We start from the raw sequence: 113,951 nt of genomic DNA on the forward strand, positions 1-113,951 counted from the left end.
GGCCGATCACGTGCATCAGTCCAAAGTCGGGTACCTTGACCGCTTCTGCGTCGATAAAAACTCGGCTCTATCTCCCGGGCCCACCTTTGCTCCGTGATGCATGCTAGAGGAATGGCCGCAGAGGAGCGAGGATCGCTTCGCTGACGCGTGCCACGATATGGCGGCCTTCCCATTCCTCGAGTGAGAGTTCCCGGCAATTGCTGCTGTCAATCTCGAAGATTCGCTCCATGGTGGAGGCGAGCTTTTCATCGAACAGTTCGATATTGATTTCGTAATTACCGGTCAAGCTCAACCGGTCGATGTTGGCGGTTCCGACCGTGGACCATTCGCCGTCCACAGTTGCGGTCTTCGCGTGAATCATCGCGTTCTGGTACAGGAGGATCTTCACACCGTCGCGCAGCAGTGCCGAGTAGAACCCGCGGGACAGCCAGTCGGAGACCACATGGTTGGAGTCCTCCGGCAGAATGACCCGGACATCCACCCCGCGTTTACTGGCGCGCAGGAGCGCCTCAAGGATCTGCCGGTCAGGGATGAAGTAGGCCGTGGTCATGTAGATGTGGCTGTGGGCGCGATTGATGGCGTCCAGATAGACCCCGCGGATCGGGAAAACGAGGTTGGCCGGAATGTTGTTGACGGCGCGCAGCCGCGGTTCCCAGAACTCCGCACTGGTTTCCTCCAACGCGCGATGGCGCTGTGTCGGAGCGGAATTCCAGAAAGCGACAAACGCCTGGCGCAACTCCCAGACGGACCTTCCTTCGATCCTCAGGTGGGTATCACGCCACTTCGAGGCGTACAGCGACCCGATGTTGTAGCCTCCGACGTACCCGATGGAATCATCCACCACCATGATTTTGCGGTGATCGAAGCCTGTACCCCGGATATTCGTGAAGACGATCGACGGGCGCAGTACCGGGAACCGGAAGACCTGCACATTCGGGTGGAACCGGTAGAACGTGAACGGAACAACGAGGTTGGCGAACCCGTCATAGATTACGTACACCTTCACACCACGGGCCGCCGCCTCATTCAGCGCGTCCTTGAACTGGCGTCCAATGGCGTCGCCCTTCCAGATGTAGGTCTCCAGCATGATGGTGTGCCGGGCGTTCCGGATAGAGGCCAGCATGTCCTCGTACAGGTCATGCCCGTAGGTAATGACGGCGGTTTTCGATCCCGCCACTTCTGATTCAAATGTTCCGGGGTGCGGAAAGCCCGGACGCTTGCTGCGCAGCTTCTTTTCCACTGCATCAATAATCACGATGGCGGCGATGACCAGCGCCTGCACGGCGGCGAACGCCATGGCCGCCCGCGCAACCAGCGAACGGGTAAGGGCAAACAATTGAAGGCGGCGGAAGGTGCGCATGGGCTCAAGCCTAGTGGCCGCAGGAGCCTGCCGGGCGAAGCGGGGCGGGCTGCCGGTGGCTTGACGGACGCCCTCGCTGCTAGCGCTTGTTCAGCGCCGCCAGCAGCCGGTGCTCCGCGTCCTCACCCGGTTTGATGCCACGCGGGATACGAAGAAGGAAGAACAGGCCAAGCACCCACCACAGCCCGAACAGAATCCACGGTGGGGGAGTCAGAGCCGCAGGCATCCCCGGCAGGTACAGGCTGAGTAGGGCCAGGCACAGCACTACCGCTGCGATGCCAATCGCCTGGCCGCCGTTACCAACACCACCGACCCGAAGCGGCCGTTCCATTGCCGGCTCCTTCCGGCGAAGAATCAGGAAAACCACGGCGACCAGGGTGTAGGCGATCACGATGCTGGGTGCACCCGAGTCGACCAGCCAGACCAGCATCGCCTCTCCGAAGAAGGGCGCGAGGAAGGACAGGGCACCGATGAACAGCAGTGCGTTCGCCGGTGTCCGGTAGGTCGGGTGCAGCTTCCCGAACCAGCCCGGCAGCATTCCCGAGCGTGCCATGGAATACATCAACCGGGATGCCCCCAACAGCAGCGAGTTCCAGGAGGTCAGAATTCCGGCGATTCCACCGGCGATCAGCACCTTGGCCATCAAATCGCTCCCGAAGAGGGCGCCCATCGCATCCGCAGTGGCGATGTCCGCCTGCGCGATTTCTCCAGCAGGCATGGCTGACGACGTCGTCAGGATAGTCATGACATACCAGATGGTTGCGAGTATCACGGCGATGACAACCAGCCGGCCGATCTGGCGGGCGGGGATCTTCACTTCCTCTGCGGATTGCGGAATCACGTCGAACCCGACGAACAGGAACGGCACCACCACCAGGACAGCGAAGAACCCCGCCGATCCGCCGGTGAAGAGCGGCTGCATATTTTCTGTGGATCCGCCGGTGAAGGACCCGAGCACAAGGACCGCACCGATGATCAGGAGAAAGAGCACCACAAAGGTTTGGGCTACACCGGCAAGTTTCACACCGCGGATGTTGATGAACGTGATGACGACGGCGGCAATCGCGCCCACAAGCGCCCAGGTCAGGTGCACCTGGCTTCCCGCGATCTCCCAGAGCGGCACCTGGTTCAGGCCGGGAAAAAGGTAGAGAGCGGTGCGGGGAAGCGCCACAGCCTCGAACGCCACAATGGTGACGTACCCGCCGGTGATTGCCCAGGATCCGATGAATGACCAGCGGGGACCCATGCCGCGGAGGAGGAAATTGTGTTCTCCGCCCGCTTTGGGCATGGCGGCAGTCAGTTCCGCGTAGGTGAGCCCCACGACGCCCATGATGACGCCGCCTGCCACCATGGCCAGGACCGCACCGAGGGTCCCCGCGGATCCGATCCAGCCGCCGGTGAGCACCACCCAACCGAATCCGATCATCGCTCCGAACCCCAGCGCGAGGGCATCCCAGTTACCCAGAACCTTCAGCAGTGAGGCGTCCTCTGAACGCTCGGACGTGCTTCGCTCTGCCATGGGTCCCGCCCTTCTCAGCTGACCGGTTACCGGCCCTGCAGTTCACTGAGATTTTTCAGTGTGAGATGAGCTTAGTCCTCGATGTACCGGACCGATACTGGCCTTCTGCCAACTAGGAAACGTTCACACGTGCCGGCGGGTTATGTCCGGGGCACACCCAGCTGACACCACCGGCATTGATTCTGCGCTGCAAGTCCGCGGTAGTGCGTGCAGCGAGCGGATTATCACTGTTCAGGGCGCTATAAAAGCGTTTGATGGTCCCGTTGCGCTCAACCCGGACTGCGTCACCCGTGAACAGTACGTCGTCGAGCTGAAAGGCCATCTGACCGGGAGTGTGACCGGGAATGGGGAAGGTGGTGAGGCCCTCGAAAAGTTCGCGGTCGCCGTCGAGCTCGGTCACCGTCGCAGGGAGTTCAACCCGAGCCAGGCGGAAAAGCGTCCGGCGCACGCGGGTGGGAGGCGCAATTTCCCGGCGCAGAATGGCGGCATCCGCTGCGCCGAGCCATACCGTTGCGTCCAGGTCATGCTGTAGGCGCCGGGCGGTCTGGGCGTGGTCGGCATCGTAATGGGTGAGCAGAATGTCGGTCACCTTCCCAACAATGGGAGCAGCATCGCGCAACTCGCCAAGCAGGGCGTCATACCCGCTGGCCATTCCGGGATCAACGAGGGCGGTGTGGCTTGGCGTGCGCACAAGGTAGCCGTTGGCTCCTTTCGAACGCTGCAGTTGGTAGCAGTTTCCTGAGATGGTGCGCATGCTAGTCTTCCCCGCTGTTCTCTTCTTCCTGCTTCTGTCTTTCCTTCTCCTGCTTCTCGGCTTGTTCCTGGAGTTCCTCGGCGACCTCCTCCGCCCGCTCCCTGTCGCGGTCCGTCTGGGTCTCTCCGGGATCCCTGCTGTCTTCCAACAGGCCCTTGGCCGGCGCTGTAAAAGTTGGGGGCGGGGGAACGGGGGCCGGTTCAGTGGAAGGTACGGCCGGTGCGGTTGGCGCAGGGACCTCGGCTGGTTGCACCGAGTTGATGAAGGCCTCGATGTTCTGTTGGATCCGCTCCGCCCGTCCCGGTGTCACGGCGCCGGAATCCTCTGCTTGCTGAACCGCGGCTTTGAGGGCCTCCGCACGGTCCACCGCAAGTTCAAGGTTGCCCTCCTGCGTAACAACGGCAATTTCCCTCACCTGCTGCTGAAGCGACTGCGCTGCACCCGGGTCAAGAGCTTCAGCGCCTCCGCATCCTCCAAGCACCGGCAAGGCCAACGCGAGGACAATCATGTATCGCTTCGACCTCATGGCTGCACACTTTCGTAGAGTTCAGACAGTCTCTCGCCGGGAACACCGGGAACTGACGGCAAAGGTTCCACGGCGGGCGCCTGATTGAACAGCCCCGCCAGCGCCGCTCCCAGCACCACCAGAACCAGAACGACGACGACGGCGCCGGCCACCCACCAGCGCCGGTTCCGTGGGGCGGGCCTCCGGTTACCCGAAGCGCGGGGTCTTTCGTTGGGTTCCGGGCGCTGAGTTGAGTGTTCGTTCAGTCCAAGGACAAAGGCCCTGCGCGTGGAGTGCGGATCCTGCACCGGAGGCGAACCGTGGGCTGCGCCGGGAAGGACTCTGGTTGCAGGCCCGCCATCTTCGACCGCGGTATCCGCAGCGGCGGCGCGCGCGTCAGCAAGTAAAGCGTTCCGCTGAGCGGCCAGGGCATTCGCGACCTCGGCCGCCGTTGGCCGCGCGCTTCCGGTTTCCGCCGTCATGCGTGAAATAAGCTCACGCCAGGCGGGGTTGATCGTTGCCGGGATTTCGGGGGCGCGGTGCAAGCGGGCAAGCGCCGTCTCCAGCCCTCGGCCTTCGAAGGCAGGTTCCCCGGTGAGGCATTCGAGCAGCACAAGGCCCAGCGCGTAGATGTCGGTCGAACTGTCAACCGCTTCACCGCGGGCCTGTTCGGGACTGAAATACGCTGCAGTGCCGATTGTCTCGCCGGTCGCGGTGAGCCGGTCGCTGTCCACCCTGCGGGCTATGCCGAAGTCCGTCAGAACATACCCGAAACGCCCGGATGACGGTTCGGCGTCGCGGGTCAGCACATTGGAAGGTTTGACGTCCCGGTGGGTAATTCCTTTCGCGTGCACATACGCGAGTGCCCGGGCAACGTCGTGGCCGATAGCCCACGTTTGTTCCGGTCCCAGCGGGCCGTCGCGCAGGAGCCGGTGCAGGTCCGGGCCATCGATCAGGTCCATGACGACCCAACCGGCTATAGGGGAGTTTCCGACATCATGCACCTTGACCAGGCCCGGGTGATCCAGCCCGGCCAGCAACTGCGCCTCTACACGCTCACGGTCGGAGAGCTGCGCGTCCGGCTGACCATGGAAGAGCTTGATAGCGACGTCCCGGTCCAGTACCCGATCGTGGCCTCTGTGGACCTCGGCCATCCCACCGCTGCCAAGCAGGGCACCGACGGTGTAGCGGCCATCCAGCACTTCGCCCGTCGGGTCACCGATGCGCCTCCGTGGCACCGGCCGTGCGGAAGGCGCGGCCGCGGGCGTTCTGCCGGGCGGAGGTGGGAGCTGCATGTCAGGCACCTCCTCATTGTCCGCCGTCGTCGTCCTTCCATGAAAGCGCAGAGTTGGGAGGAGCTCAAGGATCTTCTTCCGGTTCTCATGACACTCTCATGTGGTAGCCAGTACAAGAGGAGGGGAGGGTACGCACTGCGAACCCTCCCCCTCGTGGACTGCTTCCTTGCCAGGTGACTAGCCGAGCAGGCCGCCGATTCCACCGCCGCCGCCGAGCTTCCCGAGCAGGTCCTGTGGGTTGATGCCGAGCTTTTCCAGAAGGCCGGAATCACGCTCGGTGTCCACCTGATCGGGCAGTTCCTGGTCAGCCTGCTGCGCCTTGTCCTGGTTGCCCTGATTCTTCAGAAGGTCAATGATCTGCTGCTTGTCGATGTTCATGATTTTTCCTTATCTCTCTGGGTTTCTGGAACGGGAAGTGCTTCGGAGGAGCCGGAACCTAACGGAATCGAGGAGCGTTCGGGTCATCCGTCTGGTTCACCTGGTGGCTACCGGAGGTGTCCGCGGTCTGGCTTTGTGCCTTGGCTTTCTGTGCCTGGCCCTTGAGCTGCTGGGAGGCCGGCGGCGATGACTGGGCCTCAGCCTTCACCCGCGGTGCTTCCTCCTCAGCCCGGTTGAGGTAGTGCTCCCAGCGCTGCGACATGGGTTTGATGAGCCCGCCGCCGACGCCGACCACAATGACTCCGACAATTGCAGCCAGAACGGCAATCAGGATCGGTGTGGTCACCGTGGTGGCGATCTCAACCTGGTTGAGAGCCGCGATGATGCCGATGCCGAGAATGAAGACGCTTGCGATATTCGCCAGGACCTTCCCGTAGGAAAGCCCTCCCAGGGTGCCCTGGATGAGGTTCTTGACCGCCGCGGCAATGGCGGCTGCGACGATGACGATGATGATTGCGACGATGATCTTCGGCAGGAAGGCAATGATGCCTTCAAGCAGATCGCTGACCGGATTCGGCCCGAAGACTCCAAAAGCAAACTGAAGTACAAACAGCACCAGCGCGTAGTAGACAATCTTGGCGATGATGTCGCTGGCATCCAGTGATGACTTCGCGAGCGCCTTCTTGACGCCGCCGCGTTCCACGACGCGGTCAAATCCCACACGTTCGAGCAGTTTGTCCAGCGCCTTGGAAATCGCTTTGGCGATCAGCAGCCCGACGATCAGGATGACGAGGAACAGCAACAGCTTCGGCACGAACTCGACCACGGTCGCGAGACCGCTTCTCAATGTTTCTTCCATCGGGACCTTCTCTGTTTGGCTTCATGGAGCTTCCAGATCGGTGGAACGGCTGCCCCACCGGTGTGCACGTTTCCAAGAGTAGGCACACTCAGGCAAAATAGAAAGGGTACTTATTATTGTCTTTGGGGACCAGGCCACTCGCGTCAGGGGTGTCGAACGCCTACGCCCTGCAGAACTGCCCGGTACCCCTCCCGGTAGGTCGGATACGTAAAGGTGAAACCGGTTGACGTGAGCAGCACGTTGCTGCAGCGCTTGCCGGTGACCTCGCGCTCTTCAGTGGGGGCTTCAATAGGCGGCACGGGTAATCCCAGCTCCTCCGCGATGAACTGTCGGACCTCAGCCAGCAGCGCCGGTTCCTGGTCGGTGCCAAGATACGCCGTGGCCGGCGCCTCGAGTCCTGCGAGGTGTACGATGGCCGCCGCGGCGTCGTCGCGGTGGATCCTGTTGGTCCAGTGCGGAGCGCCGCCCGCGTGCGCCGTGCCGTTCCGCACCTGATCGATCAACCGGGTGCGTCCCGGTCCGTAGATACCCGAAAGCCGCAACAGTACCGATTGGGGCGCACGTTCGGTGAGCAGTTCCTCCGTTTCACGCAGGACCGTGCCAGTGGCGGTGGACGGCGCAGGCGGCGTGCTCTCCCCGATCCAGCCGCCGTCGTCATTGCCGTATACGGCGGTCGAGGAAACGAAAATGATCCGCCGCGGCTCAACCCCGTCGCGGGCGAGTGCCCCGAGCAGGTTTGCGGTGCCCTCATAGTAGGTAGCGCGGTAGGCAGCTTCGGTCCGCCCGTCCGCAGTCAGTGCGATGACCACGACGTCGGTGTCCGCCGGGATGGCCGGCAGCTTGCCTGTGAGGTCAACCGAGGAACCCTCAATCCGGGCCGGCAGCTTGTCTGCGGACCGCCGCCACCCGACAACCCGTTGCCCTGCTTCCGCAAAATAGAGTCCCGCCTGCGTACCCAGGTCGCCGCATCCGGCAATCAATACAGTCATCCCCTGAGCTTCCCACACGGGCTGGACCGTCGGACGCACGTGCCAGACTGGGCATATGGCTACCCGGTTGCTCATCATCGCCGATACCCATGTGCCCAAGCGCGCCCGCCGGCTCCCACCAGAGGTGTGGGAGGAGGCGGAGGCTGCCGACGTCGTCGTCCATGCCGGTGACTGGGTGAACGTGGAGCTACTCGACGAACTGGAGCACCGCACGCAGCGCCTCATCGGTGTTTACGGGAACAATGACGGTGCTGATCTTCGCGCGCGGCTACCCGAAATTGCCCGGGCGGACATCGAGGGCATCCGGTTCGCAGTGATCCACGAAACCGGAGCGGCAACTAACCGGGAGAAGCGCATGGATGCCATGTTCAGCGATGTTGACGTGCTGGTCTTCGGCCACAGTCATATCCCCTGGGACACCACCACACCGAACGGTATGCGGCTGCTCAATCCCGGCTCGCCGACGGACCGGCGCAGGCAACCCAACTGCACTTTCCTTACTGCACAAGCGCACGACGGCGTCCTCGGCGAGGTGCGCCTGCATTCCATTCCGGCGCGGTCATCCGGCCGCCGCTAGGGTTAGCGCCTTTTGGTCAGTTTCCATAGTTGGTAGGAATGAGGGTAGACAATCGCCAACTGCAAGGAGTCTGCCGTGAACGATCCACAGAATCAGCCGCCGGGAATGAAGCGCCTCGCCGCCGTCGCTATTGTTGCTTCCCTTGCCCTGGCGGGGTGCACGGCCGCGGATGAACCGGAGACGGAATCCGGGACGGGTGAAACGGCGGGTGCAACATCGGGTGAAACGGCGGGGGGAAGCGGCGACGCCGCTGACTCGCCGGCCGCCACGGTGGCGGACATTCCGGAAATCATCGATGACGTCCAGCCATCCGTGGTGACCATTTTCCTGGACAACGGAGGGCTGGGCAGTGGTGTGATCTACACCGAGGACGGGCTGATCCTCACCAACGAACACGTGGTGCGCGGTGCGGAGGAAGTGCAGGTTGCCTTTGCCGACGGACAGCGCGTCACCGGCACTGTGGTTGCCACCGATGCCGTCACCGACCTCGCACTTGTGCAGGCTGACCGCACTGGTCTTCCGCCCGCCGAGTTCCAGACGGAGCTGCCGGAGGTGGGAGAGCTGGCGGTTGTCATCGGCAGCCCGTTGGGCTTTGAGAACACGGCAACCGCAGGAATCATTTCCGGGTTGCATCGGGAAATTCCGGGTTCTGCGACTAACAGCGCGTCGCTCGTCGACCTGGTGCAGACAGACGCGGCCATCAGCCCGGGCAATTCCGGCGGAGCACTGGTCAACGGTCAGGGCCAGGTGGTGGGAATCAGCGAGGCCTATATTCCGCCGCAGGCGGGCGCGGTCTCGCTGGGGTTTGCGATCCCGGCCGGCACCGCCGTCGAAGTGGTGGAGGAACTCCTCGAGGACGGTTCGGCTGAACACGCGTTCCTCGGCCTGGCTCCTCGCACCATCACGCCGCAGATTGCCCAGCAGCTCGGCGTCAGCGTTGAGCAGGGCGTTGCGGTGCTCGCGGTGGAAGAAGGCGGACCGGCCGGCGAGGCCGGGATTCAAGCGGGAGACATTCTGGTGTCCCTCAACGGTGAGCCGCTCGCCAGCTCGGAACAGCTCCTGGCCGCACTGCGCTCTTTGAATCCGGGGGAGACGGTGACAGCGGAGCTGATGCGCGAAGGCGAAACCTCGGAGGTGGAGATCACCCTCGGCGAGCGGCCCGTCGAGAACGGCTGACCTAGCGGCGGGTTTGCCGCCGGCTGGTCGTCCGGTTCAGGGTGAAGGACAGGGCAAAGGCAAGGATGGCGGCGGCGAAGAGTATGAACTTCGCCGTCGTCAGGAAACTCGCGAAGGCCACTTCGGAGGATGTGATTTCTACGGAGGCGAGAGCAGCTTCGAGCACAAGGTTCTCGGCGATATGCACGGCGGCATAGAGCACGGCGACGGCGTAGAAGAGCCAGCGGAGCGGTGAGCGGCTGAACCGGCGGACCAGCAGGATGATCAGCGCGGCGAACGCCACGGGAAACAGCAGGAACCAGAGGTAATGCACGCTCTGGTAGCGCTCGATGACCGCAGCGTCCAGGAGGTCACGGACTGCCTCGACGTAGTCGGCGTCGTACCCACCGACCATCATTTCCGGAAGCGGGATACCGATGGCGCGCTGCACAGACTGCAACTGCAGCGCGCCCAGTGCGAGCGAGACCACCGAAATGACAGCCGCGGCGATGATCAGCCAGGCACTGCGCCGCCGGGATGGGGCGTCGTCGTGCTCGGTTGCTTTCAGATACCTGCGCTTGTCTGCTCTCATCTCTGCCATGTCTCCCATTCTTGACTTTTCAGTGTGCTGACTGACCTCACGATCCCGTTACGGTACTCCTGCCGAGCGTCAGCTATCCTCGACATCCACTTCGCTGGCCACGATGTAATTTTCCCCGTCGTAGTCGGCATAGGCGTCCTCTTCGAGGTCCAATCCGGTGTCATCCTCGACGGTGGGCAGGTCGAAGGATTCCATGACGGTTCCGGTCACCGACACTGCCGCGCCCGGCTCAACTTCGACCGTGCCTTCCTCCAGAACCACCAGCAGCGCCTCGACGGTGGTGTCATCCGTCCCTGCAATCGTGAAGGACGTGTCGGACACGATCTCGTTGACGTCGGCGGAGACAGTTACTTCCTCGCCGATGTAGCTCTGGTAGGCATCGTAGAATTCGGAATCGAGGGCGCCGTTGTAGGGAGCAGTTTCGTTGTCTTCCTCCACCACATCCTCGACGTCGGCACCTTCTTCCGAACCGGATGTGCCGTTGCAACCCGTCAGGCCGAGTGCGGCCAGCGGGAGGATTCCTGCAAGAGCCAGAGTTCGGGTCCATGACATGTGCTTGCGCGTGTTCATATCGTTCTCCTTTTTCTGGTGAGGGTGGCGGCGCCTGGCAGCCGTAGCTGCCAGCGCCATCTATGACACTAAGCACGCTTGCTAACGTATTCAACCGGTCTTGACCGGTTCGTGACCGTACGGTCTGAGGCGTGACCCGCTAGTGCTCAGACAGAACTTCTACCCGAACGGCGCGGGTTCGGGAAACGCGAGCGACGGCGGAGCCTACGAGGTGAAGAGCGTCACCTTGTGGGCGGCGGCGATCGTTATTCCGACGTTACCGGGTGAGCTTTTGCCGCATGAGCTTTTACCGGGTGAGCTTCTCGAGCGCTTTGCGGGCGCGCTCCACCTCGCGGGCTGACTCCTTTGCTGCACGATCAGCCTCCGTGCGCTCGCGGACCGCATCATCGGCAGCATCATCAATGACGTCGATGTCCTGTTCCAGGGCGCGAATCCGCTTTCTCAGGTCCCTTACCTGAGCCACTAGCGCGTCACGGTCGCGGTCGAGTTGATCGACTCGCTCGCGTGCACGCTTCAACGCAGACCCGGCTTCCTCAAAGTGATCTTCTGCGTCCTCAAGGTCAGCGCGTGCGTCGGAAGCGCGGTCGTCTTCCGCCTTCTTCGCCGCATCGGCCTTCGTCGCATCTGCGGAATCAGCGGAATCAGCTGCATCAGCTGCATCAGCGCTCGCGTCGCCGCTGTTCACCGCGCCGCCTGCGTCGAAGGGCCCGCCCACTGCTCCGGCGAGATCCACCGCTTCCCAGCCCGTCGCCTCCAGCGGCCGGATCAGGCGGCCGGTAGCAACGGCAGCGGCAGCACCGGCGTCGGCCATTGCTGCCCGCAGGGTCTGCTCCACTTCGAGGGCCGCAGCTGAACTTGCCGGGTGACCAAGTTCTTCAGACAGGGCGACGCCGTCCTTGACCAGCGCTGCAATAAGTTGCTGGCGTTGCGTTCCGAGTTTCTTCAACTCACTGCGGTCCAGCTGTTCCTGTGCCTCGCGCATCGCCGCACCCAGTGTCAGCGCCTGCCGCAACTGGTCGCCGCGGTGAATAGCCATCATGTTCAGCAGCCAGGCAGACGCCGACGGCTTGCGCAGCGCGCGGACTTCCTTGGCGAGCGACTTGTCATCGAGGGCCTTCGCGCGGGTATTGCGGGCCGCGGTGAACTCGTCCAGGGGTTGCGAGTAGAGCTCGGACGCGATGTCGGCGAGGTCAGTCACTGCGGAACGATCTCCGAACGGTTGGCTGTGTTTCTACCGTTGAGTGTGCAGGACACACCCCTTCAGGCTCACCATTTACGGCGTGTCCTGCCAGCTCAACGCGCCGGACCTTGTTTCCATCCGGTGCTGTGCGCGGATCAGACCGTCTCCAGCGAGGGGGATGCGGCAGCAAGGCGCTGCCTCAGCTCGTCGCACGCCGCTTCATAGTCGGCCAGCAGGCACTCGGGAGGGTTGAGCTGGTCAAGCAGGGCAAAGTACTCGTTGCATCTGAGTTTCAGCTCGCTGGTGCTGAGCAAGGATGCATCAAATCGAGCCGATGGGAGTTCCTCGGCCGGCAGGTCCAGGATGCGAAGCTTGTCTTCCACGGGATCTCCACAGGAGTTGTCACTGTGCCCATTGCTCAAGCTGATGGAATCGTAGCAACAATCAGGTAGCTGATCAATCGCGGGTCAAGGCAGCGGGGGTATTGACGGCCCCGGTTCCGGAATAGGCCTGTCCGGTGAGGGGCCGGGCCCGGGCTCCGGCGGCACGCCAGGGGTGTCGGGTGCCGGATCAGGAAAGGGGTACGGGGTAGGAGCGGGCTGCGGCTCCGGCGCCGGTTCCCCCGGCGGCCGTGGCTGGGACGGATCGGGATGCGGCTCATGAGGCGGTGGGATGGACATCAGAAGGACCTTCTCTCCGTCAGCGGTGCGCTCAGAAATAACAGTACGCCGGAGACGGTACTCGGGGAATAAGCTGCGGCCGGCCGTGCTTGTTACTTCTGGCTGCGCACACTCCTGCGCGCCGTTCAGTATCTTCAGGGGGACCCTTCCGTGTCGCAAACGACCAACAAACGCACTCAGGCCGACGGCGGCACGAACCAGATCGACGAGGTCAGCGAGGTCTCTCCTCGCGACCGGCTGGTCATCTCCCTGCTCCTCGTCTCGGCCTTCGTGGTCATCCTTAACGAGACCATCATGGGAGTGGCGCTGCCGCGCCTCATGGATGACCTGGGCATCACCGCCTCGGCCGGACAATGGCTGACGACGGCGTTCATGCTCACCATGGCGGTTGTCATCCCCATCACGGGCTTCCTCATCCAGCGTTTCAACACTCGGCCGGTCTTCCTCGCGGCCATGACCCTCTTCAGCCTGGGCACCCTGGTCTCTGCGATAGCGCCCGGTTTCGAGATGCTGCTCGTCGGCCGGGTGATCCAGGCCAGCGGAACCGCGATCATGATGCCGCTGCTGATGACCACCGTCATGACTCTCGTGCCGCCGTCGTCGCGCGGCAAGACGATGGGGAACATCTCGATCGTCATCTCAGTGGCGCCCGCCATCGGCCCCACCATTTCCGGGATCATTCTCAGTGTGCTGGACTGGCGCTGGATGTTCTGGCTGGTGCTTCCCATCGCCCTCGGTTCGCTGGTCCTTGGCGGCATCCGCATCCAGAACGTGACCACGCCGCGACGCACGCCGATCGACGTCCTCTCCGTCATCCTCTCCGCCTTCGCGTTCGGCGGGATCGTCTATGGACTGAACCAATTCGGCGAGGCTGCAGCCGGATCGGGTATTCCGGGTTGGGTGCCGCTCGCCGTCGGATTCGTCGGGCTGGCCTGCTTCATCGCACGCCAACTGGTGCTGCAGCGTCGCGACCGTGCGCTACTTGACCTGCGGACCTTCCAATCGCGTACCTTCACAGTGTCGATCCTCGTGCTGGCCATCAGCATGATGGCGCTGTTCGGAACAGTCATCCTGCTGCCCATCTACCTGCAGGATGTACTCGGTCTCGAACCAGCGGCTGCCGGCTTGATGCTGCTGCCGGGCGGGCTCGCCATGGGTCTTCTCGGACCGGTTGTCGGGCGTGTCTTCGACAAACACGGGCCTCGCGTTCTGGTGGTTCCGGGTGCGCTGCTTGTCGCATCGGCATTCTGGGCGCTGACCCTGATTGATGCTTCGACCCCGATCCCGTGGGTGCTGGCCTGCCACGTGACTTTGAGCATCGGGCTTGCCGGTATGTTCACTCCTCTGTTCACCTCGGCTCTGGGCTCAGTGCGGCCGCAGCTGTACTCCCACGCGAGTGCGGTTGTCGGCACCGTTCAGCAACTAGCAGGGGCTACGGGCATCGCGCTTTTCGTGTCCGTCATGACGCTGCAGACAGGCGCGCTCATGGCCGCCGGCACCGCGGAGGTGCCCGCTCTGGCAGGCGGCATCCGGATGGCCTTCCTGTGTGGAGCGGTCATCTTCCTGTTTGCCGTGGTCGCAGCGCTGTTCGTCCGTAAGCCGGCAGCGCCGGCCGGTCCGCCGCCGTCGTCGTCAATGCACGACGGCGAGGAGGCACCTGCCGCTCCGCTGGCACATTAGGCTCGGCCGCACATTAAACTCGACTGATGGTTCATTTCACCCCGCCGCCGGTCCTGACCACCGCAAGGTTGCGCCTTGAACCGCTGGGCCCGGAGCATGTGGAAGGAACCTGGATTGGGCTGCAGAACCCCGAGTCGATGCGTCTGACCGGAACCCACGGGCAGTTCAGGCGGCCGCAGATCGAGTCGTGGCTTGCGGGGCTTGCGGAGACTGACGGGCGGGCGGATTGGGCGATCATCCTTACGTCGGATGGGTCCCACATCGGTGAAGTGGTGCTGAATGATTACGACGCGGACAATTCATCGCTCGGGTTCCGGATTGCACTCAATGCTGATTCAAGATTCGGTCACGGTTATGGCACCGAGGCGACGCGAGCCGTCGTCGGGCATGCGTTCGATGTTATCGGGGTGCACCGCATCAGCCTGGAGGTGTACGCGTTCAATCCACGGGCACAACGGGCTTACGAGAAGTGTGGATTCCGGGTCGAGGGGCGGCTGCGGGATGCGCTGCGGTGGAACGGCGAGTGGATTGACGCCGTGGTGATGGGGATGTTGGCGACTGATCCGCGGCCCTGAGGTTACGCCTGCAGGACTGGGTGCGAATCACGAACACGACCTGCGTTCATCTGGGGTGTAACAGGTAACCGGCGGTGCTGCGGGTGCGCAGCGCCCGGTCAGTCGCGGATCCTGACAGCAGTTTCCCTGAGATAGAGATCCACCCGGGTATATGCGTCCCGGGTCAGGGCTTTCCACAGCTCAAGAGCGAGCCGCTCATCCTCCGACTCCAAGCGAGATATGGCGTCCGCCGTGAGGAGCTTGATGACAACGTTTCCGGACGCCTTGACCGTGGTTTCCTGCCGATCGTCACTGCCGAGCGCAAGTTCCCCAAAGGTCATCCCGGCACTAAGGGTGGTCAGTTTCACCCGATCGCCGGTGGGACCGACCACCGATGTCGTGACCGCTCCAGACAAAATGAAAAACACTCCACCGAACGACTGACCGATACGACGGATGACATCGCCGTCGTCGTAACTTCGATCTTCCATCCGGTCTGCGAGCTTCTGCACGTCTTCAGCGCTGAGCGGACCAAGAGCCGGACACTGGAAAATGTCAACCTTGCTCGGCAGATCGAGATCGCTCCCGTATGTTGCAATCAGCCGGTTCTCGCACCATTCAACCGCCGCCGTCCGCGTGTCAAAAGTCGGAACCTCACGGTCGACATCGCGGAAAGCATGGGCAAGCGTTCCCTCCGCATCTATCAACACGAGCTCCCGGCCCTCATCGACCAGGTTCTCCCGGACCTCAGCCAGGAGCCGGAGGGAAACATCTGCAACTTCATCGACGCGACGCAGGTCCAGAATGACGAGCTCCACCTCCTCCGGGAGGTTGCTCAGTTCGCGGACCATCGACTCGGTACCGGCAAACAGCAGGTCACCATTCAGCTCGACAAGGCGCGCACGATGCCCATGATCGCGAATGAGGTCCATTGCCTCATCGTCGCGTCGGATGCCCGATGGCGCGGCAGTGATGTCGTAGGTCGAGCGGATAGCAGACTTGCCCACACGCGCTGCCCGGACAAAGTGCAACTCCATGTCCTGCGAGAGCCGCTGGCTTGTCGCTATGCCGCGCACGCTGCTGCCGTGCTCATCGAGCGGCGGTGAATAGACCGCCAGCCCAACCTGCCCCGGCAGTACAGAGATCGTTCCACCGCCCACACCGCTCTTGGCCGGCATCCCGACGGTACTGATCCACGAACCGGCGTCGTCATACATTCCGCAGGTGGTCATGACGGACAGCACGCGCTCCACCGGCACAATGTCCATGACCTGATTCCCCGTCATGGGATTCCGCCCGCTGTTGGCCAGGGTCGCCGCCATGAGGGAAAGGTCCAGGCAGTTCACCAGCACCGAACACTGACGGAAGTAGTCCTCGATTACCGGCGTCGGATCGTCCTCGATGATGTTGAAGGACCTCAACAGGTACGCGAGGGCACGGTTCCGGTGACCATGTTCGAGCTCCGATGCGAAAATTTCCTCATCAATGGAAAGCTGCCGCCCCGCAAATGCCGAATACGTGTTGACGATCCGCTTGATCCGGGTATTGCCGCCAGCTCCCTTGACCAGCGAGGTGGCAGTCAGCGCGCCGGCATTGATCATGGCGTTTGCCGGGCGACCGGTACCTTCGGCAAGAGATATCTCGTTGAACGAATCACCGGAGGGCTCAACGTCAACCTTCTCGTCCACCGCGTCCAGCCCGAGATCCGCCAACGCCAAACCATAGGTGAAAGGCTTTGAGATCGACTGGATGCTGAACTCTTCGCGCGTATCGCCGACCTCGTAGATGTACCCGTCCACGGTGGTGAGGCAGATCCCAAAGTTGTCCGGATTGACGTTCGCCATCGCCGGAATGGTGCTGTACGGCTTGCCGTCCTTCAGATCCGCAATCTCCCGGTGAATCCGCGCAAGGTAGCTTTCAATTGGAGATTCCATAGCTGCAAGACTATGGCGATGCGTCAGCGGCGCCCAACGGCGGCGCCGGCACTAGCGTTTCCGCCCGCCGTCGATGATCAGGGAGAGCGCGATTCCGAACATCCACACGTCCTTCGCGACGGGCGTTCCCTCCTGGCTGGGACGAACGGCGTCGTCCTGGGTCATCCCGGGTGTGCGAAAGTACATCGCGAGCAGACCGCCGGAGAACGCGGCCAGGCCCAACCCCACCAAACGGCTGGGAACGAAGGGCACCAGGAGAGCGGCGCCAAGACCGATTTCGACGGCGGAAATCACCTTGCCGAACTTCTCCGGATCCAGCTGTTTGACCTGCGGAAAAGCGTTCGCTGCCATGCCCTGCAGATAGGCCGCAGTATCCCTGTCGAGTTCCCTCTTGGTGATGCCGGAATTAAGGATGAACGCGCCCGTGCTGAGACGCAGAGGGATGTGGCTGAGATTCATCGGAACTCCTTCGAAGAACTGTGTTGACTGCCTTCGAGCCTACGTCGGGGCAGCACCTGCCGCCAGTGCTTTCTGTCCCAATAGTGATGTCCCCGTAATACCAGCGTGACGTTATCTTGACCTTCACGTGCTTACGGTGGTCGACGGTTCCCTTGCGAACAGCGGACGAAAGCTACGTAACTACGGTGAAGAAGGTCTTGATGTGTTGGAATTTCTAGGAGACAGGTTCAACCAAATCCTGTTCTCGGGATGGCAACACATGAGTCTTGTGGTTCAGTGCCTCATCCTCGCAACCATACTGTCGGTGGTCATCGCGGCGCTGGTGTACCGCAGCGGTGCGCTCACATCGCTGGCCAACAGCGTTTCCGCCGTCGGGCTTACCATTCCGTCCTTCGCGCTGATCGGCCTGTTGATCGCGCCGTTCGGTTTCGGTGTCACGCCGGCCGTCATCGTGGTCACCTTCTTTGCCGCCCTGCCCATACTGCGCAACGCCGTCGTAGGACTGACGGGAATCGACAAGGCCGTCATCGAATCCGCCCGTGGGATTGGGATGAGCAGGTTCCGAACGCTGGTTCAGGTGGAGCTGCCTATGGCCTGGCCGGTGATCCTTGCCGGGATCCGCGTTTCCGCCCAAATGGTGATGGGCATCGCCGCCATCACCGCCTATGCCCTCGGGCCCGGTCTCGGCGGTTTCATTTTCTCCGGCCTGTCCCGTTTGGGCGGCGCAAATTCGCTCGAGTCGGTCATCACCGGCGTTGTAGCCGTCATCATTCTGGCCCTCATCCTTGACCTTCTACTCGTCGGCCTCGGCCGCATCACAACCCCGCGAGGTATCCGTGTCTGACACCATCGAAAAGCCCAAAAATACCGCCGCAAACGGAAATGCAGTTACCGGTGCAAGCATTCTGCTCGACAAGGTGACCAAGCGTTACCCCGGGCAGGCCAAGCCGGCCGTAGACGGACTCACCATGGAGATCCCGGCCGGCAAGATCGTCATGCTGGTGGGCCCATCCGGCTGCGGCAAGACCACCACCCTGAAGATGGTCAACCGGCTCATCGAACCTACCGAGGGCCGGATTGTCCTGGACGACGACGACGTCACGGACATCGACGGCGACGCACTTCGACGGCGGATCGGCTATGTCATCCAGGCTGGCGGGCTCTTCCCCCATATGACGGTCGCCACCAACATCGGGATTGTGCCGAAGATGCTTGGATGGAGCAAGGAGAAGATCGCTGCCCGCGTCGACGAACTCCTGGAGCTTGTATCCCTCGATCCGGCAACCTACCGCGACCGCTTCCCCAAAGAGCTTTCCGGTGGGCAGCAGCAACGCATTGGTGTGGCACGCGCGCTCGCCGCCGATCCGCCGGTCCTCCTCATGGACGAGCCGTTCGGGGCTGTGGACCCCATCACCCGTCAGCGTCTCCAGGATGAGCTCCTGAACATTCAGGAAGAACTGCAGAAGACCATTGTCTGCGTCACGCACGACTTCGATGAGGCAGTGAAGCTCGGCGACTGGATCGCCATTTTCACCGAGGGAGCGCAGCTCGTCCAGTACGACACCCCTGAGCGGATTCTCGCCGACCCGGCCAACGATTTCGTTGAAAACTTTATCGGTTCAGGAGCCGGTTTGAAGCAGCTCACGCTGACCCGTGTCAACGAAGTGGAACTGGCGGACGCCGTCGTCGCCACTATCGGTGATCTCGGCAGCGACGTCCTGTCCCGGCTGGATGAAGCCGGCCACAACCACGCCGTGGTTGTTGACGGACGACGCCGGCCCATCCAGTGGCTCACGCGCCGCCAGCTTTCGCGGCTGGAAACCGTGAGTGACGACGTCGACGCCAAGCTTCCCGTGGTCGGTGACCGTGCCACGCTCAATGACGCGCTGGACACCATGCTCGTGTCCAGCGCCGGAGCTGCACTGGTGACCGGGAGGCGGGATACGTTCCTTGGGGTCATCGATGTCGAAACGGTGATGGACGCGATCACCCGGGCGCATAAGCACGCCATGACGGCGCATTCAGACGGACGTCCGGTGGGGATCAACACGGGGACGCTGGACACGGTCCGTGTGTCGTCATCCCACACATCGACCTCCACTGCGTCGTCATCCAACGTCCCGTCATCCAACCCGGGGGAGCGTCCCGTTGAGTAGCTCAACAGTTCAGCCGGAAGCGCCGCAGGAGCCTCTGTCCGAGGACGCCGCCAACGTCCACTCCGAGGTGAAGCGCCCATCATGGCGGCCGTTGATCCTGCAGCTCGCAGGTATCGCCGCAGTGTTCGCGGCGGTGGTCATCTGGCTGCTGACCGCAAACCTCTCGGAAACCGAGTTGATTACGCTGGCGCCGGATGCACTCTTCGGATACGCGATCGACCACTTGGCGCTGACCGCCGTGTCTGCAGTCATCACACTGCTGATCGCCATCCCGCTCGGCATCCTGCTCACACGTGCGCCGCTGAAGAAATTCACGGGGCCGGTGCTCGCCGTCGCGAACATTGGCCAGGCAGCGCCGGCCATCGGCCTCGTTGTGCTCTTGGCAATCGCTGTCGGCTTCGGCTTTACTGCAGCCGTGATAGCGCTGGTGCTCTACGCGATCCTTCCCGTTCTGCGGAACACCATGGTGGGCATCACGCAGGTGGACGCCCGGCTGGTGGAAGCAGGCAAAGGGATGGGGATGAGCGCGGTAGCTGTGCTGTTCAAAGTGGAGCTCCCGTTGGCGGTGCCGGTGATGCTCGCAGGAATCCGAACGGCGCTTGTACTGCTGGTCGGTAGCGCAGCGTTGGCCGCCTTCATCAATGGAGGAGGCATGGGCATCCTCATCGTCACCGGCGTGAACCTGAGCCTTACCAATGTGCTGATCGCAGGATCGATCCTGGTGGCGCTGCTTGCACTTCTTGTCGACTGGATCGGGCGTGTTGTGGAACATGTCGCCCGTCCGAAGGGACTCTAGATGTTGAAATCATTCTCTCTCCCGGCCGCTGCACGCAAAAGTGCGGCGACCGCCGTCGTACTTTCTGCCGGGCTGCTGGCAACCGGGTGCGGCCTGCAACCGGCCACGTCCTATGTACCGGCGGCCGGACCGGGCAGCATTACCGAAGTGGTTGACGGGGCACCGCTCACCGTGACATCAAAAAACTTCACGGAGCAGCTTATTCTCGGCAAAATCGGCGTTCTCGCCGCGCAGGCCGCCGGCTTCGACGTGACGGATCTGACCAACGTGCCGGGCAGCCAGCCGGTCCGGGAACTGATGTTGTCAGGGCAGGCTGACGTCACGTGGGAGTACACCGGCACCGCCTGGCTGACCTACCTCGGCAAGGACCGGGGAATTCCTGACCAGCAGGAGCAGTGGCAGGCTGTGTACGAGGCGGATCTGGAGAACGGACTCACCTGGGGCGAGCCGGCGCCTCTGAACAACACCTACGCGATGGCTATCCGTTCCGAAGCAGTCGAGGAACTCGGCGGCATCAGCACGATCTCGGAGATCGCTGAACTCCCTCCTGAGGAGCGCACCTTCTGCGTTGAAGCTGAGTTCAACTCGCGTCCTGACGGGCTCACCCCGATGCTTGCGCACTACGGCATGGCCCGCGGCACTCCGACCGGCGTGCCGGAGGACAACATCGACATCTACGACACCGGAGCCATCTATGCCGCAACCGATAACGGGGCGTGCAATTTCGGTGAGGTGTTTTCCACGGACGGCCGGATCGATGCCCTCGACCTGACCATCCTCGAAGACGACCGCGGGTTCTTCCCGGCCTACAACGCCGCTCCTGTTTACTACACGGAAACGCTCGAGGAGCATCCGGAACTCGCCGAGGTGTTCGCGCAGGTTGCTCCCACGCTCACCGACGAAGCACTGCGGACAATGAATCTGCGCGTGGACGTTGAGGGTGAAGAACCCGCTGACGTTGCCTTTGATTTCATGGTGGAGCAGGGCTTCATCACCGAGCCGGAGGGGCCGCTCGGGGAGGGTTAGAGCGAAATCGCCAGGCGCCCGGTTGCGCTGACGACCAACCACGCCCAAGCGAATGATCCCGCGATGACTACGGCGAACAGCGCGAGCCACACAGCGCTGAGGATTCCGGTTGAGCGGTATAGAAGGTAGGCGTCGGACTGTCCGCGGTCCCGCCGTCGTCGTGCATGGACTGAGACCACTTTGCCGAGGTCACGGACCGAGCCGACCAGCAGCGCCACTCCGAGGGCAACGACCGCGTGGCCGCTGAATTCGGCGGGAACGGCCACCACCAGCACGGTGGACACCGCCACTGCTCCGAGCAGGATGAGTACGCCGCCGGCATTGCGGATGAACAGCAGTGACAGCAGCAGCACCAGGGCGCCTACCGAAAGCGCGGCCGGCGCCCAGCCGGCGCATCCAGCCCACACCAGAACTGCGCCGACGACGGCGGGAACCGGGTATCCCCAAAAAGTTGCCCACGCTGTGCGCCAGCCAGGACGGCCGAGCGACGTGGTCAGTCCGGAATGGTCGAAATTGAGCCGGATTCCGGTCACGCGGCTCCCGGTCATCAGGGCGGCGAACGCATGTCCCAGTTCATGCACCACGGTGCTGAACAGCCCGAAGTAGCGCCACGTTGCCTTGGGAATGGAGAGGGCTGCGGCGGCCAGCAGAATGATCAGCAGTTCGGTCAAGGTCAGTTCGGGTGGCTGGCTCCTGCTGAAGCCTGCAACGATCCGATCCCACCACTGCGCCAATAATTCCACCTGCGGAATGCTACGTGACGGCGCTGGGAAGGTAGTGCGAGGATCACGAGAGGAAGCAGCAATCCGTCGAGGCACCGGATCCGAATTCCTCTCACCACAGGACGGGAAAGTATTAACGGACTCGCCGTGTGACGTTCATCCCAAGGTAGGAATGCCTCTGCTTTGATGAAGGTTAAATGAAGTGAAAGCTAGTCGAGCTCTATCGAGAAGGCGATCATGAACTTCCGGACGGCCGAGCACCCACGGCCGCAACATTTCATCCTGCACATGAGCGACACCCATCTGGTGGGTGGTCCGGAACCCCTTTACGGGTCGGTGGACAGCGAAGCGCGGCTACGCCAGATCTTCGCCGATCTGGAGGCGTCCGGATCCCGGCCGGAGGCAATTGTCTTCACCGGAGACTTGGCGGACAAGGGCGAGGCCGAGGCCTATGTGAAGCTCCGCAACATCGTCGAACCGGCGGCCCACAAGCTTGGCGCCGAGGTCATCTGGGCGATGGGCAACCACGATGACCGCGCCACCCTCCGCAGCGAACTGCTCAACGAGCCCGCGGACATAACCCCGCTTGACCGCAGCTACCTGATCAACGGCTTGCGCATCATCACACTGGACTCCACCGTTCCGGGCCATCACTACGGCGAGATCAGCCACGAACAGCTCGTCTGGCTGGCCAATGAACTCCTCACGCCGGCTCCCTACGGCACCATCCTGGCCCTGCATCACCCACCGGTTCCGTGCATCCAGGACCTTTCGGTCCTCGTGGAACTCCGCGACCAAAACCGGCTTGCCGACGTCATTCGCGGTACGGATGTCCGCGCAATCCTGGCCGGGCACCTGCACTACTCAACCAACGCGCTGTTCGCGGGCATCCCGGTCTCGGTGGCGTCCGCCACCTGTTACACCCAGGACCTCACCTACGACGACGGCGGCACCCGCGGTCGCGACGGAGCCCAGGCTTACAATCTGGTTCACGTGTATGAGGACACGGTGGTGCACTCAGTGGTGCCTATCGGCACCCATACAGCGGTTGGCGAGACCGTTCCGCGCGAGGAGACCCGCAGGCGCCTGGAGGCAGCCGGAGTCCAGATTGCCGAGGCAGCACCTGCCAGGACGCTGACCGGCGTCTGAAGGCGCACAGGCCTACTTCCCCAGGCCTACTTCTCCCAGGGCGCCTTCACCGGGAAGTACTTCTCGAGGAAGTCGGTCACAGCGCGGGCGCGTTCTTCCGCCGGGATTTCCGGGAAGCTGCCGTCATTGAGGCAGAACAGGTCCATGTTGCGCTTGTCCAGCAGCTTGTGAAGCTTCCGCAACCCGGAACGCATGGTGGTGTCGATGTACTTCACCCTCGCGGATTCCTGCGTCACGGCCCGGCCGGTCAGCAATGCGTAGTAGTGGTACAGCGAATTGGTGACCGAGATGTTGTCTTTCGCGCGGAACTTCGACGCCGCCGTGGCAGCGAACTCCTCTGCAAACTCGTTCTCCATCTCCTCCATGACGCTCTTGCGCAGGGGCGCCGCGGTGTGCTCCAGGTGCCGGGTGGTGATGCGGCCGAAGCGCTCGTGAAGAAGCCGGCGGTTCACGCGTGCCGCGTTCTCGAACCCGCTGCGTTCAGCATCATTCTCACCCAGCCCGATGCGCGTGTCCGCCTGAATGAACTTCGTGACTCCGCCGGGGGAGAAGAACATGTCCGGCCCCACCGGGCGGCCAAAAAACATGTCGTCATTCGAGTAGAGAAAATGCTCGGACAGATCCGGAATATGGTGCAGCTGGCACTCGACGGCCTGCGAATTATAGGTCGGCAGCACGGACGGATCCTTGAAGTGCTCCACGGAGGGAACCAGCGTGACCGATGGGTGGTCAGCGAGCCACCCGGGACGCTCGGAATCCGTGGCAATGAAGATGCGGCGAATCCACGGAGCGAACATGTAGACGGAGCGCAGCGCGTACTTCAGCTCGTCGATCTGGCGGTAGCGGGCCTCATGATCATCACCCTCACCTACTACAACGTTCTGCATACGGGCAGCACGGGCCGCGAGGTACTCCGGCGAACTGCCGTCCACCCAGGTGAAGACGAGGTCGATTTCGAAGTCGATGTCCGTTGCGTGGTCTGCGAACATGTTGTCGATGGTCGGCCAGACCAGGCCGTGACGGGTGACCGAGCCGCGCACCACTTCATTCGACGGCAGGGTGCGCCGAGTCAGTGAGTTCTCCATGGGCAGCTCAATGCGGTCTCCGTCCAGGGACCACAGCTCTATCTGCACACCTGCCGAAGGGCCGAACGTGAGCCCGCCGATCGGTTCAATGCGGGGACGGAACAGCCGGAAGATCCGGGCTTTCTCACTCGGGGACAGGGCGCCGTCCGCCACCAGCAGGGTGGTGCGGCGCTTTGTGTCCACCGTGCGTGAGTAGAAGGGCTCGTTTCGGCAAGCCTCGACGAGCGCCGCCCTTAGGCGTTCGCGGTGCTTGAGGTCGACTGCAACGACGGGCCGCTCATCATTACCGCGCACCAGCAGATACTCAATGCCGGCGCGTTCCAGCGCCTCGCGGATGAACAGCAGGTCCTCCACCATTGCCTGGTGCGGTGTTGTTTCCGTATTGATGAGCGCAAACCGTCGCTTGACCGTGGTGATGTCATCGCGGTCATTCAGCCTGGCAACGGCGGCGCTGGAGGCAGACTCAAGCAGCTCGGTGTCATTCTCGACTTCGGGGGCGCCAAAGTACACATCATGCTGGGCGGCGGTATCTGTAATGGGATCCTCCAACGGTTTCAACAAAGTGCGGTGTTGCCGGTGCATACGCAGATTGGTTGCACGGCTGCTGCTCCAATGATAAGCCTGCCTACAAGCAGCCCGGCTTGCCCGTGGCAATCCCTGAAGGGATGCACTGCAGTGGAAGGACCCCATGCAAAGGAGCACTGTGACCCTGGAACCGTTCCCGACCGACTGGAAGCGCGCGCTGGTGCTGATGGCTCACCCGGATGACCCCGAGTACGGCACCTCCGCCGCAGTGGCCGAATGGATCACGCAGGGCAAAGAGGTCAGCTATGTGCTGGCAACGCGGGGCGAGGCCGGGATCGCCGGTCTCCCGCCGCAGGAAAGCGGCCCGCTGCGTGAGGGTGAACAGCGCACGGCATGCTGCCGGGTCGGCGTAGACGTGCTGGAATTTCTGGATTACCCGGACGGCCGCCTGACGGAATCCCTCGACCTCCGACGCGACCTGGCTGCAGCAATCCGCAGACACCGGCCGGACGGCATCGTCACCCTCAATCACGGGGACACCTGGGGACCGGGCAGCTGGAACTCCGAGGATCACCGGGCGCTCGGCCGGTCAGTGCTCAACGCGGTAGCCGACGCCGCCAACGAGTGGATCTTCCCCGACCTTGAAGGCCCCCGCCACGAGGTGAAATGGACCGCGATCCTGAGCATGAACCCCACGCACGCCATGCAGGTCAGCGAAGAGAGCATCGAGAAGGCCATTCTCTCCCTCGCCGCACACTCAAGGTATCTGCAGGCGCTGGACAGCAGGCCCGTTGAGGAGCAGGCAACCGAACAGGTTCGCTGGGCCACCAGCCGGAACTCCGGGGACAGCGGCACCCCTGCGGTGGGGTTCGAGTTGTACGGGCTGTAGGCAGATCGATTCACCATTGACCGGGCGGAAATAACAGCGCTCCCGAAGACGGCGTTATTCGGGACCGGCTGATGCGGCTGACGCTTCCACCGCATAGAACCGCCGCGGGTCCTGCAGCAGCGCCGGATACTCGAAGTCGCTGCGTCGAAGCCAGCCCGACAGGGAGATGGGGCGCCGCGCGGTGCCCGGCGCGCCGTCGTCGTTGTCTTTGCTGTCCTCCCGGTCAATGGACAACGGGCCCAGAGTGCCCCGCTGCAACCGGGCACCACCCTCCATTACGACGGCGGCAGCATCCCCCTCGCGCGCCAGCTCGGTAAACGCGGCGTACTGCCGGGACCATTTGGGTACCGCCCGCCCAGCTGGCGGGTGGCCGGGAAGCAGGAGCGCATCGCCGTCCTCTGTGTCGATCGGACCGTGCCAGATCCAGAGGCGCTCACCAAGCGGCTCGACCGGTATAAGTTCCAACTCCGGTTCCGGCCACGAGTACGGCAGTTCCTCCGGTGCGCCGGGAAAGCGCTCGCGGTAGAACTCGGGTGCCTTCTGGATCAGGTTGGACTGGTGGCTGACGTGGATATCCGGCCTGCCCAGCCACGGCGGCATGGCAGGTTCCGGGCCAGTGCCCGCTTCGAAGGCTGCGGCGGAATCAGGGGCGAACTCGCTGATCAGCGGCGCAGTGCTGTCCGCGTGGCCGCGCGAAACCCATTCGCCGACCATCGCCAGGCCATACACGGTGAGGGCGGGCACGTAGCCCATCCACATCCTCGTGACCGGGTGGCTGCGCCAACCGTAGTCGGGCAGAACCAGCGCGCGCAGGATCTGCAGTGTCTCAACCCGCTGCTTGCCGAGCCGAGCCTGGTCGAGCACGGCGGCGCTGGCTGCGAAGTCCGGGTAGGGCAGGAACGTCTGCATGCGGCCAGTGTGCCATATTTGCTCAGTGTGCTGACTATCAAGGAACCGGGTAGGCAGCGAGCGTGCAATCGCTGAACGCGGTCACCTGCTGCCTACCCGATGATTCCCTGCCTATGGAATATCTGCCTGCGCGGCTTGCTGGTGGAGGGACCGCGCATCGTCCTTGGTCAGGAATCCTTGTGATTCCAGCTCCCGCACATTCTCCTTCACCGCTTTCACATAAGATCCGTGAGTCGGGTAGAGGCTGTTGATCGTGTCCTCATCGAAGGGGCGCTCGTAGCCGGCTATGAAACAAAACGATGCACCGGTCGCTGTGCCAAACCACGTACTGGTTGGGACGTCCAGGAACGGGGATCGCAGGCCGCCCTGAACATTGCCGAACTGGTCCAGAACAGGAGATCCGTTCTCGACGAGAATGGGATCCGCGCTGGGAGGCGCGATATCTTCCCGTACCCACAGATCAAGGTTCTTCAACGCAGCGTTGAAGAAGATGGAGCTCGGGAAACGGCTGCGTGGACCTTCGTTGCAATTCATCGGCGGAACAGTGCGGCCGGCCGCGATGATGTCTTCGGGAGCCGCGGAGAAGTACAACTCGTCCGGGGTGGCATGGCCAGCGCCGGCCATCTCGTAGTGGCGGTATTTGTCGCCGGGAAGATCGCTGTCCGGCCTGCGTGAACCAATCCCGAACAGGTAATCCGACTGCGACATGATGCGCATAATCGGAACACCCACATCGGTAAATTGCCTGCGCTCATCAGTTGCCGGCGGCGCACTCTCACACTGGTTCATCGGGTAGGCGCCGGCAAAGGCACCGCCGGCCACGCCCACGATGTAGCCGTCGTAGATGGGTGCACCATCCTGCGCAACCACATGCGGCTGGACGCCGTTGATGTAATTGGCCAAATACCCGCCGGTTTGTGAATAGCCGAAACCGTACGCTTTCTCGACGAGCGTGGCCTCCCCGCCATAGGCGAGGGGATTGGTAGGGGCATCACTGCGCAACCATGCACCGACCTGGCTGTAGATGTCCCACACCAAACCGTTTTCGGTCGTTCTCGAGCTGTCGGCGGCTACCTGTTGACAGTTGCGGGGATCGCTCAGCGGAAGCGGATTGGCGAACGACAATGAACCGTACCGTTCAGCATCAAAATTCTTGAGGGCTTCAACGGAGATCGGTTTGGCTGTGATGCCAACCCAGGCATCCCCATTCTCGACAATCTGCCTGCTCGTCATCGCCCAGCCGATATTGAGATCGAAGAGATTGGAAGGATTGAGCATCTCCACAACGACGTTGCCGCTGAAGTGCGAATCGTCAGCCGGTTTCCTGACCAGGACACGCGTTGTATAGGGCGCATCGGTTGTTTGAACGACAGCCGGTCCCGGAGCCGGCCAGCTGTAAACGTTGGCTTTACCGCTGGCGAGGAATTCCTCTTCCACATAGCCCTGCTTCGACAGATCCTCGGGCACCAGCTGATGCTCCGCACCGCCGAAAGGATAGGACTCCTCGGATGTCGGCAAAAGCGCCACATCCGGGATTGGAGTTCGCCGCTCAAGTGCGTGACTTGCCACTCGATCCTCTCGGCCTTCGGCCGCGCCGGCAGGCATACTCACTGCCCCGAAAGTTGTTGCGGCCAGAGATAGCGAAAGCACGATGGACGCCCCAGTAGACCTTTGCACGATTACTCCCTTGTGATCGTTGAGCCGCTTGTCTGAATTAGCAGCAGTGTTCGTAACGTAATGAACCGGACGGGTTCCGAACAAGACAACTGAACATACGTGCGTTTCTAAGAAAGGGTATTGACCGGCGCCGACCGGTGTACCTCGATCGCCTCCATGTAGTAGAACGTGAGCTGCTCACACAACACGGGCCAGGTGCGGCCCTGCACCGCGGAATACGCTGCACGGCCGAAAGCCCGGCGCTTCGTGTCGTCTCCGAGCAGGTCCATCACACCCGCGTGGAGCTGGTCCAGCTCACCCGGCGGGTAGAGCCAGCCGGTCCGGGAGGAATCAACCAGGTCCAGCGGACCGCCGCGGCCTACTGCAATCACCGGAACTCCTGATGCCATAGCCTCCTGGATGGTCTGGCAGAACGTCTCCGATTCACCCGGATGCACAAAGAGGTCGAACGACGCCATCATCCTTGCCAGGTCCTCGCCGGATTGGAAACCCGCGAAATGTGCGCCGGGCAGCTTGTGTTGGAGGGATTCCTTCGCCGGTCCGGAGCCGACAATGACCAGTTTGGTCCCCGGGATAGCGTCAAGCCCCGCGAGGTCCTCAACCTGTTTCTCGGCGGCGAGGCGTCCAACGTAGCCAATGATCTTTGTGCCGGCCGGTGCCACGGAATGCCGCCAGCCGCCGTCGCGCTTCACGGGGTTGAAGCGGGCGGTATCGACTCCGCGGCGCCACAGCCGCAACCGGGGAATACCGCGAGAGTCGAGCTGCTTCAACGCGAACGACGACGGCGCGAGCGTAAGCGTCGACGCCTGATGAATGTTCTCGACCCGCTGCCACAACAGGTTCTCGGCCCAGGGAACGCCGTACCGGGCCGCATAGGCGGGGATCTCGGTCTGATAGACGGAGACGGTGGGAAGCCCGAGCTGCTCCGCGGCCTGAACCGCACGCCACCCCAGCACAAACGGCGAAGCCACATGGACCACGTCCGGCGCGAAGGCTGCGAGAATCCGCCGCACCCTGGAGACCGTACCGGCCGCCAGCCGCACGTTGGTGTACCCGGTCAGCGGCACCGACGGCAGTGTGATCACCGGATAGCCCTCCACTGAAGCCGGCGCCTCGGAAACGGCCCGGGAGTGCCTGTCCAACCATGACGACGACGGCGCGATCACCAGCACGTCATCACCCCGGCTACGAAGGTGGGCCAGCACCTTCAGCAGGGAGTGGGTCACCCCGTTCATGTGTGGAAGGAACGATTCGGCAACCACTGCGACTCTCACGCTCCCGATACTGGCAGCGGGTTCTGTGCACCCGGCGAGCGGGAGGTTGCGCGTGAATGAACTCTGCCTCAGGAGGCGGTGTACAACTGAGAGGCGGTGTACAACTCAATAGGCGGTGTACAGCTCGCCGACCGGCAATGCGACATCCAGCCGGTTGTCCGGGCCGGGGAGCGGACACGCCCACTCCTCGTCATAGGCGCAGGAGGGGTTGTAGGCGAAATTCAGGTCGACGATCAGCCGCCCGCCGCGCTCGCCGTGGTGTGCGCCCTTGATGGTGTCCAACACGTACCGTCCGCCGCCGTAACTCCCGCCATCCACACCGGACGAGCCGTCCCTCAGCGGGAGGAAGAGCCCGCCGCCGTAGGACTTCAGCCGCCACAGTGCGAGCCGGCCAACGCCGCCGGAGGCTCCGCCGTCAAGGGAAACCGTCCCCAGCCGTTCGAAAGGGACCACCCCGTCGGTACCGGTGGGAACCTCCATCAGCTGGCCGGCGCCGTCGTCGTCAATGTCAGCTTCGAAACGGAAGGCAGGGTCATATGGTGCGATGTTCAGGCCGGCGAAGGCCTGCCGGGCCGCATGCGAGAGCGGTGACGCAGGGTGCCCGGCAAACAGCCGGTCGCGTCCGGTGCGCCAGTGAGCGTGTGCCAGCGCGGGGGAGCCGGCGGCTGCCGCATCACGGACTTCGGCATACAGCGCGAAGACCTCCCGACGCCAGTCCGCTGTGTTCAGTGCCGTCGCTGCGAGAGTCATACTGCCAGCCTAACTCCAGCTTAACTGTTGCCTGCGCGTACTGTATTCAGCGTGACAATAGCGCTGTTCATCCTCGTCCTCGGACTCATCGTGCTAGGCGCAGTTGCCCAACGCATTGCCGGGCTGGGATTCGCGCTGCTCGTTTCACCGTTCCTCGTGCTGATCCTCGGCCCGCACGAGGGGGTGCTCCTGATCAATATCTGCGGCGTGGTGTCCTCAACGCTCATCGTGCCCCGGGTGTGGAAGGACATCGACTGGAGCATGTTCCGGTGGCTGACGTTCCCTGCCGTTTTCGGTTCGGTCGGCGGCTCCTTTGCTGCAGTGAACCTGCCCAGTGCGCCGCTGGCGGTGACCGTTGCCGCCGTCGTGCTGGCAGGGCTGACGGCGTCGCTGGTGCTGCAGCGTTCGTCGGTGATGGTCACGGGAAACCGGTCCAAGGCGGTCGCCGGGTTTTCGGCGGGACTGACTAATTCCATGGCAGGCGTCGGCGGGCCGGCGGTGAGCGCCTACGCGTTGCTCTCCCGGTGGCCGCAGCGACCGTTCGCCGCCACGCTGCAGCCGTTCTTCGCCGTTATCGGATCCGTCACCGTGATCGTCAAGCTCCTCATCGACCCAGGGCAGGTGCCGCCGCTGGACACCTGGATGTGGGCGCTGATCCCGGTCTCGATCATCCTCGGGATCTTCACGGGGGAGCGGCTCTCGCGATATATCCACGACCGCCAGGCGCGCTTCGCCGTCATCGTTATCGCCTTCCTCGGTGCTGCAACAGCGCTCATCAAGGGCCTTGCCGACCTGCTCGCCTGACGCTCCAGCAGAGCCAACGACCGGCGTCACCGTGACCTACACCGCCGAGTCGTTCAGGGGCTGATGCACGCGCCGGTGGCACCATGGAAGGGATGAAACTCCCCACCAAGCCCCGTGCGCTGCCGATGCCCCTCTGGCTGCAGGGCGCCTTTGAACTGGGACAGGCTGCGGTGATCTCCGCTTTGATCGTCCTGGTTCCCCTCGGCGCAGTGTGGTTGACGGGCGGTTTTGCCGGGCGCGATGCGCTCGGAACACTCCACCTCGGCGCGCAGGCCTGGCTGGTACTGCATGGTGCGCCCCTTGAACTTGCACGGCCCGACGGCGGCACCGGCCTGCTGTGGGCAGTTCCCCTTGCGCTGACGCTCGTCCCGTTCCTCCTCGCCTGGCGCGCAGGGCGGCGGTTGGCGCGCGCCTCCTACACCGACCAGCTGTGGCAGGCGCTGCTCGGTGCCCTCGCGGTGTATGCACTCTTCGGTCTCGGCGCCGCCTACCTGGCTGACGACGGCGTTACCTCGGCACCGCTTGCGGCCGGTGCGTGTGTGCCGCTCATCGCAGCCGGTGCGGGCCTGATCATCGGCGCGTACCGCGAGGCCGGCTCGTGGGGGCGCCTGATCGGTGTGGACCTCGCGGAGTGGATTGCCACCACCAGCCAACATTCCCGCTGGGCCGGGTCCTACGTGTGGTCCGCGGTGCGTGCTGCGTTCCTTGCGGTCCTTTCCGCGCTCGGACTGTCGGCGCTGCTGCTCGCCGTGACGCTAGCGATTCACTGGGCGGCCATCGCCACCATCTACGAGAGGCTCGACGCCGGCATACTGGGCGGCGCCGTCGTCACCATCGGCCAGCTCGGCTTCATTCCCAACCTCGCAGTCTGGACCCTTGCCTGGTCCTCGGGCGCCGGGTTCGCACTGGGCACCGGAAGCTCCATTAGTCCGCTGGCAACCACGGCTGGGCCGCTGCCGGCGCTGCCCGTCCTCGGCGCGGTACCTTCGGGACAGCTCGAGTACGGGATGGCTGCCCTCGCCCTGCCGGTTGTTGCGGGTATTCTGGCCGGCTGGTGGTTCTTTCGCGAGGGAGAAAACCACTTCGACGAGTGGCTGCAGCTGAAAGTGGAGGCCCGCTGGTTCACCGCCACGGCATCCACCGTCACGCTCGGGTTGTTCATCGGCGTGTTGGCCGGAGCCGGCACGGCGGTTGTCGCGTTTCTCTCCCGTGCATCGGTCGGAGTTGGCCGGTTCGTCGAGATCGGCCCCGATCCCTTATGGACGGCGCTCTTCGTCGCAGCGGAGGTGGGAGTCGGCGTCGTCATCGGCTACGCAGTCAGCCCGCTGCTGGAGCGGGACTCGCGGTAGCTTCAGCGGGATCCCAGCAGTCCGCCGAGGTTGCGTAGATCCTCGTCACACTCCCGTTGGGCCTTCGATGTGAGTGCGGTTGCCATACATTCCTCATACTGCGCGGTGACTGGCCACAGCAGAATGGCGGCGCCGGCACCGAGGGTGAGGAAGAGCGACGCGACCAGACCTATCGTCGTCGAAATCCGTAGCAGCGTCGGGGCTTTCTGGCGGACCAGGCCAACCAGCGCGAGGATGCCGACGGTCACCGCAGCCAGCCCGAAAACAAGGCCCAGCACCTTCCAAGGGAGTGGGAAGCTGGTGCCAAGGAGGGTCCCGAGCAGGAGCAGCATGAAGACGCGCAGGAGGCCGCGGGTTGATGCAATGTCCTTGTCCGGCGGCGGCGAAGGCTGGCCCGACGGCTTTGCGGGCCTGGCTGCCGGGTCGGAGGGCGCGGGTTTGTTCATGCTTCAACCCTAGGACACACCGCGGCACATCAGCGCGGGCCGCCACCTACTACGCTTGAACCCATGCGCATCGTTGTCCTCGTGTCCGGTACAGGCTCCAATCTGCAGGCGGTGATCGACGCGGTGGAGGCCGGTGAACTGCCGGTGGAAATTGCGGCCGTCGGCGCAGACCGGCCCGGCACATACGGGGTTGAGCGCGCCGCGGCTGCCGGCATCCCCACCTTTGTGGCGGACTTCAAGCAGTACGGCAACCGCTCGGACTGGAACGCGGAACTGACGGCCCAGGCTGCCTCCTACAAGCCGGACTATGTCATTTCATCCGGATTCATGCGTATTGTTGACCAGCGCTTCCTCGATACGTTCCCCAACCGGTACCTCAACACGCACCCTGCCCTGCTGCCCAGTTTCCCGGGTGCGCACGGGGTCCGCGATGCACTCGCGTACGGGGTCAAGGTCACCGGCTGCACGGTGATGATTGCCGACGCCGGGATTGACACCGGCCCCATCCTCGCCCAGGCCGCGGTGCCGGTTCTGGAGGGTGACACCGAGGAAACCCTCCACGAACGCATCAAGATCCAGGAGCGCGCACTCCTCATCGACACCCTCCGAGACCTCGCTTTAACGTCATCGAGTGGGCGCGAATAACGGCGTTTGCGGACAAAGGCCGTCATAGGCGCCCACTCGATGGCGTGGGGCGAGCCGCCCGGGGTTTACTCCGCGGTGATGATGTGTGTCCGGTGGTCGTACGTGAAGGTCACCGAACCGCCGTCGTGCGCCAGCGGAATATTGCCTCCGCCAAGCCCGCCGCCGGCACCATAGTTCTCATCCCAGCTCCTATTGATGGCGGCCTTGAACAGGTAGTCACCGGCAGGGAGGTCCACCGTAAGCCGCCAGAGGCCGTCGTCGTCAAGCGTCATTTGCGCCTGGTCACACGCCGGATCCCAGTCGCCCGGGCATCCCATCTCGGAGTTGAGGCTTCCCGGCACTGACACGTTCGCCGGCTGGACTACCACCGGGTCTCCGATGGTGACCGTCCGTACGTTGCTCACTGATTCTCCCAGCGCCGCCCGATACTGCAGCTGCGTGTCATCGGGCAGGTTGAGGGCCGAGACGTCGTCCGTGAGGGTGTACGCCGGTGAGGAGTTATCGGTGCCGATCTCCTCCCACTCGCCGCCGTTCACGCTGCGTTCGAAGGACACCACATGGGTTGCTTTCTCGGGATCCGCAACGGCGCTGAGCTCGACGGCGTCCCGTACCCAGGTGTTCTCCTCAGGAGCCTGAAGCGACACGATCGGCGCAGGCGCCTCGGCGCTCACCACACCGCTGCCGGCAGTGTGGCCCTTGTTGTCCAGGACCACCGCACGGTATTCGAGCGGCGTTCCGGGATCGAGCGCGGCAACATCGTGGAAGACGCGGTACGGCGCGTTGTCATCCGTTCCGATCGGAGTCCAGTCGCCGCCGGCCGTGCGTGCTTCAAAGGACACCTGATAGAAGGAGGAACCGTCGACGTCGGCCTCAACGAGCATGCGTCCGTTGTCAGCTTCCGCCGGTGCCGGCTGAGCGAGACTGACCGCGGGAGCTGACTTTGAGGCGGGGATGCGTCCGGCTGCTTCATAGACAACCGCGGAGAGCGGGGGAACCGTAACCGTGAGGCTTCCGTTGCGTGCAGACTTCACGCGGTCCTCGCCGTCACCGTACACAGATTTGAAGGTCCGAGACGGCATGTAGGTCGGGATCTCGGCGGTCTGGGCTTCTTCGCTGTTGTTCAGTGCCACGACGTACTCGCGCTGACGCTCCGTGTCGATTCGCGAGAAGGCGTAGATCCCGGCTCCCTCGGATGCGTAACGGTGCTGGTGGGCTCCGTTGCGCAGAGCCGGGTGTTCTTCGGTCACCTCTGCGAGCGAGCCGATGGTCTTGTACAGCGGGTGTTCCGGGTTGAAGTTGTCCTCGGCGTGGGTCGCATCGGTACCGAGGAGATCATCATCGAGGTAGTCGGCCACTTGGCTCGCGAAGAGGGTCTGGCGGGCATCCTGATCGCCGCCCGGGCCGGTGAAGCCCTGCTCGTCGCCGTAGTAGATGACAGGGTTACCGCGCGAGAAGTACATCAGTTCGTGTGCCAGTTCGTCGCGGGCAAGCAGCTCGCCCTCGCCGGCGTCAGGGTTGTCAGCGGCCACGAACCCACCGATGCGGCCCATGTCGTGATTGCCCAGGAAGGTGGGCAGGCTGTATGCGTTGGAATCGGCGTCGGTGTACCAGTCGTCGCCGATGAAGAACTGCTCAAGCTGCTGTGCGTCCGCACCCCGGGAAGCGAAGCTGCGGGCTGCCTCCTGGAACGGGAAGTCCAAAACGGCCTGCATGGAGTTGCGGGTGGTGTACTGCGAGGTGAAGTCCTTCGTGGTGTCGAAGACCTCGCCGAACATGAAGAACTCGTCCTTGCCCTGGTCATGGGCGAACTTCAGGACGTCCGGGCCGAATTCCTGCCAGAACCCGTCATCGACGTGCTTCATGGTGTCGATGCGGAATCCGTCCACACCGAAGTCGGCAATCCAGGTCTGGTAGATCTCCTTCATGCCGTCAACCACCCTGGGGTGCTCGGTGAAGAGGTCATCCAGGCCGAAGAAGTCGCCGTAGTAGGAGTCCTCCCCGGCGAAGGTCGTGTCGCCGCGGTTGTGGTAGAGCGTCGGATCGTTCAGCCAGGCCGGAACCTTGAGGTTTTCCTCGCCCTCCTCGAGCACCGGTGCGTATGGGAAGGAGGTCTCCGCATCGAGCTCGGGGAAGTCCTCGCTGCCCGCCACATCGCGGTCATCGAACGGCACGCCGTCAGCGGTCCGGTACGGCACCTCATCCTTGGAAACGTAAGGCATCCGGGTAGCGTCCTTGTACCCGATGACATCCGCGGTGTGGTTGGTGATGATGTCGAAGTAGACCTTCATGCCACGGGAATGCGCCTCGTCGATGAGCGCTTTCAGATCATCATTCGATCCGAGGTGCGGGTCGATCTGCGTGAAGTCGGTGATCCAATAGCCGTGGTAACCGGCCGAGTTATCTGCCGGCTGCACAGCCTTGTTCTTGAAGCTCGGGGTCAGCCAGATGGACGTGGTGCCCAGGCCCTCGATGTAGTCGAGCTTGTTTAGCAGTCCTTTGAGGTCGCCACCGTTATAGAAGCCTTTCCTGGTGGGATCGAAACCGGACACCATCGGATCAGAACCGAGGCCGCCGTCGTCGTTCGCTGTAGTTCCGTTCGCGAAGCGGTCAGCCATCACGAAGTAGAAGTTCTCATCCGTCACCGGCGCGCGCAGCGAGTGCTGCGCTTCGGCAGTGGTTGTGGGACTTGGGCTGTTGGGGCCGGCCGGTTTGGCCTGCGCAGGTAGGGCGGTGCCGGTCGCTGCGAGCAGGGATGCAAGCACGACAACAGTGGCGTTGCGGGCAATCATGAGACCTCCAGAGAGTGGAAAGAACCCTCATAGCGTGTCTCAGATCACATTTAGGTGTCAAATCAAATGCGGGTGCCTCTGGTTTCCGGAGCATTGAAGGCCATCCACAGCACAGCGAGCAGGACCAGCAGCCCCGTCACCGCAAAGGTCAGCGGCAGCCCCAGATACGGCCACAGCAGGGATCCGAAGATCAGCGGAACCAACCCTGCGCCGACCCGCGAGACCGTTGACGCCCAGCCGAACCCGGACCCCCGCAGCTCAGTTGGGTACAGCTCGGACACATAGGTGTAGAGGACGGGAATCGCCACCTGGATGGTGAAACCGAAGGCGAGGAGCCACGCGGTCGCCGCAGCCGGCAGCTCAAGGTTGAGCGCGAAAATCACCAGCACGACGGCGGATAGCGGGCCTGATACCGCGAGGATCCATTTCCTGCCCACCCGCTCAACCAGGAGTGCGGCCGCAACCACACCGAGGAACCCGATACCGGTCATGCCCGCCGTGGTCAGGAAGGCCACTGACTGGCGGTACCCGGAGGCGATGAGGATCTGCGGCATCCAGGTGAGGGCACCGTAGTAGACCAAAAGGATCGACAGGAAGAGACCCCAGGCGGCAAGGGTGATGCGCCAATTGAAGCGCCAGAGCGCAGTGAACTGGCCGGTCAGGCCGCCGAGCGTGAGGCGCGGATCGTCTCCAGCCGGTGGTAGGCGCCACTCGCGCACAGCCCCACCGGTGCTCTTGACCAGCTGGTCGATGACGGCTTTGGCCTCGCCGGTGCGCCCCCGCTGCACGAGGAAGAGCGGCGATTCCGGAACTGAGCGGCGCACCCAGAAGACCAGAAGCGCCGGCAGCACCATGACCAGCATCAGGTAGCGCCAATCTCCAAATGCGGCAATCAGGATCGCGGACACCACACCGCACAGCGCAGCGCCAATAGGCCACCACCCGTCCATGGCGGTGAGCACCCGGCCGCGGTGCTTCCGCGGAGTGAACTCGCCGACCAGCGCGTAATCCACGGGGATACAGCCGCCCAGGCCGAAACCGGCGAGGAACCGGAAGATGCAGAACCAGACCAGGTCACCGGACAACGCTCCGAAGACCGTGAAGAGCGAGAAGATCAGCAGGGTCGCGGTGAACGCCTTCTTCCGCCCGATGATGTCGGCGATCGACCCCCAGGCAAACGCCCCGACCGCCATTCCAATCAGGTTGGACGTGCCAACCCAGGCTGCCTGGCCGGGCGTCAGCCCCCATTCGTCGGACAACAGCGGGATGAGGTAGCCGTTGAGGGTGACGTCCCAGGCGTCGAACATGAACCCGAGACCGCCGATGAGGAAAATCTTGCCCTGTACGCGCCACCGCCATGGCAGGTCCTGAACCACCTGGTCGCCGGTGGGAAGCTCGGTTGAAGTGCTCACGGTTCCGTCCTGACGGCGCCGCCCGGCGCTCCTCGCTCACTGCGACTGTCTGGAACACCATACCGCTGCCGTCAGGGCTGGGCTCGATCCACCAGTTCACGCAGAGCCTCATTCACTTTCCCGGGATGGGTGAGGTTCACCATGTGGCCGGCTCCTTCCACCAGGACCAGCTCGGCAGAGTCGATCTGCTGTGCGAGGTTTTCGCTGCGTTCAGACGGAATGACGCGATCATTCGTTCCGGCCAGGACGAGAACCGGAATGTCATCCAGAACATCCAGTGCTGCGGGAACGTTGTAGCTGACAAAGGCGGGGTAGAACGCGGAAGCCATCGACATGGGAGTGCCGATCCACATGTCCTCCACCATGCCGGCCGCTTTCTCCGGCGGGCCCTGCTCGCCGAAAAGTTTGTGGAGCAGCCAGCGCTGCCCCCACTGTCTCCGGAACGGCGCGATCACGTCGATGAGTGGTGCGGTCAGCCAAAGCGCCCAGGCAGCGACGGTAGCCAGGTGTGTCCTGACCATCGCCTGCGCCGTCTGGCGGGGCATGTTGGTCGCCGGGAGGCGCCCTGCTGCAGTCGACAGAAGCGCTACGGCGGCGATTCTCTCGGTAAAGAGTTCCGGACGTTGTTTCGCCAGCGCAAGAGTGGCCATGCCGCCCATGGAGTGCGAAACGAGGACTATCGGGATGGTGGCCGGCTGCGCATCGATGACCTGCCCGAGGTCATGGCCGAGCTGATCGATGGTGGCCCTTCGGTAACGACCCCACCCACTGGAGCCGTGCCCGCGGTGATCAAAAAGCACCAGACGCCCTGCACCCCGGAGGGCAGCACGCTGCTCATGGAATTCCTGGGAACTGGCAGCGAAGCCATGCACGAAGACGACGGTAAGCCGGGCGTCGGCATAGTCTTCAACGTCGGTATGGAGTTGAATTCCGTCGTCGACCGTGATGGTACTGCCGGGCCCTGCAACGGTGCCCTGCCGGAGATGTCGCGCGTATGAACCGCGGGCGAGCACGGCTGCTCCGGTGGCAAGCACTGCGGTAGCCAGAAAACGGCGGGCATAACTGAGGAAAGTTGTGGGCATGGCGCTTTGTGGGTCACCTTTCATTTCTGGTTTTGGAGACTGGTTGGCTGTGAATGATTCCGCCGTGTGCCGGGTGCAGGTTGGGACTCTTCACGCGATGCACCGCGCGCCGGTTCGAAGCAGCGCCAGCAAGCCCAAACCCAGACGGTGGCGAAGAGCAGGCTAACGATCGTGTCGGAGGGGTAGTGCACGCCCCAGTACAGCCGCGACAGCAACACTCCGAGCACGATGAGCGGCGCGAGGATCAGCCCGAGGTCGCGCAGGCGGGACCGGGTCCAGGCCCGCAGCAACAGAGCCAATCCGCCGTAAAACACAACTGCCGCGGCAACGTGCCCGGACGGGAATGAGGAGGTGGGCGGAACTCCTTCGGAGAGGTGGTCAACGTCAGGTCTGGTTCGTCCCACGATCACCCCGGTGATCAGATACAGGGCGGTTTCTCCCACCACGGCAGTGATCAGGAAGATCGTTGGAGCGCCTCGCCGGGTGGCTGCGGAGAAAATTGCTCCGGTAACAATCAGCGCTCCAATGATTCCCCCGGTCGTTCCGAACGATCCGGCCATGGTGGCAAGAGCATTCCACGTGTCGGTGCGATTCTCGGCGAACCACTCCACCACCGCCTGGTCGAAGGAGCGGACAGGAGAAAGCACCCCTGTAATGAGCAGTCCCAACCCGATGACCGCGCACGCGAGCAGCAGCCATGTACCGCAAAGTATGAGGACGCTGCGACCCCCGCCAGGCAGGAGCGGTTCCCGAACTGGAACCGGCACTAACGCGCGCCGGTCCTCAACCGGCAAACCGGAATGAAGAACCGGCAAGGGCCCGTCCCGCCTGCGCCAGCGTCGGAAGGCCCATGCGCTCACGCACAGCCAGGTCAGGCCGATCAGCCAGCCACCGAGAACCGCCCACAGGGACACCGCGCCTGTGATGGCTCGGATAGCTTCCACGGCGGCCGCCGCCACCACGATTCCGATGATCGTCCAGGATCTGCCCCGGCCTGGGATTACCGGCAGGAACACCAGTAGCAGCGCCCCGCACGTTACAACCAGGTGAACGGAACCAACCGAGAACAAGGTACTTTCGCCCTTGGACACGGCGAGCGCGTTCGTCAGAAGAATTCCTGCGCCGACCAGAATCGCCGCACCTGCCGTCACAACGCCCAGATAAAACCCCAACTCGTAGAGACGGCGGATGAGCAAGCACACTACTACTGACGGCAGGATCAGCCATCCGGCCTGGGCTGCGATCTCGGCAACATAGCCGACGGCGCCGCCGAGCACGCTCAGGAAACCGTTGCTGGGCGGTTCGCTGAGCTGCGACTGAGGCACAAGCGCCTCGTAGGCCAAGCCGATGCCGACCAGCGCGAGCATCCCCACGGTGCTGTGCAGGAGGAACCGGCCCAGCCCATCACTCAACTCTGCTGCCATACGGAATCCCTTTCGGTGTTCCATGACTTGACGACGGTCCAGATGACGGCGGCAACGGGTACGGCGAGGATCGCTCCGATGACGCCGGCAAGGATCGCTCCCACCGCTAGCGCGAGCAGGACCACCAACGGATGAAGCTTGACGCTCTTGCCCATGATGATTGGCTGCAGAAGGTTACCCTCCAACTGCTGAACAAGGACGACGGCGACTGCGAGGGCGAGCGCGGTACCGGCACCGTTAGTGACGAAAGCCACAAGAACGGCGAGAAGTCCGGTCACGGTTGCGCCGATGACCGGGATGAATCCTCCTAGGAAGACGATGGCTGTCAGGGGCAGGGCAAGGGGAACTCCGAGCAGAACCATGGCCAGCCCAATTCCTGCTGCGTCGATGAGAGCGATGATGGAAATGCCTCGGACATAGGCTCCCATGGTTTCCACGGCGTTCTTTCCCGCGCGTCGCGTCCTTTCCAGGCGTACACCTTCGAGGGGGCGGATCAGGAAGGACCACATGGCCTGGCCATCCTTGAGGAAGAAGAACAGAACCACAATCATGAGAAGCAGCGCGGTCAGGAACGTTGCGACGGTGTTGAGTGCGGCGAATGCATCGCTCAGCGACATGCCCTCGGTGATGGATCGAACTGCATTTTCACGTGCTTGATGCAATTCCTGTTCCGAGAAGGGCAGCGGGCTTCGCGCGATATTCTCTGCAAGCCTGCTGAGCCCCGCTTCAGAATTGGCACGAAGTTCGTCCCACTGGGTGTAGATGGAATAGGCCACCGCCGCACCGGTACCGAGAAGGGCAGCCAGGCAGACAAAGAGGGATATGAAGGTGGCCGCGGATTTCGGAAGCCCGCGACGCTGGAGGAGATGGACCAGCGGGCTGATTGCGGCGGTCAGCAGGAGGGCAATCAGGACGGGTATGAGAACCAGCTTCACAGCGCTCAGCGCCATGACGGCTATGACGGCTGCAAAGACCCCGAAGATGAGCACATGCAGTTTCACCGCGGCGTGACCCAGACCGGTGCTCCAGACGCTCCTTCTCCCAGTGGGCTGGTGGGCACTCATTGTCGTGCCGAGCTCTGGATGGTTGAGGTTTGGTCCTTCCACATGGACAGGAATATCCCGGCGATGATCGCGCCGGCTCCGCCCACGGCTATATCGATCAGAGTGTCGATATAGCCGACGTGGATTCCCTTGGAGATGAAGGCGTTGCCTGCCCACTCCGCGAATTCCCAGAGCACTGCCACGGTGATGCCGAAAGCGAAGGTCAGGACCACAATCGAACGTGACGGAAGGGCTTTGCCGACGGGGCTACCGGGAGTGACTTCGGTGCTTGCCAGCAGGAGGTAGAGCACCGCTGCCGATGAGCCGGCCGTAATGAAGTGCACCAGGATGTCCCACCAGGTGATCGCCTCGTAGAGACCGGCTACGCCGCTCCACGTAGCCAGGAGAATGGTAGCGCCGAATGCCGCATCGAAAGGGCCGGCCAGGCGGGCGAGCCGCAGACCGATCAATCCGGCGCTGACTACCGCAAAAGCGAGGATCTCGGGAATCCCATACCAGAGCACGGCGAGCACAATGCTGATGATCGAAGCGATCCTGACGACGTCGCCGATTCGCCGCCAACGGTGGTGGGCGTCGTTGCTGTGCTTGTGGGTATGCACTGGATCAGCCTTTCTTGTGCGCTTACTGTAGGTTCGCCGTGAGCCGGCACGCGTTGTCGAAAAATCTCTGGTGCAAGGGTCTTTTGCTCCACGAGGATAGGTCCAGTCTGCTGCTTTCAGCGGCGTAGTGCGCGGCCAGTTCTTTCAGTTCGCCCACAATGCGCCGGTCCAGCACCAGAAGGCTGATTTCCTGATTGAGCTCGAAGGAACGTACGTCCATGTTCGAGGAGGCGATGACGGAGGTGTAACTGTCAATGATGACGAACTTGGAATGAAGCACAAACGGCTGTCGATAGAGGTGAATTTTGACCCCCGCCCGCAGGAGTTCTTCGTAGTAGGAACGCTGTGCGTGATGGGTCAGTACATGATCAGAGGTAGCACCCAGATGCACATCCACGTCAATTCCGCGCTGAGCAGCCGATGTCAACGCAATCAGCAGCGACTCGTCCGGAACCAGGTAAGGGCTGCAGATGACCACGCGCTGCTCTGCCCCGTAGATGAGGTGATTGAACAGACGTAGATTATTCGAGTTACCCAGTCCCGGACCGCTGGGAACCAGTTGGCAGTAACTGGGCAAGGGTTGGGAGCCCAGCGCGTTCCTGACGGGTCCTGTCGATGGGGCTGCCGCCTGAAGTTGGATATCTTCACGCGTTTCTATCTCATGCGTTTCCGCTGACCAGTCCGCGACGAAAACGGTATTCAACTGGGCAACCGCCGGGCCTTCGACCTCGACCATCAGGTCGATCCACTCGAAGTTCTTTCGCCGGTTTCGCTTCTTGTTGTAGCTCGCATCGATGATGTTCTGTGAACCGGTGAAACCCACCCGGTTGTCCACGACCACGATCTTCCGGTGATTCCTTAGGTCCGGGCGCTGGTATTGGAAGCGCGGCGGTGCAACGGGTAGCATTTTCTGCCAGCTGATGCCTGCAGCATCCAGTCTGGACACCGCAGCTCGGTAACCTGGGAAACCTTTGCTGCCCAGGTGGTCGAGCAGAACGCGCACCTGTACGCCTCGGGCATGTGCTTCTTCGAGGGCAACAAAGAAGCGGTCGGTCGTGGAATCGGCGGCGACGATGTAGAACTGCGCATGCACAAAGGACACCGCCTGCTTTACACACCGCGTCATTGCCTCAAGGTTTTCGTCGTAGTCGGTGTGCAGGGTCAGCTCGTTTCCTGCCGTCAGCGGGGTCGCTCCGTTATTCCGGTTGAGCGTGACCGCAGCAGAGACCGCCGGTGGGATCCGTGCGAGCCGCACATCGAGTTCCGCCTCCTTCCGGGCAGGATCATCGTTCCCCCGTAACTCATCGGCCAGGCGGTGCTCGAAGGCTGCACGGCTGCCACGCAGCCGGAGTCTGCCAAAAAGCAGGAAGATCAGCAGACCGGCGATTGGGAAAAAGAAGATCAGGGCGAGCCAGGCAAGGGCAGAGGAGGGGCGCCGATTGTGGGGGACAGTACCTAAGGCTGCGACGCGGATCAGAAAATCCACGACGACGAGCCACGTCACGGTCTGGCCGGCGGGGGAGCCCCACCACGAGAGTAAATCCATACTCAGGGCGCAGACGCGGCGTCGACCTTGACCGATGTGGCCAACAGGTAAGGGTCATCCTCCCACTGCTCGTAGACTGTGTCGTCCAGGTCGACGCCGAACTCCTCCTCGACCGCCTCAACGTCCAGATACTCGTGAACAGTACCGTTGATGATCAGCGATTGCCCGGGCTCCAACTGTGGAACCTCCCCGTCGTGAACAACCAGTAGCGGGTTCACCGTCGTGTCATCCATACCCGCGATGGTGAACGCCCGTGGGTCGAGTGGTTGCTTGACTTGTGCGGATAATGTCACTTCTTCGCCGAAGTAGATCGTCAGCTCGTCCCAGAAACTCTGGTCATACACTTCGTCGTAGGGTCCGGAATCGAGGGAGTTGTCGGACTCCTCGTCGCCGGCAATGAAACCAGCGTCCGGATCCTCAAGATCCACCCCGGCTTCATAGACGCTCTGCTCTCCACAGCCGGCCACTCCGAGCACTGCAGCCGGCAGTACGGCAATCGTCGCTGCTTTCTTTGCCCATGTCTTTCTTGTTATCGAGCCCATCATTTCCTCCATTGGTGGAACCTGTAGGTCGGGTCCGGCTCATCGACCGTTCGGATCGGTTGTTTTCCGGCCCTATTCGGCCGGTGCGTCGATGGCAGTGACTTCGAGATAGAAATCCCCTATCCAGTCCTCATACAGCGCATCATCGAGGTCAACACTGAGGTCTTTTTCGGCGGTGCTCGGGTCGAATGCTTCCTTGACCGCCCCGGTGACCTGGATGGGCATACCGGGTAGGACGTTTTCTTCGTCCTCCTCGTTCAGGACGAGCAGAGGATTTGCAGTGGGATCGTCCCCGCTGATGATGGTGAATGAGGTGGGAGAAAGCACATCGAGAACCTCCGCGGAGAGGCTCACTTCCTCACCCACATACGTGTTGATCGCATCGTAGAAGTTAGGGTCGTAGTCTCCGTCGTATGGCTCCGGCTCGAGCGCGCACCCGCAGAGACCTGTACCGGCAGCAGTCGCTATCGACAGCGCGATCACCTTCTTGAGGCAGGTCCGTTTCATCGGTTTTCTCATAACCTGTCTTCCTCCTTCCGAGAGTCGAGGTGGAGAAAAGTCAGGTGGCCCAACCCCGAGGCCGGACCACCTGACAATTCGTTCCCGGCCGGTCAGCAGAAGTGCGGCCGGCCGGGAGGTGTTGCTAGCTGTCTGCGTCCACTGAAGTGTCGACAGTTTCGGCGACGACGTAGTTCTCGCCGTCGAAGTCAACGAATGCTTCGTCGTCGAGGTCCAGCCCTGTCTCTTCCTCAACGGTCGGCAGGTCGAAGGACTCCATCACGGTGCCGGTGACTGAGACGGTCAGGCCGGGTGTGACTTCTTCCATCTCGCCTTCGGCAATCACCAGGAGTGCCTCCACCGTGGTGTCATCCGTGCCGGCGATGGTGAACGACTTCTCCGAGACAATCTCGTTGACGTCCGCCGAAAGGGTTACTTCCTCACCGACGTAGCTCTCATAGTCCTCATAGAACCCGGTGTCGTAGGCACCCTCGTAGGGTTCCACGGCTGCGCCGGCGTCAACGGCTTCCTCCTCCTCGGCGACAGCTTCCTCTTCAACCACATCTTCGACGTCAGCGCCCTCTTCTGTGCCTGAAGTGCTGTTACACCCTGCCAGGCTCAAGGCAGCGATTGGCAGGATGCCTGCCATGGCAAGCTTGCGGGTGCGGCTCATCTGCTTGTGCGTTGTCATTTGGGTTTCCTCCTTCGTTGATGGACGATGGCGCCTTGACTCTTGTGAAGTCTTGGTGCGCCCGTTCATCTACGACGTAAGCATGCTTAGTAGTTTGCCCTCAACGAGCGTGACCGTTCTGTTATCACGACTTCCGGGACTCTTCCGGCGGGAGCCACGGTGCCCGTTCCGCTTCATCGCAAGCGTCTGCGGAAGATTGCTGTCGGATGCCTGCGAAGAACATTAAGGAAGGGCAACAGGGATCGTTATTTCGGCGTTACGCTGGGGTCAACACCGGTTGCACGGATCAGTGCTGTTTCAGTCCTCGTATGACTCGGCGAGCTTTCTGCGTTCGTGCTGCCGCCGGCTGTACGTCGCTTCGCGGATTGCCTCGTCCTTATCGAAATTCGACCCCAATGCTCCGGCGATCGTGCCGAGTGATGCCGCCAACCAGGACAAGGTGGCGTAGTCGAGGAAGCTCACGGAGTGTCCTAATTGGGGCTGCAGGTAGCCCGCGGAGATGACTGCGATGGAACCGCCCAGGAGGATGGTGTACAGCACCAGGTACATCATCGTCACGCTCAGGAACACTGTGATGATGGTGGATGCGTTGTCACGTCTGGCCTCGTTGATGTCCCATTTGCTGTGCCGCCTCGTCTTGCTCCACAGTCCGTTGTGCATGATCAGCCAGGCACTCAGCGCGCCGATGCTCAAGACGCTGATCATGAACAACCGGAGCGGGGAAAGTGCGTCGGCCATGTTCCAGATGGATGCATAGAAGATGCCGAAGGCTCCCGAAGCTGCCGCCGCTGCGATGCAACTCGACAGGGCCGGCAGTAGCCGCCCTGGCCGATTGTTGCGGACCATCCCCACCAGTAATCGAAAGCGGCCGGACCTGCCCGACGTCGTGAGATAGCTCGGCTTGTCCCGCTCCTCTCCGGGGTGGTAGGAAATCCTGCCCAGGCCCACCCCATCGAGTTGGTGGAAAGCGGTCGCCAATGGCTCTGCTCTCAGGGCATGGACCAGCGCCAGGATGAGTCTGCGCGCTTTAGCTTGAACGCCAACGGCGCCCAGCACCGGAAGGGAGATCAGTGCGCCGCTCATCTCGTGGTCTATCTCCACAAGCATCGGTTCTCCGTCTGCGGCCCTGGGCAAGTCAGTCAGATAGAAGAGGTAGTCCCAGCCGTTCTCGTTCTTCAGCCTTTTCGTCAGGGAGAAGAATGGAATTTCTCCCTCGGAATTAAGCGGCAGCTTCTCGCGCTTCGTATGTACCTTCCAGACTTCTGAGTCATCCGTCCCCTGCCGCAGTTCGTTGGCGAGTTTGCTCTTGAGCTGGTGCATGATCTTTTCAGGCAGACCTGGATCTGCTATCAACCCAACCGTGAATTCACCCACGAATGTTTCCAATCGAAGCTCCGTACTGGATCCGGGTACAAAATGCGAAATCGGCTGGCGGGAGTACCTTCCCCGCCAGCCGCTTCCGCTTCATGATGTTCTTTCAGCGAGGATTCGCGTAAGAGGTTCTAATCGTCCTCTTCAACAACTTCCTCGTCGACTACCTCTTCCTCAACGGCCGGATCATCGCAGCCGACGACTCCCACCGCGGCAAGTGGCAACAGCGCCGCCACTGCAATCTTCCTCCACCAGGAATTCATCGGTGCGTTGTTCATGACTCCTCCTTCGCGTGCAAGAACCGACACTGGCAGGACGGCCCGATGCACGGGTTGTGGATTGATTTGCGTCAGTGTCACCGACCGCCGGTTAGCGGCGGTTACGGTCGACGTCGTCGGTGTCGATTTGTTCCTTGCGGACTTCCTCATTCACGGTCTGCTCTTCGGTGACCGTGTCCTTGTTCAGACGGACGCGCTCCACCGGCACAGCTTCCTTATCTACGACGGGTCGCTCCTCGTGGAGGACCACCTCATGCTCGTCCTCACTGACGCCCTGGCCGCTGAGGGCATCACCGCGGTTGGCTTCGGTGATCGGCTCTCGCTCGACGCGCACCTCTTCACGCTGAACCGGGACTGTTTTAGTGACATTCTCCGTAACGACAAACTTGCGTAGACGAGCCCGTTCGGTCTCCTGCCGCTCAGTGCCTACGTGGAGTTGCTCCTCAGAACGAGTCATTGAGTCATCCGTCACCGGCCCCGAGGTGTCGCGACCAACGGAGTTGGGCTCCGAAACGTAGTCCCCGTCCGTTATGCCGTAATAGCGGTATAGCTCGGCTTCCTCCAGCTCGCTCAAGTGCGCGTCGGGAGCTACCTGCGGGGCGTCCTTAATAGTGGCCTTCGTGTAGCCCACTCGTACGTCGTCGCCCTCGAGCGTTGCGCCGTCAAGCGGTGCAAAAGACTCCTTCGATCCGAAGAGCCCCGTGTTGACCGTGACCCAGCTCGGGTTGCCGGTACGGTCATCGACGTAAATTTCTCCGACAGAGCCGACCTTGTTGCCGTCGAAGTCGAGGACGTTGCCCTTGGAATCGAGGATGCGGGAAATATCGTTCTGGGTGATCATGGTGTTCTCCTTCACTCAGTACCCTGTACCGGGAAAGCATCGTGGTGCACGGAAGAAGCCGTGCCGGCATTATTGCTCTTCGAGGATTTCGGCGCTCGTGACGGCGAGGTAGGGATCGCCGACGTAGTCGGCGAACAGTTCATCCTCCAGATCAATTCCGAACTCCTCCTCGACGGCAGCGACGTCGAAGGCCTGCTCGACAGTTCCGGTGAGCTTGACGGCCTGACCCAGGTCGAGGGGAGGGATTTCCTGCTCCTCGATCACCAGCAGCGGATCGACGGTGGTGTCCGGACCGCCCGCAATCACGAAGGAATCATCCGTGAGGGTCGCCGTCACATCCGCTGAGACGGTCACTTCCTGACCTACGTAACTCTCAGCATCGTCATAGAAGTCCTGGTTGTAAGCGCCGTCGTAGGGTTCAAGGGCGGGATCCGCTTCCTCAGCGACGTCTTCCTCATCGATCAGTTCATCTTCTTCGACGATGTCCTCGACATCCGTGCCTGTCTCAGGCCCGGATGTGCTGTTGCAGCCTGCCACGCCAAGTGCGGTGATAGGAAGGATTGACAGTGTCGCTGCCTTCTTCATCCAATTCTGCTTACTCATCGTGCCCATGACTCCTCCTTTTATGGATCGGGATTCTTCTCTGTGGGGCCGGCCGGCCAACGCATGTGGTTGACCGGCCGGGAGGTGTGGTTAGCTGTCGGCGTCCACGGAGGTGTCGACGCTCTCCGCAACGACGTAGTTCTCGCCGTCGAAGTCAACGAACGCTTCGTCGTCGAGGTCCAGGCCTGTCTCTTCCTCAACGGTCGGCAGGTCGAAGGACTCCATCACTGTGCCGGTGACCGAGACGGTCAGGCCGGGCGTTACTTCCTCCATCTGGCCATCGGCAAGGACGAGGAGTGCCTCAACCGTCGTGTCATCGGTGCCGGCAATGGTGAAGGACTTCTCGGAGACAATCTCGTTGACGTCTGCCGAGAGCGTTACTTCCTCACCGACGTAGCTGTCGTAGGCTTCGTAGAAATCTGTGTCATAAACGCCGTCGTATGGTCCGGATTCCGCGTCTACCGCGTCGTCCTCCTCGACCACGTCTTCGACGTCAGCGCCCTCTTCGGTGCCCGAGGTGCTGTTGCAGCCTGCCAGGCTCAGTGCGGCGATCGGCAGGATGCCTGCCATGGCAAGCTTGCGGGTTCGGCTCATCTGCTTGTGCGTAGTCATTGGGTATTCCTCCTCTATCGGTGGATTGTGGCGCCGAAGCGCCGGTTCCCTATCTACGTAAGCGTGCTTAGTACTTCACTCCAACCGATGAGACCTGTCTGTTATCAGCCGTCCGCGGACCCTGTGCAACGGGGGAAGGTGGCCACACAGGCGTCATGGCAGGCCTGCGAGCAGGTCCGGTTGGGAAAGCACGGTTTCGAACATTAAGGTTTCACGCCGCTGATCGTTATTTGCGCGTTATTTCCTGCCCGGACTCCCGCCCTTTTAGACTGGAGATCATCCCACCGCACTCATTCCCCTTGGAGACCTGCGTGACCTTGACCAACCTTGATCGTGTTCCCATCCGCCGAGCGCTGATTTCCGTCTATGACAAGACCGGTCTGGAGGAACTTGCTCAGGGGCTGCACAACGCTGGCGTCCGCATTGTGTCCACCGGGTCTACTGCCAAGACCATCGCGGCGGCAGGCATCCCGGTGCAGCAGGTCGAGGAAGTCACAGGTTCACCGGAAATGCTCGACGGCCGGGTGAAGACGCTTCACCCGCGCGTGCATGGCGGGATTCTGGCTGACCGCCGTGTCCCGGCCCATATGGACACCCTCGCCGAGATGGAGATCGAAGCGTTCGATCTGGTGGTGGTCAACCTTTATCCGTTCGTTGAGACGGTGAAGTCCGGCGCCTCAGCGGACGACGTCGTCGAGCAGATCGATATCGGCGGCCCCGCTATGGTGCGCTCGGCAGCCAAGAATCATGCCGCCGTCAGCATCGTGGTGGATCCGACGTTCTACGGCAGTGTTGTCCGCGCCGCCGGCGAGGGCGGCTTTGACCTGAAGACCCGCCGTCGGCTGGCCGCACGCGCCTTCGCTCACACTGCCGCCTATGACAACGCGGTCGCCTCCTGGACGGCAACGCAGTTCCAGGACGAGGACGACGACGGCCTGATTGACTGGCCTGCCTACGCCGGCCTGGCGCTGGAGCGCTCGGAGGTACTGCGCTACGGCGAGAACCCGCATCAGCAGGCAGCGCTCTACGTGGACAAGGCCGCTCCTGTGGGAATTGCGCAGGCGGACCAGTTGCACGGCAAGGCAATGAGCTACAACAACTTCGTCGACGCCGATGCCGCGTTGCGTGCCGCCTACGACTTCCGTGAGCCGGCCGTGGCCATCATCAAACACGCCAACCCTTGTGGTGTTGCAGTTGGCTCATCAACGGCAGCGGATCCCATCGCGGATGCCCACGCCAAGGCGCACGCCTGCGATCCCGTATCCGCGTTCGGCGGCGTCATCGCAGCTAACCGTACTGTGACGGCCGGCATGGCAAGGATGGTGAAGGACATTTTCACCGAGGTTGTCATCGCCCCCGGTTTCGACGCCGAAGCGGTTGAGATACTTTCCCAGAAGAAGAACATCCGCCTGCTCGCCCTGCCCGAGGGCTACGATCGCTACCCGACCGAGATCCGTCAGGTTTCCGGCGGCGTCCTGATCCAGGTCACGGACACCGTGAACGCCGACGGAGATGACCCCGGGAACTGGACACTCGCGGCGGGCGAGGCAGCGGACACCGCAACGTTGGCGGACCTCGCTTTCGCCTGGACCGCCTGCCGTGCCGCGAAGTCCAACGCAATCCTGCTCGCCCGCGATGGTGCCGCCGTCGGCGTCGGAATGGGACAGGTAAACCGGCTGGATTCCTGCAAGCTCGCGGTGGAGCGAGCAAACTCGCTCGCAGGTGAGGGTAACGAACGCGCGCACGGTGCGGTGGCGGCGTCGGACGCGTTCTTCCCGTTTGCCGATGGTCTGCAGATCCTGATCGATGCCGGTATTCGCGCTGTCGTTCAGCCTGGCGGGTCGGTACGCGACCAGGAAGTCATCGATGCGGCGAATGCGGCGGGCATCACCATGTACTTCACCGGAGCACGCCACTTCTTCCACTGAACCGGTACGTTAGACACAGTTGAAGCACCAACAGACTCAGTACAAAAAGAGCCCTCAGGAGACGCCTCACCATGGCTAAAATTATCTATACCCACACCGACGAAGCGCCGATGCTGGCCACGTATTCGTTCCTCCCGATCATCGAGGCTTTCGCGTCGACCGCCGGGGTAGAGGTGGAGACCCGCGACATCTCGCTGGCCGGGCGCATCATTGCGACGTTCGGCGACTACCTGACCGAGGAACAGCGCATCGGTGACGCGCTCGCCGAGCTGGGAGAACTGGCCACCAAGCCCGAAGCAAACATCATCAAGCTGCCGAACATCAGCGCGTCGGTGCCGCAGCTGAAGGCAGCTATCGCGGAGCTTCAGGGCCAGGGTTACGCACTGCCGGACTACCCGGACAGCCCATCCAGTGATGAGGAATCCGACGTCCGCGCGAGGTATGACAAGATCAAGGGCTCGGCCGTCAACCCGGTGCTTCGCGAGGGCAACTCGGACCGCCGCGCGCCCCAGTCGGTGAAGAACTACGCCCGCAAGAACCCGCACACCATGGGCGCGTGGTCAGCCGATTCGAAGACCAACGTCGCGACCATGAGCGAGGGTGACTTCCGTTCGAATGAGAAGTCCGTTGTCATGTCCTCCGATGACTCGCTGACCATTCAGCACGTTACACAGGACGGCACGGTGAACGTTCTGAAGAAGGCGTTCCCGGTCCTCGCCGGCGAGGTTATCGACGGAACCGTCATGCGTGCGGCGGCCCTGGACGAGTTCCTTGCAGCCCAGGTTGAGCGCGCAAAGAATGACGGTGTGCTGTTCTCCGCACACCTCAAGGCCACCATGATGAAGGTGTCAGACCCGATCATCTTCGGCCACATTGTCCGCGCGTTCCTGCCTGAGGTCTTTGCCGCCTACGGCGACCAGCTCCAGGCAGCAGGGCTCAGCCCCAACAACGGGCTCGGCTCCATCCTGAGCGGCCTCGAGAAGCTGCCGTCCGGCACCCGCGAAGAGGTGGAAGCTGCCGTCCGCAAGGGCATCGAGAACGGACCGAAGCTGGCAATGGTGGATTCGGACAAGGGGATCACCAACCTGCACGTTCCGAGCGACGTCATCGTCGACGCTTCCATGCCCGCGATGATCCGAACCTCCGGTCACATGTGGGGCCCGGATGGAGAAGAAGCAGACACTCTCGCAGTGCTGCCGGACAGCTCGTACGCGGGCATCTATCAGGTAGTGCTTGACGACTGCCGCGCCAACGGTGCCTTCGATCCCACCACCATGGGCACCGTGCCGAACGTCGGCCTGATGGCCCAGGCCGCCGAGGAATACGGCAGCCACAACAAGACTTTCGAGATTGAAACGCCGGGCAAGGTCCAGATTGTGGATAATTCCGGTGACGTCCTGATCGAGCACGATGTCGAGCCGGGTGACATCTGGCGTGCGTGCCAGACCAAGGACGTCGCCATCCGCGACTGGGTCAAGCTCGCGGTCACGCGAGCCCGTGCATCAGCAACGCCGGCCGTGTTCTGGCTTGATGAGGAGCGCGCGCATGACGCCAACCTGATCGCCAAGGTGAACGAGTACCTCGAGGAGCACGACACCGACGGTCTCCATCTGGAGATCCTCTCTCCGGTGAAGGCAACCGCATTCACCCTCGAACGAATCCGCAAGGGCGAAGACACCATTTCCGTCACAGGAAACGTACTGCGGGACTACCTCACCGACCTGTTCCCCATTCTTGAACTGGGCACCAGCGCCAAGATGCTCTCCATCGTTCCCCTGATCAACGGCGGCGGCCTCTTCGAGACGGGTGCGGGTGGTTCTGCTCCCAAGCACGTCCAGCAACTCGTCCGCGAGAATCACCTGCGCTGGGACAGCCTCGGCGAGTTCCTTGCGCTTGCGGTCAGCTTCGAGCACCTTGCCACCACGGCAGGAAATGCGCGTGCCCAGATCCTAGCGGACACGCTCGACCGTGCAACGGCTACCTTCCTCCTGGAGAACAAATCACCGAGCCGCAAGGTCGGCGAACTCGACAACCGTGGAAGCCACTTCTACCTTGCCCAGTTCTGGGCCAAAGAGCTCGCAAGCCAGAGCGAGGACGCCGAGCTCGCAGCGGCATTCTCCGCAGTGGCGGAACAGCTGACGTCCAGCGAAGACACCATCCTGTCGGAACTGCTCGCAGTCCAGGGAACACCGGTGGATATCGGCGGCTACTACCACCCGGACATCACCAAGGTGGTGGCCGCGATGCGGCCGTCGCAGAAGTTTACTGAAGTCCTCTCGACCCTCGGCTAGGACCGCATGCAGAACGCCCCGCACCCGCGATTCGCTCGCAGGTGCGGGGCTTTTTGCTTGCAGAAGCTGAAGACGAATAGTCGATGAGCTGTTTACACCGGGTAAGAAGCATGTTTTCCTTGAGGCTCAGCATTGACCGTGGGGGTGATGGCATGAGCAGGCGAAACCGCCGTTCGCTCATCTCCTCTGTGCGCATTTCCCTCCTCAGTGTCGGAGGCGCTTTCGGTCTGCTGGCGTTGTCTGCGGGCGCAGCACAGGCGGTCGATGCCGGGGAGCGCAATCTGCTGGGGTCCGTCACTTCCGTGGTTGAGTCGGTAACGACTCCCGTGGAATCGGTGGTCCAGAATATTTCAGGACCCCTCGGCGGTGTAGTTGAGGCAGTTCCTGTTGAGGCAGTTGCGCCGATCCCGTCCAACGAGAATTCTGCACTGCCCGCGGTCTCGGACGTCATTCAAAATGTGCCACCCGCTATCGCGAACATCAGCGCGGTCGAGACGGTTGCTCCGGTCACCAGCCTGGTGGACGCTGCTGTTTCCGAACTGCCTGTGGTGAACGTGATCGTCCCGCCGGGAACAACCACAGCCGTTACCCAGCCTGTCCTGGAAGCCGTTGATGCAGCAGCCGCACCTGTGCTGCCGCCGGTCCAGGAAGTCGTGACGCCGGTCGTAGAGGTGCTTGTCCCTGTGGCAGAGACACTCGATCCCGTGGTCGAGGTTGTCCATCCTGTGGTCGATCCGGTGGTCGAGGTTCTTGAACCGGTTACCGATCCTGTGATCGAGGTTGTTCGTCCTACTGCGCCTGACGAGATTGTGGCACCCCTTCCTGAGCCTGTGAGCGTTGACCCACCTGTCTTGCCCGAAGCTCCCACTGAGCCGTCGGTTGCTGACCCCCAGGTCTCTGCGGAGGAGGAAGTAGCAACGCTTATGGCGCCCATCCGTTTGCCTGGCGAAGCGCTGCCGGCTGCTCAAGAAGCCCCAGAAACAACTGTTGTTTCGGGATCTGTGACAGTGGACGCACTGGCAACTGACTTCCACCCAGCGGACTCACCACACGGTGCGGTGTATGCACTGCAGGGGCTTCCAGATCTTGCGGTGGCTGATCTTCAGCAATCGGACGGTTCGGTTGGCATCGCGGCGGGTAATGCCGCTTCCGGCGCTGCTGCTGCAGGGTCAGCAGGCGCGAGCAGTCCATACGCCGCTGACAGCCATTTTTCTTTCGATTTCAGCATTTCTTCTCTTGGCGCTTCACAGTTCGGCTATCTTGCTGCGCTGTCTTCTGGGCCAACTTTCGACCCCGGTTCAACTCCTGATTGATGAGCCGTCGGTTGCCCTCATACGGGCGGCAGACGGTCACTGTGGCGCGCTCTTGCGTGCTATCCATACTCATCAATTCAGGAGAAACACATCATGCATACCTGCATACAACGAGGAATCAAAGTATTCCTCCTCGCCGGGGGCATCCTCGTCCTTGGCGCCGGGGCGGCATCAGCCGATGAGACCGGCATAGCGGTAGTTGGCGACGTCGTAGCGCCCGTAAATGTCAGCGGCAATTCCGTCTCGGTGATTGGGGACGCTTCCTCTGAGGGGTCGACGTCGTCATCGGATGGAGTGGCCGTCGATAGCAGTGATCCTGCTGGCACCACCGGATCGGAAGGCAACCTCCTCGGTGGCGTGACCGCAGCTATCGAGGCAGCCATACCAGTGAATTTGAGTGGTAACTCGATCTCACTGATAGGTGATTCCTCAACCGTTGGCTCTACTGCAGCGGCCGGCGGTACCATCGGCGGTGGCGAGGCCCAGGCTTCGGTGGGGGAAGGGCATATCGGTGATATCACTGCCGGCGTTGCCGCTGTAGCACCGGTGAATGTGAGCGGGAATCCTATCGCAGTAGTGGGGGATACGTCCTCGACCGGCTCGGACGCCGCAGCTATTGGCACATCCAGCGACGGAGAGGTGGCAACCTCGTCGGGTGAAGGCCTGGTCGGCGATATCGCTGCAGGCGTTGCCGCCGTCGCTCCGGTGAATGTTGGTGGTAACGCGGTGTCGGTGATTGGTGATTCTTCGACCAGTGGCTCCGATTCTGCTGCTGGTGGTGAATCCTCGGGGGATACCTCGACAGGTGCCGCTGAAGGCACTGACGATGGCGGGCTTCTTGGTGATGTTGTCGGTGATGTTGATGCGGTTGTGCCGGTGAATGTTGGTGGTAACGCGGTGTCGGTGATTGGTGATTCTTCGACGAGCGGTGCTGATTCTGGTGCTGAGGGTTCGACGTCCGGTGACACCAGCAGCGGTGGTTCCGAGGGCACTGATGATGGCGGGCTTCTTGGTGACATCGGAGTTGACCTCGGTGTGATCGTTCCTGTCAACGTTGGCTGCAATGCAGTCTCGGTGATTGGCGACAGCAACTCGTCCGGTTGTGGATCTGCCGCGGATGGTCCTTCTGTTCCCGTGAGCCCTGAGGATCCGACTGATCCTGAGACCCCGGTTAATCCCGAGGATCCGACTGATCCTGAGACCCCGGTCAACCCTGAGAATCCGGGCTCGCCCGCTGAACCTGGCTTCCCCACGACGCCCGGTGATGGAGTAACCCCCGGTGAAGGGGACTCTCCTGCTAACGGTGGCCCTGCTGTTCCAGGTGATCAGAGTGGTACTCCCGGCAACGGGGCTCAAGGTGGCAACACTGCTTCGGACAACGGTATGACCGCCGAGTCCACGGTGGTTTTGGCGAGCGCCGGCGTCATGGCCAGTGCCGGTACAAGCGCTGCCGCTGACACGAACGCCACCTCGGGCAATGCGACCCGTGGCAGCCTCGCGCAGACAGGAACCGATTCGTCGGTGCTGCTTCTGGTAGGAGGCCTGCTGCTGGGATGCGGTGTTGCCCTGGTGTCGCGTCGGCCCCGTACCGCACGCATCTAGGTTGAACCACGGCGATGGCCGGAGCCCACGTGGCTCCGGCCATTCGCCGCGCCTGCGTTAGGTGCTACTCGTAACAATTCCGGGCCGGATGCGACGGCGGTGAAACGCCCGTGTTACTTCTTGAAGCATGAAATCGCAACACTCAGCTGCGTCCGCTGAGGAACGCAACGCGCGCATTGCAGTTACCATTTTCCCGCTGCTTGTCCTGGGCGGCGGCGCCGTCGCGTTGATGATACCGACGGCGTTCACCGGCCTCGCACCGGCGATCAATCCTCTTCTCGGAGTCATCATGTTCGGGATGGGCCTGACCCTGACACCGCCGGATTTCGCAATGATTGCCAGGCGCCCGATTCCGGTGGTGATCGGCGTCGTTGCGCAATTCGTAGTGATGCCGCTGCTGGGGCTGCTGGTGGTTTCCGTGCTCGGACTGCCGGCCGCCCTTGCAGCCGGTGTGATCCTCGTTGGATGTTGCCCCGGCGGCACAGCATCCAACGTGGTGTCTTACCTGGCCAAGGGTGATGTAGCACTGTCAGTCGCCATGACCACTGTGTCGACACTGCTTGCTCCGCTCCTGACTCCTCTGCTCACCCTCTGGCTGGCAGGACAATACCTACCGGTAGACGCCGGCGCCATGGCATGGTCCATCGTCCAGATTGTGCTGATTCCCGTGGCACTTGGTCTGGCCGCACGCCTGCTCCTGCCTCGTCTTGTGGCAGCGGCGCTTCCCGTACTGCCCTGGATCTCGGTTGCCGCGATCACCCTGGTGGTCATGGCTGTAGTCGGGCTGAGCGCCGAAGCAATTTTCTCGGCGGGCTTGCTTGTGCTGCTGGCAGTAGTCCTGCACAACGGCCTCGGGTATGCGCTCGGCTATGGAGCTGCACGAGTTTTCAAGCTGCCGATTCCGTCCCGGCGCACCACGGCGATCGAGGTTGGAATGCAGAACTCGGGCCTCGCAGCAGGCCTCGCCCGGACACATATGACCCCGGAGTCAGCCCTCCCCGCAGCAATATTCTCGGTCTGGCACAACGTCTCCGGCGCACTTCTGGCAGCGTACTGGCGACGCCGCGGTGCAGCCGGAGAGACGCAGCGGCCAGCGCCGGAAACGAACCTCGCGAGCTAATTCAACTCACGGTGGTTTTTGGGCCCGCTACCGGTCGTCGTTGGCATATCTAAGGCGCAGCTGGGCCCGGACGCCATCGAACATCCGCATGGTGTCGAGCGTGTGCTGAAGCGGCATGGTGGGACTTTCGAGGAGACCCTCTTGAATGCACCGCGTGGTTTCGCGTAGCTCATAGGCGTACCCGTTCCCTGCCTGTTCGAACTTCTCCACCCGTGCTTCGCCTCCGTGCGGATGGACGTACAGTTCTCGCGGGTTGTGAAGCGGAGCGGACGTGCGTAGCCACCCTTTGCTACCGGCGACAGTGGCCTGGCTGGGCCCGGAGGCCAACAACGACGACGACAGCTGGGCCTGCGCGCCGCTTGCATAGGTGAGGGTCAGCGCGTTCTGCGCGTCCACGCCGTCGTCATTCAGTGTGCCTTCGGCCGCAACCGAAGTGGGGAAGCCCAGCGATCCCAGCGCCCACGTGGACGGGTAAACTGTGAGGTCCAGCAGTGCTCCGCCACCGGCGAGCGGGTCCCACAGGCGGGCTTCGGGGTTATAGGCAGCTGGGAAACCGAGGTCCGCCTGTACCCAGCGGATATCGCCGAGTTCGCCCGAGTGGATGATGTCCCACGCCCGGTTCACGCTGGGGAGGAAGCGCGTCCACACCGCCTCCATGAGGAACACCCGCTTCTCCCGGGCCAGATTGATGAGCTCCTCCGCCTCACGCGCGTTGACGGTGAAGGCTTTCTCGCACAGAACGTGTTTGCCGGCGGCAAGCAGTGCCTTGCATACTTCGTAGTGCTGGCCATGCGGAGTCGCTACATAGACGACGTCCACGTCCGGATCCTCAGCCAGCCGCTCGAAACCCCGGGAGCCGCCGTCGTCGTAATGCACGGTTGCGAAGCCGTGCGTATCGGCGAAGGTGCGCGCCCGATCTTCCCTACGCGAACTCACCGCCTGCAGCACCGCGTCCTCGAGGCGGGCGATATCCTCGGTCACTTTCCGTGCGATCCCGCCCGTGGCAACCACGCCCCAGCGCAGCGGCGCGCCGGTAGCGGCGAAAGGCGAGGGCGCGTCCGGCGCAACGCACGGGGGCACAGGGAGGCGGAGGTTCGTCGTCATTCCTTCATACTTCCGAATGCAGGAGGGCACGTCCACCCGTTACGGCAGGGGTACGTCCGCAACCCGCTTCAAGGACCAGCGCCACTCCGTTCACCCGGCATCGCATGGGCATTGCGAGCTCCGAAGCGCCGACCTGGGAGAGCCTCACTTTTAGCATGCGACGAAAAAAGATCCCCGGTCGCGAAATGCGGCCGGGGATCTTCCTGGAGTTGGCTACTTGACCAGCTCAGCGAGCGTGGGGTCATCGGCGTACGCTTCTGCCGCGTTTTCCTGGGTGACGATCTGCGGTTCCAGCAGGTAGGCCGGGACAACCTTCACGCCGTTGTCGTAGGACTCGGTGTCGTTGACCTCGACCTCTTCACAGGCGCCGATGGCTTCAACCATCGTGATGGTCTGCTCCACCAGATTGCTGGTGTCCTTGTTGATGGTGGAGTACTGCTCACCTGCCATGATCGACTTGACCGATTCCACCTCGGAGTCCTGGCCGGTGACAACCGGCGTATCCTTTCCTGCAGCCGCAACCGAGGTGAGGACGGCGCGTGCCAGCGTGTCATTCGGTGAGAGCACGCCATGCAATTCCTCGGAGGCGTAGTTACCGCTGAGGAGGGTATCCATGCGACGCTGCGCGTTCTCGGCCTTCCAGCCCTGGGTCACTGCCTGGTCAAAGGAGGTCTGGCCTGAGACGACATTGAGCGTGCCGTCGTCGATCTTCGGCTGAAGGACGCTCATGGCGCCGTCGAAGAAGACCTGGGCGTTCGCGTCATCGGGAGAGCCCGCGAACAGTTCGATGTTGTAAGGACCTTCACCCTTGCGCTCAGCCAACCCGTCCAGGAGGGCCTGGCCCTGCAGCTCACCGACCTTGAAGTTGTCATAGGCCACGTAGTAGTCCACGTTTTCGGTGTTGGTGAGCAGACGGTCATAGGCGAGGACCGTGATCCCGGCGTCCTTGGCTTGCTGCAGCTGGTTGCCCAGTTGTGCGCCGTCGATCGCACCGACCACGAGGACCTCCACGCCGTTGGTGATCATTGAGCTGATCTGGGCTTGCTGCTCCGCCACGCCGCCATTGGCAAACTGGACGGACGGCTCGTACCCGGCTTCGGTCAGGCCATCGTTGAACAGCTGCTCCGCCAGGACCCAGTTCTCCGAGGTCTTCTGGGGCAGCGCTACACCGATGGCGGCGCCTTCCTCGAACCCTTCGCAGGCGGTCTCGGTGCCGCCGGCGGTCCCGGTTGCCGTACCGGGATCCTCGCGGCCACAGGATGCCAGCGCCAATGCTGAAATTGCAGTGAGTGCTGCAAGTGATTTTGCGAAGTTACGCATTCGATTTCTCTTTCTTTAGCATCTTGCTTTGGTTGTCAGTGAAAGGTTTTGGCCAGAACCGGCGGATCGGTTCTAGAGGACCTGCTTTGTGCCCACTGCCTCCCGGGCTGCGGGGTTTTCCTCGGGCGCTGACGGCGCATCGGGCTTGTTTCGCCCGCCGCCGAAGTTTCGGGTGAGCAATCCGATGATGGAGGGCTTCCCCTGGCTCTTGTTGTACACATCAAACGCGACTGCGATCAGCAGCACGAGACCCTTGATGATCTGTGTCATGTCGGCGCCGATGCCCATCAGCTGCAGGCCGTTGTTCAGGACGGCCATGACGAGGCCGCCGATCACGGAGCCGATCACCGTTCCCACGCCACCGGTCACTGCTGCACCGCCAATGAACACTGCCGCGATCGCATCGAGTTCCCAGCCCACGCCGTCGAAGGGGCCCGATGCTGTGGACCGGCCCACGAAGATCATTCCGGCGAGTGCCGCAAGGATGGACATGTTCATCATCACCAGGAAGTTCACGCGCTTGCTCTGCACGCCGGAGAGCTCGGCCGCGTGGCGGTTGCCACCGACGGCATACACATGGCGACCGACCACGGTCTTGTTCGAGATGAACGCAAAGATGATGACCAGGACAGCGAGGATGAGCCCGGGAATAGGGAAGGACGTTCCCGGGCGGCCGGTGGCAAACAGGGACGTGACGTACAGGATGGCGGCGGCGAGGAGGACGAGTTTCGCCACGGAGATCCACAGCGGCTGCACCTCTGAGCCGATCTGCGCGGTGCGGCGGCGGTTGCTGAACTCCTGGTACACGAAGAAGCCCACAGCGAGCAGACCCAGGAGCACCGTGAGGTTGTTATATCCCGTGACGGGTCCCACCTCGGGGAGGTAGCCGGCCCCGATGAACTGGAACGCCTCAGGTACGGGAATGGTGTTTGATTCGCCCACGTACTGGTTCGCTCCACGGAACAGGAGCATGCCCGCCAGAGTCACGATGAACGCCGGTATGCCCACGTAGGCAACCCAGAATCCCTGCCACGCTCCGATCAGTGCACCGAGGACAAGCCCGAGCACGATCCCGAGGTACCAGGGAATGCCCCAGTCGCGGATGGAGATGGCGACGACGACGCCGGCGAAGGCTGCCACGGACCCGACCGAGAGGTCGATGTGGCCCGCGATGATGACCAGCACCATGCCGATTGCCAGGATCAGGATGTACGCGTTGCCGTTGAACAGGTTGATGACGTTGGTCGGTGTGAGTGTGTTGCCACCGGTCTGCCATTGGAAAAACAGAATCAGGGCGATCAGGGCGAAAATCATCCCGAACTGCCGGGTGTTGCCGCCGAACATTCGCTTGAGGGAATTCATGGTGCGTCCTAGGGATTCGGTCAGGCAGATTTTCTGCTGGCGGTCATGAGTTTCATCAGGGATTCCTGGCTGGCTTGCTCACGGGTCACCTCGCCGGTGATGGAGCCTTCGAAGATGGTGTAGATGCGGTCTGAGAGACCGAGGAGTTCCGGGAGCTCTGAGGAAATGACGATCACGCCCTTGCCCTGGTCTGCGAGCTTCTGGATGATGCCGTAGATCTCGTATTTGGCGCCTACGTCGATGCCGCGGGTCGGCTCGTCAAGAATGAGCAGATCGGGATCGGTGAACATCCATTTCGACAGCACCACCTTCTGCTGGTTGCCGCCGGATAATTTGGCCACGCCCTCGTTGACGCTCGGTGTCTTGGTCCGCAGCGACTTCCGGTATTCCTCCGCCACGCGGTATTCCTCGTCGTTGTCCACCACGAAGTTGTGGGTGATCTTTTTGAGGTTTGCGGAGACGGTGGTGGTCTTGATGTCATCCAGGAGGTTCAGCCCGAGCGATTTGCGGTCCTCGGTAACGTAGGCGAGGCCCGCGTCGATTGCCTGCGGCACGGACTTGAAGGTGACTTCCTTGCCGTCCTTGAAGATCCGGCCGGACTTGAAGTTGCCGTAGGAGCGGCCGAACACGGAACGGGCGAGTTCCGTGCGCCCGGCGCCCATCAGGCCGGCGAAGCCGACGATCTCCCCGCGCCGCACCTTGAAGCTTGAGTTCTTGCAGACCAGGCGGTCGGCAACGTTGGGGTGGCCGACCGTCCAGTTGCGCACCTCGAAGAACGTTTCGCCGATCTTCGGGGTGTGGTCAGGGAAACGGGACTCGAGAGAGCGTCCGACCATGCCGCGAATGATGCGGTCCTCGTCCACGCCGTCGTTCTTGATATGCAGGGTTTCGATTGCCTTGCCGTCACGGATGATCGTGATGGAGTCCGCAATCTGCTCGATCTCGTTGAGCTTGTGGGAGATCATGATGCAGGAGATGCCCTTGGAGCGCAGTCCGGACATCAGATCCAGCAGATGCTGGGAGTCAGCTTCGTTGAGTGCGGCTGTGGGCTCATCGAGGATGAGCAGCTTAACGGACTTGCTGAGGGCCTTGGCAATTTCGACCAGCTGCTGCTTGCCGACACCGATGTCCTTGATCTTGGTAGTCGGGTCTTCGCTCAGCCCGACGCGGGCCAGGAGCTCGACGGCGGAGAGGTTGACCTTGTCCCAGTCGATCACTCCGAAGCGTGTGGGCTCATTGCCGAGGAAAATATTCTCGGCGATGGACAGCTCGGGGATCAGGGCGAGTTCCTGGTGGATGATCACGATTCCGGCGGCTTCGCTGGAACGAATGTCCTTGAACTGCATCTCCTTGCCCTGGAAGACAATCTGACCCTGGTAGTCGCCGTAAGGATAGAGCCCGGAGAGCACCTTCATCAGGGTGGATTTCCCAGCACCGTTTTCACCGCAGATCGCGTGAATCTCGCCGGCCGTAACGGAAAGGGAAACATGATCGAGTGCTTTCACACCGGGAAATTCCTTGGTGATCGACTGCATCTCGAGGATGGTGTGGTTGTCCATAGAGGCCTTCCCGCAACTGACTGCGCTGTCCTTGGACCGAAATGGCCCGCCAAAAAAGTAAACTCTGAGTAAGGTGTTGGCGTCAAGTCTTGAACGCAATTAATGTCGAACTGTTGGAAAACCAGAACTTAGCTTGAGCTAAGGCTGGGCTGGGACAAGACGACGGCGACGCCCCCGAGTGCTTCGGCGCGATCCCCGAGGGAGCCCATGCTGACAGTTGTCGATTCTCCGACAACCGGCACTGCATGCCGAAGCAATCCGCGCCGGACGGGGTCAAGAAGGATATCGCCGAGGCCGGTCAGGGACCCGCCGAGAACTATCAGTTCGGGGTTGATCAGGTTGGCGACATGGGCAATGGCGCGGCCGATCGCGAGGCCGGCATCGTCGAGGACGCGAAGTGTTGCGGTGTCTCCGCCGAGGGCGAGCTGCACAATGTCGGGCGCCGTGAGCGGCCGGTGGCTGGTGCGCTCTAGCAGGCTGATCATGGTTGCCGTCGAGGCGACGGTTTCGAGGCAGCCGCGGTTGCCGCACCGACAGATGAGGCCGTGCTCGTCGATGGTGGTGTGGCCTAGTTCTCCCGTGATCCCGACGTTGCCGTAGTACAGCGCACCGTTGAGGATCAGGCCGGCGCCGATGCCTGAGCCGATCTTCACGAAGATCAGGTTCTCCACCGAACTGTGCGGCCCCCAGGTGACCTGCGCCAGCGCTCCGAGGTTGGCGTCATTGTCAATGAACACAGGGATTCTGAGGCGTTCACTGAACGTCTCGAGGATGTTGATTCCCACCCATTCAGGCAGGATGGCGCCCTGCACAACGGTTCCTGTGCGACGGTCAATGGGGCCGGGGATTCCGATGCCGGCGCCGAGTAGCGCGCTTCGGGGAGTACCCGATTCCGTCAGCAGCCGTTCAAGGAGTTCCGCGGCGGCGTCGAGCCCTTCCTCCGCGGTGTGGCCGGCTGTCAGCGGGATGGCTTCCTCGCAAAGAACACGGTAGTCCGGGCCGGCAAGGACTACCCTCACGTGCCTTCGGCCGATGTCGATGCCGACAGCAACTAACCCGTTGTCATTGAGCGCAACGGACAGGGCCCTGCGCCCGGAGCTGGTGGTGGGGCTCGTTGTTACTGTGCCTGAGTCCGACATACCGCGAACAATGTTGGAGACCGTCGCCGTGGAAAGCCCGGTCTGGCGGGCCAGTTCAGCCTGGGTCTGAGGACCGCCGGTCGCAAGCGCCTGGACGATTCTTTGCTCATTGAGCTGCCGGAGAGCCGACTGGGAACCTGGCTTATGAAGGCTCGGCTTGGGGGCAGGCCTCGACGGCGCGGCAGACTCAACGGACATGCCTACAGATTCCTACACGAAGGTTGTTGCCGTCAAGAAGTAAACGCAACTCGATGGAGAGCAGCCAACTCCTGATAGCGGGAAGCGTTGTCCCGGACGTCCTGCAGTTCGTTGTCGGTCAGCTCCCGGCGGACCTTCGCCGGGACACCGGCCACCAGCGAACGCGGCGGAACCTGCATGCCTTCGAGCACCACGGCGCCGGCGGCAACCAGGGATCCCTCTCCGATGGTTGCGCCGTTCATGATGGTGGCGCTCATGCCGATCAGGCAGTCGTTCCCGATCGTGCACCCATGCACGACGGCGCTGTGCCCCACACTCACGCGGTCTCCCACGGTGGCGGGGAAGCCCGGATCGGCATGCACGACCACGTTGTCCTGCAGGTTTGTACCCGCGCCGATGGTGATGGTCTCAGTGTCTGCGCGCACACTGACGCCGTAGAACGCGCTGGCGTTATCCCCGAAGGTTGCCTTGCCGATGACGGAAGCCGTCGGTGCTACGAACACGGTCTCCGGGATCGAGGGAGTGTTACCGCCGAATTCAATGATGTGTCCCATCCGCCCAGCCTATCCCCGTGAGATCTCAGGCCGAGCTCCTTCGCGTGGAGCAATCCGGACCGGGCCCGGGGGTAATCGGGACTGGCGGGTGGGCAACCTGGACTGGCGGGTGAGCAACCCGGACCGGGGTGAGGGAAATTTCGCTCACGCTGGACCATGTTGCTCCAGCCCCGCTAGCAACCCCCCCGTACGCGTCTGTCCCACTTCGCTCCCGCCTCCGCCTCAACACTTCGTCACCCGCCGTCCGCGTCCCACTTCGTCGCTCGCCTCCGTCTCTGGCGGGGTCGGGAATTGCGGGCGTTATCCACATAGCCGGTTCTCCATCCGCGTGCGGGCGGACTATGGGCTTTGCTGGAAACCATGGCTGACTTTCCACTGCGAATCCGCACCAGCGCCGACAAACCGTACGAGGAGGCCTGGCCGCGGGAGCTCTCCCGACGTGCCAAGAGCGGCGAGCTGCTGAGAATCAGGCACGGGTGTTATGTGGACGCCCAAAGCTGGGGACAACTCGAGGACGAGCAGCGTTATCGCGGAATGCTCAAGGCGATGACCAGCACTGCACGTCGTCCTCCACTGTTCGGGGCGGAGACAGCGGGAGTGCTCTGGGGGTTCCCCCGCTCGGACCTGCCGCCGGACATCCAGGTGATCGTGCCGGTGGGTAGCGGGCGCAAGAGTAGCAATGGAGTGCGCCGGATGACGTCTCCTGCAGGCGAGGTCTCCGCCGAAGCGATGGGTTGCGGGCTACGTGTGACCGGCAAGATCCAGACGGCCGTCGATCTTTGTATGATCTATGACTTTCCATGGGCAGTTGCTGTCATGGACAGGCTGCTCAACACGAAGCCCCTCCCAGCAGAAAGTCGGAAGCGTCCAGTGACCAAGGCGGACGTTGAAGACCTTATCGCCCTGCTTCCATCCGGAGCCAAACGTCGAAAAGTCCGCCGGGTCCTCGACTTCGCCGATGGCTCGGCGATGTATCCGGGCGAGTCTCTGAGTCGGGTGTATATCGCTGAGCTCGGATTTCCGGCGCCCGAACTGCAGTACAGAGTGATGGATGAGCTGGGACTGGCCGCTGTCGTTGACTTCTGGTGGAAGGATCACGCGCTGGTCGGAGAGTTCGACGGTCGGGGTAAGTATCAGAAACCCGAGTACATGCAGGGGAAAACCGTTGCCCAAGTGGTGATCGATGAGAAGAACCGGGAGAACCGCATACGAGCCACAGGCAAAAACGTGGTGCGGTGGGAATGGAAGGAAGCCACAAATCCTCAGCTCCTGCTACGAGAGCTCACCAAGGCGGGATTGCCACGCATCAACCGGCGTCCGTGAGGCGCTGGGTGAAGCCGCGAGGAGCAATCCAGACGCCGGGCCGAGCACCCAGGACAGTGAATCGGGCAACCTGGACATAGAGCAGGAGTATTCGGACCGAGGTGAGGGAAATGCTGCTCACTTTCGTCTGAACTGCTCCTTTCGAGTCCCGGCCGGCGGGAAACCGGCACACATCCCACTCACCTTTGTCCAGGTTGCTCCCGGCCTCCGCTCCCCGCCTCCGCCACCCGCCCTCGCGACCGGCCTCCGCCACCCGCCTCCGCCACCCGCCCTCGCGACCGGCCTCCGCGACCCGCCCGCGGCGAAGACAAAGCCAACCTCAGTCCTCCAGCACTACTGCCTGCGCAACGATCACGCGCTCGCCGTTGAACGTCACGGCGGGGGAGCCATGCAGCCGGTAGCCACTCTCCAGAGCCTCGCTCACCCGCGCGCAGAACGCGCGGTCGTCGGGGCCGGTCAGTACGCGGTAGCGCAGTGGCGTCTCATCACTCATGTTTACTCCTGAACGAACCTAGTTGAAGACTACGGTCCGCGTGCCATCGAGCAGCACACGGTGCTCGGCATGCCACTGCACGGCCTGTGCCAGCGTCCGGCTTTCGACGTCCGCACCCATCGCGGCCAGCTGTGGTGCCGTCCGCGCGTGATCCACGCGGATGACTTCCTGCTCGATGATGGGGCCCTCGTCCAGAGCCGGGGTCACGTAGTGGGCAGTTGCACCGATCAGCTTCACGCCGCGGGCGTGCGCCTGGTGGTAGGGACGCGCACCCTTGAACGACGGCAGAAACGAGTGGTGGATATTGATTGCACGCCCCACCAGCTGCGAGCACAGGGAGTCGCTGAGCACCTGCATGTACCGTGCAAGAACCACGAGTTCAATCCGATGCTCGGCCACGAGCTCCAAAAGTCGTTCCTCCGCCGAAGCCTTACCGTCAGCAGTGACGGGAACATGGTGAAAAGGCACGCCATAGAATGCGGCAAGGTCAGCCAGGTCCGTGTGGTTCGAAACAATCACGGGCACCTCGATCGGCAGGATCCCCGCGCGCTGCTGGAAGAGCAGGTCGTTGAGGCAGTGGGCGGATTTGGAGGCCATGATGAGCGTGCGCGCCGGTGTGCCTTCGGCGTGCAGCCCCCACGTCATCCCGAACGCCTGGGCTACCGGCGCCAGGTGCGCTTCGACGGCGCCCCGTTCCGATCGCGTGGTGATCGCCACCCGCATGAAGAACGTCCCCGAGTCCGGGCTGCCGTACTGCTGGGACTCGGTGATATTGCAGTCAGCAGCCACCAACGCCCCGGAAACGGCATGGACAATTCCCGGCCGGTCATCACAGGAGAGCGTCAGAATGAACGACGACGGCGCGCTGCCGGGAACACCGGCCTGTACAGCTTCAGTCACGCTCCAAGGTTACCGGGCACGGCAGGGGCGCAGCAGCGCTGCGAGTCACCGTCCGAAACACTTCGAGCCAGTTTGGCTGGAACTTTCGGGCGCACCCCGGTCAACAGGTAGCCTGACCTGTAGAACCCTCATCTCACCAGGAGCCTTCCGTGACTTCATCCTCTCCCTCTGTGACCCAGTCCGTGACCAATGCGCCGCTGTCCGAGGTGGACCCGGAAATCGCCGCGGTCCTCAACAATGAGCTCGCACGCCAGCGCGACACCCTCGAGATGATCGCCTCCGAGAACTTCGCGCCGCGATCGGTCCTCGAAGCTCAGGGCTCGGTCCTGACCAACAAGTACGCGGAGGGCTACCCGGGCCGCCGTTACTACGGCGGCTGCGAGCATGTTGACGTCGCAGAAAGCCTGGCCATCGAGCGCGTCAAGACGCTCTTCGGTGCGGAGTACGCCAACGTCCAGCCGCACTCAGGAGCCCAGGCCAACGCCGCCGCGCTCGCTGCGATGATCAAGCCCGGCGAGAAGATCATGGGCCTGTCCCTGGCGCACGGCGGCCACCTGACCCACGGCATGAAGCTGAACTTCTCCGGCAAGCTTTATGAAGTCGCAGCATATGGTGTCGAGAATGACACGCACCGCCTCGACATGGAGCGCGTCCGCGAGCAGGCCCTGGCTGAGAAACCCCAGGTCATCATCGCCGGTTGGTCCGCGTACCCCCGTCACCTCGATTTCGCAGCATTCCGGTCCATCGCTGACGAGGTCGGCGCCCTGCTCTGGACCGACATGGCCCACTTCGCAGGCCTCGTGGCAGCCGGCCTGCACCCGAGCCCCGTTCCCCACTCGGACGTGGTCACCTCCACCGTGCACAAGACCCTCTCCGGCCCGCGCTCAGGCGTGATCCTGGCCAAGCAGGAGTGGGCCAAGAAGTTGAACTCCAACGTTTTCCCGGGCCAGCAGGGTGGCCCGCTCATGCACGTCATCGCGGCCAAAGCCACGGCCTTCAAGATTGCCGGCACGGAAGAATTCAAGGAGCGCCAGAAGCGCGTCCTCGAGGGCGCCCGCATCATCGCAGAGCGGCTCATGGGCGCTGACGTCACCGAGCACGGAGTGTCGGTCCTCACCGGCGGAACCGACGTGCATCTGGTCCTGGTGGACCTCCGCCACTCCGAGCTGGACGGTCAGCAGGCGGAGGACCTCCTGCACTCGGTGGGCATCACGGTGAACCGCAACGCGGTCCCCAATGATCCGCGCCCGCCCATGGTCACCTCCGGCCTCCGCATCGGCACCCCCGCTCTCGCCACCCGCGGATTCGGCTCCACCGAGTTCGCCGAGGTGGGCGAAATCATCGCTGCAGTTTTGAAGCCCGGTGCTGACGTCGAGGGGCTGCGTGCACGCGTATCCCGCCTCGCTGCCGATTTCCCGCTCTACCCCGGGCACGAGGAATGGTAGAAGACCTGCCCCCAGGTGCGTTGGACTCGGCGGCAGCCCGCTCGGATGAGTACGAGATCCCCACAGCGGAGTGCTGTTTCACAGGGTGCTGTGAGCGTGGCAAGGCGTACCTGCTCGAGGAATTGGACAGGGAACAGCTCAACAAAGGAGCGGCGTAGATGAGCGCACAAATTCTTGACGGCAAGGCAACAGCGGCCGCAATCCGCAGCGAACTCACAGAGCGGGTCACCACTCTGAAGGGCCAGGGCATCACGCCCGGCCTGGGTACGGTGTTGGTCGGAGATGACCCTGGGAGCCATTCCTACGTCGCCGGAAAGCACCGCGACTGTGAGCAGGTGGGCATCAACTCGATCCGCCGCGACCTGCCGGGGGACATCAGCCAGGAGGACCTCGAAAAGGTCATTGACGAACTGAACGATGACGACGCCACCACCGGTTACATCGTCCAGTTGCCTCTGCCTGCGCACATCGACGCACATGCCATCCTGGAGCGGATGACGCCGGGCAAGGACGCCGACGGACTGCACCCGACCAATCTCGGGAAGCTCGTCCTCAATGTCAACGGACCTATGGACTCGCCCCTGCCGTGCACCCCGCATGGCATCGTCGAGCTGCTTCTGCGCCATGACATCGAGCTCAAGGGCAAGAACGTGCTCGTCGTGGGACGTGGGGTGACTGTAGGTAGGCCGCTTGGCCTGCTGCTGACCCGGCGTGCGATCAACGCGACCGTCACGCTGGCGCATACCGGCACAGTGGACCTGCCGCGGCACCTCAGCGAGGCCGACGTCGTCGTGGCGGCCGCGGGCCTGCCCGGGATGATCACGGCTGAACATCTGAAGCCCGGCGCTATCGTCCTGGACGTGGGGGTCACGAGGGTGACTGATCCTGAGACCGGCAAGGCCATCCTGCGCGGCGACGTCGCGAAGGACGCAGCCGGCGTCGCCGGCTGGCTTTCGCCCAACCCCGGGGGAGTGGGCCCCATGACGCGCGCGATGCTCCTGGCCAACGTCGTCGAGGCTGCGGAACGTCAGGCGGGCGTCACCAGCTAGTTGCAACTCCCAGGGTAGGCTCTAGGCTGTTCTGGTGCCCAACCAAACTATTCCGAACTACGTCATCTCCGCTGACCGGCTGACCAAGCACTACGGGAATTTCGCTGCCGTCGACGGCATCTCATTCGACGTACCAGCGGGGGAGTCCTTCGGCCTGCTCGGTCCCAACGGCGCCGGCAAGTCGACCACCATGAGGATGATCGGCGGCGTCTCGCAGCGCACCTCCGGGAAGCTGACCATCATGGGTCTGGACCCTGAGCAGCATGGTCCGGAGGTTCGGGCGCACCTCGGCGTCGTGCCGCAGCAGGACAATCTGGACGAGGAACTGCGCGTCCGGGACAACCTGCTGGTCTACGGCCGCTACTTCGGCCTGCCGATGAGCTACCTCAAACCCAAGGCGGATGAGCTGCTTGAGTTCGCCCAGCTCACCGACAAGGCAAAGGCGAAGGTGGACTCGCTGTCAGGCGGCATGAAGCGGCGCCTGACCATCGCCCGGTCTCTCATCAACGAGCCGAAGATCCTCCTGCTGGACGAGCCCACCACCGGCCTCGATCCACAGGCGCGGCATATTCTCTGGGACCGGCTGTTCCGTCTGAAGGAGTCCGGGGTTACCCTGATCCTCACGACCCACTACATGGATGAGGCGGAGCAGCTCTGCGACCGCCTCGTCGTGGTGGACAAGGGGCAGATCATGGCTGAGGGATCTCCCGCCACACTCATCCGCGAGCACTCCACCCGTGAGGTGCTCGAGCTCCGCTTCGGCTCGGAAAGGAACACAACGGTGGCAGCGGATCTGGCCGGCATCGGTGAACGGCTCGAGTCCCTGCCGGACCGCGTGCTGATCTACACGCACGACGGCGAGTCTGCCCTTGAGCAGGTCACCGCCCGCGGTCTTCATCCCATTACCTCCCTTGTGCGCCGGTCCTCCCTTGAGGATGTTTTCCTGCGACTGACCGGTAGGAGCCTCGTTGACTAGCCAGCACACCGGCACCCCGGATCAGCCCGCACCGGGCGGCCACCGGGAAACGGGAAATACGAAGAATGAGCAGGCCGTCCGCGCTGCCCATTCCCCGATGGTCGCGGCGGAACGCGCCCGGAAGTTCGGCTCCTGGTATTACGCCGAACACGCCCTTAAGGTGATGAACGGCTACCGCTGGACGCTGCTCGCCTACAGCGTGGGCAATCCCGTGATGTATCTCTTCGCAATGGGAGTCGGCCTCGCCACGCTCGTGGACAGCAACAGCGCCGAGAGCGCTTTCGGCGGCGTTAGCTATCTTGCGTTCATTGCGCCGGCGCTCCTGTCCTCCGCCACGATCATGACGGCCGCCACGGAGTTCACCTATCCCGTCATGGACGGCTTCAAGTGGCGGCGCGTCTACTACGGTCCGCATGCCTCGCCGCTGGCCGTGCACCAGATCGTCAACGGATACATCATCGCGATCTCACTGAGGCTCTTCCTGATGTCCGCGATCTACTTCGCGATCGTTGCCGCCTTCGGTGCATCGCCATCTGCCTGGGGGTCGGTGGCAATCATCGTCGCCGTTGTCTGCGGGCTTTCGTTCGGGCTCCCGCTCATGGCGTACTCGGCCAGCGTCACCGAGGACAAGGGCCAGTTCGCGCTGGTCATGCGCTTCATCGTGACTCCGTTGTTCCTGTTTTCCGGCACCTTCTTCCCGCTCGAAACGCTGCCCATCTTCCTACGCTGGATCGGGTGGATCTCCCCGCTGTGGCACGGTACGGAACTGGGACGGGTGCTGACCTACGGGTATGACGAGCCGCTCTGGCTCTCGGCAATCCACATCCTCTATCTGGTGGCGCTGGCACTGCTCGGCTGGGTCCTGGCCCGCCGCATGTATGAACGGAGGCTGGGCAAGTGAGCAACATTCTCACTGAAGAGGACTACCGGGTCCAGGTCAAGGACCGCCCGTTCAGTGCGCTGTACGCACGCAATGCCAAAGCAGTGATCGCGCGCGGACTCATGGCCACCAAGAGCAGCAACTGGCTGATCATGGTGTCCGGGTTCTTTGAGCCGGTGCTCTACCTCATCTCCATGGGGGTGGGCCTGGGCGCACTGGTGGGCACCGTCGTCGGGCCCGGCGGAGAGGAAATCAGCTACGCCGCCTACATAGCGCCGGCGCTCCTTGCGGTCTCCGCAATGAACGGCGCGGTGTACGACTCCACCTGGAACGTGTTCTTCAAGATGAATTTCGCGAAGCTTTACCAGGGCATGCTGTACACCTCGCTGGGGCCGCTGGATGTGGCGATCGGTGAAATCTTCCTCGCCCTCCTGCGGGGCGCCCTGTACGCCACGGGCTTCACCGCGGTGATGGGCCTGATGGGGCTGATCACCACGCCGTGGGCCCTGCTCATGGTTCCGGCGTCCGTGCTGATCGCTTTTGGCTTCGCCTCGTTCGGCATGGGCATCACCAGCTACATGAAGACCTTCCAGCAGATGGATTGGATCAATTTCGTGATGCTGCCGATGTTCCTGTTCTCGGCGACGTTCTATCCATTGAGTGTTTACCCGCAGGGCATCCAGTGGTTCATCCAGGCTCTGCCGCTCTGGCACGGCGTTGAACTGCTGCGTCAACTCAGTATTGGCATCTTCACCCCTGCAACGGCGGTCCATATCACCTATTACGTGGTGATGATCCTCGTGGGGATGATCCTGACCACCACTCGCCTCCGGAAGCTGTTTCTGAAGTAGGAACGCGTAAGGACGGAAGGTGTCCGCGATTGCCTACCATTCGCGGTGGAGACGGCAGATACTGGGACCATGATTGGGAAATGGCACGCAACCGTCTTCGACTGCTCAAACACGGACCAGCTGGCGTCCTTCTACGAGGACCTGTTGGGCATGATCCGCGTCCAGCATGATGACAACGGGTGGATCACCATCGGTGATGCCCCGGACCGTCCGGCACTGGCCTTCCAGCAGGTTGAGGGATACATGCCGCCGAGGTGGCCGGGCCAGGAGATCCCGCAGCAGGTGCATCTCGATATCCGGGTGGAAGACCTCGACGTCGCGGAGCAGAAGGTGCTCGCGCTAGGGGCTACCAGCCTGGAGTCGGGGACGGGCACCTACCGGGTCTATCTGGACCCGGCAGGCCATCCGTTCTGCCTCGTGTGCTGGTAGGCACGGCTTGCTAACGGACCCTCAGGTGACCAGTTCGGCGTACACAACGTAGTTGTCGTCGAAGAGCCCGGTTTCCGGATCATAGCCGTCGCAGGTGATGAGCCGGAGCTCGGCGCCCTCGGTGTTCCCATACACCTTCTGGGTCGGGAAGTTGTCCTTCGGGTACTGCTCGCCCTTGGTCACTGCGAAAGTGGCGGTGGACCCATCCTTGCGCTTGACCTCGATGAGGTCGCCGGCCTTCAGCGCCCTGAGGTCCGCAAAGACGCCGGGGCCGCCGCCGGTGGCGTTGACATGGCCCAGCAAGACAGCCGGTCCGCGCTCGCCGGGCGTGGGGGACTGGTTGTACCAACTGGCTGGTGCTCCGGGTCCGTCCGGCGGCACTTCCAGGGACCCGTTTTCCCGTAGTCCAAGCGAGAGCAGTTCGGAACCCGCTTCGATGGTGGGTATCGAGAAGGAGACCGGTTCGGAAGCTTCCAGCACCGGCGGAAGGGCGGGCGTCTGGGAAGGCTCCGCGGAGGGGGACGTTTCGGGGCTCGCGGAAGGGGCCGTTGTTGCCGGCACGGAGGTAGCCGGCGCCGTCGTCGTCGTTGGGGCCTGAGCACCCTCGCTGCCGGTGCCTGTGCCGCAACCGGTGAGTATCAAAAGGGCGGCCGCCGCAGAAACTGCAAAGCTTCTGCGGCGGCCGGAGTTGGAGCTGATCATGAGATCAGATCAGTCCTTTACTTGGTGGTTGAGCGACGGACAGCGTAGGTGCCGCCGGCTGCTGCTGCCAGAACCAGGCCGCCACCGAGGGCGATCATGCCCAGGTTGGAGCCGGTCTCCTGAGCAACGCCGGTGTCAGCGCCACCCTCAGGCATTGCCCCCATCTGTGAAGCAACCAGAGTGCCACACAGAGCAGGCGAGGTTGCGCCGATCGGGAGGTCCGGGTTCAGGTCGCTCGGTGCGCTGAAGACCTCTTCGCTGACGCCTGCGGTGGCGGGATCGAGACCGTGGACAACAACGACGGCGGTGCCGGCGTCAAGCGCGTCCTGGGTTTCCTGGTTCAGTTCGAACGTGCGGGAAATGGTGTAGGAACCGCCCTGTCCGCCGAGTGCCAGGTCAAGACCGGCAGCAGGGCTGGTATCGCCGCTGGTGGACAGCGTGGTGACGATTCCGCCGTAGAACGGAGCGCCCTCGGTCACGCTGACGAGGCCGTCGCCGTCCGTGTCAGCAGCGGGCGTCGGGCAAGTGCCCTCCGCTCCACCGTGGATGTGCTGGACGTGCGGGTAAGGTCCGTCCATGAAGGTCTCAGCCAAGCCGGACACCTGAAGGTTGACAGTTGCCTGGGTTCCTTCGACATCGACCGTGATGGTGCCGGTTCCGGTGGTGCCGTTCAGTTGGCCGAGGGTCGAGGAGTATGACTCCACATGGTTGTCAGCCATGGCGGGTGCGCCGCCCATTGCGAGCAGACCCATAGCGAGGGTCGGGACTGCGAAAAGAGCTTTCTTGTTCATGATTCCTCCATGGTGCGAATGGGACGCGCACCGGAAAGGATGCGCATGACCTTAGTTCGGCGTGGGTTGCATCACGGATGGGTGTGATCTGAATTAAATTTCCCCCGCGCCTTCTTCGGATGCTCGAACCGTCTTTTCGCCGGTGGTGGAAGCAACCTTGCCCGCGCTGCCGGTTTGCGACAATAGAGGCATGCAACCACTGGGAACCTCTGGAAAAACCGCGGGCAAGGGACTGAGCCTGCGTATGGGCGGCGTAGGAATGGCCATCATGTTGGTGGTGTTTTTGGTGGCTGTGGTCTTCGCAGCCAATGAGAACGACGTCGTTGGCTGGCTGGTGGTCATCATCTCCCTTGGGTGGCTGCTGATTTTCAGCTTCGTGGTGTTTACGGTGCGCTCTGCCGCACGCAAGGCGAGCGCCCGGATCGACGAGTTCAACAGGGCCGCCGGCGGGGGCATGGCGGGCGGAGGCCCGGCCGGTACAAGCGCCGCAATGCGGGATCAGAAGCTCGATCACAGCTTCAAGATCGTCCAGGTCCAGGCCCGCGTGATCCGCGATCATCTCGGCACGGACCAGGGCATGGTGGACCGTGCGCTGGAAACCATCGAGATCACTTCCCACAATGCCCGCAGCATGATGAAAAACGACGACGACGGTCCGGTTGAGGGCACTGTCGTCGACTAGCGCTCCGGTAAGGTTGATCGGGTGAGTTCGGCACAAACCCTGATAAGCAGCAAGCACCCAGAAGCCCTTCGTATTGCCACCGTGAACGTAAACGGAATCCGCGCAGCATACCGGCGGGGAATGCAGGAGTGGCTTGAGGACAGGGACATCGACATCCTGTGCCTCCAGGAGGTTCGTGCACCGGACAAGGTGGTGCGGGAGCTCCTTGGGGACTCCTGGCACATTCTGCACTCTGAGGCCGCGGCCAAGGGCCGTGCCGGCGTCGCCGTCGCTTCCCGTCTGGAGCCCACGGAGACCCGCGAGCACATCGGTGACGAGTACTTCGCCTCCGCTGGTCGCTGGGTGGAAGCTGATTTCGACCTGGACGGAACCACCCTCAGCGTGGTCAGCGCCTACGTGCACTCAGGGGAGGCGGACTCGCCGCAGCAGCAGGACAAGTACCGGTTCCTCGACCTGATGTCGGCGCGGCTCACCGAGCTGCGCGGCACCCGCGACCACGCCCTGGTGGTGGGAGACCTCAACGTCGGACACACCACCCGGGATATCCGGAACTGGAAGGGCAACCTGAAGAAGGCAGGCTTCCTGCCGGAGGAACGCGCCTACTTCGATCATTTCTTCAGCGATGCGGTGGGCTGGGTTGATGTCCACCGTGACCTTGCCGGGGACGTTGACGGCCCCTACACCTGGTGGTCCTGGCGCGGCAAGGCTTTCGACAACGACGCCGGCTGGCGCATCGACTACCACCTCGCCACCCCTGAACTGGCAACAGCCGCCACCACCGCCGTCGTCGATCGAGCCCACTCCTGGGAAGCGCGCTTTTCGGATCACGCGCCGCTCGTCGTCGACTACAAGCTCTTACAACCACAGGACTGATATGACCTCCTCCACAGCGACACGTCAGCGGGTTCTGTCCGGTATGCAGCCCTCGGGCAGTTCCCTCCACCTGGGCAACTACCTCGGAGCCCTCGTGCAGTGGGTTCGGATGCAGGACTCCTATGACGCGATCTACTTCATTCCCGACCTCCACGCCATTACCGTGCCGCAGGATCCGGCGGAGCTCGCTGAACGCACCAGGTTGACCGCCGCGCAGTACATTGCCGGCGGTGTGGATGTGGACAAGTGCACGCTCTTCGTGCAGTCACACGTGCCTGAACACGCGCAGCTGGCCTGGGTGCTGAACTGCATTACCGGGTTCGGCGAGGCCTCCCGCATGACCCAGTTCAAGGACAAGTCGCTCAAGCAGGGCACCGATTCCACGTCGGTAGGCCTGTTCACCTACCCCATCCTGCAGGCCGCGGACATCCTGCTGTACCAGCCGGAAGGCGTTCCCGTCGGTGAGGACCAGCGCCAGCATATTGAGTTGAGCCGGGACCTCGCGCAGCGCTTCAATACGCGATTCGGAGAGACGTTCGTGGTTCCCAAGCCGTTCATCCAGAAGGAGTCGGCCAAAATTTATGACCTGCAGAATCCGACCGCCAAGATGTCCAAGTCCGCAAGCTCCGCGGCGGGACTGATCAACATCATGGATGAACCGAAAGTCACCGCCAAGCGCATTAAATCGGCAGTGACGGATGACGGCACGGAAATTCGCTTCGATCGCGAGGAGAAGCCGGGCGTCTCCAACCTGCTCTCCATCTATTCACTGATGACGGGGAAGAGCCTGGAGGACGTCGTCGGGCATTTTGAGGGCCGGATGTACGGTCACCTGAAGGTGGAGCTTGCGGACGTGGTGGTTGATCGCCTTGAGCCTGTGCGGGCACGCGCGCTGGAGCTGCTCGGCGATCCGGGCGAGCTTGACCGGCTGCTCGCGGTAGGCGAGGAAAAGGCGCGGGAAATTGCGTCGGTTACGCTGGCAGATGTGTTCTCCAAAGTAGGTTTCCTCCCTGCGCGCGGACGCGGACCGGCGGGTGCCTTCTAGGATCATGAGCCACCCCCTCAGCGACACCGAGCAGCACCAACCGACCTACGTAGTGGGCCGGCGTGCTGTGGAGGGCAAGCTCGTGGGAGTGGTCATCGCCCTTCCGGAGCCCATTGCAGGCGAGCTCGAACGCTGGCGGGCCTCCTTCGGCGATCCGATGGCTGCTCTCGTCCCACCGCACATCACGCTGATCACCACCACCCCGGCCGCGGACTGGCCGTCGACCATCGCCCACGTGCGTGAGGTGGCCTCCGCGCAAAGTTCCTTCACGGTCACCCTGAAAAGCACCGGCACGTTCCGTCCGCTCACCCCTGTGGTCTTCATCAATGTCACCGAGGGTTTTGATTCCTGCGTTGACCTGCACCGGCGGCTACAGGCCGGGCCCCTCGCCCGCGACCTCGAGTACCCCTTCCACCCACACGTCACCGTAGCCCATGACGTAAGCGAAGCCAACATGGATTCGGCCGAGGTGCAGCTCGACGACTTCGAGGCATCCTTTACGGTACGTACCATGGGACTGTACGAGCACGACGTCACGGGCGTGTGGAAACTACGGGAAGAGCTCGCTTTTGGCCAGAACGCTACCGCCGGCGAAAAACCGGGCGCCTGATAACCCGTTCCCAACGGAGCGGATGAAGCTCAAGCTGAAGGTTCTGCAAGCCCGCCGCGATCTCGGCCGGGCCCGGCGGGAAAAGGGCGGGGGAGCACCCGTTCTTCTGGCCACCTTCCAATATCTGCTGGCCAAGCTGAACGCTTTCCGTCCCATGCGGGCTTTCCAGCTCTACACCAGTCGCCACGGTCCGCTCATGGCCGCAGGGATCGCCTACAACATGTTTTTCGCCATTGCCGCATTACTGGTTGTTGGTTTCTCAATCGCAGGGCTGGTAGTCGCCGGGAACACCGAATTGCAACAGATGATCGTCCGTGCAGTGGACCGAACCACACCCGGGCTCATCGACACTGACGGGGAGGGCACCAGCAGCACCGGGTTCGCCACAACCGAAGAGCTCTTCGACCTGGAGTCCGGGCTCAGCCTCGCCCTGCTCATCTCAACGGTTGTCATGCTCTTCACGTCGCTGCGCTGGATCGGGGGCGTACGCGAGGGGATGCGCGGTATCTTCGACCTGCCCGCGGTCCAGGCGAATCCCATCCTGGTCAAGCTCAAGGACCTTGGGATTCTGCTTGTGCTTGCGGTGGCGCTCATCGTCACCACCGCTGTCGGGCTGATTGCCAATACCGTCCTGGATCTGGTCCTTCAATGGCTGGGCCTGGATAGTGCTGCCAAACCGTTGACGCAAATCGCAGGCACGACGGTCACGCTCCTGCTGGATACCCTCGTCGCAGTCATCCTGTTCCACTCGGCCTCCGCCATCCAGATGCCCCGGGCCGTCCTGTTTCAGTCTGCCCTCATCGCGGGAGTGGGCAGCACCGTCCTGCGGACCTTCAGCACCCTCCTGCTGGCCGGAGTGGACCGCAACCCGCTGCTCGCTCCCTTCGCCGTCATCATCGGGCTGTTTGTCTGGTTCTTCCTGCTGAGCCAGGTCTACCTGCTGGCAACGGCTTGGGGCGCCATCGGTGCGGCAGATGCCCAGTCCGCCCGCTCCCGCGCACGCGGCGGCCGCGCACGGTCCCTGCGCCAGCGCAGCAGGGCGGCGGCGGCTAAAACCTCGGAACTTTCGGGCACCTAAAGCGACTTGGCCGGCGTCGAAGTCGCCTGAGCTGCGCAAAACTTCCGGGAACGACGACGGCGCGGCCACCTTTCGGTAGCCGCGCCGTTTCGTCCGCAGTAGAAGCGCTTTTAGACCTTGCGGGACAGGATGGCCTGCTTGACCTCGGCGATCGCCTGCGTGACCTGAATGCCGCGCGGGCACGCCTCTGTGCAGTTGAAGGTGGTGCGGCAGCGCCACACACCTTCCTTGTCATTGAGGATCTCCAGGCGCATGTCGCCGGCGTCGTCGCGTGAGTCAAAGATGAAGCGGTGTGCGTTGACGATGGCCGCCGGCCCGAAGTACTGGCCGTCTGTCCAGAAGACCGGGCAGGATGAAGTGCACGCTGCGCAGAGGATGCACTTGGTGGTGTCATCGAACCGCTCGCGCTCCTCCGACGACTGCAGGCGCTCCCGGGTTGGCTCGTGGCCGCGGTTGATGAGGAAGGGCATGATCTCGCGGTACGACTGGAAGAACGGTTCCATGTCGACAATGAGGTCCTTCTCCACCGGCAGGCCCTTGATCGGTTCGACCAGGATGGGCTTGGAGGTGTCCAAATCCTTCAGCAGGGTTTTGCACGCCAGCCTGTTGCGGCCGTTGATGCGCATGGCATCGGAACCGCAGACGCCGTGCGCGCAGGAACGGCGGAACGAAACGGTGCCGTCATGCTCCCACTTCACCTTGTGCAAAGCATCCAGGACGCGGTCCGTGCCGTACATGGTGAGCTTCCACTCGTCCCAGTGCGCGTCATCAGAGACCTCGGGGTTGTAACGCCGCACCTTGAGGGTGATGTCGAAGGTTGGAATCTCACCTCCGCCACCTACTCCGGGTGCCAGGTCAACCTTCGAGGCCGGTTCTTTTTCGACTGTTTCGGTGCTCATCAGTACTTACGCTCCATGGGCTGGTAACGGGTGAAGACTACCGGTTTGGTCTCAAGGCGCACCCCGCTGGTTTCAGTGGCGGAAGGATCCTTGTAGGCCATGGAATGGGTCATGAAGTTCTTGTCATCACGCTCGGGGTAGTCCTCGCGGAAGTGGCCGCCGCGGGATTCCTGGCGATGCAGGGCAGCTGCCGTCATGACCTTGGCCATATCCAGCAGGAACCCGAGCTCAACGGCTTCCAGCAGGTCAAGGTTGAAACGCTTGCCCTTGTCCTGGACAGTGACGCGGGTGTAGCGCTCCTCAAGTTTGTCAATGACCTCGAGGGCTTCCTTGAGGGTCTGTTCGGTACGGAACACCTGGACGTTGGCGTCCATGATGTCCTGCAGTTCCTGGCGGATCTGGGCAACGCGCTCGCCGCCCTCTGAGCTGCGCATGGTGTCCAGCAGACGCTCGGTCTCGACCAGCGGGTTGTCCGGGATCTCAACGAACTCGGCTGTGACGGCGTACTCAGCCGCGGCGATTCCCGCACGCTTGCCGAAGACGTTGATATCCAGCAGCGAGTTGGTCCCGAGGCGGTTGGAGCCGTGAACGGAAACGCAGGCAACCTCACCCGCGGCGTAGAGGCCGGGGACAACGGTGTCATTGTCCTGCAGAACCTCAGCCTTGATGTTGGTGGGGATACCGCCCATTGCATAGTGCGCGGTCGGGAACACGGGCACCGGCTCGGTGTACGGTTCCACGCCCAGGTAGGTACGGGCAAACTCCGTGATGTCCGGCAGCTTTGCGTCGATGTGCGCTGGTTCGAGGTGCGTCAGGTCCAGGAGGACGTAGTCCTTGTTGGGCCCGGCGCCGCGACCCTCGCGCACCTCGTTGGCCATGGAACGCGCCACGATGTCACGGGGTGCGAGGTCCTTGATGGTGGGAGCATACCGCTCCATGAAACGCTCACCCTCGGAGTTGCGAAGGATTGCGCCCTCGCCGCGGGCCGCCTCGGAGAGCAGGATCCCGAGCCCGGCCAGGCCGGTGGGGTGGAACTGGAAGAACTCCATGTCCTCCAGTGGGATACCGCGGCGGAAGGCAATGCCCATGCCGTCGCCGGTCAGCGTGTGCGCGTTGGAGGTGGTCTTGTAGACCTTGCCGACACCGCCGGTCGCGAAGACAACCGACTTGGCCTGGAAGACGTGCAGCTCACCGGTGGCGAGGTCATAGGAGACGACGCCGGCAACCCGCTTCCGGATGCGTGTTACGCCGTCTACGGTGAACTCCTCGTCCACCGTCAGCATGTCGAGTACGTAGTACTCATTGAAGAACTCGACGTTGTGCTTCACGCAGTTTTGGTACAGCGTCTGCAGGATCATGTGACCCGTGCGGTCAGCGGCGTAACAGGAGCGCCGGACAGGGGCCTTTCCGTGGTCCCGGGTGTGACCTCCGAAGCGGCGCTGGTCAATGCGGCCCTCGGGCGTGCGGTTGAACGGCAGGCCCATCTTCTCGAGGTCCAGCACGGCGTCGATTGCTTCCTTCGCCATGACCTCAGCGGCGTCCTGGTCAACCAGATAATCGCCGCCCTTCACGGTGTCGAAGGTGTGCCATTCCCAGTTGTCTTCCTCGACGTTGGCGAGGGCGGCGCACATGCCACCCTGCGCCGCACCCGTGTGTGAACGGGTGGGGTAGAGCTTGGTCAGTACAGCCGTCCTTGCGCGCTGGCCGGATTCAATCGCGGCGCGCATGCCGGCGCCACCTGCGCCCACAATAACGACGTCGTACTTATGGACCTGCATACTGTGCTCTTTCTGTTGAAACTGGTGGTGAAGCGGACCGCCCTGGTGCCTTGGCGACCAGCGGCCGAAAAATTACGGCGCCGGGCAGTAGTCGGCGACGTGCGGGACTCCGTTGACCACAGGGCACGGATCGAAGGTGAAGATCACGAGGGTGCCGAGCACAACGATGACGACCGTGGAGACGTACAGCACGTTCTTCAGCCAGAACCGGGTGGAGTCCTTTTCCGCGTAGTCATTGATGATGACGCGGACACCGTTGGTGCCGTGGAGCATGGCGAGCCAGAGCATGACGAGGTCCCAGACCTGCCACAGCGGATCCGCCCACTTGCCGGCGACGAAGCCGAAGTCAACGCCCTCAATGCCGTCTCCGGCGATGAGGCTGGTCCACAGGTGGACGAAGATCAGCACCACAAGGACCACACCCGAGAGCCGCATGAACAACCATGCGAACATCTCGAAGTTTCCCTTGGAACTGCCGCTGCGCCGGTACTGCGGTGAAATGCGTCCGGAACGGGGAGATTCAACGACGGGAGCAGCCATGGCTTAGTGACCTCCGAAAACAACGGCGAGATGGCGGATGGAGAAGGCGATCATGGTGACTGCCCAGAGCCCGACGACGGCCCACAGCATCTGGCGCTGGTACCGGGGGCCCTTCTTCCAGAAGTCCACCAGGACAACGCGGAGGCCATTGAACGCGTGGAAGACAATGGCGCCTACCAGTCCCAGTTCTCCGAGACCCATGATGGGATTCTTGTACGACTCGATAACGGCGTCATAGGCCTCGGGCGAAACCCGCACCAAAGAGGTGTCCAGCACATGCACGAGTAGAAAGAAAAAGATCACGACGCCGGTAATACGATGCGCAACCCAGGACCACTGGCCTTCGCGGCCGCGGTAGAGGGTGCCTGCTGGTGTCTTCGACACTGAAAAACCTCCCTGTGTCGCAGGGGCGTTAGCGCGTCTTCAACGCTGGAATGTCGCCCCGCGAGAGCACTCTTTCCACAAGCCTAATCTAGGCCCGGCCGATGGGGTGTTCAATTTAGGCAGCCCTACGTTGTGACCTTGTTAACAGAGGGTTGTTACAAGTGATATGCGGGGCGGTTGAAGCGCTGTGTTCCCGCTGGGTTAATGTGGGAGCGATGAGTACTCATGAGCACAGCCCCCTGGACCGCTTCCACGGTGTAATCCCGGCAGGCGGAACCGGCACGCGGCTGTGGCCGCTGTCCCGTGCGGCCGCACCCAAATTCCTGCATGACCTGACCGGCTCCGGCAGCACCCTGATCCGTGCAACCTACGAGAGGCTGCAGCCGCTCAGCGGCAAGCGGATCATGGTCGTCACGGGCAAGGCCCACCGGAGGGCTGTGCGCGCGCAGCTGCCGGAGCTGAAGGACCCGGACCTCGTCCTGGAGAGTGAGCCAAAGGATTCGGCCGCCGCGATCGGCCTGGCCGCGGCGATTCTCTATCACCGGGATCCGGAAATCATTATGGGCTCCTTCGCAGCGGACGCAGTGATCGCGCCCGCCGAAGATTTCCAGGCAGCGGTCCGCGAAGCCGTCCATACCGCTGCTGAGGGCTACATCGTGACCATCGGGATCCTGCCTACCCATCCATCCACGGGGTTCGGCTATATCCGGGCCGGAGAGCCGCTGAAGATCGACGCGGCGCCGAGTGCCCATTCGGTGATCGAGTTCGTGGAGAAGCCCTCGGTGGCAGTTGCCCGGGAGTACATCGACAGCGGTAAGTACAGCTGGAACGCGGGCATGTTCGTGGCTCCGGTGGCGCTCATGCTCAAGCACTTAGAAGCGAATGAGCCCGTGCTCTACGCCGGCCTCATGGAAATCGCCGCCGCGTGGGACACCCGGTCCCGCAACGAAGTTGCAGCCCGCGTCTGGCCCACCCTGCCGAAGATCGCGATCGATTACGCCGTTGCCGAACCCGCTGCAGCGGCCGGAGATGTAGCCATGATTCCCGGCAATTTCAGCTGGGATGACGTCGGTGACTTCGCCGCGATCGGCCGCCTCAACCCGGCCATGGAGAACAGCGAACTCACCGTCATGGGAGAGGGTGCACGTGTCTTCTCTGAGAACGCGTCGGGAATTGTGGTGTCGGATACCAAGCGTGTGATCGCGCTGATCGGAATTGACGACGTCGTTATTGTGGACACTCCCGACGCACTTCTGGTGACAACCAAGGAACACGCGCAGGAAGTGAAGAAGGCGGTGGAGTCGCTGCGCGCCAGCGGTGACGTCGACGTCCTCTGACTGCACGCTTCGGATGGTCGCGGTCAACGGAGCTGCGAGTCGCTCAATGACGCGGGGTTGAAGCGGCTGTCCGCAGGTTCGTTACGCTGGTGAAGTGCAGAAAACTTCCACTGAAGCTCCCGTAGTCCCACACATCGGTGTGTGGACCGCTCCGATGCTGGATGAGCTGACGGGGTTTCGGCGCGATCTCCACAACCATCCGGAACTGTCCCACAAGGAGTACCGCACCACTGACCGGCTCGTTGAGCGGCTGGAGGCGGCCGGACTGAGGCCGCAACGCCTCGAGGAAACTGGTCTGTACGTGGACATCGGTGAAGGTGACATCCGGATCGGCCTGCGGGCAGACATCGACGCCCTGCCCATTCTTGAGGAGACCGGGCTGCCCTACGCCTCTGGCTCGACGGGCATCGCCCACTCGTGCGGCCATGACATCCACACCACCGTCATGCTGGGGGTTGCGTTGGTGCTGGCGAAGATCGACGCGGAAACTCCGCTGGGCGGCCGGGTGCGGGTGATCTTTCAACCCGCTGAAGAGACCATGCCGGGTGGAGCCCTGGACGTGATCGCCCAGGGAGTCCTCTCCGAAGTTCCCCGGATTCTTGCGCTGCACTGCGATCCGCGTATTGACGTCGGACTGGTGGGAACCCGCATCGGCGCCATCACCTCGGCGTCGGATACCGTCCGCGTGGAGCTCAGCGGACGCGGCGGGCACACGTCCCGGCCGCATCTCACCGAGGACCTCGTCTTCGCCCTCGCGCATATCGCGGCCAATGTCCCGGCCGTCCTGTCCCGGCGTATCGATGTGCGCAGCGCCGTCTCAGTGGTGTGGGGCCAGATGCACGCCGGCTCCGCTCCCAACGCCATCCCGGCGCACGGCTTCATGTCCGGCACCATGCGGTGCCTCGACGGCGAGGCCTGGGAAGCGGCGGGCGACCTCATGGATGAAACCGTGCGGCAACTCGCTGCTCCGTTCGGGGTGGATGTGAAGATCGAACACACCAGGGGAGTCCCGCCCGTGGTGAACACGGAGGCGGAGACCGGGCTGATCGAGGCAGCCGCCCGCGCGGAACTCGGCCCCGATTCAGTGGTCCTCACCCCGCAGTCAATGGGCGGGGAGGATTTCGCCTGGATGACCCAGAAGGTGCCAGGGGCCATGATGCGCCTTGGTACCCGCACCCCGGGCGGCGAAACCTATGATCTGCACCGCGGGGATTACCGGCCTGATGAGCAGGCGATCGGCTGCGGCGTGCGCGTCATGGCGGCTGCCGCCATGCGGGCAGTCCTCGGTCTCCGGCACTAGTCTTCGGCGCTAGTCGGCCAAGCCCGGGAATCGGGCCCGGGAATTCACACGGGCCCGCTGCGGTTGCCACGTAGCGTGAGCAGCTCCAACAGTCCCCGCGTGCCCCTGTCCGTCCTCGACCTCGCTACCGTCGGATCCGGTCGTTCCAGTTCCGATGCCCTTGCCGACAGCACGAGGCTTGCCCAGGCCGCAGACGGTCTGGGACTGACCCGTTTCTGGGTGGCCGAGCACCACAACATGCCCTCCGTTGCCTCCACCAGCCCTTCGGTGCTGATTGCCCACCTCGCTGCAAAGACGTCGCAGATCCGGCTGGGGTCAGGCGGCGTCATGCTGCCGAACCATGCGCCCTTCGTGGTCGCAGAGCAGTTCGCGCTGCTGGAGGCACTGCACCCCGGCAGGATCGACCTCGGCATCGGCCGGGCACCGGGTACGGACCAGATGACAGCCATGGCCCTGCGCCGCCAGACCGACGGGCTCGGCGTCGAAGAGTTCCCCCAGCACGTCCTCGAAGTCCTCGCGCTCCTGGGTGACAACCGGACGCCTGACCGTGGAATGCGGCTGGCGGCCACGCCGGCGGCGTCGTCCTTCCCCGATGTGTGGCTGCTCGGCTCGAGCGGCTACTCCGCGCAGCTGGCGGGGATGCTCGGCCTGCGCTACAGCTACGCCCACCACTTTGGCAATGAGGACCCGGCCGCGGTCATGCGCCTCTACCGCTCCAACTTCCAACCCTCGCCCGCCCTCGCGGAGCCGTACGCAATGCTGGCCACGTCGGCGCTGACGGCCGCCACCGCGGAAGAAGCCGAATACCTTGCGGGACCGGCGAGGGTGATGGCGCTGTCGCTGCGTTCCGGCCGGCCGGCGCCGATCGTACCGCCCCAGGAGGCCGCCGAACGCACCTTCACGGACCAGGAGCAAATGATGCTCGATCACCTGCCCGCAATCAAGGCGGTCGGGACTGTCCAGCAGGTGACCGCGCGCCTGGAGGAGCTGGTGGAACTCACGGGAGTCCAGGAACTCATGATCACCGGAACAACCTACGACGTCGACTCCCGCATTGATTCCCTCACTTCCATTGCGGAGGTGTGGGGCAGGGTGCCGGCGCAAGCTCCAGCCGCCGGATAGGTCTACCTACCCGTTGGTAACAAAACTTGAACAATGTAGAAACCGGGCGGCGCTTTGGTAGTGTGCCCGGTCACTCCGCGTTAGAGTAAGCTTCATCATCGAGTCCCGAATTTGAGGCGGGACCGGCGCCACGAACATCAATGAAAACAGAGCTTGTATCCCCGCTTCAGGGCAGTGCAGACGGACACTCATTGATCTCTTGTTCGTGGGCTTACTTCTTATCGGAGGAACATTGAAGAATTCACGGAGCTTGATTCAGCGCCGCACCGGCATGTCCGTTGCAGCACTGGGGGCTGCGGCCCTTCTCCTGGCCGGCTGCGGCGCGCCGCCGGCCGAGACCGAAGGTGGCGGATCCGATCCCGCTGCCGAGGCAATCGACTACACAGGCTGCATCGTTTCCGACGAAGGCGGTTTCGACGACCGTTCCTTCAACGAATCGAGCTACGAGGGCCTTCTCGCGGCACAGGAGTCGCTTGGCATCGAAATTCGTCAGGCCGAATCGCAGGCTGACACGGACTACACACCCAACGTGAACTCGATGGTCACAGCTGGCTGCGACATGATCGTGGGCGTCGGTTTCAAGCTCTCGGCAACCATCGGTGAAGCGGCGGAGGCGAACCCGGACACCAACTTTGCGATCGTTGACGACAACCAGATCGACCTTCCGAACGTCAAGCCGATCATCTACGACACGGCGCAGGCAGCGTTCATGGCGGGCTACCTAGCCGCCGGTACCTCCGAGACCGGCAAGGTTGCCACCTACGGCGGTATCCAGATCCCCACGGTGACCATCTTCATGGACGGTTTCGCTGAAGGTGTTGCTTACTACAACGAGCAGAAGGACGCCGACGTCCAACTCCTCGGCTGGGACAAGGAAGCACAAACCGGTACCTTCATCGGTGACTTCTCCAACCAGGCGGCAGGCAAGACCAACACCGAGAACTTCATCAACGAGGGCGCCGACATCATCATGCCGGTGGCCGGACCGGTGGGTCTGGGGACCATAGAGGCGGTTGTGGAGGCAAACGCAGACGGCGGCAGCAACAAGGTGATCTGGGTGGATTCGGACGGATTCGAAAGCGTCGACAGCGGTAACGAGGTCATTCTTAGCTCTGTCATGAAGGCCATGGGTGAGTCGGTCGAGCAGGTCATAACTGCTGACGTCGACGGCAACTTTAGCCCCGAACCCTACGTCGGAACCCTGGAGAACGGCGGCGTCGCACTTGCCCCGTTCCACGATCAGGAGGAAGCAGTCTCCGACGAGATGCAGGCCGAGCTTGAGGAAATCAAGGCAGGCATCATCTCCGGCGAGATCACGGTCGAGTCTGAGGCAAGCCCTCAGTAACACCGCTCGAAAACGCGCCGCCCGCTCCCAGGATGGTTCTTGTGGTCCTGCAAGGAGCGGGCGGCGCGTTCGCGTTACGGTTGAATTGATTCTGCATGCTGGCGCCGGCGGACGGGCCGAGGTGTTACCCTCACCGTCGCTGACCAGCTCCCACAAAGGACAGGTTGGTTGGGGTTGTGAAGCTCGAACTGCAGGGAATCACCAAACGGTTTGGCTCCCTTGTTGCCAATGACAATATCGATCTGGTGGTGAACCCCGGCCAGGTGCATTGCCTCCTCGGCGAGAACGGTGCCGGCAAGTCGACCCTCATGAACGTCCTCTACGGACTGTATGAACCCAGTGACGGGCGCATCCTGGTGGACGGAAAGCCGGTCACCTTCCGCGGGCCGGGTGATGCCATGGCCGCCGGTATCGGCATGGTGCATCAGCACTTCATGCTTATCCCGGTCTTCACGGTCGCCGAGAACGTGGCGCTGGGCGATGAGCACACCAAGGCCGGCGGCATCCTCGACCTCGACAAGACCCGCGCACGCATCCGCGCGATCTCCGACCGCTACGGATTCGACGTTGATCCCGATGCCCTCGTCGAAGACCTCCCCGTGGGCGTGCAGCAGCGGGTGGAGATCATCAAGGCATTGGTCCGCAAGGCGGAGGTGCTGATCCTGGATGAGCCCACTGCCGTGCTCACTCCCCAGGAAACCGACGAACTGATCCAGATCATCGAGGAGCTGAAGGCGGGCGGCACGGCCATCGTGTTCATCTCGCACAAGCTGCGTGAAGTGAAGGCAGTCTCCGATGTCATTACGGTGATCCGCAGGGGCGCCGTCGTCGGAACGGTTGAACCCACCGCCAGCACCGGAGAACTGGCCACGATGATGGTGGGCAGGCAGGTCAGTCTCAACCTCAACAAAGCGCCCGCCAAGCCCGGTGAAACCACTTTCACCGTGCGCAACCTCACCGTTCCCGGGCCCGGTGGGCAGAATCTGCTGGACAACGTCAGCTTCGAGATTTCACAGGGCGAGATCCTGGCAGTCGCCGGCGTGCAGGGAAATGGCCAGACGGAGCTCACGGAAGCGATCCTCGGGCTGCACCCGCATGCCTCGGGATCCATTCAGCTCAACGGCAAGGAACTGCTCGGAATGAAGGTCAAGGACATCATCCGCGAAGGCGTGGGTTTTGTTCCTGAAGACCGCAAGGTGGACGGCCTGGTGGGCAGTTTCTCGATCGCCGAGAACATGATCCTGAACTGGTACAACGAGCCGCCCTTCGCCAAGGGACTGGCCATGAAACCGTCAGTGGTCCTCAAGAATGCCCGGGATAAAGTCGCGGAGTTCGACGTGCGGACCCAGAGCGCCGAAGCGCCCGTCAGCACGCTCTCCGGCGGCAACCAGCAGAAGGTGGTCCTGGCCCGGGAACTGTCACGGCCGCTGAACCTCTTCATTGCCTCCCAGCCCACGCGCGGCGTGGACGTCGGCTCGATCGAATTCCTGCACAAACGCATCGTGACAGAGCGCGACAGCGGCACACCGGTGATGATCGTATCCACCGAACTCGATGAAATCAGTGAACTTGCGGACCGCATTGCGGTCCTGCACGGAGGAGAACTTATGGGCGTGGTGCCCGGCGACACGTCGCGCGACGTGCTCGGACTCATGATGGCCGGGATGACGGCCGAAGAGGCCCTGGGACAGGGCCAGCACCGGGGAACCGGGGAGGAAAACCGATGAGCGCCGCGAACAGGGGTACCGAAGCCGGCGCCGAGGACACTGCTGCGCCGCCGCCGGCACCGGGCACCGGTGATACAACGCCGGCACCCGAGGACTCCGAGGACCGCGGCCGCGGAATTCTGAAGAGCATTGTCACCGGCTCCTCGCTCGTGGCGATTCTCGCCGTCGTGCTGTCGATCGTCCTCGGCGGGATTCTCATCGCGCTGACGGACGAGGACGTCGCCGCAGCTGCGTCGTACTTCTTCACCCGGCCTACTGACACCCTCGTGGCAGCCTGGGAAGCGGCAAGCAGCGCGTACGTGGCGCTGTTCCAGGGTGCGGTGTTCAACCCGCGCGCCGATTCCCTTGCCCTGATGTTCCGCCCGCTCACGGAGACCTTCACCGTGGCAACGCCGCTCATCCTCGCGGGCCTTGGCGTGGCGGTCGCCTTCCGTGCCGGGCTGTTCAACATCGGTGCACAGGGGCAGATCATCCTCGGCGCCATGTTTGCCGGCTGGATCGGATTCTCCTGGCACCTGCCCTTCGGCCTGCATCTGGTCTTCGTTGTCCTCGCTGGGTTCGTGGGCGGCGCCCTCTGGGGGTTCATTCCCGGCATCCTCAAGGCGCGCACCGGTGCGCACGAGGTCATTGTGACCATCATGCTGAACTACATCGCCATCTACCTGGTCGGATATCTGCTGACCACCCCGTCCTTCCAGAATCCGGGATCGGCCAACCCGATCAGCCCGCGGTTGGACGAAACGGCGCTGTTCCCCCAGATCCTCGGTCCGCAGTTCCGCCTGCACCTCGGTTTCCTGGTGGCGATCGCTGCAACTTACGGCGTCTGGTGGCTGCTGAACCGGTCCACCGTCGGCTTCGAACTCCGCGCCGTGGGCGCCAACCCGTTCGCTGCGCGCACCGCGGGCATCAGCGTGACCAAAGGCTACGTCGTCGTCATGATGCTTGCCGGCGGTCTCGCTGGCCTGGCCGGAGTTGCGCAGGTGGCAGGAACCGAGCAGGTGCTGACCAGCGGTATTGCGGCGAGCTTCGGGTTCGATGCGATTACCGTTGCGCTGCTGGGCAGATCCCATCCGTGGGGTGTGTTCTTCGCGGGCGTGCTGTTCGGTGCGTTCCGTGCGGGAGGCGTGCAGATGCAGACCCTCACCGGCACGCCGATCGACATTGTCCTCGTGGTGCAGTCACTCATTGTCCTTTTCATCGCCGCGCCGCCGCTGGTCAAGGCGATCTTCCGGATTGACCGGAAGGAAAAGCCGTCCCGCAAGAACCAGAAGGCGACCACATCCGGAGGTGCAGCATGAGCATCGCAGCATCGGTGACTGATTCACGGGTCACGGGATCATCGACCAGGAGCTGGAAGGCGCCGATCGGATTCGGTGTCGGAGCCCTTTTGGCGTTGTTCGTCTTCGCACTCGGCGGGCCGGCGACCACCGCTGTCTTCCGGGTCTCGGATGATTCCGACCGCTTCCGTCTCGCGGACATCGCGCTGCCGGCGAACGTGGTCGGTTGGGTTGTGGCCATCGCCCTCATCGCAATCACGGTCTACTCATACCTGCAGGTGCGCCGCGGCGCGAGCATCAACCGCTGGGCCGGCATCGCCTACGCGTTCCTCTTCGTGGTCGGATTCCTTACCTGGGTGGTGGGGATTGCTGATCGCCCAACCATCTCCCTAGCGGGCCTGGTGGCAGGATCAGTGACGCTGGCCATCCCGCTGATCTTCGGATCGCTGTCCGGGGTACTGTGCGAGCGCGTCGGTGTCGTCAACATCGCGATCGAGGGCCAGCTGCTCTCCGGAGCGTTTGCCGCAGCCGTTGCCGCATCGGTGTCCGGCAGCGTCTACGTGGGACTGATCGCCGCCGCCTTCGCCGGCGTCCTGGTCTCGCTGATCCTCGCGATCTTCAGCATCAAGTACCTGGTGAACCAGATCATTGTCGGCGTGGTTCTGAACGTGCTGGTTTCCGGACTGACCGGCTTCCTCGCTTCCACGCTCCTGAGCCGTGACTCGGCAACGTTCAACTCCCCGCCGAGCCTGCCGGACATCCGCATCCCGCTGCTTGCGGACATTCCGGTCATCGGGCCGATCCTGTTCCAGCAGACCATCGTCGGCTACTTCATGTACGCCGCCGTCATTATCATCTGGCTCGGGCTGTACCGCACCAAGTGGGGGCTGCGCGTACGGGCCGTGGGCGAGCACCCGCAGGCTGCAGACACCATGGGCATCAAGGTCAACGCCACGCGGTTCTGGAATGTCCTTCTGGGCGGTGCTGTTGCCGGGTTCGGAGGTGCGTTCTTCACGCTGGTTTCGGTGAGCACGTTCACCCGGGACATGACCGCGGGTCAGGGCTATATTGCCCTCGCCGCGCTCATCTTCGGACGCTGGAACCCGATCGGCGCGTTCTTCGCGGCCCTGCTGTTCGGCTTCGCGACCAACCTGCGCTTTGTCCTGTCCATCATCGGGACGGACGTCCCGAGCCAGTTCCTGGCCATGCTGCCGTATATCGTGACCATCCTGGCGGTCGCAGGCCTGGTGGGGCGGTCCCGCCCGCCGGCAGCCGGCGGCATCCCCTACGTCAAGGAGTAGAGCCATGGGAACCATGGATGAAAGCACGACGACGACGGCCGGCTCTGCCGCTGACCTCCCATGGGAGGCTCTCGCCGAAGCGGCAACCGCTGCAATGCGGAAGGCATATGTCCCGTACTCCAACTTCCCGGTGGGGGCTGCCGCCCTGACGGACGACGGGCGGATTGTTTCCGGCTGCAACGTGGAGAACGCGTCCTATGGGCTCACCCTCTGCGCGGAGTGCTCGCTGGTCAGCCAGCTCCAGATGACCGGCGGTGGCAGGCTCGTCGCTTTCAGCTGTGTGGACGGGGACGGCAACGCACTGATGCCGTGCGGCCGCTGCCGTCAGTTGCTCTATGAATTCCGGGCGCCGGGCATGCATCTGATGACCGTGAGCGGAATCCGGACCATGGACGAGGTACTGCCCGACGCGTTCGGCCCGCAGCACCTCGCAGACGCGGGCAGGTCAGCCGCCGGCACTACAGAGACAGGAAGCACCGAATGAGCGAACAGTTCGACGCCGTTGACATCATCCGCACCAAGCGTGACAGGGGCACTCTCAGCCCGGCCCAGATCGACTGGACCATTGACGCCTACACCCGGGGTGCGATCGCGGACGAGCAGATGGCCGCGCTCAATATGGCGATCCTGCTCAACGGCATGGACCGCACGGAAATCTCACGCTGGACGGCCGCGATGATCGCCAGCGGCGAGCGGATGGATTTCTCCGCCCTTGGCAAGCCGACCAGTGACAAGCACTCCACAGGCGGTGTCGGAGACAAGATCACCCTCCCGCTCGCGCCGCTGGTCGCCGTCTTCGGCGTCGCCGTGCCGCAGCTTTCCGGGCGCGGCCTCGGCCACACCGGAGGCACACTTGACAAGCTCGAGTCCATTCCGGGCTGGCGCGCTCAGCTGTCAAACGACGAGATGATGGCCCAGCTGGCCGACGTCGGCGCCGTCATCTGCGCGGCGGGCGCAGGGCTGGCTCCTGCCGACAAGAAGCTGTACGCGCTGCGTGATGTCACCGGGACAGTGGAGGCCATTCCGCTGATCGCGTCGTCGATCATGAGCAAGAAGATCGCTGAGGGAACGGGTTCGCTGGTCCTCGATGTGAAGGTGGGCAGCGGCGCGTTCATGAAGGACGAGGCCCAGGCCCGCGAGCTTGCCGAAACCATGGTGGCCCTCGGTACGGACGCCGGGGTGAAGACCGTTGCCCTCCTGACCAACATGTCTACCCCGCTCGGGCTGACGGCGGGCAACGCCATCGAGGTTGAGGAATCTGTTGAGGTACTTGCCGGCGGCGGGCCGCAGGACGTCGTTGAGCTGACGGTCCGACTGGCGGAGGAGATGTTGACTGCTGCCGGCGTACGCGATGCTGATCCCGCTCAGGCGCTCAGGGACGGCCGTGCGATGGACGTCTGGAACCGCATGATCGAGGCGCAGGGCGGGGACCCTCGCGCTGCGCTCCCCGTCGCCCGGGAGTCCGAGACCATCTATGCACCGGCCGACGGAGTCCTCGTCGGGCTCGATGCCCTGGCCGTCGGTGTTGCTGCCTGGCGCCTGGGAGCCGGACGCGCACGCAAGGAAGATGCGGTCCAGGCCGGAGCGGGTATCCGGCTGCATGCCAAGCCCGGCGCTATGGTCCGCGCGGGAGAGCCGCTGATGACCCTCCTGACTGACACCCCCGAGAAGTTCGATCGCGCGCGTGAGGCGCTGGAAACCGCCGTCGTGATTGCACCCGACGGTGCGCGCCCGGCGCAGCAGCTCATCATCGACCGCATCGCCTGAGCCGAACCGCCTGACATCAGGGGCCCTCTCAGGGGCCCCTGTCAGGGTACTCACCTACTACCTGGGGACGAGTCGCGTACCGGGAACATCACCCCATTGGGCGACGCGGCGGGAGCGGGTTAAACCATAACCTTGGAAAAAGGCTGGATCAGGGGTTCTACAGGGGCATACCCCATGGACCCTCCTGATCCACGGCTGGCATGGTTCTTATAGAAGGTCACTGACCCACCTGGGGCGGCGGCAACCGGAGCCGATCCGCACAATCCAAGGAGCGCAGGTAGTGGACGCGATTAATGCTGTCACGAATGGACTGAGTGATTTCATCCTCAGCACCGCCGAGCAGCCCTGGGTCTACCTGCTGGTGTTCATCTGCTGCACGGTTGACGGGTTCTTCCCGCCGTTCCCCAGCGAGTCAGTGGTGGTGGGTCTCGCATCGTTGATTATCACCGAGGGCGTGCCCAACGCCTGGCTCCTGATCCTCGTCTCTGCCCTCGGGGCGTTTGCCGGTGACAATATCGCCTACCTGATGGGCAGGGGCGTTGGTACCCAGCGCTTCCGGTGGATGCGCCGTCCACGCTCGCAGAAAGCGTTCGAATGGGCCGGCTACGAACTTGAGAAGCGGGCGGCCTCATTGATCCTGGTTGCACGCTTCATTCCCTTCGGACGCGTGGCGGTCAACCTCACGGCCGGCGCAACCGGCTACTCACGACGGCGCTTCGTTGCGCTGACGGGTATCTCCGCCCTGGCCTGGGGGAGCTACTCGGTGGGGATCGGCGCCCTTGCCGGCGCGTGGTTCGAAGACAACCACCTCCTGGGCGTCACTGTTGCGATAGCGATCGCCGTGGTCCTCGGCTTCATTGTCGACCGCATCATCAGCGCTGTGCGCGGCTCGACCCCCACGAGGCCGCGCCCGGAGCCGCTGCACCCACGCACCCCTGAACCGGACAGCCTGGAGGAACCCGCAGCGAAGTCACTGGCCTCGCGTAGTCTTGGCCTGTGACTGAACCAATGACTTCCCTTGCTCCTGACCTCACCTTCGACATCCGTGCCCTGCCGAAAGTTTCGCTGCACGATCACCTGGATGGCGGACTCCGGCCTGCGACCATCATCGAACTCGCCGAAGCGGTAGGCCACCAGCTTCCTTCGACCGATCCGGTTGCACTGGGCCAGTGGTTCCGTGACTCCGCAGACTCCGGTTCCCTGGTGCGCTACCTGGAGACGTTTGACCACACCATCGCGGTCATGCAGACCCGCGACGGTCTCTCCCGCGTGGCGCAGGAGTTCGTGGAAGACCTGGCAGACGACGGCGTGGTCTACGGAGAAGTGCGCTGGGCACCGGAGCAGCACCTCACCGGGGGATTGTCCCTCGATGAGGTTGTCGAGGCGGTCCAGGAAGGTCTCGACGCCGGCGTGGAGGCAGTTGCCGCACGCGGCCGCACCATCCAGGTGGGACAGCTGATCACCGCCATGCGGCACGCGGACCGCGGTCAGGAGATCGCCGAACTGGCGGTCCGCCACCGCGAGCGCGGCGCCGTGGGCTTCGACATTGCCGGCGCCGAGGACGGCTTCCCCGCCGCCCGCTTCGCGGACGCCTTCACCTACCTCGCCCAGCACCAGTTCCCCGCAACGGTGCACGCCGGTGAGGCTGCCGGAGTGGACAGCATCGTCGATGCGCTGGTCAGCGGACGCGCGCAGCGGCTGGGCCATGGCGTGCGCATCGCTGAGGACATTACGGTGGAATTCGATGACGACGGCGGTTCGGACGCCCCGGTCGGCATGGCCAGCCTGGGCCAGGTGGCCGCGTGGGTCCGCGACCGCGGGATTCCCTTGGAGGTCTGCCCGTCATCGAACCTGCAGACGGGAGCGATCGAGGCCTTCGGCAAGGACATCACGAGCCATCCGATCGACCTCCTGTACCAGCTCGGTTTCAACGTCACCGTCAACACGGACAACCGCCTGATGAGCGGTGTCACGCTCACCGAGGAGTTCGAGCTCCTCGTTGAAACCTTCGACTATGACCTCGATGACCTGCTTGAGTTGACCCTCAACGCCGTGGAAGCCGCGTTCATCCCCCTCGACAGCCGCACCGCTCTCGCGGAGCTCATCGCGCAGGGGTATGACGGCGCCAACGGCGCATGACCCAAAGCGCCCAGCGGGCGGGAGCGGCCCTCGAGCGGTTGGTCGACGTCATCGGGCAGCTCCGGGAGCGCTGCCCCTGGATGGGTACGCTGACCCACGAATCGCTCGCCGAGTACCTGCTTGAGGAGTGCTACGAGCTTTTGGAGGTGCTTGAGGGGCCGGCCAGCGTTGCTGAACTGCGCTCCGAACTCGGGGACGTCCTCCTGCAGGTGGTGCTTCACGCACGCCTGCAGGAGGAAAGCGGATCGTTCGCCCTGGCGGAGGTCATCGACGGACTCACAGCAAAGATGATTCGGCGGAACGCGCACGTTTTCACTCCCGACGGCGGTCTCCGGGACGTACCGACCTCCTCGATTGCGGAGATCGAAGCGTCGTGGCACAGCATCAAGGCGCAGGAACAGCCCGACTCCACGCCGTTTGCGAGCATCCCGGCGGGGCTTCCGGCGCTCGCAGCGGCGGCGAAGACGCTCAAGCGCGCACGCCGCAACGGAACCTCCGGGCGAGAGGAAGGCGGCGTCGTCGAGCCGTCGGTTGAAGCGGACCCGGCGTCGGAGGACGAGCTCGGCCGGGTGCTGCTCGCCGTCGTCGGGCGTGCAGTTGACGCGGGGCTGGATCCGGAGCGGGCGCTGCGCGTTGCTGTGCGCAGGTACCAGGATGAACATCTCGCGCGGTCTGGCTCGGCCGTGCCCGCGGTCCCCAAGTGAAAAGAGCCCGTCACGGTCGGCCATCGACGGCCGCTTTCAATTAGGCTGAGTACGAATCCCCGCGCAGACGCATCAGCTTTTTAGAGTTGAGCACGTTGCGCTGTCCGTCCGAAGAAACTCCATTGACACGAACAGGAGCATTTCCATGGCAATCATTGACGCCATCCATGCACGTGAAATCCTCGACTCCCGCGGCAACCCCACGGTTGAGGTCGAGGTACTGCTCGACGACGACACTTTCGGCCGCGCAGCCGTTCCCTCCGGTGCCTCCACCGGAGCCTTCGAGGCAAACGAACGCCGCGATGGAGACAAGGACCGCTACCTCGGCAAGGGTGTACTCCAGGCCGTTGAAGCCGTCATCGAGCAGATCCAGCCGGCACTGCTCGGCTTCGATGCAGGAGACCAGCGCGCCATCGACCAGGCCATGATTGACCTGGACGGTACCGAGAACAAGTCGAACCTGGGCGCCAACGCCATGCTCGGCGTCTCCCTGGCGATTGCCCGTGCAGCCGCAGAATCCTCCGCGCTGCCGCTCTACCGTTACCTGGGCGGACCCAACGCACATGTGCTGCCGGTTCCGCTGATGAACATCCTCAACGGTGGATCGCATGCCGATTCCGACGTCGACATCCAGGAGTTCATGATCGTTCCCCTGGGAGCCGAGTCCTACTCCGAGGGGCTCCGCTGGGGCGTCGAGGTCTACCACGAGCTCAAGAAGGTCCTGAACGAGAAGGGCCTGGCAACCGGCCTAGGCGACGAGGGCGGCTTCGCTCCTAACCTTCCCTCCAACCGCGATGCCCTCGACCTCATCACCACCGCGGTCGAGCGCGCCGGCTACACCCCGGGCACGGACATCGCGTTCGCGCTGGACGTTGCCGCGTCCGAGTTCTTCAAGGACGGCAGCTACACCTTCGAGGGCAAGACGCTTGATTCCGCGGCGATGCGCGCCTACTACGAGGAGCTGGTACGCGACTATCCGCTGGTCTCGATCGAGGATCCGCTGGACGAGGAAGACTGGGACGGCTGGAAGGCACTCACCGAGTCCATCGGTGACAAGGTCCAGCTCGTCGGCGACGATCTCTTCGTGACCAACCCGGTCCGGCTAGAGCGCGGCATCAAGGCTGACACAGCCAACTCGCTGCTCGTAAAGGTGAACCAGATCGGCACGCTCACCGAAACACTGGACGCCATTTCCCTGGCCCAGCGTTCCGGGTACACCACGATCACCTCCCACCGCTCGGGTGAGACCGAAGACACCACCATCGCTGACATCTGCGTGGCAACCAACGCCGGGCAGATCAAGACGGGCGCACCGGCCCGTTCGGAGCGCGTAGCCAAGTACAACCAGCTGCTGCGTATCGAGGAAGAACTGGACGACGCCGCGCGCTACGCGGGACGTTCGGCCTTCCCGCGTTTCACTGCCTGATTGGTCCTTCATGGGGCGTTACCCTCGTTAAGCAGGTAACCGTCTTTGTCGGGGCATTTCCCCTGACCTGACGGCAGAACACAGCGTGAGCGAGGAGTCCGATGTCCACCCGACGCCCCAGCGTTCCGCGTACAACGCGAGCGCGCACTGACGGGCAGAGGCAGCAGACGCCGCAATTGAAGCGCCCTGGCAACCAGGGCGCTTCAGCGCGTTCAGCGCCGTCGGGTGCGGGCCGCAAGACGGAGACGCCGCCGGCACCGCAGAGGGCAGCGCGTACTCCGGCATCGCCGGAGCCGCGCAAGAAATCCTCTCCGTCCGAAGCCAGGGCCGCGGAACGCTCGCAGCTGGCTGGGGCCATCCGGACCGCGAGCGCACCTTTCCGCAAGCCCTCGGATCGCGTGATTGTGCCCGCGGAGGACGCGGAACCGATCCCCGCCAAAGCCTTCTCCGGGCGTCTGCTGGCGCTCGCCGTCGTGCTGGTGACCATCATCGTGCTGCTGGCGCCCTCGGTGCGCACCTACCTGCAGCAGCAGTCGGAAACCGAAGCCCTGCAGGATCGCATCGCGGCGCTGCAGCAGGAGCAGGGCGTCCTCGAAACGCAGATCGCCCGGTGGGAGGATCCCGCGTACATCAAGCAGCAGGCCCGCGACCGCCTCTTCCTGGTGATGCCCGGAGAAACCCGCTACCTGGTCAAGGGCGGAACAGGCGTGGAGACGTCGGCGGAACAGCAGTCCGCCGCGGCGCCGGAGGATCTGCCGTGGGCGGATGCCCTCTGGGAATCTGTGGAGCGGGCTGCCACCGACTAACCTTGGTATGCGGAAGTTTTTGTCGCCTATCTGTTGTCAAAGGCACTCCGAAACCGCAACCAGGCGACAAAAACGCCGGAGGTAGACAAGGTTCAGGAAGGACAGCAGTGACGGAATCGAATCCGCTTGCCCCCACACCGGCTGATCTCGAGACCCTCAGCCGGCAGTTGGGCCGCCCGGTGCGGGACGTCGTCGAGATCGGTGCCCGGTGCGTCTGCGGCAATCCGCTGGTGGCGACCACCGCCCCGCGACTCAGTAACGGCATCCCCTTCCCCACGACCTACTACCTCACGCATCCGGTCATCACCGCGGCGGTGTCCCGCCTGGAAGCCGGCGGGACCATGACCGAAATGACGGAGCGGCTCGAACAGGACACCGCTCTCGCGGCCCGCTACCGGCAGGCCCACGAGGCGTACCTCCGCACGCGGTCCGAGATCGGGGAGCGCACCGGCATCGGTCCTGTGCCGGAGATCAACGGCGTGTCCGCCGGCGGCATGCCCTCACGCGTCAAGTGCCTTCATGTGTTGGTCGGTCATTCCCTTGCGGCCGGTCCGGGCGTGAATCCGTTGGGAGATGAGGCGCTGGCTGCCATCGCGGAATGGTGGACTGCGGATCAGTGCCGCTGCGTGGGCGCGTGGGACACCAGCGGACACGCGCCGAACCGCGATCTCAGCCGGCATGTGAAGACCCAGGGCCTCAGCCCTGCAGAGCTGGATGCCAAACGTGCCGAACGTCGAACGAGTGAAGGGAAGGGCTGACATGCGTACTGCAGCCATTGATTGCGGAACCAACTCGATTCGCCTGCTGATCGCGGATGTCGACGGCGGTACCGGGCTGACGGACGTCGTCCGCCTGATGCGGGTGGTGCGCCTCGGCGAGGGAGTTGACGCCACCGGCATGCTTTCCGAAGCAGCGCTGGAGCGGACGTTCGAGGCCGTGGATGAGTACGCTGCACTGATCAAGCAGCACGACGCCGGGAGCGTCCGGTTCGTGGCGACGTCGGCTACCCGTGATGCGGGCAACCGCGACGTCTTCGTCTCCGGCGTACGGGACCGGCTCGGCATCGAACCGGAGGTCGTCAGCGGCGGCGAGGAAGCGGAGCTGTCGTTCTCCGGGGCCGCGAGCGTGCTGGCAGGGGAGAACGACGCCCCTGTCCTCGTGGTCGATCTCGGCGGCGGAAGTACAGAGTTCGTCGTCGGCACCGGAAACCAGGTTCTTGCGGCGCGCAGCACGGATATGGGCTGCGTCCGTTTCACTGAGCGGTTCCTGCGCTCGGACCCGCCGACGGAGCAGGAGATCGCCGCTGACGAGGAAGAGATCGGCAGGATGATCGATGAGGCGAACACCGACGTCAACCTTGCCTCCGTCCACGGCGTCATCGGCGTTGCAGGGAGCATCACCACCGTGACAGCGCACGCGTTAAAACTTCCGGAGTACCAGTCGGAGCGGATCCATGGCACGTCCCTGACGGTTGACGAGATCGATACCGCCACCACCTCGCTGCTCCACCTGTCGCGTTCCGAACGCGCGGCCCTGCCTTACATGCACCCCGGCCGCGTGGACGTGATCGGAGCCGGCGCCCTGATCTGGCGGACAATCGTCCGGCGGGTTGCCGACGCCACGGAAGGCCGCGTGCAGAGCGCAGTGGCGAGTGAGCATGACATTCTGGACGGAATCGCCCTCAGCGCCGTCTCCCGAAGGGAACATGGATGACAGTGCGTCCCGTGCCGTCCGGCGCCCTTGTTCCCCGGTCGATTGCCGCCGTCGTGCTTGCAGTGGGTCTTTCCGCCGGCGTCATCATCCCGGTGGGAGGCGCTGCGGCCCATGGCGGGGAGATCCGCGAGCGTGAATACTGGCTGGAAGATTACGGAATCACCGAGGCGTGGGAGGACACCAAGGGTGCCGGAGTGACGGTCGCGGTGATAGACAGCGGGGTGGATGGAAGCCACCCGGACCTGGAAGGCGTTGTCACCGGCGGAACCGATGTTTCCGGAGCAGGAGCGCCCAACGGGCAGCGCGGTATCGGCGAGGTGCCTGAGCACGGCACACTGGTGGCCAGTTTGATTGCCGGGCGTGGGCACGAGCCCGAAGAGCCTCAACCAAGCCCGTCTGCCACACCGTCCGGCACTGCATCGCCGTCGGCTAAGCCTTCGGGCTCCGCACCGCCGTCGTCTGCTGAAGCTGAGGCATCTGCTGAGGCGTCTGCCAAGGCCGGGGAATCTGCAGTCAAGGCTGCCGGGCGGGGGCCGGACGGCGTCGTCGGGGTTGCACCGGAGTCAGAGCTGCTTGCCGTCTCGCTCTGGATCGGCGGCGAGTCCACGGGCGCCAATCCCGCGGGGGTCAGCATTGACGAACAGATCCCGAACGCTGTGCGGTGGGCGGTGGACAACGGGGCGTCCGTGATCAACATGTCGCTGGGCAGCACGTCTCCCACCTGGCCGGAGAGCTGGGACGAGGCATTCCTCTATGCCGAACAGAACGACGTCGTCATTGTCGCCGCCGCCGGCAACCGCGCCGGCGGGTCCGTGCAGGTAGGTGCGCCGGCCACCATGCCCGGTGTTCTCGCTGTGGGCGGGCTGGATGCGGAGGGTGCGGCGAGTCGGGAGTCATCATCCGAGGGCATCAGCATCGGCATTGCGGCGCCGGCCGAGAACCTCGTCGGGGCGCTGCCGGGTGGGCTGTACGCAAGCAAGTGGTCCGGAACCTCCGGTGCTGCGCCGCTGGTCTCCGGCGTCGCGGCACTGATCCGTGCCAAGTACCCGGACCTGACAGCTCCGCAGGTCATCAACCGGATCATCATGACCGCACGCGATGCCGGCATACCCGGCAAGGACACCATCTACGGTCACGGGATTCTCGACGCCGCCGCGGCCGTGAATGCCGACCTCACACTTCCTGAAGAACTGTTGCTGGGTGCGGGCGGTGTGGTGAGCATGGCGCAGTACATCGAGACGTACCGGCGCGGCGAGGTGCCGCCGCCTCCTCCGCCGGAACCGGCACCGGCCGAAGAGCCGCTGCCCGACATCCCTGAACCGACCGTGCCGGCTGCCGCTGAGCGTGCGTCAGCTGCCACATCGCTGCCCGTTTTCATCGTGTTCGGATTCGGCGGGCTGATCCTCTGTATCCTGCTCGGCGGAACGTATCAGGTCATCCGGGTGTACCGGCAGGGTGGCGCGGAAACGGACGGCGACAACAGTTAGTGAAGATTTTCACAAAGTCCGGTACGCTGGTTTCATGGCTCAAACCTCCAACTTTTCTGATCGTCCCCGGATCCTTGTTGTCGGCGGCGGCTACGTCGGTCTGTACGTAGCCCACAAGCTGCAGAAGAAGGTGAAGGATCACGGTGGCATTGTCACGCTCGTTGATCCTTTGCCCTACATGACCTACCAGCCGTTCCTCCCCGAGGTGGCCGGTGGCAACATTGAGGCGCGTCACGCCGTCGTCTCCCACCGCATGCACCTGACTGACACCGAGCTCATCTCGGGCAAGGTCACGGGCGTCAACCACTCCTCGCGCACGGCAACCGTTGAACCCGCGGACGGCAGTGAGCCTTTCGAGCTGAACTACCGTGACATCGTCATCGCGGCCGGCGCCATCACCCGCACGTTCCCGATCGAGGGCCTGGCGGAGGAGGGGATCGGCCTCAAGACCATCGAGGAGGCCGTCGCCCTGCGCAACCAGCTCCTCGAGCGCATCGAGACCGGATCCCTGATGGAGCCGGGTGCGGAGCGTGACCGCGCGCTGACTTTCGTCGTCGTCGGCGGTGGGTTCGCCGGCATCGAGGCGCTTGCAGAGATGGAAGACCTCGCGCGCGCTGCCGTCAAGAAGAACAAGCGCCTTCAGCGTTCTGACATCCGCTTTGTGCTGGTGGAGGCCATGGGCCGCATCATGCCCGAGGTCACGGAAGAGCAGGCCAAATGGGTTGTGCAGCACCTGCAGGCCCGCGGCGTGCAGGTCAAGCTGAACACCTCGCTGGCCAGCGCCAAGGACGGCAAGCTGAAGCTCATCAATATGCCGGACAAATCCCCGGCGGATGAATTCGAGACAGACACCCTCGTATGGACTGCCGGCGTGCAGGCCAACCCCGTGGTCCGCAACACCGATTTCCCGATTGACGAGCGCGGCCGCGTCCGCGCCAGCGCTGAACTGCGCATCACCGGCGACGACGGCCCGCTGGACGGCGCCTGGGCGGCCGGTGACGTTTCCGCAGTGCCCGATCTCTCCGGCGGCGGCGTGGGCGGTTTCTGCGTCCCGAACGCGCAGCACGCTGTGCGGCAGGCCAAGCTTCTCGCCGACAACATCTACGCTGAGCGCTACGGCGTGGGCCGCGTCCGTGAATACAGGCACAAGAACCTCGGTGCGGTTGCCGGGTTCGGCCAGTACAAGGGCGTAGCCAACATCATGGGCTTCGGCATGCGCGGACTGCCCGCGTGGCTTGCACACCGCGGCTACCACGGCATGGCAATGCCCATGTTCGAGCGCAAGGCCCGCGTAGTGGGCAACTGGGTGCTCGGTTTCGTCTTCGGGCGTGACACCACCCAGCTGATGGATCTGCAGACTCCCCGCCGCCAGTTCCGTGAGGCTGCCACTCCTCCGCCGAAGAAGCAGGAGACGCCCTCGCTGGACAAGAACCGCTCCGAGGATACAGAGAAGACCAAGGCCAAGGCCTAGTACCTCCTCAAGGCCTAGTACCTCCTCAAGGCCTAGTACCTCCTCAAGGCGACGGCGGCACCCTTTACGGGTGCCGCCGTCGTCGTTTAAGCAGCTATAGTTCACGATCGTGAGGAAGGTGCTGGGGCGTGCGGTTGATGATCAAACGCGCTGCGTGCATTACCGGACGGACCTGGACATCGTTGCCATCCGGTTCAGGTGCTGCGGCGAGTTTTACCCCTGCCATCTGTGCCATGCGGAGACGGCAGACCACGCCGCCGAGGTCTGGCCACCGGGGGAGTACGGCACGGATGCAATCTTGTGCGGTGTGTGCCGGTGCACCATGTCCATCCGGGACTACCTGGAGGCTGACGGATGTTTCTCGTGCAGTGCACCGTTCAACCCTGGCTGCCGGCTGCACAAACACCTGTACTTCGGGACTGAAGAGAGCTGACTGCGCGGCATCGCCGATGGTGCCCCAGGTGGGACTCGAACCCACACTGTGAAGATTTTAAGTCTCCTGCCTCTGCCATTGGGCTACTGGGGCGTAACTTCCGACGGACGTCCCGGCAGGGAGTCCACCAGAGCATCCCATCAAGAATACGCGAGCCGCGCACACGTTCGATCGATGCCGCTGGAAGGCTAGTCAAGACCCCTGTGACGAGCGTTACAAGGATGTAACCAGATTTGCTTATCTTGGACACGTTTTTGCACTAGCTTTTTCACATACCAGGAACACCTGGAGATCGCATCAAAGGCTGATCGAGTCTTTCGATCGAGGAGATAAATTTCATGACAGCAACACGTAACTCCGCGCGGTTCAGCATCGGGGAGAATGCTCCGCGCGCAGCGAAGATTGCGGCCCTGAGTCTGGGAGTCGCACTTTTCGCATCTGCCTGCGGTGGAAATCCCACCCCCGAAGGTGACGGCGCCTCACCTTCGGACGAGACAGCCTCGGCAGCGGCAGCGTCGGGACTCACCTGTCCCGAGAGTCAGGGCGGCGCAGCCCCCGAGCCCGGCGAAAAGGGCGATCCGAGTGCAGTACCTGAGGCGGAAACCACTTCCGAATCTCCCTTGGTGCTCGGATCCCTCCTGCCCACAACGGGCGCGCTCGCATTCCTCGGTCCTCCCGAAATTGCAGGCGTTAACCTCGCGGCACAGGAGATCAACGAGTCCGGCGGCGTGCTCGGCCAGGACATCGAGATCATCCACCGCGATTCCGGTGACACGACCACCGACATTGCAACGCAGTCCGTGACCGACCTCCTGTCCCAGGATGTCAGTGCGATTGTCGGCGCGGCGTCGTCCGGCGTATCGCAGACGGTGATCAACCAGATCACCGGCGCAGGCGTAGTTCAGATGTCGCCCGCGAACACCTCTCCGGACTTCACCGACTGGGATGACAACGGGCTCTACTGGCGGACCGCTCCCTCCGACGTCCTGCAGGGCCGCGTGCTCGGCAACTACATCATGGCCTGTGGTGCACAGACCGTGGGCATGATCGTACTCAACGATGCGTACGGCACCGGTCTCCAGGCCAGTATCAAGGAAACAGTTGAGAGCGCCGGCGGTCAGGTCGTCGCCGAGGAAATGTTCAATGAGGGTGACTCGCAGTTCAGCAGCCAGGTGGACGCCCTCGTGGCAGCCGAGCCTGACGCCTACGTGGTTATCAGCTTCGACCAGGCCAACAGCATCATCCCGCTGATGACCGGTCAGGGTGTTGACCCAGGATCGATGTTCTTCGTGGACGGCAACACCGCCGACTACAGCGAGGATCTCGATCCCGGCACTCTCGAAGGCGCACAGGGCACCCAGCCCGGTTCCTTCGCAGGCGACCAGTTCAAGGAGGCGCTGGCCGGTATCGACCCGAACCTGAACGTCTGGAACTACGCAGGTGAAAGCTACGATGCCGTGAACCTCATTGCCCTCGCCGCAGATGCAGCGGGAAGCATTGACGGAGCAGCAATCGCAGCTGAACTCGAGGCAGTGTCCAAGGAGGGCACTGAGTGCTTCGACTACGCAGGCTGCATCACCCTCCAGCGCAACGGCGAGGATATCGATTACCAGGGCATCTCCGGCCCGATCACGTTCGACGAGAACGGTGATCCGACCGAAGCCTTCATCGGTATCTACGAGTTCGACGCGGACAATGTTCCGCAGCCTTACCGTTCCGAGGCAGGACAGCTCTAACCGCACCACCTGATTCACTCGCACAGTACAGAAGAACCCCTCCCAGCCTGAGAGGGGTTCTTCTGCGTGTGGGCGGGCCCTTAACGCAGCTGAGGCCCCCTCCTGGACGGAGAGGGCCTCTACTGGCGTGAGCTACGCGGTGTCGGCGAGCGTCCCGAGATAAAGCTGGATAACCTTGGGGTCCTTCATGAGCTCGCGTCCGGTGCCGGTGTAGGCGTCCTTGCCCTGGTCGAGGACGTAGGCGCGGTCGCAGATCTGCAGGCACCGCCTGGCGTTCTGCTCCACCATGATGACCGAGACGCCGGCCCGGTTGATTTCATGGACACGGAGGAACGTCTCATCCTGTTTGACGGGGGAGAGACCGGCGGACGGCTCGTCAAGGAGTAGCACGGCCGGTTCCATCATGAGTGCCCTGCCCATGGCCACCATCTGCCGTTCACCACCCGAGAGAGACCCGGCGCGCTGGGCGCGCCGCTTGCCGAGCTCCGGGAAGAGGCCGGTGACAAAGTCGAAGCGTTCCTTGAAGTCCTTGGGCCGCTGGTACATGCCCATCTGAAGGTTCTCTTCGATGGTCAGGGTGGCGAAGACGTTATTGTTCTGCGGGACAAATCCCACACCCTTGCTGACCAGCTTGTTGGCTTTCAGGCCGGTGATGTCCTGGTCACGCACCACTACGGTGCCGGAGTGCACTTTCACAAGGCCGAACATTGCCTTCAGGAGAGTCGACTTCCCTGCGCCGTTGGGACCGATAATCCCGATAAGTTCACCCGACCGCGCTTCGATTGAGCAACCGTTCAGGATGTTGACGCCGGGCAGGTAGCCGGCCACTAGATCGGTGACCTTCACGACGGACTTGCCGGGCACTGACTCCGCGCCGTGGGCGCGCTGTGATCCTGCGGTTCCCGCTGCTTCGCTCATGGCCGCTTCTCCTCTGTTCCAGTGTCTCGGGCGGTGCCCTCAAGCTCGGTGATTCTGGCGTGGTCCAGGAGCCCCGCATTCTCTGTTCCCACCACAGACTCCTCGTCGTGGGAAAGCTCGGCCTCGAGCTTTTCCACGCCGTGGGAGTCGCCGAGGTCGACGTCGTGGTGAGCACCGAGATAGGCGTCGATGACCGCCGGATCCTTCATGACGACGTCGGGAGTTCCCTCCGCGACCACGCGGCCTTCCGCCATGACCACCACCCAGTCCGCAACGTGCCGGACCATGTGCATGTCATGTTCGACGAACAGGACACTCATGCCCTCTGCCTTCAGGTTCTTGATGTGGTCAAGCAGGGACTGGGTGAGTGCCGGGTTCACGCCTGCCATCGGCTCGTCAAGCATCACCAGGCGCGGCTTGACCATCAGGGCCCGTGCCATCTCCAGCAGCTTGCGCTGCCCGCCGGAGAGGGATGCGGCGTAGTCGTCAGTCTTGGCATCCAGCTTGAATTTCTTCAGCAGGACCTCGGCCTGGCCGGTGATCTCCTTCTCGCGGCCGCCCCACAGGCCCTTGAAGAGGGCTCGCGCGAGGCTCTCACCCGGCTGGTCTGTAGCGCCGAGGCGCATGTTTTCCATGACGGTGAGCTTGCCCATGATTTTGGTCAGCTGAAACGTGCGGACCATGCCGAGACGCGCCACTTTGTAGGGCGCGACGCCGGCCAGGGGCTGGCCGTCGAACGTCCATTCCCCGCTCTGCGGCGAATCAAACCCGGTGAGCAGATTGAACAGGGTCGTCTTGCCTGCGCCATTGGGGCCGATGAGCGCGGTGATCTTGTTCCGCGGGATCTCGAGGTACTCAACATCGACGGCGTTGACGCCTCCGAAGCTCCGGGTGACGTTCTTCGCCGTGACAATCGGATCGCGCTTGCGGCAGCCCGGGCCGGGGGTGTCGTCGGTGATGGGCCGTGAATCAGTCATGTAGTCAATGCCATCCGCCGCGGGCCCGGGCATGGACCCGGCTGGCGATTGGGCTGAGCCGGAAACGGCATGTGCTGCGCGCCGTCCGCCTGGCTTTGCTGGGGGTTGCGGTGTCGGTTCCGCCGTGGGTTCACTCATGCGAACGCCAACTCCTTTTTGTTGCCGAGTACGCCCTGCGGCCTGAAGATCATGAGCAGCATGAGCGCAACACCCACCAGGATGTACCGGAGCTGACCGGCCTGGACGTTGGTGAGGAATGTGATGGCGCCGGTTTCGATGGCGCCGAAGAGCAGGCTCTGGGTGAGGGAGAGAACCACCCAGAAGATCATTGCGCCGATGACCGGACCAAGCACGGTGGCCATGCCGCCGAGCAGCAGCACGGTGTAGAGGAAGAACGTGAGCTCCGTCGCGTAGTTCGCCGGCTGCACGGCCCCGCGGGGGATGGTGAAGATCATCCCCGCAACCGTGCCCATCAGACCACCGATGATCAGCGCCTGCATCTTGTACGCGTAGACGTTCTTGCCGAGGGAACGCACAGCGTTCTCGTCTTCGCGGATACCCTTCAGCACCCGTCCCCACGGACTGCGCATGAGCAGCCACACGGACAGGCAGGCCAGGGCAACGATCGTCCAGCCCACCACCCTGATGAAAAGCCCGTCCGCGTTCATGCCGACCGGACCGATGTTGTAGGCACCCTCGGGGAACGGGTTCAGCGCGAAGAACCCGTTCTCGAAACCTCCGGCGAGGCCGTTGGCTGAGCCGGTGACGTTCGTGAGGCTGTTGGTCGTCACCACATAGCGGATGATTTCCGCTGCAGCGATGGTCACGATGGCAAGGTAATCTGCGCGCAGGCGCAGGGTGGGAATGCCGAGCAGGATCGCGAAGACCACTGAAGCCAGCAGCGCTATCAGTACTGCGACCGGAAGCGGCGCACCGAAACTGAGGGTCGGGATAGCGAAGCCGTACGCGCCGACCGCCATGAAACCTGCCTGTCCGAAGTTGAGCAGCCCGGTATAGCCAAAGTGCACTGCGAGACCGAGCGCCGCCAGCGCGTAGGCCGCCGTCGTCGGGCTGATGATCTCGCCGAAGGCGAGGGCAAGAATATTTCCGAAGTCCATTTCAGGTGGCCCCTAACCTACGCGCTCTCGACGGCCGAGGATGCCCTCTGGCTTGAAGAGAAGAACAATGATCATGATGAGCAGAGCGCCGACGTACTTGAGGTCAGCCTCCAGCCAGATGGTGGACACTTCGACGAAGAGGCCAACGATAAGCGAGCCGACAAGGGCGCCGAAGACTGTACCCAGCCCGCCGAGGACCACGCCCGCGAAGATCAGCAGCAAAATCTGCTGGCCCATATTGAAGGAGACACCGGGGCGGTAGTAGGCCCAGAGGATGCCGCCGAGGGCCGCGAGTGCTCCGCCGACCACCCAGACCAGCCGGATAACGCGGTCGACGTCGATTCCTGATGCAGCTGCCAGCGCCGGGTTGTCAGCGACCGCCCGGGTTGCCTTGCCGATCCGCGTACGCAGGAGCAGGAACGCGATGAGCAGGATGACAACGAGGCTGGTGATCAGCGACGTCAGGTTGTTCTGCGAGATGGATACCGGCCCGAAGTCGAGGATGCGGCCCTGTGCGCCTGGAAGTTGCTGCGTTGCACCGCCGAAGAAGAACTGGATGATGTAGCGCAGGGCCAGGGCGAGACCGATGCTGACGATCATCATCGGGATGAGCCCGGAGCCCCGTTTCCTCAGCGGCTTCCAGAGGCCCGCGTCCTGGACATAGCCCAGCGCACCTCCTGCGATGACGGCTAGGACGATTGCGAGGAACGCCGGCAGCCCGATGGCCGCGAAGGCGAAGGTCAGTACCGCCCCCGCCGTGACCATCTCTCCGTGGGCGAAGTTGGTGAGTCCGGTGGTGCCGAAGATCAGTGAGAGCCCGACCGCGCTCAGTGCCAGGAGAAGGCCGAAGCTGAGGCCGGCCACAGCGCGGTCGGCGAAGACGTTCCAGAAACTCGTGGTTTCCAGCACAATGCCCTCACCGAACAGGAAGAGCGTGGTGATGTTTGTGGTTCCGGCGAAGGTAACGGTGCGGGGGTTCTCCTGGCCTTCGGCCAGAGCGGCTCCCTCGGGGAGGGTGGACTCATCGAGTTCCACCTCGTAGGCACCCTGCTCCTCGACCTCAACAACCCAGCGGCCGTTTTCATCGGAGGTGGTTTCGCCTTCGAAACCCTCACCGGTGACCGTGATGCGGACGTCTGCAAGCGGACCCTCGGCGTTGCGCAGCACGCCGCTGATCCTGTTTTGGAATTCCCCGGCCTGGACGGAGGCGGGGGTCTGCATGTTCATGACAGGTGCAGCAACGGAGGCTGATGCTCCTGCAGCGGGTGCGCTCATGAAGCATGCGGCCATGAGGCCGGCAATCAGGATCAGTAGCCTCCTGCGCCATGCCGGCGTCGGCTTGGTTATCAAGTTATGAACCTCCACGATGGTGGCTTGTCCGTCGAGGTACGACGGCCTTACAGCCTGTGATCGAAGTCACTCAGTGTGGAGATTATGTTACCTGCGCTGTGTTACCACTTTTTGCCATACGGGGCCTGCCAGATAGCAATTGCATAACAACTGTTCGGCGGAGACTACCGGCGGGTAGCGCGAACGCCTTCGAGCGAGGAAACTGGGCCGGCGCCAGGGTGTGGCTAGAGGTAGAGGCCGGTGCCGGCGTCGTCGGTCTCTGGTTGCGCCACCGCATGGACGTCCCGTTCTCGCAGGAGGATGTAGTCGGTGCCGCCGACGTCGACCTCGGATTTCTCTTCAGGGTCGAACAGCACGCGGTCACCGCGCGAAACCTGCCGGACGCTGGGTCCGGCCGCGGCCACATCTGCCCACGCGAGCCGCTTACCCATCACCGCGGTGGCGGGAATGACAATGCCCGACGACGAGCGCCGCTCGCTGCTGTCCTTGTCCAGGGTGACCAGGAGGCGGTCGTGCAGCATCTTCAGCGGCAGTGCGTCGGGCAGGGGAGCTTTCGCTGCAGGGAGGTTTGGCACGCCGACAGTCTACCGTTGGCGCTCTCCAGCCGCGGGTAGAGCCGGCTGGGCGGTTCAGGAACAAAACGGCGTGGAATCCGTTGATATTGGTAGGGTTGAACAATCTCAGCCCCCAGATGGAGGACTACATCACAATGGCACTCGGCGGTAACCCGGTATTCAACGGTAAGAACTTCCGTACCGCTGCCCGCGGCGACAATCCGGCAGCGTACGGTTCAACAGCTTTGGCCGGTCAAACGGTCATGAACCAGCAGCAGCTGGAGCACCTCTACAACCAGCCTTCGGCAGGTCCGGCGGAGACCGGCCGCATGACGTTCGACGACGTAATCGTCAAGACCATCGCCACCATCGGCATGGTGCTGATCGGCGCGGCGGTTCCTGCGTTCCTGTTCCCGTCACTGGCGCCCCTGCTGATGATCGTCGGCCTGATCGGCGGCTTCGTCCTGGGCCTCGTCAATGCGTTCAAGCGCGAGCCCGTTCCCGCGCTGATTCTCGGCTACGGCTTCCTTGAGGGCCTGTTCCTCGGCGGGCTCACCATGTTCCTCGAGGCGCAGTTCCCGAACATTGCCATGCAGGCTCTGCTGGGCACCCTGTCGGTGTTCGCCGTGACCCTCGTGCTCTTCAAGAGCGGCAAGGTCCGTGCAACCCCCAAGGCCATGAAGATCTTCATGATCGCCATGATCGGCTACGCACTGTTCAGCCTGGTCAACCTAGGTCTGATGGTCTTCGGCGTCAGCAACGACCCGTGGGGTCTGCGCACCGGCATCGAGATCGCCGGTATCCCGCTGGGCGTCATCATCGGTGTGCTGGCTATCGGCCTCGCCGCGTTCTCCCTGGTCATCGACTTCACCATGATCAGCGAGGGCGTCCGCAACGGCGCCGCCCGCAAGTACTCCTGGACGGCGGCCTTCGGCCTGACGGTCACCCTGGTGTGGCTGTACGTCGAGTTCCTGCGCATCATTGCGATCCTGCGCGGCAGCGAGTAAACGACACAGCGCTCTGACTTGGGTCTAACGAGGAAGGCCCCCGGCAACCGCCGGGGGCCTTCCTCGTTAAGGGGAAATTTTGCGCAGGTCCGGTGGGTTCAGCGCCGCTGAACCCACCGGACCTGCGCAAATCTTCCTGGGGTGGTTGGGTGGCGGTGGCGGAGAAACCTCAGGAAACCCGGCCGGCTCCGTCCGCCGGGGACACCGCGAAGATGGCCGGTTCGGTGAAACCCGCTGCGGCAAAGGCCGCCATCACTGCTGCGCCGACGCGGTCCAGATCCGCCAGTTGAACCAGCGCAATGGCCGAGCCGCCGAAGCCCCCGCCCGTCATGCGGGAACCCAGTGCACCGGCCTCGCGGGACGATTCAACGGCGAGGTCCAGCTCAGCACAGGAGATCTCAAAATCGTCCCGCATGGAGACGTGGCTCGCATCCAGCAACGGCGCAATCGCCCGTGGTCCTTCGTTACGGAGAAGCTCGACGGCAGCCTGCACCCGGGCGTTCTCCGTGACGACGTGCCGTACCCGCCGGAACGTCTCCTCGTCCAGCAGGCCGGATGCCTCCTCGAGGTCCTCTTCGCTGAGGTCGCGCAGCGCCGGAACGCCCATGACATCGGCACCGACTTCACAGGCACGACGGCGTGATGCGTAGCCGCCGGTTGCATGGGAATGACTTACCCGGGTGTCGATGACTAGGAGGGCCAAACCGTTCTCCTGCAACGGCAGGGGAACTAGCTCGGCGTGCTGCGTACGGCAGTCCAGGAACACCGCGTGTCCGAGCTTGCCCAGCAGCGACGCGGACTGGTCCATCAGGCCGGTGGGCGCGCCGACCATCTCGTTTTCGGCGCGTTGCCCGATGAGCGCGAGGTCCGAGCCGCTGAGACCGAGCCCGTACAGCTCATTGGCGGCGACCGCCACTGCGCACTCGATGGCGGCGGAGGAAGACAGGCCGGCTCCAACCGGAACTTGCGAGTCAATCAGCAGGTCCATGCCCATGACCGAATGGCCCGCCTGCCGCAGGGCCCACAGAACGCCCACCGGGTAGGCAGCCCAGCCTTCGACGTCGCCGGCAGCCAGTTCATCCAGATGGCTGATGATGACCTCGCCGGAGCCGGAGAAGGTCGAACTGACCCGGACGGTGGAGTCTTCCCGGACGGAAGCTGCCACCTGCGTGGCTCGGTCGATCGCAAACGGCAGCACAAACCCGTCGTTGTAGTCGGTGTGTTCGCCGATGACGTTCACGCGGCCGGGGGCGGCCCAGATGCCTGCGGGCGCATGCCCGAAGCGGTCCTCGAACTGCTGGCTGAGGGTCATGCTGTTACCTTCCCTGCTGGTGTTGCGGCGCGCAGGGTGGCGGCAACCTGCTCCGGAGTGGTGTCGTTGATGAAAGCACCCATTGCTGCTTCCGAGCCGGCGAGGAACTTCAGCTTATCCTCAGCCCTGCGGGGAGAAGTCAGCTGCAGGTGAAGGTAGCCGGCCTCGCGCAGGTCAGGAACCAGGGGCGCCTGATGCCACGCGGCAATGTAGGGGGTGGGGGTGCTGTAGATGCCGTCCACGCGGGCCAGCAGGTCGAGGTACAGCGTGGTCAGCTCGTCCTTTTCCTCGCCGGTCAGTGCGGCAATATCGGGAACGTGACGGTGCGGCACCAGGTGCACTTCCAGCGGCCAGCGTGCAGCGAACGGCACGTAGGCACTGAAGTGTGTGCCTTCAAGCACCATGCGCTCGCCGGATTCACGCTCGGACTTCAGCACGGAGCCCATCAGGGTGCCGCGCCCGTCGACGGCGTCAAAATAGCGCCGGGCAGCCTGCCCCATCAGCGCCGCGCGAGGCGGAACGAACGGATAGGCGTAGATCTGCCCATGCGGATGCAGCAGGGTCACCCCGATGTCCGCGCCGCGGTTCTCGAACGGGAAAACCTGCCGGATGCCTTCCATTGCGGACAACGCTTCGGTCCGGTGTGCCCACGCTTCGACGACGGTGCGAGCCCGCTCCGGCGGCAAGGACCCGAAGGAGCCCTCGTGGGAGGAATCGAACGCGACCACTTCGCACCGTCCGAAGGCCGTCGTCGTCGTGCCCCAGCCTGTGCTGGCGGGCTGGAGGTCCGGCAGCGCACCGAGCGCGGGTCCAAAGGAGGAGAAGCGGTTCTCAAAAACGACAACCTCGTAGTCGGAGGCGGGAACTTCGGACAGGTTGCCGGCTGTGGAGGGGCACAGCGGACACTGGTCCGCGGGGGGCAGGTGGGTGCGCGTTTGCCGGTGTGCGGCCACGGCCGTCCATTCGCCGGTCAGGGGGTCGTAGCGTACGTCTCCCGTACCGCCGCGGGGCGGGAGACCACGGGAATCGGCGACGGCGGCAGGGTCGCGGTGCAGTGCCGCCGCCTCCTCGCTGGCGTCGAAATAGATCAGCTCGCGTCCGTCGGATAAGCGGGTGGGGGTTACCTGGGTCATGGGGTGTCCTGGGGTTTGGGGGATGGGCCGGTTGGGGGAGTGAGGATGCTCGTTGTCCGGGCGTAGCGCGGGTCATCCGGCTCGGAGTCGGTCACAATGCAGTGCACCCGCTCGATCCCAGTGATGCGGGCAAGGCTCACCGTGCCGAACTTGGTGGAGTCAGCCAGAACGACCAGCCGACCGCACTGCTCGGCAAATGCACGGTTTGTGTCCGCCTCGGCAAGATTGGGGGTGGTGATCCCGGCCTGGGCGTCCACGCCGTGGGCACCCATGAAGCACAGGTCCACGTTGAAGGACCGGACGGTGGCTGCGGCAATGGGCCCTACCAGCGCTTCGGAAGGTGAGCGCTCACCGCCGGTCAGCAGGACGGTCACGCCAGGTGTTGCAGCCCGGTGCAGCTTCTCGGCGGCGGGCACGGAATTGGTAAGGATGGTCAGGGGCCCGGAGAGGTGCTCGACCAGGCGGTAGGTGGTGGTTCCGCCGGTGAGCGCCACGGTCATGCCCGGTTGGATGAGGGCTGCCGCCGTTGCGGCAATGGACTCCTTGGCCTCGATGCGCTGGTCTGCGTTGACACCGAATCCGGGTTCGATTGCACTGAGTGCGGTCCGGGATGCTGCGCCGCCGTGGACCTTGCGCAGTGCGCCGGCGGAATCGAGCACGTCGATGTCCC

110 protein-coding genes, 1 tRNA gene and 1 pseudogene (2 of these 112 cut by a window edge) are annotated in these 113,951 nt (G+C 63.2%); 52 read left to right on the forward strand and 60 right to left on the reverse strand.

Annotated elements, in window-relative coordinates:
- Nucleotides 1–97, forward strand: partial view of a GntR family transcriptional regulator gene (locus ACZ2GY_RS03900; protein WP_277358645.1) — the end only. Its footprint begins 632 nt before the window's first position; 97 of the gene's 729 nt are visible here — the last part of the coding sequence; the start codon falls outside the window, past its left edge; it ends in the stop codon at nt 95–97.
- A gap of 6 nt (nt 98–103) precedes the next feature.
- Here the strand turns inward: ACZ2GY_RS03900 and ACZ2GY_RS03905 are convergent, their stop codons facing one another.
- The 8 genes from ACZ2GY_RS03905 to ACZ2GY_RS03940 all read right to left on the reverse strand — a co-directional run bounded on the left by ACZ2GY_RS03905 (nt 104) and on the right by ACZ2GY_RS03940 (nt 7,659).
- Nucleotides 104–1,360, reverse strand: a complete 1,257-nt coding sequence (locus tag ACZ2GY_RS03905; RefSeq protein ID WP_471673063.1) for a phospholipase D-like domain-containing protein — start codon at nt 1,358–1,360, stop codon at nt 104–106.
- Nucleotides 1,361–1,439: 79 nt separating this feature from the next.
- Nucleotides 1,440–2,879 (reverse strand): APC family permease, encoded by a 1,440-nt coding sequence (locus ACZ2GY_RS03910; RefSeq protein WP_471673064.1) that lies wholly within the window; start codon nt 2,877–2,879, stop codon nt 1,440–1,442.
- Nucleotides 2,880–2,991: 112 nt separating this feature from the next.
- Nucleotides 2,992–3,633, reverse strand: a complete 642-nt coding sequence (locus ACZ2GY_RS03915; protein WP_471673065.1) for an MBL fold metallo-hydrolase — start codon at nt 3,631–3,633, stop codon at nt 2,992–2,994.
- 1 nt (nt 3,634) lies between these two features.
- Nucleotides 3,635–4,159: a hypothetical protein gene (locus ACZ2GY_RS03920; RefSeq protein ID WP_471673066.1), complete on the reverse strand. Its 525-nt coding sequence runs from the start codon at nt 4,157–4,159 to the stop codon at nt 3,635–3,637.
- Nucleotides 4,156–5,433, reverse strand: a complete 1,278-nt coding sequence (locus ACZ2GY_RS03925; protein ID WP_471673067.1) for a serine/threonine-protein kinase — start codon at nt 5,431–5,433, stop codon at nt 4,156–4,158. Before ACZ2GY_RS03925 ends, ACZ2GY_RS03920 begins: the two co-directional genes overlap by 4 nt.
- Before the next feature lie 177 nt (nt 5,434–5,610).
- The gene (locus ACZ2GY_RS03930; protein WP_056549029.1) at nt 5,611–5,811 is read right to left on the reverse strand and encodes a hypothetical protein; all 201 of its coding nucleotides are present in this window, start codon (nt 5,809–5,811) and stop codon (nt 5,611–5,613) included.
- Nucleotides 5,812–5,869: 58 nt separating this feature from the next.
- The gene (locus ACZ2GY_RS03935) at nt 5,870–6,670 is read right to left on the reverse strand and encodes a mechanosensitive ion channel family protein (protein ID WP_277358635.1); all 801 of its coding nucleotides are present in this window, start codon (nt 6,668–6,670) and stop codon (nt 5,870–5,872) included.
- A gap of 143 nt (nt 6,671–6,813) precedes the next feature.
- A complete protein-coding gene (locus ACZ2GY_RS03940; RefSeq protein ID WP_471673068.1) occupies nt 6,814–7,659 on the reverse strand; it encodes an SDR family oxidoreductase in 846 nt (281 codons plus the stop codon).
- Nucleotides 7,660–7,714: 55 nt separating this feature from the next.
- Between ACZ2GY_RS03940 and ACZ2GY_RS03945 the strand changes: the two genes are divergently transcribed.
- Both ACZ2GY_RS03945 and ACZ2GY_RS03950 read left to right on the forward strand, forming a co-directional pair.
- Nucleotides 7,715–8,236, forward strand: a complete 522-nt coding sequence (locus tag ACZ2GY_RS03945) for a metallophosphoesterase family protein (RefSeq protein ID WP_471673069.1) — start codon at nt 7,715–7,717, stop codon at nt 8,234–8,236.
- A gap of 75 nt (nt 8,237–8,311) precedes the next feature.
- Nucleotides 8,312–9,412 carry a S1C family serine protease gene (locus tag ACZ2GY_RS03950; protein ID WP_471673070.1) on the forward strand — a complete coding sequence of 367 codons (1,101 nt, stop codon included), beginning with the start codon at nt 8,312–8,314 and terminating at the stop codon, nt 9,410–9,412.
- A 1-nt stretch (nt 9,413) separates the two neighbouring features.
- On the opposite strand, the gene ACZ2GY_RS03955 is transcribed toward ACZ2GY_RS03950, so the two are convergent.
- The 4 genes from ACZ2GY_RS03955 to ACZ2GY_RS03970 form a co-directional block, all read right to left on the reverse strand.
- Nucleotides 9,414–9,992 (reverse strand): hypothetical protein, encoded by a 579-nt coding sequence (locus ACZ2GY_RS03955; RefSeq protein ID WP_157359117.1) that lies wholly within the window; start codon nt 9,990–9,992, stop codon nt 9,414–9,416.
- A gap of 69 nt (nt 9,993–10,061) precedes the next feature.
- Nucleotides 10,062–10,562, reverse strand: coding sequence for a hypothetical protein (locus ACZ2GY_RS03960; RefSeq protein WP_471673071.1), 501 nt, complete (start codon nt 10,560–10,562; stop codon nt 10,062–10,064).
- A 286-nt stretch (nt 10,563–10,848) separates the two neighbouring features.
- Entirely contained in the window at nt 10,849–11,760 is a 912-nt protein-coding gene (locus tag ACZ2GY_RS03965) for a transposase (RefSeq protein WP_471673072.1), read from the reverse strand.
- Nucleotides 11,761–11,897: 137 nt separating this feature from the next.
- Nucleotides 11,898–12,125: a hypothetical protein gene (locus ACZ2GY_RS03970; RefSeq protein WP_056549018.1), complete on the reverse strand. Its 228-nt coding sequence runs from the start codon at nt 12,123–12,125 to the stop codon at nt 11,898–11,900.
- A gap of 498 nt (nt 12,126–12,623) precedes the next feature.
- Here ACZ2GY_RS03970 and ACZ2GY_RS03975 point away from each other — a divergent pair, with 498 nt between their 5' ends.
- Together ACZ2GY_RS03975 and ACZ2GY_RS03980 are read left to right on the forward strand one after the other, a co-directional pair.
- Complete coding sequence (locus tag ACZ2GY_RS03975) at nt 12,624–14,102, forward strand: MDR family MFS transporter (protein ID WP_471673539.1); 1,479 nt, start codon at nt 12,624–12,626, stop codon at nt 14,100–14,102.
- Nucleotides 14,103–14,128: 26 nt separating this feature from the next.
- Complete coding sequence (locus ACZ2GY_RS03980) at nt 14,129–14,677, forward strand: GNAT family N-acetyltransferase (RefSeq protein WP_471673073.1); 549 nt, start codon at nt 14,129–14,131, stop codon at nt 14,675–14,677.
- A 98-nt stretch (nt 14,678–14,775) separates the two neighbouring features.
- On the opposite strand, the gene glsA is transcribed toward ACZ2GY_RS03980, so the two are convergent.
- Nucleotides 14,776–16,590 carry a glutaminase A gene (gene glsA, locus ACZ2GY_RS03985; RefSeq protein ID WP_471673074.1) on the reverse strand — a complete coding sequence of 605 codons (1,815 nt, stop codon included), beginning with the start codon at nt 16,588–16,590 and terminating at the stop codon, nt 14,776–14,778.
- A 51-nt stretch (nt 16,591–16,641) separates the two neighbouring features.
- Complete coding sequence (locus ACZ2GY_RS03990; protein WP_471673075.1) at nt 16,642–17,049, reverse strand: hypothetical protein; 408 nt, start codon at nt 17,047–17,049, stop codon at nt 16,642–16,644.
- Between the two features lie 259 nt (nt 17,050–17,308).
- Here ACZ2GY_RS03990 and ACZ2GY_RS03995 point away from each other — a divergent pair, with 259 nt between their 5' ends.
- Genes ACZ2GY_RS03995 through ACZ2GY_RS04010 form a run of 4 tightly spaced genes read left to right on the forward strand, consistent with a single transcriptional unit; the run spans nt 17,309 to nt 21,027 of the window.
- The gene (locus tag ACZ2GY_RS03995) at nt 17,309–17,893 is read left to right on the forward strand and encodes an ABC transporter permease (protein WP_428831039.1); all 585 of its coding nucleotides are present in this window, start codon (nt 17,309–17,311) and stop codon (nt 17,891–17,893) included.
- The gene (locus ACZ2GY_RS04000) at nt 17,886–19,205 is read left to right on the forward strand and encodes an ATP-binding cassette domain-containing protein (RefSeq protein WP_471673076.1); all 1,320 of its coding nucleotides are present in this window, start codon (nt 17,886–17,888) and stop codon (nt 19,203–19,205) included. Before ACZ2GY_RS03995 ends, ACZ2GY_RS04000 begins: the two co-directional genes overlap by 8 nt.
- A gap of 34 nt (nt 19,206–19,239) precedes the next feature.
- Nucleotides 19,240–20,001 (forward strand): ABC transporter permease, encoded by a 762-nt coding sequence (locus ACZ2GY_RS04005; RefSeq protein ID WP_471673540.1) that lies wholly within the window; start codon nt 19,240–19,242, stop codon nt 19,999–20,001.
- Nucleotides 20,002–21,027, forward strand: a complete 1,026-nt coding sequence (locus ACZ2GY_RS04010; protein WP_471673077.1) for a glycine betaine ABC transporter substrate-binding protein — start codon at nt 20,002–20,004, stop codon at nt 21,025–21,027.
- Here ACZ2GY_RS04010 and ACZ2GY_RS04015 read toward each other — a convergent pair.
- Nucleotides 21,024–21,770: a M50 family metallopeptidase gene (locus tag ACZ2GY_RS04015; protein WP_471673078.1), complete on the reverse strand. Its 747-nt coding sequence runs from the start codon at nt 21,768–21,770 to the stop codon at nt 21,024–21,026. The genes ACZ2GY_RS04010 and ACZ2GY_RS04015 overlap by 4 nt on opposite strands.
- A gap of 216 nt (nt 21,771–21,986) precedes the next feature.
- On the opposite strand from ACZ2GY_RS04015, the gene ACZ2GY_RS04020 reads away from it, so the two are divergent.
- Complete coding sequence (locus tag ACZ2GY_RS04020; RefSeq protein WP_404800720.1) at nt 21,987–22,898, forward strand: phosphodiesterase; 912 nt, start codon at nt 21,987–21,989, stop codon at nt 22,896–22,898.
- A gap of 26 nt (nt 22,899–22,924) precedes the next feature.
- Here ACZ2GY_RS04020 and ACZ2GY_RS04025 read toward each other — a convergent pair whose 3' ends face one another.
- On the reverse strand, nt 22,925–24,565 hold the full coding sequence (locus ACZ2GY_RS04025; RefSeq protein ID WP_277358622.1) for a stealth conserved region 3 domain-containing protein: 1,641 nt from the start codon (nt 24,563–24,565) through the stop codon (nt 22,925–22,927).
- Between the two features lie 121 nt (nt 24,566–24,686).
- Here ACZ2GY_RS04025 and ACZ2GY_RS04030 point away from each other — a divergent pair, with 121 nt between their 5' ends.
- Nucleotides 24,687–25,397, forward strand: coding sequence for a PIG-L deacetylase family protein (locus ACZ2GY_RS04030; protein ID WP_471673079.1), 711 nt, complete (start codon nt 24,687–24,689; stop codon nt 25,395–25,397).
- A gap of 54 nt (nt 25,398–25,451) precedes the next feature.
- On the opposite strand, the gene ACZ2GY_RS04035 is transcribed toward ACZ2GY_RS04030, so the two are convergent.
- The 4 genes from ACZ2GY_RS04035 to ACZ2GY_RS04050 all read right to left on the reverse strand — a co-directional run bounded on the left by ACZ2GY_RS04035 (nt 25,452) and on the right by ACZ2GY_RS04050 (nt 30,007).
- Nucleotides 25,452–26,306: an MSMEG_6728 family protein gene (locus ACZ2GY_RS04035; RefSeq protein WP_471673080.1), complete on the reverse strand. Its 855-nt coding sequence runs from the start codon at nt 26,304–26,306 to the stop codon at nt 25,452–25,454.
- A gap of 111 nt (nt 26,307–26,417) precedes the next feature.
- Nucleotides 26,418–27,875: an alpha/beta hydrolase domain-containing protein gene (locus ACZ2GY_RS04040; protein ID WP_346028498.1), complete on the reverse strand. Its 1,458-nt coding sequence runs from the start codon at nt 27,873–27,875 to the stop codon at nt 26,418–26,420.
- 215 nt (nt 27,876–28,090) lie between these two features.
- Nucleotides 28,091–29,257, reverse strand: a complete 1,167-nt coding sequence (locus tag ACZ2GY_RS04045; protein WP_471673081.1) for a glycosyltransferase family 4 protein — start codon at nt 29,255–29,257, stop codon at nt 28,091–28,093.
- A 105-nt stretch (nt 29,258–29,362) separates the two neighbouring features.
- Nucleotides 29,363–30,007, reverse strand: coding sequence for a DUF1684 domain-containing protein (locus tag ACZ2GY_RS04050; protein ID WP_471673082.1), 645 nt, complete (start codon nt 30,005–30,007; stop codon nt 29,363–29,365).
- 51 nt (nt 30,008–30,058) lie between these two features.
- Here ACZ2GY_RS04050 and ACZ2GY_RS04055 point away from each other — a divergent pair, with 51 nt between their 5' ends.
- Both ACZ2GY_RS04055 and ACZ2GY_RS04060 read left to right on the forward strand, forming a co-directional pair.
- On the forward strand, nt 30,059–30,811 hold the full coding sequence (locus ACZ2GY_RS04055) for a sulfite exporter TauE/SafE family protein (protein ID WP_277358616.1): 753 nt from the start codon (nt 30,059–30,061) through the stop codon (nt 30,809–30,811).
- 92 nt (nt 30,812–30,903) lie between these two features.
- The gene (locus ACZ2GY_RS04060; protein ID WP_346028495.1) at nt 30,904–32,160 is read left to right on the forward strand and encodes a cell division protein PerM; all 1,257 of its coding nucleotides are present in this window, start codon (nt 30,904–30,906) and stop codon (nt 32,158–32,160) included.
- Nucleotides 32,161–32,162: 2 nt separating this feature from the next.
- Here the strand turns inward: ACZ2GY_RS04060 and ACZ2GY_RS04065 are convergent, their stop codons facing one another.
- Nucleotides 32,163–32,606: a hypothetical protein gene (locus ACZ2GY_RS04065; RefSeq protein ID WP_277358226.1), complete on the reverse strand. Its 444-nt coding sequence runs from the start codon at nt 32,604–32,606 to the stop codon at nt 32,163–32,165.
- 63 nt (nt 32,607–32,669) lie between these two features.
- On the opposite strand from ACZ2GY_RS04065, the gene purN reads away from it, so the two are divergent.
- The gene (gene purN, locus ACZ2GY_RS04070; protein ID WP_346028494.1) at nt 32,670–33,251 is read left to right on the forward strand and encodes a phosphoribosylglycinamide formyltransferase; all 582 of its coding nucleotides are present in this window, start codon (nt 32,670–32,672) and stop codon (nt 33,249–33,251) included.
- Nucleotides 33,252–33,316: 65 nt separating this feature from the next.
- Here purN and ACZ2GY_RS04075 read toward each other — a convergent pair whose 3' ends face one another.
- From ACZ2GY_RS04075 to ACZ2GY_RS04145, 15 genes are all read right to left on the reverse strand, one after another.
- Entirely contained in the window at nt 33,317–36,040 is a 2,724-nt protein-coding gene (locus ACZ2GY_RS04075; protein WP_471673083.1) for an alpha-amylase family glycosyl hydrolase, read from the reverse strand.
- A gap of 62 nt (nt 36,041–36,102) precedes the next feature.
- Nucleotides 36,103–37,452: an MFS transporter gene (locus ACZ2GY_RS04080; RefSeq protein WP_277358223.1), complete on the reverse strand. Its 1,350-nt coding sequence runs from the start codon at nt 37,450–37,452 to the stop codon at nt 36,103–36,105.
- Between the two features lie 71 nt (nt 37,453–37,523).
- Nucleotides 37,524–38,534, reverse strand: coding sequence for an alpha/beta fold hydrolase (locus tag ACZ2GY_RS04085; RefSeq protein ID WP_471673084.1), 1,011 nt, complete (start codon nt 38,532–38,534; stop codon nt 37,524–37,526).
- Between the two features lie 20 nt (nt 38,535–38,554).
- Nucleotides 38,555–39,958 carry a phosphatase PAP2 family protein gene (locus ACZ2GY_RS04090; RefSeq protein WP_471673085.1) on the reverse strand — a complete coding sequence of 468 codons (1,404 nt, stop codon included), beginning with the start codon at nt 39,956–39,958 and terminating at the stop codon, nt 38,555–38,557.
- On the reverse strand, nt 39,943–41,022 hold the full coding sequence (locus ACZ2GY_RS04095; RefSeq protein ID WP_471673086.1) for an AI-2E family transporter: 1,080 nt from the start codon (nt 41,020–41,022) through the stop codon (nt 39,943–39,945). Before ACZ2GY_RS04095 ends, ACZ2GY_RS04090 begins: the two co-directional genes overlap by 16 nt.
- Nucleotides 41,019–41,621 (reverse strand): DUF2238 domain-containing protein, encoded by a 603-nt coding sequence (locus ACZ2GY_RS04100; RefSeq protein WP_277358219.1) that lies wholly within the window; start codon nt 41,619–41,621, stop codon nt 41,019–41,021. Before ACZ2GY_RS04100 ends, ACZ2GY_RS04095 begins: the two co-directional genes overlap by 4 nt.
- Before the next feature lie 22 nt (nt 41,622–41,643).
- Nucleotides 41,644–43,167, reverse strand: coding sequence for a cardiolipin synthase (gene cls, locus ACZ2GY_RS04105; protein WP_471673087.1), 1,524 nt, complete (start codon nt 43,165–43,167; stop codon nt 41,644–41,646).
- 2 nt (nt 43,168–43,169) lie between these two features.
- Nucleotides 43,170–43,721 (reverse strand): hypothetical protein, encoded by a 552-nt coding sequence (locus tag ACZ2GY_RS04110; RefSeq protein ID WP_471673088.1) that lies wholly within the window; start codon nt 43,719–43,721, stop codon nt 43,170–43,172.
- 60 nt (nt 43,722–43,781) lie between these two features.
- Nucleotides 43,782–44,228 carry a hypothetical protein gene (locus ACZ2GY_RS04115; RefSeq protein ID WP_471673089.1) on the reverse strand — a complete coding sequence of 149 codons (447 nt, stop codon included), beginning with the start codon at nt 44,226–44,228 and terminating at the stop codon, nt 43,782–43,784.
- A 124-nt stretch (nt 44,229–44,352) separates the two neighbouring features.
- On the reverse strand, nt 44,353–44,898 hold the full coding sequence (locus ACZ2GY_RS04120; RefSeq protein WP_471673090.1) for a hypothetical protein: 546 nt from the start codon (nt 44,896–44,898) through the stop codon (nt 44,353–44,355).
- A gap of 297 nt (nt 44,899–45,195) precedes the next feature.
- Complete coding sequence (locus ACZ2GY_RS04125; protein ID WP_471673091.1) at nt 45,196–46,284, reverse strand: hypothetical protein; 1,089 nt, start codon at nt 46,282–46,284, stop codon at nt 45,196–45,198.
- Nucleotides 46,285–46,400: 116 nt separating this feature from the next.
- Complete coding sequence (locus ACZ2GY_RS04130) at nt 46,401–46,547, reverse strand: hypothetical protein (RefSeq protein WP_471673092.1); 147 nt, start codon at nt 46,545–46,547, stop codon at nt 46,401–46,403.
- A 91-nt stretch (nt 46,548–46,638) separates the two neighbouring features.
- Nucleotides 46,639–47,388, reverse strand: a complete 750-nt coding sequence (locus ACZ2GY_RS04135) for a YsnF/AvaK domain-containing protein (protein ID WP_471673093.1) — start codon at nt 47,386–47,388, stop codon at nt 46,639–46,641.
- Between the two features lie 69 nt (nt 47,389–47,457).
- Nucleotides 47,458–48,000, reverse strand: a complete 543-nt coding sequence (locus ACZ2GY_RS04140; RefSeq protein ID WP_471673094.1) for a hypothetical protein — start codon at nt 47,998–48,000, stop codon at nt 47,458–47,460.
- A gap of 81 nt (nt 48,001–48,081) precedes the next feature.
- Complete coding sequence (locus ACZ2GY_RS04145; RefSeq protein WP_277358208.1) at nt 48,082–48,603, reverse strand: hypothetical protein; 522 nt, start codon at nt 48,601–48,603, stop codon at nt 48,082–48,084.
- A gap of 311 nt (nt 48,604–48,914) precedes the next feature.
- Here ACZ2GY_RS04145 and purH point away from each other — a divergent pair, with 311 nt between their 5' ends.
- The 5 genes from purH to ACZ2GY_RS04170 all read left to right on the forward strand — a co-directional run bounded on the left by purH (nt 48,915) and on the right by ACZ2GY_RS04170 (nt 56,857).
- Nucleotides 48,915–50,531, forward strand: a complete 1,617-nt coding sequence (gene purH / locus ACZ2GY_RS04150; RefSeq protein WP_471673095.1) for a bifunctional phosphoribosylaminoimidazolecarboxamide formyltransferase/IMP cyclohydrolase — start codon at nt 48,915–48,917, stop codon at nt 50,529–50,531.
- Between the two features lie 71 nt (nt 50,532–50,602).
- On the forward strand, nt 50,603–52,822 hold the full coding sequence (locus tag ACZ2GY_RS04155; RefSeq protein WP_471673096.1) for an NADP-dependent isocitrate dehydrogenase: 2,220 nt from the start codon (nt 50,603–50,605) through the stop codon (nt 52,820–52,822).
- A gap of 152 nt (nt 52,823–52,974) precedes the next feature.
- Nucleotides 52,975–54,135 (forward strand): hypothetical protein, encoded by a 1,161-nt coding sequence (locus ACZ2GY_RS04160; RefSeq protein WP_471673097.1) that lies wholly within the window; start codon nt 52,975–52,977, stop codon nt 54,133–54,135.
- A 93-nt stretch (nt 54,136–54,228) separates the two neighbouring features.
- Nucleotides 54,229–55,737: an LPXTG cell wall anchor domain-containing protein gene (locus ACZ2GY_RS04165; RefSeq protein ID WP_471673098.1), complete on the forward strand. Its 1,509-nt coding sequence runs from the start codon at nt 54,229–54,231 to the stop codon at nt 55,735–55,737.
- A gap of 127 nt (nt 55,738–55,864) precedes the next feature.
- Entirely contained in the window at nt 55,865–56,857 is a 993-nt protein-coding gene (locus ACZ2GY_RS04170) for a bile acid:sodium symporter family protein (protein ID WP_471673099.1), read from the forward strand.
- Nucleotides 56,858–56,884: 27 nt separating this feature from the next.
- Here the strand turns inward: ACZ2GY_RS04170 and ACZ2GY_RS04175 are convergent, their stop codons facing one another.
- The 6 genes from ACZ2GY_RS04175 to ACZ2GY_RS04200 form a co-directional block, all read right to left on the reverse strand.
- The gene (locus ACZ2GY_RS04175; protein ID WP_471673100.1) at nt 56,885–57,961 is read right to left on the reverse strand and encodes a Gfo/Idh/MocA family protein; all 1,077 of its coding nucleotides are present in this window, start codon (nt 57,959–57,961) and stop codon (nt 56,885–56,887) included.
- Between the two features lie 213 nt (nt 57,962–58,174).
- Complete coding sequence (locus ACZ2GY_RS04180) at nt 58,175–59,281, reverse strand: substrate-binding domain-containing protein (protein ID WP_471673101.1); 1,107 nt, start codon at nt 59,279–59,281, stop codon at nt 58,175–58,177.
- A 72-nt stretch (nt 59,282–59,353) separates the two neighbouring features.
- A complete protein-coding gene (mmsB, locus tag ACZ2GY_RS04185; RefSeq protein WP_056548945.1) occupies nt 59,354–60,643 on the reverse strand; it encodes a multiple monosaccharide ABC transporter permease in 1,290 nt (429 codons plus the stop codon).
- Between the two features lie 20 nt (nt 60,644–60,663).
- Entirely contained in the window at nt 60,664–62,202 is a 1,539-nt protein-coding gene (gene mmsA, locus ACZ2GY_RS04190) for a multiple monosaccharide ABC transporter ATP-binding protein (protein WP_277358199.1), read from the reverse strand.
- Between the two features lie 128 nt (nt 62,203–62,330).
- On the reverse strand, nt 62,331–63,539 hold the full coding sequence (locus ACZ2GY_RS04195; protein ID WP_277358198.1) for an ROK family transcriptional regulator: 1,209 nt from the start codon (nt 63,537–63,539) through the stop codon (nt 62,331–62,333).
- A 32-nt stretch (nt 63,540–63,571) separates the two neighbouring features.
- Entirely contained in the window at nt 63,572–64,093 is a 522-nt protein-coding gene (locus ACZ2GY_RS04200; protein ID WP_277358197.1) for a gamma carbonic anhydrase family protein, read from the reverse strand.
- A gap of 360 nt (nt 64,094–64,453) precedes the next feature.
- Here ACZ2GY_RS04200 and ACZ2GY_RS04205 point away from each other — a divergent pair, with 360 nt between their 5' ends.
- On the forward strand, nt 64,454–65,416 hold the full coding sequence (locus tag ACZ2GY_RS04205; protein WP_471673102.1) for a hypothetical protein: 963 nt from the start codon (nt 64,454–64,456) through the stop codon (nt 65,414–65,416).
- Here the strand turns inward: ACZ2GY_RS04205 and ACZ2GY_RS04210 are convergent.
- The 3 genes and pseudogenes from ACZ2GY_RS04210 to purU form a co-directional block, all read right to left on the reverse strand.
- Nucleotides 65,400–65,537, reverse strand: a complete 138-nt coding sequence (locus ACZ2GY_RS04210) for a hypothetical protein (RefSeq protein ID WP_277358195.1) — start codon at nt 65,535–65,537, stop codon at nt 65,400–65,402. The genes ACZ2GY_RS04205 and ACZ2GY_RS04210 overlap by 17 nt on opposite strands.
- Before the next feature lie 207 nt (nt 65,538–65,744).
- A pseudogene (locus ACZ2GY_RS04215) lies at nt 65,745–65,909 on the reverse strand (DUF1737 domain-containing protein); the annotation flags it as partial.
- 18 nt (nt 65,910–65,927) lie between these two features.
- Complete coding sequence (gene purU / locus ACZ2GY_RS04220; protein ID WP_277358194.1) at nt 65,928–66,809, reverse strand: formyltetrahydrofolate deformylase; 882 nt, start codon at nt 66,807–66,809, stop codon at nt 65,928–65,930.
- Between the two features lie 149 nt (nt 66,810–66,958).
- On the opposite strand from purU, the gene glyA reads away from it, so the two are divergent.
- The 6 genes from glyA (at nt 66,959) to ACZ2GY_RS04250 (ending at nt 72,439) form a co-directional block, all read left to right on the forward strand.
- Nucleotides 66,959–68,254, forward strand: a complete 1,296-nt coding sequence (glyA, locus tag ACZ2GY_RS04225; RefSeq protein ID WP_277358193.1) for a serine hydroxymethyltransferase — start codon at nt 66,959–66,961, stop codon at nt 68,252–68,254.
- Between the two features lie 158 nt (nt 68,255–68,412).
- Nucleotides 68,413–69,303: a bifunctional methylenetetrahydrofolate dehydrogenase/methenyltetrahydrofolate cyclohydrolase gene (locus tag ACZ2GY_RS04230; RefSeq protein WP_277358192.1), complete on the forward strand. Its 891-nt coding sequence runs from the start codon at nt 68,413–68,415 to the stop codon at nt 69,301–69,303.
- Nucleotides 69,304–69,337: 34 nt separating this feature from the next.
- Nucleotides 69,338–70,279, forward strand: a complete 942-nt coding sequence (locus ACZ2GY_RS04235) for an ABC transporter ATP-binding protein (protein ID WP_277358191.1) — start codon at nt 69,338–69,340, stop codon at nt 70,277–70,279.
- A 97-nt stretch (nt 70,280–70,376) separates the two neighbouring features.
- A complete protein-coding gene (locus ACZ2GY_RS04240; protein WP_056549313.1) occupies nt 70,377–71,180 on the forward strand; it encodes an ABC transporter permease in 804 nt (267 codons plus the stop codon).
- A gap of 5 nt (nt 71,181–71,185) precedes the next feature.
- Nucleotides 71,186–72,010, forward strand: coding sequence for an ABC transporter permease (locus ACZ2GY_RS04245; RefSeq protein ID WP_471673541.1), 825 nt, complete (start codon nt 71,186–71,188; stop codon nt 72,008–72,010).
- Nucleotides 72,011–72,079: 69 nt separating this feature from the next.
- Nucleotides 72,080–72,439: a VOC family protein gene (locus ACZ2GY_RS04250; protein WP_056549309.1), complete on the forward strand. Its 360-nt coding sequence runs from the start codon at nt 72,080–72,082 to the stop codon at nt 72,437–72,439.
- Between the two features lie 21 nt (nt 72,440–72,460).
- On the opposite strand, the gene ACZ2GY_RS04255 is transcribed toward ACZ2GY_RS04250, so the two are convergent.
- Together ACZ2GY_RS04255 and ACZ2GY_RS04260 are read right to left on the reverse strand one after the other, a co-directional pair.
- Nucleotides 72,461–73,141: a class F sortase gene (locus tag ACZ2GY_RS04255; protein ID WP_471673103.1), complete on the reverse strand. Its 681-nt coding sequence runs from the start codon at nt 73,139–73,141 to the stop codon at nt 72,461–72,463.
- A 17-nt stretch (nt 73,142–73,158) separates the two neighbouring features.
- Complete coding sequence (locus ACZ2GY_RS04260) at nt 73,159–73,932, reverse strand: hypothetical protein (protein WP_471673104.1); 774 nt, start codon at nt 73,930–73,932, stop codon at nt 73,159–73,161.
- A 190-nt stretch (nt 73,933–74,122) separates the two neighbouring features.
- Between ACZ2GY_RS04260 and ACZ2GY_RS04265 the strand changes: the two genes are divergently transcribed.
- The 5 genes from ACZ2GY_RS04265 to ACZ2GY_RS04285 are packed head-to-tail and all read left to right on the forward strand — an operon-like array spanning nt 74,123 to nt 78,220.
- Nucleotides 74,123–74,614: a hypothetical protein gene (locus ACZ2GY_RS04265; protein WP_277358188.1), complete on the forward strand. Its 492-nt coding sequence runs from the start codon at nt 74,123–74,125 to the stop codon at nt 74,612–74,614.
- 21 nt (nt 74,615–74,635) lie between these two features.
- Nucleotides 74,636–75,487 (forward strand): exodeoxyribonuclease III, encoded by an 852-nt coding sequence (locus tag ACZ2GY_RS04270; RefSeq protein WP_277358187.1) that lies wholly within the window; start codon nt 74,636–74,638, stop codon nt 75,485–75,487.
- 1 nt (nt 75,488) lies between these two features.
- On the forward strand, nt 75,489–76,532 hold the full coding sequence (trpS, locus tag ACZ2GY_RS04275; protein ID WP_277358186.1) for a tryptophan--tRNA ligase: 1,044 nt from the start codon (nt 75,489–75,491) through the stop codon (nt 76,530–76,532).
- 4 nt (nt 76,533–76,536) lie between these two features.
- Complete coding sequence (locus ACZ2GY_RS04280; protein WP_277358185.1) at nt 76,537–77,142, forward strand: 2'-5' RNA ligase family protein; 606 nt, start codon at nt 76,537–76,539, stop codon at nt 77,140–77,142.
- Nucleotides 77,143–77,164: 22 nt separating this feature from the next.
- Nucleotides 77,165–78,220, forward strand: a complete 1,056-nt coding sequence (locus ACZ2GY_RS04285) for a YihY/virulence factor BrkB family protein (RefSeq protein ID WP_346028477.1) — start codon at nt 77,165–77,167, stop codon at nt 78,218–78,220.
- Between the two features lie 110 nt (nt 78,221–78,330).
- Here ACZ2GY_RS04285 and ACZ2GY_RS04290 read toward each other — a convergent pair whose 3' ends face one another.
- The 4 genes from ACZ2GY_RS04290 to sdhC all read right to left on the reverse strand — a co-directional run bounded on the left by ACZ2GY_RS04290 (nt 78,331) and on the right by sdhC (nt 81,821).
- Nucleotides 78,331–79,119: a succinate dehydrogenase iron-sulfur subunit gene (locus ACZ2GY_RS04290; RefSeq protein ID WP_056548921.1), complete on the reverse strand. Its 789-nt coding sequence runs from the start codon at nt 79,117–79,119 to the stop codon at nt 78,331–78,333.
- Nucleotides 79,119–80,897 (reverse strand): succinate dehydrogenase flavoprotein subunit, encoded by a 1,779-nt coding sequence (sdhA, locus tag ACZ2GY_RS04295; protein WP_471673105.1) that lies wholly within the window; start codon nt 80,895–80,897, stop codon nt 79,119–79,121. The genes ACZ2GY_RS04290 and sdhA overlap by 1 nt, the downstream gene beginning before the upstream one ends.
- Nucleotides 80,898–80,969: 72 nt before the next feature.
- A complete protein-coding gene (locus ACZ2GY_RS04300; RefSeq protein ID WP_277358183.1) occupies nt 80,970–81,437 on the reverse strand; it encodes a succinate dehydrogenase hydrophobic membrane anchor subunit in 468 nt (155 codons plus the stop codon).
- A gap of 3 nt (nt 81,438–81,440) precedes the next feature.
- Nucleotides 81,441–81,821 carry a succinate dehydrogenase, cytochrome b556 subunit gene (sdhC, locus tag ACZ2GY_RS04305; RefSeq protein WP_056548914.1) on the reverse strand — a complete coding sequence of 127 codons (381 nt, stop codon included), beginning with the start codon at nt 81,819–81,821 and terminating at the stop codon, nt 81,441–81,443.
- A gap of 215 nt (nt 81,822–82,036) precedes the next feature.
- On the opposite strand from sdhC, the gene ACZ2GY_RS04310 reads away from it, so the two are divergent.
- The 19 genes from ACZ2GY_RS04310 to ACZ2GY_RS04400 all read left to right on the forward strand — a co-directional run bounded on the left by ACZ2GY_RS04310 (nt 82,037) and on the right by ACZ2GY_RS04400 (nt 103,176).
- Nucleotides 82,037–83,158 (forward strand): mannose-1-phosphate guanylyltransferase, encoded by a 1,122-nt coding sequence (locus tag ACZ2GY_RS04310; RefSeq protein WP_277358182.1) that lies wholly within the window; start codon nt 82,037–82,039, stop codon nt 83,156–83,158.
- Nucleotides 83,159–83,312: 154 nt separating this feature from the next.
- On the forward strand, nt 83,313–84,458 hold the full coding sequence (locus tag ACZ2GY_RS04315; protein ID WP_277358229.1) for an amidohydrolase: 1,146 nt from the start codon (nt 83,313–83,315) through the stop codon (nt 84,456–84,458).
- Nucleotides 84,459–84,533: 75 nt separating this feature from the next.
- Nucleotides 84,534–85,580 (forward strand): LLM class flavin-dependent oxidoreductase, encoded by a 1,047-nt coding sequence (locus ACZ2GY_RS04320; RefSeq protein ID WP_471673106.1) that lies wholly within the window; start codon nt 84,534–84,536, stop codon nt 85,578–85,580.
- 271 nt (nt 85,581–85,851) lie between these two features.
- Entirely contained in the window at nt 85,852–86,925 is a 1,074-nt protein-coding gene (locus tag ACZ2GY_RS04325) for a BMP family lipoprotein (protein ID WP_471673542.1), read from the forward strand.
- A gap of 176 nt (nt 86,926–87,101) precedes the next feature.
- Nucleotides 87,102–88,652 carry an ABC transporter ATP-binding protein gene (locus ACZ2GY_RS04330; protein ID WP_471673107.1) on the forward strand — a complete coding sequence of 517 codons (1,551 nt, stop codon included), beginning with the start codon at nt 87,102–87,104 and terminating at the stop codon, nt 88,650–88,652.
- Nucleotides 88,649–89,950, forward strand: a complete 1,302-nt coding sequence (locus ACZ2GY_RS04335; protein ID WP_277358178.1) for an ABC transporter permease — start codon at nt 88,649–88,651, stop codon at nt 89,948–89,950. Before ACZ2GY_RS04330 ends, ACZ2GY_RS04335 begins: the two co-directional genes overlap by 4 nt.
- The gene (locus ACZ2GY_RS04340; protein WP_277358177.1) at nt 89,947–91,230 is read left to right on the forward strand and encodes an ABC transporter permease; all 1,284 of its coding nucleotides are present in this window, start codon (nt 89,947–89,949) and stop codon (nt 91,228–91,230) included. Before ACZ2GY_RS04335 ends, ACZ2GY_RS04340 begins: the two co-directional genes overlap by 4 nt.
- 13 nt (nt 91,231–91,243) lie before the next feature.
- Nucleotides 91,244–91,714: a cytidine deaminase gene (locus ACZ2GY_RS04345; protein ID WP_471673543.1), complete on the forward strand. Its 471-nt coding sequence runs from the start codon at nt 91,244–91,246 to the stop codon at nt 91,712–91,714.
- Nucleotides 91,711–92,997 carry a thymidine phosphorylase gene (locus tag ACZ2GY_RS04350; protein ID WP_277358176.1) on the forward strand — a complete coding sequence of 429 codons (1,287 nt, stop codon included), beginning with the start codon at nt 91,711–91,713 and terminating at the stop codon, nt 92,995–92,997. The genes ACZ2GY_RS04345 and ACZ2GY_RS04350 overlap by 4 nt, the downstream gene beginning before the upstream one ends.
- Before the next feature lie 280 nt (nt 92,998–93,277).
- The gene (locus ACZ2GY_RS04355) at nt 93,278–93,997 is read left to right on the forward strand and encodes a DedA family protein (RefSeq protein ID WP_277358175.1); all 720 of its coding nucleotides are present in this window, start codon (nt 93,278–93,280) and stop codon (nt 93,995–93,997) included.
- On the forward strand, nt 93,994–95,136 hold the full coding sequence (locus ACZ2GY_RS04360) for an adenosine deaminase (RefSeq protein WP_056548898.1): 1,143 nt from the start codon (nt 93,994–93,996) through the stop codon (nt 95,134–95,136). Before ACZ2GY_RS04355 ends, ACZ2GY_RS04360 begins: the two co-directional genes overlap by 4 nt.
- A complete protein-coding gene (locus tag ACZ2GY_RS04365; RefSeq protein ID WP_471673108.1) occupies nt 95,133–95,840 on the forward strand; it encodes a MazG nucleotide pyrophosphohydrolase domain-containing protein in 708 nt (235 codons plus the stop codon). The genes ACZ2GY_RS04360 and ACZ2GY_RS04365 overlap by 4 nt, the downstream gene beginning before the upstream one ends.
- A gap of 145 nt (nt 95,841–95,985) precedes the next feature.
- Nucleotides 95,986–97,266, forward strand: coding sequence for a phosphopyruvate hydratase (eno, locus tag ACZ2GY_RS04370; RefSeq protein ID WP_056548894.1), 1,281 nt, complete (start codon nt 95,986–95,988; stop codon nt 97,264–97,266).
- A 101-nt stretch (nt 97,267–97,367) separates the two neighbouring features.
- The gene (locus ACZ2GY_RS04375; RefSeq protein ID WP_471673109.1) at nt 97,368–98,072 is read left to right on the forward strand and encodes an FtsB family cell division protein; all 705 of its coding nucleotides are present in this window, start codon (nt 97,368–97,370) and stop codon (nt 98,070–98,072) included.
- 107 nt (nt 98,073–98,179) lie between these two features.
- Nucleotides 98,180–98,830 (forward strand): DUF501 domain-containing protein, encoded by a 651-nt coding sequence (locus tag ACZ2GY_RS04380; protein ID WP_471673110.1) that lies wholly within the window; start codon nt 98,180–98,182, stop codon nt 98,828–98,830.
- Nucleotide 98,831: 1 nt separating this feature from the next.
- Nucleotides 98,832–99,785 (forward strand): Ppx/GppA phosphatase family protein, encoded by a 954-nt coding sequence (locus ACZ2GY_RS04385; RefSeq protein WP_471673111.1) that lies wholly within the window; start codon nt 98,832–98,834, stop codon nt 99,783–99,785.
- Nucleotides 99,782–101,272 (forward strand): S8 family serine peptidase, encoded by a 1,491-nt coding sequence (locus tag ACZ2GY_RS04390; RefSeq protein WP_471673112.1) that lies wholly within the window; start codon nt 99,782–99,784, stop codon nt 101,270–101,272. The genes ACZ2GY_RS04385 and ACZ2GY_RS04390 overlap by 4 nt, the downstream gene beginning before the upstream one ends.
- A 34-nt stretch (nt 101,273–101,306) precedes the next feature.
- Nucleotides 101,307–102,743: an NAD(P)/FAD-dependent oxidoreductase gene (locus ACZ2GY_RS04395; protein WP_471673113.1), complete on the forward strand. Its 1,437-nt coding sequence runs from the start codon at nt 101,307–101,309 to the stop codon at nt 102,741–102,743.
- Between the two features lie 154 nt (nt 102,744–102,897).
- Nucleotides 102,898–103,176, forward strand: a complete 279-nt coding sequence (locus ACZ2GY_RS04400; RefSeq protein WP_471673544.1) for a CHY zinc finger protein — start codon at nt 102,898–102,900, stop codon at nt 103,174–103,176.
- A gap of 17 nt (nt 103,177–103,193) precedes the next feature.
- On the opposite strand, the gene ACZ2GY_RS04405 is transcribed toward ACZ2GY_RS04400, so the two are convergent.
- Nucleotides 103,194–103,269, reverse strand: a tRNA-Leu gene (locus ACZ2GY_RS04405).
- A gap of 245 nt (nt 103,270–103,514) precedes the next feature.
- Between ACZ2GY_RS04405 and ACZ2GY_RS04410 the strand changes: the two genes are divergently transcribed.
- Complete coding sequence (locus tag ACZ2GY_RS04410) at nt 103,515–104,912, forward strand: ABC transporter substrate-binding protein (RefSeq protein WP_056548887.1); 1,398 nt, start codon at nt 103,515–103,517, stop codon at nt 104,910–104,912.
- Between the two features lie 132 nt (nt 104,913–105,044).
- Here the strand turns inward: ACZ2GY_RS04410 and ACZ2GY_RS04415 are convergent, their stop codons facing one another.
- The 5 genes from ACZ2GY_RS04415 to ACZ2GY_RS04435 form a co-directional block, all read right to left on the reverse strand.
- Entirely contained in the window at nt 105,045–105,830 is a 786-nt protein-coding gene (locus ACZ2GY_RS04415) for an ABC transporter ATP-binding protein (protein ID WP_277359525.1), read from the reverse strand.
- Nucleotides 105,827–106,840, reverse strand: a complete 1,014-nt coding sequence (locus ACZ2GY_RS04420; RefSeq protein WP_404800759.1) for an ABC transporter ATP-binding protein — start codon at nt 106,838–106,840, stop codon at nt 105,827–105,829. The genes ACZ2GY_RS04415 and ACZ2GY_RS04420 overlap by 4 nt, the downstream gene beginning before the upstream one ends.
- Before the next feature lie 101 nt (nt 106,841–106,941).
- Nucleotides 106,942–107,925 carry a branched-chain amino acid ABC transporter permease gene (locus ACZ2GY_RS04425; RefSeq protein WP_277359524.1) on the reverse strand — a complete coding sequence of 328 codons (984 nt, stop codon included), beginning with the start codon at nt 107,923–107,925 and terminating at the stop codon, nt 106,942–106,944.
- Nucleotides 107,926–107,937: 12 nt separating this feature from the next.
- Nucleotides 107,938–109,215: a branched-chain amino acid ABC transporter permease gene (locus tag ACZ2GY_RS04430; protein WP_404800758.1), complete on the reverse strand. Its 1,278-nt coding sequence runs from the start codon at nt 109,213–109,215 to the stop codon at nt 107,938–107,940.
- Nucleotides 109,216–109,499: 284 nt separating this feature from the next.
- Complete coding sequence (locus ACZ2GY_RS04435; RefSeq protein ID WP_471673545.1) at nt 109,500–109,796, reverse strand: GroES family chaperonin; 297 nt, start codon at nt 109,794–109,796, stop codon at nt 109,500–109,502.
- A 188-nt stretch (nt 109,797–109,984) separates the two neighbouring features.
- On the opposite strand from ACZ2GY_RS04435, the gene ACZ2GY_RS04440 reads away from it, so the two are divergent.
- Nucleotides 109,985–110,836 carry a Bax inhibitor-1/YccA family protein gene (locus ACZ2GY_RS04440; protein WP_471673546.1) on the forward strand — a complete coding sequence of 284 codons (852 nt, stop codon included), beginning with the start codon at nt 109,985–109,987 and terminating at the stop codon, nt 110,834–110,836.
- A gap of 169 nt (nt 110,837–111,005) precedes the next feature.
- On the opposite strand, the gene galK is transcribed toward ACZ2GY_RS04440, so the two are convergent.
- The 3 genes in view from galK to ACZ2GY_RS04455 are tightly spaced (each overlapping or abutting the next) and all read right to left on the reverse strand, a layout consistent with a single transcriptional unit that may run on beyond the window.
- Nucleotides 111,006–112,148, reverse strand: coding sequence for a galactokinase (galK, locus tag ACZ2GY_RS04445; RefSeq protein WP_471673114.1), 1,143 nt, complete (start codon nt 112,146–112,148; stop codon nt 111,006–111,008).
- Nucleotides 112,145–113,281, reverse strand: coding sequence for a galactose-1-phosphate uridylyltransferase (gene galT, locus ACZ2GY_RS04450; RefSeq protein WP_471673115.1), 1,137 nt, complete (start codon nt 113,279–113,281; stop codon nt 112,145–112,147). Before galT ends, galK begins: the two co-directional genes overlap by 4 nt.
- Nucleotides 113,278–113,951, reverse strand: the 3' portion of a protein-coding gene (locus ACZ2GY_RS04455; protein ID WP_471673116.1) for a DeoR/GlpR family DNA-binding transcription regulator. It continues 112 nt past the right edge of the window; only the last 674 of its 786 coding nucleotides appear in the window; its start codon lies beyond the right edge, outside the window; the stop codon is at nt 113,278–113,280. The genes galT and ACZ2GY_RS04455 overlap by 4 nt, the downstream gene beginning before the upstream one ends.

The organism is Arthrobacter sp. KKT183 (genome assembly GCF_055657625.1).

Coding starts and splice junctions, on each gene's coding strand:
- ACZ2GY_RS04375 (WP_471673109.1), top strand. CDS start 97,368: ATGTCCACCCGACGCCCCAGCGTTCCGCGTACAACGCGAGCGCGCACT.
- galT (WP_471673115.1), bottom strand. CDS start 113,281: ATGACCCAGGTAACCCCCACCCGCTTATCCGACGGACGCGAGCTGATC.
- glsA (WP_471673074.1), bottom strand. CDS start 16,590: ATGGAATCTCCAATTGAAAGCTACCTTGCGCGGATTCACCGGGAGATT.
- ACZ2GY_RS04205 (WP_471673102.1), top strand. CDS start 64,454: ATGGCTGACTTTCCACTGCGAATCCGCACCAGCGCCGACAAACCGTAC.
- ACZ2GY_RS04425 (WP_277359524.1), bottom strand. CDS start 107,925: ATGGACTTCGGAAATATTCTTGCCCTCGCCTTCGGCGAGATCATCAGC.
- ACZ2GY_RS04250 (WP_056549309.1), top strand. CDS start 72,080: ATGATTGGGAAATGGCACGCAACCGTCTTCGACTGCTCAAACACGGAC.
- ACZ2GY_RS04135 (WP_471673093.1), bottom strand. CDS start 47,388: ATGATCACCCAGAACGATATTTCCCGCATCCTCGATTCCAAGGGCAAC.
- ACZ2GY_RS03940 (WP_471673068.1), bottom strand. CDS start 7,659: ATGACTGTATTGATTGCCGGATGCGGCGACCTGGGTACGCAGGCGGGA.
- ACZ2GY_RS03910 (WP_471673064.1), bottom strand. CDS start 2,879: ATGGCAGAGCGAAGCACGTCCGAGCGTTCAGAGGACGCCTCACTGCTG.
- ACZ2GY_RS04280 (WP_277358185.1), top strand. CDS start 76,537: ATGAGCCACCCCCTCAGCGACACCGAGCAGCACCAACCGACCTACGTA.
- ACZ2GY_RS04395 (WP_471673113.1), top strand. CDS start 101,307: ATGGCTCAAACCTCCAACTTTTCTGATCGTCCCCGGATCCTTGTTGTC.
- ACZ2GY_RS04335 (WP_277358178.1), top strand. CDS start 88,649: ATGAGCGCCGCGAACAGGGGTACCGAAGCCGGCGCCGAGGACACTGCT.
- ACZ2GY_RS04180 (WP_471673101.1), bottom strand. CDS start 59,281: ATGCGTAACTTCGCAAAATCACTTGCAGCACTCACTGCAATTTCAGCA.
- ACZ2GY_RS03960 (WP_471673071.1), bottom strand. CDS start 10,562: ATGAACACGCGCAAGCACATGTCATGGACCCGAACTCTGGCTCTTGCA.
- ACZ2GY_RS04315 (WP_277358229.1), top strand. CDS start 83,313: ATGCTGGATGAGCTGACGGGGTTTCGGCGCGATCTCCACAACCATCCG.
- ACZ2GY_RS04060 (WP_346028495.1), top strand. CDS start 30,904: ATGAAACTCCCCACCAAGCCCCGTGCGCTGCCGATGCCCCTCTGGCTG.
- ACZ2GY_RS04140 (WP_471673094.1), bottom strand. CDS start 48,000: ATGGGCACGATGAGTAAGCAGAATTGGATGAAGAAGGCAGCGACACTG.
- ACZ2GY_RS03915 (WP_471673065.1), bottom strand. CDS start 3,633: ATGCGCACCATCTCAGGAAACTGCTACCAACTGCAGCGTTCGAAAGGA.
- ACZ2GY_RS04410 (WP_056548887.1), top strand. CDS start 103,515: ATGACAGCAACACGTAACTCCGCGCGGTTCAGCATCGGGGAGAATGCT.
- ACZ2GY_RS04345 (WP_471673543.1), top strand. CDS start 91,244: ATGGATGAAAGCACGACGACGACGGCCGGCTCTGCCGCTGACCTCCCA.
- ACZ2GY_RS03920 (WP_471673066.1), bottom strand. CDS start 4,159: ATGAGGTCGAAGCGATACATGATTGTCCTCGCGTTGGCCTTGCCGGTG.
- ACZ2GY_RS04155 (WP_471673096.1), top strand. CDS start 50,603: ATGGCTAAAATTATCTATACCCACACCGACGAAGCGCCGATGCTGGCC.
- ACZ2GY_RS04020 (WP_404800720.1), top strand. CDS start 21,987: ATGAACTTCCGGACGGCCGAGCACCCACGGCCGCAACATTTCATCCTG.
- ACZ2GY_RS04145 (WP_277358208.1), bottom strand. CDS start 48,603: ATGACTACGCACAAGCAGATGAGCCGAACCCGCAAGCTTGCCATGGCA.
- ACZ2GY_RS04440 (WP_471673546.1), top strand. CDS start 109,985: ATGGCACTCGGCGGTAACCCGGTATTCAACGGTAAGAACTTCCGTACC.
- ACZ2GY_RS04010 (WP_471673077.1), top strand. CDS start 20,002: ATGTTGAAATCATTCTCTCTCCCGGCCGCTGCACGCAAAAGTGCGGCG.
- ACZ2GY_RS04260 (WP_471673104.1), bottom strand. CDS start 73,932: ATGAACAAGAAAGCTCTTTTCGCAGTCCCGACCCTCGCTATGGGTCTG.
- ACZ2GY_RS04240 (WP_056549313.1), top strand. CDS start 70,377: ATGGTCGCGGCGGAACGCGCCCGGAAGTTCGGCTCCTGGTATTACGCC.
- ACZ2GY_RS04350 (WP_277358176.1), top strand. CDS start 91,711: ATGAGCGAACAGTTCGACGCCGTTGACATCATCCGCACCAAGCGTGAC.
- ACZ2GY_RS04085 (WP_471673084.1), bottom strand. CDS start 38,534: ATGCCCACAACTTTCCTCAGTTATGCCCGCCGTTTTCTGGCTACCGCA.
- mmsB (WP_056548945.1), bottom strand. CDS start 60,643: ATGAATTCCCTCAAGCGAATGTTCGGCGGCAACACCCGGCAGTTCGGG.
- galK (WP_471673114.1), bottom strand. CDS start 112,148: ATGACCCTCAGCCAGCAGTTCGAGGACCGCTTCGGGCATGCGCCCGCA.
- ACZ2GY_RS04300 (WP_277358183.1), bottom strand. CDS start 81,437: ATGGCTGCTCCCGTCGTTGAATCTCCCCGTTCCGGACGCATTTCACCG.
- ACZ2GY_RS03995 (WP_428831039.1), top strand. CDS start 17,309: ATGAGTCTTGTGGTTCAGTGCCTCATCCTCGCAACCATACTGTCGGTG.
- eno (WP_056548894.1), top strand. CDS start 95,986: ATGGCAATCATTGACGCCATCCATGCACGTGAAATCCTCGACTCCCGC.
- ACZ2GY_RS04430 (WP_404800758.1), bottom strand. CDS start 109,215: ATGGCCGCATGCTTCATGAGCGCACCCGCTGCAGGAGCATCAGCCTCC.
- ACZ2GY_RS04130 (WP_471673092.1), bottom strand. CDS start 46,547: ATGAACAACGCACCGATGAATTCCTGGTGGAGGAAGATTGCAGTGGCG.
- ACZ2GY_RS04200 (WP_277358197.1), bottom strand. CDS start 64,093: ATGGGACACATCATTGAATTCGGCGGTAACACTCCCTCGATCCCGGAG.
- purN (WP_346028494.1), top strand. CDS start 32,670: ATGCGCATCGTTGTCCTCGTGTCCGGTACAGGCTCCAATCTGCAGGCG.
- ACZ2GY_RS04230 (WP_277358192.1), top strand. CDS start 68,413: ATGAGCGCACAAATTCTTGACGGCAAGGCAACAGCGGCCGCAATCCGC.
- ACZ2GY_RS04385 (WP_471673111.1), top strand. CDS start 98,832: ATGCGTACTGCAGCCATTGATTGCGGAACCAACTCGATTCGCCTGCTG.
- ACZ2GY_RS04415 (WP_277359525.1), bottom strand. CDS start 105,830: ATGAGCGAAGCAGCGGGAACCGCAGGATCACAGCGCGCCCACGGCGCG.
- trpS (WP_277358186.1), top strand. CDS start 75,489: ATGACCTCCTCCACAGCGACACGTCAGCGGGTTCTGTCCGGTATGCAG.
- ACZ2GY_RS04285 (WP_346028477.1), top strand. CDS start 77,165: ATGAAGCTCAAGCTGAAGGTTCTGCAAGCCCGCCGCGATCTCGGCCGG.
- ACZ2GY_RS03990 (WP_471673075.1), bottom strand. CDS start 17,049: ATGAATCTCAGCCACATCCCTCTGCGTCTCAGCACGGGCGCGTTCATC.
- ACZ2GY_RS04110 (WP_471673088.1), bottom strand. CDS start 43,721: ATGGAGGAAATGATGGGCTCGATAACAAGAAAGACATGGGCAAAGAAA.
- ACZ2GY_RS04325 (WP_471673542.1), top strand. CDS start 85,852: ATGTCCGTTGCAGCACTGGGGGCTGCGGCCCTTCTCCTGGCCGGCTGC.
- mmsA (WP_277358199.1), bottom strand. CDS start 62,202: ATGGACAACCACACCATCCTCGAGATGCAGTCGATCACCAAGGAATTT.
- ACZ2GY_RS04175 (WP_471673100.1), bottom strand. CDS start 57,961: ATGACGACGAACCTCCGCCTCCCTGTGCCCCCGTGCGTTGCGCCGGAC.
- ACZ2GY_RS03930 (WP_056549029.1), bottom strand. CDS start 5,811: ATGAACATCGACAAGCAGCAGATCATTGACCTTCTGAAGAATCAGGGC.
- ACZ2GY_RS04115 (WP_471673089.1), bottom strand. CDS start 44,228: ATGAGAAAACCGATGAAACGGACCTGCCTCAAGAAGGTGATCGCGCTG.
- ACZ2GY_RS04420 (WP_404800759.1), bottom strand. CDS start 106,840: ATGCCCGGGCCCGCGGCGGATGGCATTGACTACATGACTGATTCACGG.
- cls (WP_471673087.1), bottom strand. CDS start 43,167: ATGGATTTACTCTCGTGGTGGGGCTCCCCCGCCGGCCAGACCGTGACG.
- ACZ2GY_RS04120 (WP_471673090.1), bottom strand. CDS start 44,898: ATGACAACGCACAAGCAGATGAGCCGCACCCGCAAGCTTGCCATGGCA.
- ACZ2GY_RS04435 (WP_471673545.1), bottom strand. CDS start 109,796: ATGCTGCACGACCGCCTCCTGGTCACCCTGGACAAGGACAGCAGCGAG.
- ACZ2GY_RS04075 (WP_471673083.1), bottom strand. CDS start 36,040: ATGATTGCCCGCAACGCCACTGTTGTCGTGCTTGCATCCCTGCTCGCA.
- ACZ2GY_RS04050 (WP_471673082.1), bottom strand. CDS start 30,007: ATGACTCTCGCAGCGACGGCACTGAACACAGCGGACTGGCGTCGGGAG.
- ACZ2GY_RS03905 (WP_471673063.1), bottom strand. CDS start 1,360: ATGCGCACCTTCCGCCGCCTTCAATTGTTTGCCCTTACCCGTTCGCTG.
- ACZ2GY_RS04390 (WP_471673112.1), top strand. CDS start 99,782: ATGACAGTGCGTCCCGTGCCGTCCGGCGCCCTTGTTCCCCGGTCGATT.
- ACZ2GY_RS04165 (WP_471673098.1), top strand. CDS start 54,229: ATGCATACCTGCATACAACGAGGAATCAAAGTATTCCTCCTCGCCGGG.
- ACZ2GY_RS04095 (WP_471673086.1), bottom strand. CDS start 41,022: ATGAGTGCCCACCAGCCCACTGGGAGAAGGAGCGTCTGGAGCACCGGT.
- ACZ2GY_RS04035 (WP_471673080.1), bottom strand. CDS start 26,306: ATGCAGACGTTCCTGCCCTACCCGGACTTCGCAGCCAGCGCCGCCGTG.
- ACZ2GY_RS04065 (WP_277358226.1), bottom strand. CDS start 32,606: ATGAACAAACCCGCGCCCTCCGACCCGGCAGCCAGGCCCGCAAAGCCG.
- ACZ2GY_RS04025 (WP_277358622.1), bottom strand. CDS start 24,565: ATGCACCGGCAACACCGCACTTTGTTGAAACCGTTGGAGGATCCCATT.
- ACZ2GY_RS04310 (WP_277358182.1), top strand. CDS start 82,037: ATGAGTACTCATGAGCACAGCCCCCTGGACCGCTTCCACGGTGTAATC.
- ACZ2GY_RS04365 (WP_471673108.1), top strand. CDS start 95,133: ATGACCCAAAGCGCCCAGCGGGCGGGAGCGGCCCTCGAGCGGTTGGTC.
- ACZ2GY_RS04265 (WP_277358188.1), top strand. CDS start 74,123: ATGCAACCACTGGGAACCTCTGGAAAAACCGCGGGCAAGGGACTGAGC.
- ACZ2GY_RS03935 (WP_277358635.1), bottom strand. CDS start 6,670: ATGGAAGAAACATTGAGAAGCGGTCTCGCGACCGTGGTCGAGTTCGTG.
- ACZ2GY_RS04160 (WP_471673097.1), top strand. CDS start 52,975: ATGAGCAGGCGAAACCGCCGTTCGCTCATCTCCTCTGTGCGCATTTCC.
- ACZ2GY_RS03925 (WP_471673067.1), bottom strand. CDS start 5,433: ATGCAGCTCCCACCTCCGCCCGGCAGAACGCCCGCGGCCGCGCCTTCC.
- ACZ2GY_RS03955 (WP_157359117.1), bottom strand. CDS start 9,992: ATGGCAGAGATGAGAGCAGACAAGCGCAGGTATCTGAAAGCAACCGAG.
- ACZ2GY_RS04195 (WP_277358198.1), bottom strand. CDS start 63,539: ATGTCCGTTGAGTCTGCCGCGCCGTCGAGGCCTGCCCCCAAGCCGAGC.
- ACZ2GY_RS04170 (WP_471673099.1), top strand. CDS start 55,865: ATGAAATCGCAACACTCAGCTGCGTCCGCTGAGGAACGCAACGCGCGC.
- ACZ2GY_RS03980 (WP_471673073.1), top strand. CDS start 14,129: ATGGTTCATTTCACCCCGCCGCCGGTCCTGACCACCGCAAGGTTGCGC.
- ACZ2GY_RS04090 (WP_471673085.1), bottom strand. CDS start 39,958: ATGGCAGCAGAGTTGAGTGATGGGCTGGGCCGGTTCCTCCTGCACAGC.
- ACZ2GY_RS03945 (WP_471673069.1), top strand. CDS start 7,715: ATGGCTACCCGGTTGCTCATCATCGCCGATACCCATGTGCCCAAGCGC.
- sdhA (WP_471673105.1), bottom strand. CDS start 80,897: ATGCAGGTCCATAAGTACGACGTCGTTATTGTGGGCGCAGGTGGCGCC.
- ACZ2GY_RS04340 (WP_277358177.1), top strand. CDS start 89,947: ATGAGCATCGCAGCATCGGTGACTGATTCACGGGTCACGGGATCATCG.
- ACZ2GY_RS04255 (WP_471673103.1), bottom strand. CDS start 73,141: ATGATCAGCTCCAACTCCGGCCGCCGCAGAAGCTTTGCAGTTTCTGCG.
- ACZ2GY_RS04290 (WP_056548921.1), bottom strand. CDS start 79,119: ATGAGCACCGAAACAGTCGAAAAAGAACCGGCCTCGAAGGTTGACCTG.